The sequence below is a fragment of the Ensifer sp. 22521 genome, assembly GCF_052044795.1.
GTDB lineage: Bacteria > Pseudomonadota > Alphaproteobacteria > Rhizobiales > Rhizobiaceae > Ensifer.
The window spans coordinates 55044-151198 of record NZ_JBQENM010000016.1; the positions used below are offsets into that span (position 1 = coordinate 55044).

General features: G+C 58.0%; 79 protein-coding genes, 8 pseudogenes and 1 other annotated feature (1 of these 88 only partly in view). Of the genes and pseudogenes, 54 read left to right on the top strand and 33 right to left on the bottom strand.

Annotation, left to right across the window (positions count from 1 at the left end):
* Together trbB and traI are read right to left on the bottom strand one after the other, a co-directional pair.
* Nucleotides 1-585, bottom strand: partial view of a P-type conjugative transfer ATPase TrbB gene (gene trbB, locus ACTJKE_RS23155; protein WP_113334007.1) — the 5' portion only. 393 nt of this gene lie to the left of the window's left edge; 585 of the gene's 978 nt are visible here — the first part of the coding sequence; its start codon is at nucleotides 583-585; its stop codon lies off the left edge, out of view.
* 10 nt (nucleotides 586-595) lie between these two features.
* Complete coding sequence (gene traI / locus ACTJKE_RS23160; protein ID WP_427143235.1) at nucleotides 596-1222, bottom strand: acyl-homoserine-lactone synthase TraI; 627 nt, start codon at nucleotides 1220-1222, stop codon at nucleotides 596-598.
* Nucleotides 1223-1581: 359 nt separating this feature from the next.
* Here traI and repA point away from each other — a divergent pair, with 359 nt between their 5' ends.
* From repA to ACTJKE_RS23180, 4 genes are all read left to right on the top strand, one after another.
* Complete coding sequence (gene repA / locus ACTJKE_RS23165) at nucleotides 1582-2814, top strand: plasmid partitioning protein RepA (RefSeq protein WP_427143236.1); 1233 nt, start codon at nucleotides 1582-1584, stop codon at nucleotides 2812-2814.
* Nucleotides 2815-2911: 97 nt separating this feature from the next.
* On the top strand, nucleotides 2912-3919 hold the full coding sequence (repB, locus tag ACTJKE_RS23170; protein ID WP_427143237.1) for a plasmid partitioning protein RepB: 1008 nt from the start codon (nucleotides 2912-2914) through the stop codon (nucleotides 3917-3919).
* A 186-nt stretch (nucleotides 3920-4105) separates the two neighbouring features.
* Nucleotides 4106-5320, top strand: a complete 1215-nt coding sequence (gene repC, locus ACTJKE_RS23175; RefSeq protein WP_427143238.1) for a plasmid replication protein RepC — start codon at nucleotides 4106-4108, stop codon at nucleotides 5318-5320.
* 205 nt (nucleotides 5321-5525) lie between these two features.
* The gene (locus ACTJKE_RS23180) at nucleotides 5526-9275 is read left to right on the top strand and encodes a hypothetical protein (RefSeq protein ID WP_427143239.1); all 3750 of its coding nucleotides are present in this window, start codon (nucleotides 5526-5528) and stop codon (nucleotides 9273-9275) included.
* A 117-nt stretch (nucleotides 9276-9392) separates the two neighbouring features.
* Here ACTJKE_RS23180 and ACTJKE_RS23185 read toward each other — a convergent pair whose 3' ends face one another.
* On the bottom strand, nucleotides 9393-10310 hold the full coding sequence (locus ACTJKE_RS23185) for a recombinase family protein (protein WP_427143240.1): 918 nt from the start codon (nucleotides 10308-10310) through the stop codon (nucleotides 9393-9395).
* 518 nt (nucleotides 10311-10828) lie between these two features.
* On the opposite strand from ACTJKE_RS23185, the gene ACTJKE_RS23190 reads away from it, so the two are divergent.
* Complete coding sequence (locus ACTJKE_RS23190; protein ID WP_427143241.1) at nucleotides 10829-11959, top strand: RHE_PE00001 family protein; 1131 nt, start codon at nucleotides 10829-10831, stop codon at nucleotides 11957-11959.
* A gap of 162 nt (nucleotides 11960-12121) precedes the next feature.
* Here ACTJKE_RS23190 and ACTJKE_RS23195 read toward each other — a convergent pair whose 3' ends face one another.
* The 7 genes from ACTJKE_RS23195 to ACTJKE_RS23225 form a co-directional block, all read right to left on the bottom strand.
* Nucleotides 12122-13792, bottom strand: a complete 1671-nt coding sequence (locus ACTJKE_RS23195) for a UvrD-helicase domain-containing protein (protein ID WP_440692567.1) — start codon at nucleotides 13790-13792, stop codon at nucleotides 12122-12124.
* Nucleotides 13789-15729 (bottom strand): ATP-dependent nuclease, encoded by a 1941-nt coding sequence (locus tag ACTJKE_RS23200; protein WP_427277427.1) that lies wholly within the window; start codon nucleotides 15727-15729, stop codon nucleotides 13789-13791. Before ACTJKE_RS23200 ends, ACTJKE_RS23195 begins: the two co-directional genes overlap by 4 nt.
* A gap of 258 nt (nucleotides 15730-15987) precedes the next feature.
* On the bottom strand, nucleotides 15988-17835 hold the full coding sequence (locus tag ACTJKE_RS23205) for an AAA family ATPase (protein WP_427142582.1): 1848 nt from the start codon (nucleotides 17833-17835) through the stop codon (nucleotides 15988-15990).
* Nucleotides 17832-18323 (bottom strand): ABC-three component system middle component 2, encoded by a 492-nt coding sequence (locus tag ACTJKE_RS23210; RefSeq protein ID WP_427142581.1) that lies wholly within the window; start codon nucleotides 18321-18323, stop codon nucleotides 17832-17834. The genes ACTJKE_RS23205 and ACTJKE_RS23210 overlap by 4 nt, the downstream gene beginning before the upstream one ends.
* Nucleotides 18311-19405: an ABC-three component system protein gene (locus ACTJKE_RS23215; RefSeq protein ID WP_427142580.1), complete on the bottom strand. Its 1095-nt coding sequence runs from the start codon at nucleotides 19403-19405 to the stop codon at nucleotides 18311-18313. The genes ACTJKE_RS23210 and ACTJKE_RS23215 overlap by 13 nt, the downstream gene beginning before the upstream one ends.
* A gap of 270 nt (nucleotides 19406-19675) precedes the next feature.
* Nucleotides 19676-20647, bottom strand: a complete 972-nt coding sequence (locus ACTJKE_RS23220; protein ID WP_427142579.1) for a DUF4238 domain-containing protein — start codon at nucleotides 20645-20647, stop codon at nucleotides 19676-19678.
* Nucleotides 20648-20963: 316 nt separating this feature from the next.
* Nucleotides 20964-21398 (bottom strand): hypothetical protein, encoded by a 435-nt coding sequence (locus ACTJKE_RS23225; protein ID WP_427142578.1) that lies wholly within the window; start codon nucleotides 21396-21398, stop codon nucleotides 20964-20966.
* A 600-nt stretch (nucleotides 21399-21998) separates the two neighbouring features.
* Between ACTJKE_RS23225 and ACTJKE_RS23230 the strand changes: the two genes are divergently transcribed.
* The 4 genes and pseudogenes from ACTJKE_RS23230 to ACTJKE_RS23245 all read left to right on the top strand — a co-directional run.
* A complete protein-coding gene (locus ACTJKE_RS23230) occupies nucleotides 21999-22415 on the top strand; it encodes a transcriptional regulator (RefSeq protein ID WP_427142577.1) in 417 nt (138 codons plus the stop codon).
* A gap of 141 nt (nucleotides 22416-22556) precedes the next feature.
* Nucleotides 22557-23078 carry a hypothetical protein gene (locus tag ACTJKE_RS23235; RefSeq protein WP_024899971.1) on the top strand — a complete coding sequence of 174 codons (522 nt, stop codon included), beginning with the start codon at nucleotides 22557-22559 and terminating at the stop codon, nucleotides 23076-23078.
* A 459-nt stretch (nucleotides 23079-23537) separates the two neighbouring features.
* A pseudogene (locus ACTJKE_RS23240) lies at nucleotides 23538-23878 on the top strand (ArdC-like ssDNA-binding domain-containing protein); the annotation flags it as partial.
* A 138-nt stretch (nucleotides 23879-24016) separates the two neighbouring features.
* Nucleotides 24017-24476, top strand: a pseudogene (locus ACTJKE_RS23245) (DUF2493 domain-containing protein); the annotation flags it as partial.
* An 88-nt stretch (nucleotides 24477-24564) separates the two neighbouring features.
* On the opposite strand, the gene panD reads toward ACTJKE_RS23245, so the two are convergent.
* Nucleotides 24565-25023 carry an aspartate 1-decarboxylase gene (panD, locus tag ACTJKE_RS23250; RefSeq protein ID WP_243016914.1) on the bottom strand — a complete coding sequence of 153 codons (459 nt, stop codon included), beginning with the start codon at nucleotides 25021-25023 and terminating at the stop codon, nucleotides 24565-24567.
* A 446-nt stretch (nucleotides 25024-25469) separates the two neighbouring features.
* Entirely contained in the window at nucleotides 25470-26510 is a 1041-nt protein-coding gene (locus ACTJKE_RS23255; protein ID WP_427142576.1) for an AraC family transcriptional regulator, read from the bottom strand.
* 192 nt (nucleotides 26511-26702) lie between these two features.
* On the opposite strand from ACTJKE_RS23255, the gene ACTJKE_RS23260 reads away from it, so the two are divergent.
* From ACTJKE_RS23260 to ACTJKE_RS23280, 5 genes are all read left to right on the top strand, one after another.
* A complete protein-coding gene (locus ACTJKE_RS23260) occupies nucleotides 26703-29069 on the top strand; it encodes a beta-glucosidase family protein (RefSeq protein WP_427142575.1) in 2367 nt (788 codons plus the stop codon).
* Nucleotides 29070-29145: 76 nt separating this feature from the next.
* A complete protein-coding gene (locus ACTJKE_RS23265) occupies nucleotides 29146-30387 on the top strand; it encodes an ABC transporter substrate-binding protein (RefSeq protein WP_427142574.1) in 1242 nt (413 codons plus the stop codon).
* A 53-nt stretch (nucleotides 30388-30440) separates the two neighbouring features.
* The gene (locus ACTJKE_RS23270) at nucleotides 30441-31316 is read left to right on the top strand and encodes a carbohydrate ABC transporter permease (RefSeq protein ID WP_427142573.1); all 876 of its coding nucleotides are present in this window, start codon (nucleotides 30441-30443) and stop codon (nucleotides 31314-31316) included.
* Nucleotides 31317-31321: 5 nt separating this feature from the next.
* Complete coding sequence (locus ACTJKE_RS23275) at nucleotides 31322-32191, top strand: carbohydrate ABC transporter permease (protein WP_024899969.1); 870 nt, start codon at nucleotides 31322-31324, stop codon at nucleotides 32189-32191.
* A gap of 3 nt (nucleotides 32192-32194) precedes the next feature.
* Nucleotides 32195-33265: an ABC transporter ATP-binding protein gene (locus ACTJKE_RS23280; protein WP_427142572.1), complete on the top strand. Its 1071-nt coding sequence runs from the start codon at nucleotides 32195-32197 to the stop codon at nucleotides 33263-33265.
* 351 nt (nucleotides 33266-33616) lie between these two features.
* On the opposite strand, the gene ACTJKE_RS23285 is transcribed toward ACTJKE_RS23280, so the two are convergent.
* Complete coding sequence (locus ACTJKE_RS23285) at nucleotides 33617-33781, bottom strand: hypothetical protein (RefSeq protein WP_427142571.1); 165 nt, start codon at nucleotides 33779-33781, stop codon at nucleotides 33617-33619.
* A 433-nt stretch (nucleotides 33782-34214) separates the two neighbouring features.
* The gene (locus ACTJKE_RS23290; RefSeq protein ID WP_161662585.1) at nucleotides 34215-34364 is read right to left on the bottom strand and encodes a hypothetical protein; all 150 of its coding nucleotides are present in this window, start codon (nucleotides 34362-34364) and stop codon (nucleotides 34215-34217) included.
* Nucleotides 34365-34390: 26 nt separating this feature from the next.
* On the opposite strand from ACTJKE_RS23290, the gene moaA reads away from it, so the two are divergent.
* The 3 genes and pseudogenes from moaA to ACTJKE_RS23305 all read left to right on the top strand — a co-directional run bounded on the left by moaA (nucleotide 34391) and on the right by ACTJKE_RS23305 (nucleotide 38406).
* Nucleotides 34391-35434, top strand: a complete 1044-nt coding sequence (gene moaA / locus ACTJKE_RS23295) for a GTP 3',8-cyclase MoaA (protein ID WP_024899966.1) — start codon at nucleotides 34391-34393, stop codon at nucleotides 35432-35434.
* 884 nt (nucleotides 35435-36318) lie between these two features.
* Nucleotides 36319-37320: pseudogene (locus tag ACTJKE_RS23300) on the top strand (oxidoreductase); the annotation flags it as partial.
* A gap of 60 nt (nucleotides 37321-37380) precedes the next feature.
* Nucleotides 37381-38406, top strand: coding sequence for an FAD-dependent oxidoreductase (locus ACTJKE_RS23305; protein WP_440692582.1), 1026 nt, complete (start codon nucleotides 37381-37383; stop codon nucleotides 38404-38406).
* An 18-nt stretch (nucleotides 38407-38424) separates the two neighbouring features.
* Here the strand turns inward: ACTJKE_RS23305 and ACTJKE_RS23310 are convergent.
* Nucleotides 38425-38975: pseudogene (locus ACTJKE_RS23310) on the bottom strand (DDE-type integrase/transposase/recombinase); the annotation flags it as partial.
* Nucleotides 38976-40317: 1342 nt separating this feature from the next.
* Between ACTJKE_RS23310 and ACTJKE_RS23315 the strand changes: the two are divergent.
* The 6 genes from ACTJKE_RS23315 to ACTJKE_RS23340 are packed head-to-tail and all read left to right on the top strand — an operon-like array spanning nucleotide 40318 to nucleotide 43568.
* The gene (locus ACTJKE_RS23315) at nucleotides 40318-40650 is read left to right on the top strand and encodes a hypothetical protein (protein WP_427142570.1); all 333 of its coding nucleotides are present in this window, start codon (nucleotides 40318-40320) and stop codon (nucleotides 40648-40650) included.
* Complete coding sequence (locus tag ACTJKE_RS23320; RefSeq protein WP_243016904.1) at nucleotides 40640-41026, top strand: hypothetical protein; 387 nt, start codon at nucleotides 40640-40642, stop codon at nucleotides 41024-41026. Before ACTJKE_RS23315 ends, ACTJKE_RS23320 begins: the two co-directional genes overlap by 11 nt.
* A gap of 4 nt (nucleotides 41027-41030) precedes the next feature.
* Entirely contained in the window at nucleotides 41031-41198 is a 168-nt protein-coding gene (locus ACTJKE_RS23325) for a hypothetical protein (RefSeq protein ID WP_024899960.1), read from the top strand.
* A gap of 13 nt (nucleotides 41199-41211) precedes the next feature.
* Nucleotides 41212-42609 carry an APC family permease gene (locus tag ACTJKE_RS23330; RefSeq protein WP_024899959.1) on the top strand — a complete coding sequence of 466 codons (1398 nt, stop codon included), beginning with the start codon at nucleotides 41212-41214 and terminating at the stop codon, nucleotides 42607-42609.
* A gap of 22 nt (nucleotides 42610-42631) precedes the next feature.
* Nucleotides 42632-43309, top strand: a complete 678-nt coding sequence (locus tag ACTJKE_RS23335) for a hypothetical protein (RefSeq protein ID WP_427142569.1) — start codon at nucleotides 42632-42634, stop codon at nucleotides 43307-43309.
* Between the two features lie 10 nt (nucleotides 43310-43319).
* Nucleotides 43320-43568: a hypothetical protein gene (locus ACTJKE_RS23340; protein WP_243016902.1), complete on the top strand. Its 249-nt coding sequence runs from the start codon at nucleotides 43320-43322 to the stop codon at nucleotides 43566-43568.
* 3 nt (nucleotides 43569-43571) lie between these two features.
* Here the strand turns inward: ACTJKE_RS23340 and purU are convergent, their stop codons facing one another.
* The 7 genes from purU to ACTJKE_RS23375 all read right to left on the bottom strand — a co-directional run bounded on the left by purU (nucleotide 43572) and on the right by ACTJKE_RS23375 (nucleotide 50681).
* Complete coding sequence (purU, locus tag ACTJKE_RS23345) at nucleotides 43572-44456, bottom strand: formyltetrahydrofolate deformylase (RefSeq protein WP_427142568.1); 885 nt, start codon at nucleotides 44454-44456, stop codon at nucleotides 43572-43574.
* A gap of 78 nt (nucleotides 44457-44534) precedes the next feature.
* Nucleotides 44535-45842, bottom strand: coding sequence for a type III glutamate--ammonia ligase (glnT, locus tag ACTJKE_RS23350; RefSeq protein ID WP_427142567.1), 1308 nt, complete (start codon nucleotides 45840-45842; stop codon nucleotides 44535-44537).
* Between the two features lie 95 nt (nucleotides 45843-45937).
* Nucleotides 45938-47266 carry an FMN-binding glutamate synthase family protein gene (locus tag ACTJKE_RS23355; RefSeq protein ID WP_427142566.1) on the bottom strand — a complete coding sequence of 443 codons (1329 nt, stop codon included), beginning with the start codon at nucleotides 47264-47266 and terminating at the stop codon, nucleotides 45938-45940.
* A 15-nt stretch (nucleotides 47267-47281) separates the two neighbouring features.
* Complete coding sequence (locus tag ACTJKE_RS23360) at nucleotides 47282-47968, bottom strand: protein GlxC (protein WP_427142565.1); 687 nt, start codon at nucleotides 47966-47968, stop codon at nucleotides 47282-47284.
* Nucleotides 47969-47992: 24 nt separating this feature from the next.
* Entirely contained in the window at nucleotides 47993-48898 is a 906-nt protein-coding gene (locus tag ACTJKE_RS23365; protein ID WP_024900023.1) for a class II glutamine amidotransferase, read from the bottom strand.
* A gap of 90 nt (nucleotides 48899-48988) precedes the next feature.
* Complete coding sequence (locus ACTJKE_RS23370) at nucleotides 48989-49657, bottom strand: helix-turn-helix domain-containing protein (protein WP_036568532.1); 669 nt, start codon at nucleotides 49655-49657, stop codon at nucleotides 48989-48991.
* A 49-nt stretch (nucleotides 49658-49706) separates the two neighbouring features.
* Nucleotides 49707-50681, bottom strand: coding sequence for a GlxA family transcriptional regulator (locus ACTJKE_RS23375; protein WP_427142564.1), 975 nt, complete (start codon nucleotides 50679-50681; stop codon nucleotides 49707-49709).
* Nucleotides 50682-50771: 90 nt separating this feature from the next.
* Here ACTJKE_RS23375 and ACTJKE_RS23380 point away from each other — a divergent pair, with 90 nt between their 5' ends.
* The 8 genes and pseudogenes from ACTJKE_RS23380 to ACTJKE_RS23415 all read left to right on the top strand — a co-directional run.
* The gene (locus ACTJKE_RS23380) at nucleotides 50772-52022 is read left to right on the top strand and encodes a sarcosine oxidase subunit beta family protein (protein ID WP_427142563.1); all 1251 of its coding nucleotides are present in this window, start codon (nucleotides 50772-50774) and stop codon (nucleotides 52020-52022) included.
* A 23-nt stretch (nucleotides 52023-52045) separates the two neighbouring features.
* Complete coding sequence (locus ACTJKE_RS23385) at nucleotides 52046-52321, top strand: sarcosine oxidase subunit delta (RefSeq protein WP_427142562.1); 276 nt, start codon at nucleotides 52046-52048, stop codon at nucleotides 52319-52321.
* Complete coding sequence (locus tag ACTJKE_RS23390) at nucleotides 52318-55281, top strand: sarcosine oxidase subunit alpha family protein (protein WP_440692576.1); 2964 nt, start codon at nucleotides 52318-52320, stop codon at nucleotides 55279-55281. The genes ACTJKE_RS23385 and ACTJKE_RS23390 overlap by 4 nt, the downstream gene beginning before the upstream one ends.
* Nucleotides 55282-55297: 16 nt before the next feature.
* Nucleotides 55298-55825, top strand: a complete 528-nt coding sequence (locus ACTJKE_RS23395; RefSeq protein ID WP_243016894.1) for a sarcosine oxidase subunit gamma family protein — start codon at nucleotides 55298-55300, stop codon at nucleotides 55823-55825.
* A gap of 29 nt (nucleotides 55826-55854) precedes the next feature.
* Nucleotides 55855-56751, top strand: a complete 897-nt coding sequence (folD, locus tag ACTJKE_RS23400; protein ID WP_243016893.1) for a bifunctional methylenetetrahydrofolate dehydrogenase/methenyltetrahydrofolate cyclohydrolase FolD — start codon at nucleotides 55855-55857, stop codon at nucleotides 56749-56751.
* Nucleotides 56752-57364: 613 nt separating this feature from the next.
* Complete coding sequence (gene tnpA, locus ACTJKE_RS23405) at nucleotides 57365-57823, top strand: IS66-like element accessory protein TnpA (protein ID WP_243016892.1); 459 nt, start codon at nucleotides 57365-57367, stop codon at nucleotides 57821-57823.
* Nucleotides 57804-58088: an IS66 family insertion sequence element accessory protein TnpB gene (tnpB, locus tag ACTJKE_RS23410; RefSeq protein ID WP_243016891.1), complete on the top strand. Its 285-nt coding sequence runs from the start codon at nucleotides 57804-57806 to the stop codon at nucleotides 58086-58088. The genes tnpA (ACTJKE_RS23405) and tnpB (ACTJKE_RS23410) overlap by 20 nt, the downstream gene beginning before the upstream one ends.
* A 123-nt stretch (nucleotides 58089-58211) precedes the next feature.
* Nucleotides 58212-59057: pseudogene (locus ACTJKE_RS23415) on the top strand (transposase); the annotation flags it as partial.
* 152 nt (nucleotides 59058-59209) lie between these two features.
* Here the strand turns inward: ACTJKE_RS23415 and ACTJKE_RS23420 are convergent.
* Nucleotides 59210-60112: a VOC family protein gene (locus tag ACTJKE_RS23420; RefSeq protein WP_427142560.1), complete on the bottom strand. Its 903-nt coding sequence runs from the start codon at nucleotides 60110-60112 to the stop codon at nucleotides 59210-59212.
* 217 nt (nucleotides 60113-60329) lie between these two features.
* Between ACTJKE_RS23420 and ACTJKE_RS23425 the strand changes: the two genes are divergently transcribed.
* Entirely contained in the window at nucleotides 60330-61223 is an 894-nt protein-coding gene (locus tag ACTJKE_RS23425) for a LysR family transcriptional regulator (RefSeq protein WP_427142559.1), read from the top strand.
* A gap of 68 nt (nucleotides 61224-61291) precedes the next feature.
* Here the strand turns inward: ACTJKE_RS23425 and ACTJKE_RS23430 are convergent, their stop codons facing one another.
* The 4 genes from ACTJKE_RS23430 to ACTJKE_RS23445 form a co-directional block, all read right to left on the bottom strand.
* A complete protein-coding gene (locus tag ACTJKE_RS23430) occupies nucleotides 61292-61597 on the bottom strand; it encodes a helix-turn-helix transcriptional regulator (RefSeq protein WP_427142558.1) in 306 nt (101 codons plus the stop codon).
* A gap of 17 nt (nucleotides 61598-61614) precedes the next feature.
* Nucleotides 61615-62668, bottom strand: a protein-coding gene (locus tag ACTJKE_RS23435) for an IS630 family transposase (protein WP_427142557.1) whose coding sequence is annotated in 2 segments (ribosomal slippage) — nucleotides 61615-62176 and nucleotides 62175-62668 — 1056 coding nt in all. Because the reading frame shifts where the segments join, the coding sequence is not laid out codon by codon here.
* Nucleotides 62669-63127: 459 nt separating this feature from the next.
* Nucleotides 63128-64000, bottom strand: a complete 873-nt coding sequence (locus ACTJKE_RS23440) for an XdhC family protein (RefSeq protein WP_243016886.1) — start codon at nucleotides 63998-64000, stop codon at nucleotides 63128-63130.
* Nucleotides 64001-64712: 712 nt separating this feature from the next.
* Nucleotides 64713-65627, bottom strand: a complete 915-nt coding sequence (locus ACTJKE_RS23445) for a LysR family transcriptional regulator (protein ID WP_035209847.1) — start codon at nucleotides 65625-65627, stop codon at nucleotides 64713-64715.
* Between the two features lie 158 nt (nucleotides 65628-65785).
* Here ACTJKE_RS23445 and ACTJKE_RS23450 point away from each other — a divergent pair.
* The 4 genes and pseudogenes from ACTJKE_RS23450 (at nucleotide 65786) to ACTJKE_RS23465 (ending at nucleotide 68429) form a co-directional block, all read left to right on the top strand.
* Nucleotides 65786-66633: pseudogene (locus ACTJKE_RS23450) on the top strand (DODA-type extradiol aromatic ring-opening family dioxygenase).
* Nucleotides 66630-67010, top strand: coding sequence for a glutathione S-transferase N-terminal domain-containing protein (locus ACTJKE_RS23455; RefSeq protein ID WP_024900007.1), 381 nt, complete (start codon nucleotides 66630-66632; stop codon nucleotides 67008-67010). Before ACTJKE_RS23450 ends, ACTJKE_RS23455 begins: the two are co-directional and overlap by 4 nt.
* 31 nt (nucleotides 67011-67041) lie before the next feature.
* Entirely contained in the window at nucleotides 67042-67440 is a 399-nt protein-coding gene (locus ACTJKE_RS23460; RefSeq protein ID WP_024900006.1) for a DoxX family protein, read from the top strand.
* An 86-nt stretch (nucleotides 67441-67526) separates the two neighbouring features.
* A complete protein-coding gene (locus ACTJKE_RS23465) occupies nucleotides 67527-68429 on the top strand; it encodes an NADP-dependent oxidoreductase (protein ID WP_064334260.1) in 903 nt (300 codons plus the stop codon).
* A 162-nt stretch (nucleotides 68430-68591) separates the two neighbouring features.
* On the opposite strand, the gene ACTJKE_RS23470 is transcribed toward ACTJKE_RS23465, so the two are convergent.
* Entirely contained in the window at nucleotides 68592-69260 is a 669-nt protein-coding gene (locus tag ACTJKE_RS23470; protein WP_427142556.1) for a TetR/AcrR family transcriptional regulator, read from the bottom strand.
* Nucleotides 69261-69543: 283 nt separating this feature from the next.
* On the opposite strand from ACTJKE_RS23470, the gene ACTJKE_RS23475 reads away from it, so the two are divergent.
* The 3 genes from ACTJKE_RS23475 (at nucleotide 69544) to ACTJKE_RS23485 (ending at nucleotide 72769) form a co-directional block, all read left to right on the top strand.
* The gene (locus tag ACTJKE_RS23475) at nucleotides 69544-70011 is read left to right on the top strand and encodes a (2Fe-2S)-binding protein (protein WP_024900002.1); all 468 of its coding nucleotides are present in this window, start codon (nucleotides 69544-69546) and stop codon (nucleotides 70009-70011) included.
* Nucleotides 70008-72257, top strand: coding sequence for a nicotine dehydrogenase subunit alpha NdhA (ndhA, locus tag ACTJKE_RS23480; protein WP_084438676.1), 2250 nt, complete (start codon nucleotides 70008-70010; stop codon nucleotides 72255-72257). Before ACTJKE_RS23475 ends, ndhA begins: the two co-directional genes overlap by 4 nt.
* A gap of 80 nt (nucleotides 72258-72337) precedes the next feature.
* Nucleotides 72338-72769 carry a pseudoazurin gene (locus ACTJKE_RS23485; protein WP_427142584.1) on the top strand — a complete coding sequence of 144 codons (432 nt, stop codon included), beginning with the start codon at nucleotides 72338-72340 and terminating at the stop codon, nucleotides 72767-72769.
* Between the two features lie 106 nt (nucleotides 72770-72875).
* Here the strand turns inward: ACTJKE_RS23485 and ACTJKE_RS23490 are convergent, their stop codons facing one another.
* From ACTJKE_RS23490 to ACTJKE_RS23500, 3 genes are all read right to left on the bottom strand, one after another.
* Nucleotides 72876-74189, bottom strand: coding sequence for a flavin monoamine oxidase family protein (locus tag ACTJKE_RS23490; protein WP_064334256.1), 1314 nt, complete (start codon nucleotides 74187-74189; stop codon nucleotides 72876-72878).
* A gap of 29 nt (nucleotides 74190-74218) precedes the next feature.
* Nucleotides 74219-75616 carry an aldehyde dehydrogenase family protein gene (locus tag ACTJKE_RS23495; protein WP_427142555.1) on the bottom strand — a complete coding sequence of 466 codons (1398 nt, stop codon included), beginning with the start codon at nucleotides 75614-75616 and terminating at the stop codon, nucleotides 74219-74221.
* 283 nt (nucleotides 75617-75899) lie between these two features.
* Nucleotides 75900-76307: a Rid family hydrolase gene (locus ACTJKE_RS23500; protein ID WP_024899996.1), complete on the bottom strand. Its 408-nt coding sequence runs from the start codon at nucleotides 76305-76307 to the stop codon at nucleotides 75900-75902.
* Between the two features lie 587 nt (nucleotides 76308-76894).
* On the opposite strand from ACTJKE_RS23500, the gene ACTJKE_RS23505 reads away from it, so the two are divergent.
* The 9 genes from ACTJKE_RS23505 (at nucleotide 76895) to ACTJKE_RS23545 (ending at nucleotide 85012) form a co-directional block, all read left to right on the top strand.
* A complete protein-coding gene (locus ACTJKE_RS23505; protein WP_145926120.1) occupies nucleotides 76895-77596 on the top strand; it encodes a maleate cis-trans isomerase family protein in 702 nt (233 codons plus the stop codon).
* Between the two features lie 12 nt (nucleotides 77597-77608).
* Nucleotides 77609-78391: an alpha/beta fold hydrolase gene (locus ACTJKE_RS23510; protein WP_035209863.1), complete on the top strand. Its 783-nt coding sequence runs from the start codon at nucleotides 77609-77611 to the stop codon at nucleotides 78389-78391.
* Between the two features lie 25 nt (nucleotides 78392-78416).
* On the top strand, nucleotides 78417-79445 hold the full coding sequence (locus ACTJKE_RS23515; protein ID WP_024899993.1) for a leucyl aminopeptidase: 1029 nt from the start codon (nucleotides 78417-78419) through the stop codon (nucleotides 79443-79445).
* A 61-nt stretch (nucleotides 79446-79506) separates the two neighbouring features.
* Nucleotides 79507-80139, top strand: coding sequence for an isochorismatase family protein (locus tag ACTJKE_RS23520; RefSeq protein ID WP_427142553.1), 633 nt, complete (start codon nucleotides 79507-79509; stop codon nucleotides 80137-80139).
* Nucleotides 80140-80273: 134 nt separating this feature from the next.
* Nucleotides 80274-81389 (top strand): ABC transporter ATP-binding protein, encoded by a 1116-nt coding sequence (locus ACTJKE_RS23525; protein ID WP_243016884.1) that lies wholly within the window; start codon nucleotides 80274-80276, stop codon nucleotides 81387-81389.
* A 2-nt stretch (nucleotides 81390-81391) separates the two neighbouring features.
* Nucleotides 81392-82297 carry an ABC transporter permease gene (locus ACTJKE_RS23530; RefSeq protein WP_024899990.1) on the top strand — a complete coding sequence of 302 codons (906 nt, stop codon included), beginning with the start codon at nucleotides 81392-81394 and terminating at the stop codon, nucleotides 82295-82297.
* Nucleotides 82290-83090, top strand: a complete 801-nt coding sequence (locus tag ACTJKE_RS23535) for an ABC transporter permease (RefSeq protein WP_024899989.1) — start codon at nucleotides 82290-82292, stop codon at nucleotides 83088-83090. The genes ACTJKE_RS23530 and ACTJKE_RS23535 overlap by 8 nt, the downstream gene beginning before the upstream one ends.
* 31 nt (nucleotides 83091-83121) lie before the next feature.
* On the top strand, nucleotides 83122-84156 hold the full coding sequence (locus ACTJKE_RS23540; RefSeq protein WP_064334254.1) for an extracellular solute-binding protein: 1035 nt from the start codon (nucleotides 83122-83124) through the stop codon (nucleotides 84154-84156).
* A gap of 160 nt (nucleotides 84157-84316) precedes the next feature.
* The gene (locus tag ACTJKE_RS23545) at nucleotides 84317-85012 is read left to right on the top strand and encodes a TetR/AcrR family transcriptional regulator (protein ID WP_427142552.1); all 696 of its coding nucleotides are present in this window, start codon (nucleotides 84317-84319) and stop codon (nucleotides 85010-85012) included.
* A gap of 393 nt (nucleotides 85013-85405) precedes the next feature.
* Here the strand turns inward: ACTJKE_RS23545 and ACTJKE_RS23550 are convergent, their stop codons facing one another.
* Nucleotides 85406-86482 carry an IS630 family transposase gene (locus tag ACTJKE_RS23550; RefSeq protein WP_427142551.1) on the bottom strand — a complete coding sequence of 359 codons (1077 nt, stop codon included), beginning with the start codon at nucleotides 86480-86482 and terminating at the stop codon, nucleotides 85406-85408.
* Nucleotides 86483-86774: 292 nt separating this feature from the next.
* Nucleotides 86775-87973, bottom strand: a pseudogene (locus ACTJKE_RS23555) (IS3 family transposase).
* Nucleotides 87587-87689: a sequence feature (AL1L pseudoknot), on the bottom strand. Its footprint overlaps the pseudogene before it by 103 nt.
* 523 nt (nucleotides 87974-88496) lie before the next feature.
* Between ACTJKE_RS23555 and ACTJKE_RS23560 the strand changes: the two are divergent.
* From ACTJKE_RS23560 to tnpC, 6 genes and pseudogenes are all read left to right on the top strand, one after another.
* Complete coding sequence (locus ACTJKE_RS23560) at nucleotides 88497-89531, top strand: extracellular solute-binding protein (protein WP_024899825.1); 1035 nt, start codon at nucleotides 88497-88499, stop codon at nucleotides 89529-89531.
* A gap of 894 nt (nucleotides 89532-90425) precedes the next feature.
* Nucleotides 90426-92636, top strand: a complete 2211-nt coding sequence (locus tag ACTJKE_RS23565) for a methyl-accepting chemotaxis protein (RefSeq protein WP_427142550.1) — start codon at nucleotides 90426-90428, stop codon at nucleotides 92634-92636.
* Nucleotides 92637-92884: 248 nt separating this feature from the next.
* A pseudogene (locus ACTJKE_RS23570) lies at nucleotides 92885-93597 on the top strand (transposase); the annotation flags it as partial.
* Between the two features lie 77 nt (nucleotides 93598-93674).
* Nucleotides 93675-94085, top strand: coding sequence for an IS66-like element accessory protein TnpA (gene tnpA / locus ACTJKE_RS23575; protein WP_427142549.1), 411 nt, complete (start codon nucleotides 93675-93677; stop codon nucleotides 94083-94085).
* Nucleotides 94082-94429 carry an IS66 family insertion sequence element accessory protein TnpB gene (gene tnpB, locus ACTJKE_RS23580; RefSeq protein ID WP_427142548.1) on the top strand — a complete coding sequence of 116 codons (348 nt, stop codon included), beginning with the start codon at nucleotides 94082-94084 and terminating at the stop codon, nucleotides 94427-94429. Before tnpA (ACTJKE_RS23575) ends, tnpB (ACTJKE_RS23580) begins: the two co-directional genes overlap by 4 nt.
* Nucleotides 94430-94474: 45 nt before the next feature.
* Complete coding sequence (tnpC, locus tag ACTJKE_RS23585; RefSeq protein ID WP_427142547.1) at nucleotides 94475-96130, top strand: IS66 family transposase; 1656 nt, start codon at nucleotides 94475-94477, stop codon at nucleotides 96128-96130.
* The last annotated feature ends 25 nt before the right edge of the window (nucleotides 96131-96155 follow it).

A 96155-nucleotide genomic window follows, 5' to 3' on the forward strand; every position in this document is an offset into this window, starting at 1 on the left:
AAGGACGGCGTTCTCGGCTGTGCACTGGATCTCTGCTGTGTCCTCGAGGATGACGAGGCGGTCGTCAGGCGCCGACTTGACGATCTCGTTGATGACGGCGTTCGCGAGCGTCGTCTTGCCGGAGCCGGTCCCACCGGAGATGATGATGTTGAGCCGGGACGAAATTGCGCTGCGGATCGTCAACGCTTGCTGTTCGCTCATCACGCCGGAACGCACATAATCCTCAAGCGGAATCAAGCGCGAGGCGCGACGGCGAATGGTGAAAGCCGGCTTCGAGACGACGGGCGGCAAAAGACCCTCGAAGCGATGGCCTCCGATCGGCAACTCGCCTGAGACGATCGGCTGCTCGGTATCGACCTCGGATTGGAGCGCATGCGCCACCGTTCCAATCACCATTTCCGCCGCCGCGGACGACATTTCTCCGGCGGGTGCCACGCCATGGCCGAGCCGTTCGATGAACAGTTTGCCATCTGGATTGAGCATGATTTCGACCACGGTCGAATCATCGAGAGCGACGCAGAGCTGATCGCCGAGCGCCTCCTGAAGCTTGCGGACGAGTCGAGGATGAGAGCGAAGCTGGTTCACGGCTTTTTCCTTAGGCTGCCTGGCCCAGAGGGCCGGTGAATTGAGAGCGATAGCTGGACGGACGCAGCCTCTGGAACGCTTCCGCGTTCGCCTGAAGGATTCCCGCTACGGCTATGGTCACTCCGATACGGCTCGGCTCGCCAATGCGCCCAAGCGGCCAGCCGACACGGCTGAGAATGCGTTCGAACCGCAGGTCGGTCACGGTAACGATCTCGGTGATGGCGTTTGCGAGGCACCACTCGATTATGCCCGCAAACATGGTCAGCGTTACCTCATGCACCGAGCCCGATCCCCTGCCTTCCTCAAGGCTGGTATCAACGCAGAAGCGGGAGCTCTCCACCATCGCCGGGTGTGCGCTAAGCCCGTCCTTCGGTAGAAGCGACGGAAAGACGCTCGTCACCATCGTCGGGCCAACGGCCGGCAGGAGCCGTGCGCAACCACTCACATCGCCGGCGTTGGAAACCGCCAACACGTAGGTTGGATCAAGAGTGTCGAACCCATCCGATTCCTGACCGTCTACAACGTTGACCTCCCAACCCAGCCGCTCAGCGAAGACGCGAGCGCGTAGTTGGTGATGTTGCTGGATGAGCCGAGCTTCGTGAACATTCCGCGGTTTGGTGAGCGCGAAAACCTGCATGAATTTCTCCGTCGTCGTTTAATCGGCGGAGAAGTCAGCATGGAATGGAATTGAGCGGTAGTTGGAGGATCCTGCAATGGTGGGCGAGTGAGTCGCAGCGCGGTGCTCGCCGAGTTTGGGGAGATCAGGTCGTTTCACGCCCAACGTGGGTAGAGCGGTTTGCAGGATTCACAGATAAACAGATCGAGAACGCGAAAGCGCGAATGATCGGGTAACTCTCGGAAATGTTTCGGAAAACAGGCCTACGATCTCGATTTCATCTAGCTTAGGTTAACCAGCCGTTAACCATTAAGTCCTTGCCAACCAAAGGGTTTTGAGTATCGTCACGGTAAATCTGCCGTTCTGGCAAAAATTCCGTGATGAGAGATTCTAACGTGAGCTTCGCGACAAACTCGAACCGTAAGGCTTTGCCCAGCGTTGATGAAACCATTGGTGAGCAGGCCGATTTGCTGAGCTCGCACCTTCAGTCGATGAGCGAAGCGCTCTTTCCCCCAACCTCTCAAAAGGTTCTACGCAAGTTTACGTCCGGCGAAGCCGCGCGATTGATGGGTGTATCTGATTCCACGCTGAGAAAAATGACTTTGGCTGGCGAAGGCCCTCAGCCGGAAACTACGAGCAACGGTCGACGGCTCTATACTCTCTCCGACATCAATCAAATTCGGCATCTGTTGGCACAATCGACCCGCGGACGCGGAAGCATCGAGTTCGTCCCCCATCGCCGTCCAGGCGAGCATCTTCAAGTCCTCGCAGTCACCAATTTCAAGGGCGGGTCAGGCAAAACGACAACGTCTGCTCATCTTGCGCAACATCTGGCACTTCAGGGCTATCGGGTTCTTGCTGTGGATCTGGACCCGCAAGCGAGTTTATCCGCCCTGCTCGGCGTTCTCCCGGAACTGGATGTCGCGTCCAACCAGACTCTCTACGCTGCAATCCGATATGATCAGGAGCGCCGCGCTTTATCTGAGGTTATTCGCCCTACCTATTTCGACGGGCTCGACCTGGTGCCTGGTAATCTCGAGCTTATGGAGTTTGAGCACACGACTCCCAAGGCGCTGAGTGCTGGCGGTAGCGGTGAAACGCTTTTCTTCGCGCGGGTCGCAGAAGCACTCGACGGTGTTGCCGACAATTACGATATGGTCGTGATTGATTGTCCGCCCCAGCTGGGCTTCCTTACGCTGAGCGGGCTGTGCGCCGCGACAGCAATGATCGTGACTGTACACCCACAGATGCTCGACATCTCGTCGATGAGCCAGTTTCTGCTGATGACCCGAGACCTTCTCGGTGTCGTTCGGGAGGCAGGGGGCGACCTCAAATATGACTTCGTTCGATATCTTCTGACGAGGTTCGAGCCACAGGATGCGCCCCAAACAAAGGTCGCAGCCCTCCTTCGCAACCTGTTCGACGATCACGTCCTCACCAACCCCATGGTCAAGTCGGCGGCCGTATCGGATGCCGGGCTTACGAAGCAAACGCTTTACGAGATCGGGCGCGAAAATCTCACCCGATCAACCTATGACAGGGCGATGGAAGCGCTGGACGCCGTCAATGTCGAGATCGAGACCCTCATTAAGCAGGCCTGGGGCCGCGCGTGATGGACATTCTCACCGGCATATTCCCCTGCCGGCCTGCTTGTTGGGAGCTCCCAACAACGAGCGAAACTCCGGGTCGGATTAGAATAGGAGAGGAAATGTGAGCAGGAAGGATTCTATCGACTCTCTCTTCCTGAAGAAGCCGGTCGCTACCGCTTCATCAGCCTCCAAGTCAGCCGACCGCGTGCGCACCGGCGCAATCTCGGCGATGGGTTCGTCGCTCCATGAGATGGCTGAAAACGCCAAACAGGCGTCCAAACTACAGCAGCAGCTTGCCGAAGGTGAAGCGGTCATCTCGATCGAACCGGCGTCAATTGATACGTCCAAGATCATTGATCGGATTCCGATCGAAGTCGATCCTGCGTTCGACGCTCTTGTCGAGAGCATCGCAGAACATGGCCAGCAGGTTCCGATACTTGTGCGGCCAAACCCACAGGCGGCAGGGCGATTCCAAATCGCATATGGTCGCCGCCGCCTGAAAGCAGCAGAAAAGCTCGGCCGTCCCGTCCGTGCGATCGTCCGAAACTTGTCGGACAGCCAGCTCTATGTCGCCCAAGGCCGAGAAAATCTCGACCGGAAAGACCTGTCGTTCATCGAGAAGGCTTTCTTTGCGAAGAACCTGGAAGACGACGGATGCGACCGGCCAACGATCATCGCGGCTCTGGTCTCTGACAAAGCGGACGTGAGCCGCTACGTTGCCATCGCGCGCCAGGTCCCCCAGGAGCTGGTTAAATTAATCGGTCCCGCACCGAAAGCCGGACGCGCTCGCTGGATGACCCTCGTCGAACATCTCGCTTCCCCCGCCAAGCTTGAGACCGCACGTGAGCTGCTCGCTGGCTTAGCGGAGCAGAGGCTGGAAAGCGACGGGCGTTTTGACGCGTTGTTGCGCGCGCTTAGCGAGCCAAGCAGGAAAGAGCGTGCCAAGAGCTCGGACCTCTGGAAAACACCCCTCGGGAAGCGCGGAGCACGCGTCGAGGCGCGTGAAGGCAAGACGACTATCACCTTCGAGGAGAAGGTCGTCCCTGCTTTTGGGCAGTTCGTCTCGACGAAGCTGGATCAGCTTTACAGGGAATTCCAAGAACTTAACAGTAATGGAGAAGAGCGATGAGCTAAGCGTGTGTTCGGTGAACAGGCCAAACTCACACGGCAAAGAAAAAGGCCCCCGAAACAGATCCCGGAAGCCCTTCTCAATTAGTTCGCACCTAGAGAATCGCATTTCCCGGAATCCACGTCAAGAGTCTTTGGCATCGTTTTGGTGAACGTTTTTCTGTTGCCTTTCGAAAGGTAATGAAAAATGCAGACTGATCGCATAGCGACGCCCTTCGGGCGGCGGCCGATGACGCTTGCCTTGGTGAAGGCTCAATTCGAGTCCGCGACCATCAAAAAGCACAAGTCAGCCGACAAGTGGAAGATCTACCGAGACGTATGCGATGCGCGGACCCTACTTGGGCTGCGCGATCGTGCGTTGGCTGTACTCAACGCACTGCTGTCTTTTTACCCCGGAAGCGACCTGACTGTAGGCGCCAATCTCATCGTGTTTCCGTCAAACGCGCAGTTGTCGGCTCGCGCTAATGGAATCGCCGGCACGACACTTCGGGAGAACCTGGCGCTTCTCGTGGAGGCCGGTCTGATCTATCGAAATGATAGTCCGAACGGCAAGCGCTACGCGCGAAAGGGGCGGGACGGTACTATCGAAACCGCTTTTGGCTTCAATTTGGCTCCGCTGCTTGCTCGATCAGAAGAGCTCGCGGTCATGGCCCAGCGGGTGGCTGATGAAAACCAGCGCCTTAAGGTGATGAAGGAAAAGATCACGATCGAGCGCCGGGATATCCGGAAGCTCATTTCCGCTGCAGTAGAGGAGGGCGTTTCGGGTGATTGGCAGGGGATTGAGGACCAGTTTGTTGCCATTGTCGCCCGGCTTCGAAACACCAGGGCGGCTAGGGAACTGGCAGATCTCCTCGACGAATTGACGTTGTTGCGGGAAGGCGTGGTCAACATGTTGGAAGTGCAGGTTCTTTCAGCAAAATCCGATGCCAATGATAGCGAAATCCGTCAGCACATACAGAATTCAAATACCGAATCCATCAATGAACTTGAACCTAGCTCTAGAAATGAGCTCGGGGCAAAACCGAGCCAAGCGCCGAGGCGTCACGGGGAGCCGATGAAATCATTTCCACTTGGTATGGTGGTTCGGGCGTGCCCGCAGATATCGGATTACGCGCCCGGCGGACAAATCGATCAATGGCGCGATATGATGGCCGCTGCTGTGGTGGTTCGTTCCATGCTGGGCGTTTCTCCTTCTGCCTATCAGGAGGCCTGCGAAATCATGGGCCCCGAAAATGCTGCCGCGGTGATTGCCTGCATTCTTGAGAGGGAAGGTCACATCAATTCAGCGGGCGGATATCTCCGCGATCTCACCGCTCGCGCGCAACGGGGTGAGTTTAGCCTCGGCCCGATGTTGATGGCACTCATGCGAGGCGCCGCGTCAACCCAGGCCAAATCGGCGTAGCAATATGCGATAGGAAGCGAGCTGTTGGGAGCTCCCAACAAACAGCAAGAGGCGGAAAAGCAAGGGGTCGATCTGACGCCGCGCTCTCACCACGACGACTCATGATATGAAACCGCCCTGCACAGTCGCATCGCTTCCGGGTTTACCCAAGCAGGGTTTTCGGACGCCCTGCGTTTCGGTTGTTGATGAATAGAAGGTCAGTTTCATGAAGCCATTCGACAACGGCCCTTTCACCGCAGTCGCTGCCACGGTGGCGGACCTGCGTGCGGGTGACGGTGAGTCCGAGGTGAGCGCCCTCTCCCGGCGCCAGACCAAACTGTGCAAACGACTGGCGAAGTTCGATCTGGTTGAGATTGTTGAGATCCTGGCCGGCCTCTTAACCCACCCCGACAACCATTGCGCAACCCCTCGCATTGAAGCCCTCATCCACTTGGCTGTCCTGCACTGCCGGGGAACGCAGAAGCCAACTCTCCTGCAGATCCGTGAATGGCTGAATGATATCCTCTTGAGCGATGCCCTTGGCATCGGCGAAGATCGCGTCGAAGACGTTTTTGCCACTGTCGTTCCCTCACCGAGTGGTAGCGCGATCCTGCTGGAGGGTGCGTGGCGCGATAGCGCTTTCTGCCTTCAAAATATGATGGCTGCCTTGCTCCGGTTGATGGACGAACCCTGGGCGGCGTCCGCGATGGCTAATGTGATGGCCTTACTTCAACTCGCACGCAAGATGGCAGAAAAAGCCGGGATCCAACGCTACGAAATGACAACCGTTGGGCCACAGCAAAAGATCAAGGTGACTCCAGAGCGCGTCGAGTTGACACGACGCGCGGTTCAATTTTCCTTCCAGGACATCATCGCGCTTCACGTGGTTGCCCGCGACATAGCGCCCTTCGTCCTGGATGCCCGGGATTATGGTGTTTTGGCGTCGGAGAACCTTTCCCACAGCAGCCTCGAACGCTACCCGCTCATCCGTAAGGGCAACAATTGGCTGGTTGCTTTGCCAACTGCCATCGGTGTCGCCGCGCGCAGGTTTATCCTGGAGAAAGCGAACGACGCCTCTGCCCTCCCCCGTTATGAAGACGCACTCAGGGCCGTTGAGTTGCAGGAAATTTATCACAGAATCCTACCTGGCTGGGAAATGACAAACGCCTCGGGGCCGGTCGAGCTCAGCCGGAATGTCCATGTGATCGAAACCCAGTTCGATAAGGGCGCCTACGCGCTGATCGTCCATCTTTCCGACGATTTGAACGCAGCGCTCGGCACGGGTCTCAATGGGATGGAGCAAATCTCAGTCGGCATCTGCGAGGCCCTTTCTCGTCTTGAGCGGGAGGTTGCCGCGCGAGCGGACTATCGCCGCGGACTTACCGTATTCGTGCGCGGCGGAGCAGGGCGTGGATATACGATCGACCTCGACCGGTCGCCAATTCCCTGGCATCGCGCCGATCTCGACCTTGGCGACGCGGCCAGGATGGCTCGAGACATCGACTTTACCGGCAAGCGCATCTGGAAGCTCTTGTCACGTAAGGAGGAGATCGCCTCTGAAGGGAACTCGCTTGTCAATTTCGGCGGCTTTCTAAATTTCTACGGTTATCTCCGCAGCCAGCATTTCGATTTTTTGCCGGCAGAGAATACAACTGCGGACATCCTTATTATCCCGGCGGACTTCGAGGGGCAGGAGAGGGCGCGCATTCGAAAGGCCATCGACTACCATCTGACATTTAGCCCGACGGGCCGCACTTTGATCGAAGTCGAACGCCGGTCAACCGCATCGTTCTTCAAGGAAGTTGAGACGCTCCCCTTGTTCATTGCGCCGCAGGAAGCCGTAGACGATATGTTTATGGCTGTCACTGAAACCGCGCGCCGACCTTGGTGGGTGGAGTATCGCAGGACTGACAATGATAGACCCGAGCTTACTTTGCGGATCTGGGATGCTGCGCAGCAATGGCTGGTGCGACTCGCGCGACTTCTTGAGGCGGATCTGGCCTCCCTACCCGATTGGCCGGTTTCCTTCGTGCTGGACTTTCCGGATATTGCCGATCTCGATGACAGTCTGCCCAAGGCCGATGAGAAACCACAGCGGCCGCGTGTCAGGTTGGTCGGAGGTGTTGTTCATATCACGTCCACCGTTCCCGTGCTTCGGGGCTATGTCAATGCCAGCAATATTGCCGAACGCTACCTGATCGCCGCAATGGCAATGGGTGCAAGTGAATTTGCTGGTGTTGAACGCTCGCTGGACTGGGCGGATTTGCTTGCCTCGAGGGTCGTTGGAACGGATGAGGCGAGGTTCGTACACGCCATTCCCGCCGAAGACATACCGCAAATGCTCCTGTCAGCCGTTCCTATGCCCAAGCCGCGCTTCTGGCTTGAGGAAGATCACGCTTGGTCCGTATCTAGACTGGCTCGTCGCGCCGGAACTGACCGCCATGGTGTCGTCCCCGCCGCTGACGTCAAACCGCTGCTTCATTCAACAGTTGCTTTTGTCTGGGCGCGCATAAAAGCACGATTGGAGACGATCAACCGCCGCAGCATTGTCGAACTGGCGATCCTCAATCACGAGGCGATCGACAAGGACCGCTTTGATTGGAAGCAGACGGCGGCCGCACTCCTTTCCTTACACCGCGACCAGGAAAACGTCCTGCTTGTGCATAATGAACGGGAGGCAAAGCGGGCGGCGTCGAGTGTTGCGAGCCGTGCCTTGGCAGAAATGGCAATCTGCACCTCCCCCGTTGACGGCGGTCGTTCTTGCTCCGCTATCGATTTTGACGAACTGCTGGCCGATACATGTGCAATGATCGACTGTGCCACGCAGAGCGATGCCTACTATTACGGGCTTGCCAAAGTACCGCTTGAAATCGCGAGGAACGGCAGCTTCATCTTTGACAGGGGCTTCTTGGAGGAACTCCATCTACCTTACATGTATGCCCAGGGCGACCGCGCATTTCATGATGCTGCGGAAGCCTATGGTGCCGCTTTTGCGCAAGCGGATTCTGACGAAAGCAATGACGATGTGCCGGACGGGCTAGATCCTGATTTGAACGCAGCGATATATGCCGAATTCGGGATGTCCATTGTAAATCTTATCGACCTCTCGCAAGTGGTAGCCGCACGCGGGTTGGAGCAACGCACGCTTTTCCTGGTTCTGCGAAAAAGCGAGACTTTGGCCATCTTGAGAGAAGTTGGTGCTGATGTTGATGCGGAACGCGCATACGAAGCTTTGACACTGCTGCCTCGACCTGTGTGGAACGATCCGCACCCAGTACGCGGATCGGGACGCGACTGGCAGCCTTGGCGGATGAACCGAAGGCTTTCATTGACACGCCGGCCGTGGATCCAGATTACCGAGGACGCTGATCCTGAAATGCTGCTTTTTCCAATTCTCACATCCCGGGTTATCCGAAGAATCTTCGATGTCGTTGATGGGCGGCTGGGCTCGGAAATGTTTGATACAAAGGAGATCGATCGCTGGATCGGTAAGGTCGTGAATGAACGTGGTCATGCCTTCAATCATGCGGTGGCCGCCAGCCTCCGTCGCAACGGTTTTGATGCGCAACCGGACCAACTCATGACCCTTTTTGGCGCGGACAAGAAGGCAGGCGATATCGATGTTCTGGCCTGGAAAACAGAAACGAAGGAAGTCTGGATCATCGAATGCAAGCGCCTTTTACTCGACCGCACCGTCGCAGAAGTCGGCGACCGGCTGGCGGATTACACGACGGCGGGCAAGCGCAACGGAAAGCGTACACCGATCCAGAAGCATCTGGATCGCGTCGCCTTCCTCAAAAAGAACCCTGGTCCTCTTGGAAAACTCACCGGCTTAGATCCGGACAGACTTATTCTGCGTTCGGCGTTGATTACGGACAGGATCGTACCGATGCAATTTGCCAAGTCCGTGGATCAGCTGGTGGACAGGGTGTGCAACTTCCGCAAGATCGATGATGTGTTTGGCCATAATAGATGATCCCTGACGGTCGAAAAGCACTAGGTAGTGGAACTCTTCAATGCCGGGCCTAGAGAACCGGTCGACACTCCTCGGCAGTAAAGAGAACCGAGCGATCGGTCGCTCATCGATGGTGACTCAGCGCCGGATAAGGCCGAACCGGTGGGCTTCGTCCAGCAAGTCCCTGACGGAAGAGGGCTGCCATTTCTTGCCGCCTCGTGCGGGCCGTTCACCCATCTGGTCAAGTTGAGCGCCGATGTCGCGAAGAGATAGAGTTGGATCGGCAATGGTGATTGCTGCTACCAGCTTCATCAGATGGTCCTCGGGCGCGCGGCGAGGGGACCGGGCCAAAAGTTCTTTTTCCGCGAGCTTTTCGCGAACCATGCGATGAACGGCTCGACGAAGGCGCTCAACGGTCCAGTCGTGGCCGCGGCGATTGAGCACCCGCACGACATTGTCCCAACTGTGTTGCGGACGGAGTTGCCGCACCATTGGCAGCCACGTCTGCGCGGACGCAACGAGCTCGTCGAGATAGAGTTTCTCGCGTGCTTTTGATACTGCTTTGATTGCTTCCGGTCGTCGTTCTCGCAGACCCGGGTTTCCAGGAAGCTTGCCGCGTGCCTTCGCCGCCCTGATGCCGGCTTTGGTGCGTTCGGCGATCAGCGCCCGCTCGAGCTGCGCGACAGCACCGAGGACCTGAAGGGAAAACATGCCTTGTGGCGTCGAAGTATCGATCGGGTCCCGTATCGATCGGAAATGCACGCCCCGTTCCTCCAGATCCTCGATCACGGACAAGAGGTGGCTCACGGATCTCGCCAGCCGATCGAGGCGGACGACGACCAGGACGTCGCCCGCGGTGAGTTCGCCGAGCAGCCGCGTCAGGACGGGTCGCGCGCGCGACGCACCGGAACCATGCTCCTGATAGATCCGATCGCAGCCGATGGCTCTCAACTCATCGATTTGGGCATCGTGTAGCTGATCGTCCGTCGACACACGGGCGTAGCCGATCAGCCGCTTTGGGGGCTGCTGGATATTTGCGGTTTGTCGCTTCGCCATGACGCCTCACCAGTCTCGTTTCAAACCGCTTTGTACAAACAAAGAATGCGCGAGAAAATGGTCAGTTGCAAGCGTGTTTTAGGCATTGAATAGCGGCCCATCAGACTCGAAATGCTACCGCGGACGAGCAACGGAGCGTCCGCAGTAGCAAATGCGCGTCAGCGGGCTTCCAGGGCGGAAATGCCCGAAAAACAGCGGCTTTGGTGATGGCTGCGGGAGGAGAAGCCTGCTGAAGGGCGCCGGCGCTCAATTCCGGAAATGAGGACCGGCCATGTGCACCGGCGGCGGTCGCCGAATTTTGCGATGAGTGAATCCGGTCATCCCGGCCGAAATCGCCTTGGAAGCCCGGAAAACCAGGCGTTTCCGGCGATCCAGGGCGACCGACATCGCTGATTTGCGGGCTTCTGGCAATCACTTCCGATAAGCATTACTTATCGATGGTTAGAGCACCAACCGCCAATCATACTATGTGAGGAACCGGAATATTCAGATAGAGTTCTTATAAGAAATCATTTACCATGATTTCAATGGCTTACGATCTCGCGAAAATCTGTATATCCACCTTGATGCGGCCGGCTTTCGACGCCGGTATCGCGCTTACGCGTCTGGATGAGCGCATTGCCTGCTCGCCGGTTGGCCAAGGCTTCCTCGAACGCATGCATTTCACCGACGCCTGTGCCTCACTGTGGATCGACGGCGAACTCGTCCATCTCGAAGACCTCGTCCTCCACGACGCCACGAAGGATATTCGCACACCCACCCATGAGCTGACAATCGCCCGCGACGTGCTGCGAACCCGTCGGCGCATCGCCGGTCAATCCCCGGATTGGGCGTTCTCTGCCGACGGCATCCGCTCGCTGCGGAAAACTTCGGAGATCGGGGCGGGCGGCGCGGACGAGGCTACGACGACCGGAGTTATTCGGCCGGCGATCGCGATCGACGCGGAAGGGGAGGGGGATGACACCGACGACGCCCAAGATCTCCCTGGCGTCGACTATGTTGCTATCGATGCGCTGCTCGCGCGCTCTGACGCTGCGATCGAGCGAGCCAAAAAGCCCGGCCGGGCTCCGGCCGATCCGCTGGTCTATGATCTCGACTGGGATGAGGATGCCCGGCTCGATGAATGGCGTGGCGTGTTGCGTCAGGCCGAAAACTTGCCGGCGATGCTGCAGGCCATCGTCGCCCTGGATGCCTGGAACGAGCTTGCCGTCCTGCAGCATGCACCCTGGCTCGGCCGGCTGCTGGCCGCGCCGATATTGCGCCAGGCAGGCATCACGTCAGGTGCTCATCTCGCTGCCATCAACCTTGGTCTCAAGACCATTCCCGTCGATCGGCGCCGGCATCGCGATCGGGAAACCCGGCTGCTGGCCATCGCCCACGGCCTGATCGCGGCCGCCGAGATTGGCTTGAAAGAGCATGATCGGCTGACGCTGGCAAAGACGATGATGGACCGGAAACTGGAGGGGAGGCGGACGTCTTCAAAGCTGCCGGAACTGGTCGCGTTTGTCATGGCACGGCCACTGGTCTCGGCCGGGATGGTGGCGAAGACGCTCGACGTCACGCCGCAGGCGGCGCGGCGGATTGTTTTGGAGCTTGGCCTGCGCGAGATGACGGGGAGGGGGAGGTTTCGGGCGTGGGGCGTAGTATAATGGTGGCGCCAACGTCCGTCGCTGGCTTCCGGCGCGGGTGAACCCCTGTCGTTCACGCTCGCCCTCGCTATGATGACCACTGTGATCTTCTTCGCACGCGCTTACTCTTGGTCTCCCTCGCCTAGGTGTCCCGATTGGGGTGTGCTCTTTCCCGATCGATTTTCAACGATAGGTCTCGGCATATTTCAGGAACTCGGCATGAGGCTGTCGGGCACTACCCCAGAGACGGTGGGACGGCCATCCTTCGGGCCGCTCGCGATGGGCCGCCACAGAGAGGATGAGACGCTCCTTCGCCCGAGATATCGCAACGAAATAGGCGGATCGCTCATCCACAGGGTTCGACCAGAAGGTTTGTGCCTCGACACCCATTACGATGACCGTGTCGAATTCCAGTCCCTTGCTTTTGTGGATCGACATGACGCGGACCGCCCGGTCCGCTGAAAAGGCCGAGAGCGCAAGCCCGATGTCCGGCTCGTTTGAAAGAACAACATGCAGGCGGTCAATTGCTGACTGAACCAGTTCGTCCAAACGGTTGGCCTGCCCGTAATCCGACGACATTGCGACCACAGCGTCCCGGCCTACCAGTGCAAAGAGCTGATCGACGATCGTTTGAAGTCCTGCGCGGTCGCCCTTGGCGATCGTGCCGGCGGCAATCGCAGACCGGATCTCTTCGACAAACCGCGCCCATCGATGCCTGGCGCGATATTCCTGCTCCTCGTCCATGCTATGGGTATAGATGATCGCGCTCAGAAGTCTGCGATGTGCGTCGGCATTCGCAACGGTCCCCGCCACCAGAAGCAGATCGGTGATGAGTTTGACGACAGGCTCGGAGGCAAAATCTTGCGTACTGTCTTCCTCCCGGAACGGGATCCCGTGCGCCTGAAATGCTTCACGCAGCCGCTGGCAGACGAACTGCTGGTCGCGGCTGACGAGAACCGCGATTTGCGACGGCGCTACCCCATCATTGTCGATCCTGTCCCTGATCGCGACGGCCAGCCGTTCCGCCTCGTCGACCGCATCTGTCGCTTCAAGGATCTCGATCACGCCCTCGTCGCCCGCAAGCTCGGCATCATCGACCGCGCCCGCCGGGTCCATGGTGCGGACCATTGCATTCTGCATCCTGCGCAACCGCGGTTTGGCTCGAAAGTTCTGATAGAGACTGAGGGGCACGGCGGCGAAATCCGTCGCAAAAACCTTGAAAATGCCCTCCAGGGCTCCTGCCCATCCCATGATCCTCTGGCGGGTGTCGCCAACGGCGGTCAGTCTTGCCGGTGAGGCCAGAAAGCAGTCGGATATCAGCTGGTACTGCTCGCTCGTGCAATCTTGAAACTCATCGAGGAAGACGTCGCTATAGGTGTAGCGTATGGCATTGCGAGCGATCGCGTTGGTCTGAACGATGGTAGTGGCAAGCGGTACCATGTCCTTGAATGTAATCGACTGCCGTTCGACGCGGCGCGGGCCGACACTATAGTCGTCGTCGAGCTGATCAGCGCCGGTCAAAGCCGTCCGGAAACGGTCGATAATTCGCTTTGCAAAGGCATGAAACGTGTAGCTGTCAAACCGGCTTGCCAGATCGTTCCCGCATCGCAGACGAACCCGATCCTTCAGATTCTGGCTGGCGTCGACCTTGAACGAGATTGCGAGTATCCGGCTTGGATAGCGGCAGGTCGCGGTGCGAAGCAGGAAGTCGGCGCGTTGCGCCAGAACCTCGGTCTTGCCCGCACCCGGCCCCGCCGTGATGGCCAGATGCCCGGCGGTGGTTCGGGCCGCCAGAAGGGCGTTCGGTTCGAGGATGAGGCTGTCTGCCGGCTTCCACCGTTCGACGGGGATCATTCCGGTATCGCTTTCAAAGCGGCCAAAGCATATTCCGTCAATCGTTTCAGCGACCCGGGGAGCGACGCAACAAGCGCTGCGTCATCAAGTTCGGCCATTGCGCGGATATGCCAGACCGGCTTGCTGCCCACCTTGAAGCGCTTGTGGTAAGGACCGAAATAGGTCTGTTGCGCCGCCTCATACTGATCGACCGCGCCATGAGACTCACCGAGCACGGAGTTGATTTTGGCCTCTGTCGGCGCCACCAGTTCGGCGGCTTCCACCGTATAGGCCTGCGGGAAAGCCGTCATCATCGCAAAGTCGAGGTCGAGGGGAGAGGAGAAAAAGACGCCCTGTCCTTCGAGGAAGGACAACCATTTCCCGGTATCTTTCAACAGTCGAGGTTCAGCGTCCCACGCTGTCATGTTCTTGATATGGTCGGGTGTCAGCGCAGTCTTTTTTACGTCGGCATAAGCAAGCAATTGCTGGCAGGCATATCGAACCCGACCCCAGCCGCCGTCGTGACGGGCGAGATCCAGATCAAGGAGGGTGACGAAGGGGATTTCGAGCCCGTGCAGCAGGCGCCAGAAATGGTTGACATGCCGTCCGCCAAGCGGCACGACCGAGATGGAGGCATCATCGATCCTGGTGCCCATGGCGCTGATCACGCGCGGTAGAACCACCTCCTCGCTGTCGCCCTCGCCAAGGACGACATAGCGGGAAAAATAAAGTTCGGGGAACGCCTGTACGGCTTCGCGCACGAACTTGAACGCATCGGCATCCTTTTCGCTGTCGGGGAGCTGGATGGTCCTAACCCGTGTGGTGCGATCGGCGGCAAGCCGAAGATACCGAACGAGCTTCGGATCGATGCGGCGCATGATCGATGCCGAGTGGGTTGCCAGAACCGCCTGGGTATCCTGTCCCTTGGAGAATGCGGACAGACTGGCGACCACACGTCCAAGGTAATGCGGTGAGAGGCTGTTTTCCGGTTCCTCGACAGCGATCAGCGTGAAGACCGCCGGGCGCAGCTTGTCGATATCGAACTCGGTCTTGAGTTCGCCTCGCAAAACTCGCTGGTTGAGCTCGTGGACGCCGAGCACGATCGAGAGATAAAGGACAGACTGCTGGCCGTCGCTCAATCTTGAAAAATCGACGCTCGGTTCGTCGTGGCCGGGCGTGAAGACGACGCTCATGTGGCGCAGCAGCGCTTCGATCTCGTTGCGCCCGAAGAACACCGAAGGGCTCGCGAAGTGGCGGCCAGTGTGCAGGACCTCCCATGACTTGCCGAGTGCCTGCGTCACACTGACCATTGCGGCATTGCCGGCGAGCGCTGAGCTGATCTTTTCGGTCAGGCCATCGACGGTCGATCTCTCCGTAGTCCAGTTTGCGGCTCTGAGCACCCGCCCAAGCAAGGCACTTGCCGAATAGGAAATGTGGTCGGCGGGATCGCGGCGCGCCGGCAGGTAATGGACCTGGATGCTCCCCCGTTCCTGCTTTGAAACGCGTGTCTCGGCCTTCGGCTCGCCGTTAGCGTCGACCTTCAGGACGTTGGTAAAATTCTCTTCGACTTCGCCATCCTGATCGAGCGTCGCGCTCAGGCGAAAGCGAACCTGTGCCGGGCCTTGCGGCGCCTCAAGCTGCATATGCGCAAATGCGCCAGGCACCGCAGGCTTGGGCACACCGTCGTCGTTCAGCAGTTCAGGAAACTGGAAATCGGCCTCGATCCACAGGCGCCGATCCAGTGGCGCCTCCTTCTCGTCGTTGGGAACGTGAAAATCCAACTTGCGGACTTTTCGCTGAGCCGGGTCGAGGCTGAACATCCTCGCCAAAGCCTGCAGAACAGCCGTTTTGCCGGAGCCATTCGGACCAAGAAAGAAAGTCATGTCGGAGAGGTCAATAACGGTTGCCGTTTGACCAAAAGATCGAAAGTTTTTAAGCCGTAAGCGGACCAATTTCATGACGAATCTCCTCGCAAATCGATAACAAGAAACCGAGACGAGCGGAAGTTAAGGCCGCAGGTACGATGTCCAACGTGACGCGACTGACGTGCCGTAGCACGCGATCCAGGGGGCGGCCAGGCTGTGCGCCTACGATGCCTTTCTGAAGGTGTTGATCCGGATTTCCTCTCCGAGGAAGGTGGGCGCGAACGACGAAATCAGGGTCCGCTCCTTCAGCCACGACGAGAATTGCTGATTGGCGTCATTGTTCTCGATCGGTCACCGAGGAAACAGCCCGAAGCGACCTTCATCAACCATCCCGGAAAAATGAATCACTCGATCACCGAGTTCGACGTCTGACGGTGGATCCATGTTCTCAACGATAATCGCCTGTCGATCGCTTTCGAGGCCAAGAAGATATCTATAGAAGTTTCCGTTCAGGTTCGTATCGCTCAGATCGTCGTCGGCTCCCTCCGGTTCGCGGTAGGAAAGCAGAGGGGAATCGAGCACGACGATGCCCGGATGGGCCAGATCGTTGTCGGCGCAATATTGCAGCAGCGAGATGGTAAACGCCGATTGCGTAATCGCCCTCAGCCCCTTTCCATAGGAGGTTCGCGGCTTGCCCGAAACGATCAGGTCTTTCATTGTCGTGTCGAAGTGGACGCGATCCACACCCGGAAACCCCCATTGGTGGAGGACACTCTCAACCAGTTCAGTGAACGGGGCGACGACGGTGCTGGTTAGACGGGTGCTCGATGCGGCATCGTTTGAGCCCCCGTCGTTCTGCCGTTCCAGGGCGGCTTTACGACTGGTCAGATCACTCAGATTGCTGAAGAGCCCGAGTGCCTGGCGAACGTTCGCGCCTTTGTCAGCCAGTTCCTTGTAAGTTGAACGTTGTTTTCGCAGGTCGGGTGAGACCACTGTCTCGATTTCAATCGACAATGCTCTCAGGGAGCTTTTCATAGTGGGAAGCGACTTCTCGATCGACTGCGCCTCCGTCTTCAGAGCGGTCATCGTTGTTGCCAGCTCCGATTGCCGAGCTTCAATCTTCTGCATCTCTGCTTCGGCAGCCAGGACGGTCACCCCAATATCGCCGTGGCAGACGGCGCTGGAATCATGATGCTCGGGCAAGGCGCCACAGGTCGGGCAAATCTCTTGTTCGAGTACCGAGAAAAAGCTTCCCGCCTCCCGGATGCCCACCAGACGCTCATAATCCGAGCCGTAGTGCTGTTGCAGAAGATTGAAACGCTCGAGGAGGGTGGCGATCTCTGTGTAACGCTCGTTGGTCGCTTCGAGCTTTTGAATAATCGTCCGCCTCTTGGTCGAGATCGTTTTGAACTTTTCCTCGGTGAACGCGAGTTGCTCGACGCGATTGTCCATCGCCTTCGTGAGCCGGTCCTCTTGATCGGCCAATTCATCTCGGGAGCCGGATATCGACGTGATGCGCTTTTGAGCTTCCGCGATCAGTTGATCGAGAAGATCGATCTGCGCCAAACGTTTCTGCTCCTCGGAAGAGGTGCCTTGGCGCGATAGAAGGGCGGTGTCATCGACACCGGTCAGAAGCATTGTGAATACGGAGGTGTTCGCAGTATTCGCAGTGTAATTTCCGTCCGACAACGGAGAACGCTTCTGGATTATTTCCTCTTCGTTGACGATCGCCAGTCTCGCGAGGTTGCGGAAGCTCAGGGCTTGGGTGTCATCTTTCGCATTCTTTTTGATTCTTTTACCTGCTAGGCCGATTTTTGACAGGAGGAAAGAAGAGAGGTTTGATTCATCGCGTTCGTTGTGGATCTCTCCAAGGGTACTACCGCCTGTATCCGGAATCGACGTGTGCAAACCTTCGAACGCCTGGAACTGTCCGCCAGTCATGCCTCTGAGCAGCGTCGTTTCCGATCCGTCGTCGAAGGCGATCGCGAGCAACACGCGCTCATAGCCCTTTGCTTCCGGAATATCGGGGAGGGGACCTTTGCCGCCAAGCATGAAATCGATTGCTTCGACGATATACGACTTTCCGGTATCGGAGGCCCCATAGACGACGTTCAGGCCGGACTGGAACGAGACGATCGCCGGCTTTCTGTCCTTGCCGTGAAAGGAGAGATGACGGATCTGGAAGCCTGAATATGTCATGATGCCGGCCCGGACGCTTCGTCTTGGAACTCAGATACCCAGTTCGAGAGGAGATTTCGCATCAGATCGTCAAAACCCTCATCGCTGTAATTCTCGAAATGGCCTGCGAGCCATTGGGCGCGCTCATACAATTGCTGCAGGTATGGCGTCTGCAGCGCGGAGACAAAGAATTCAGCATTATCGCCCGCCTGAAACAGTATCCCGCTTTCGTCAGCAAGCTGCTCGATGAGCCCTCGTGACATCATCAAGGCAACAGCTGATTGCACGGACTTCCTTCGAACCTGAGTGACAGGCGACATGATCGGGGTCGGCGGATGCAAGTCCGCTGGACCGTCGACTAAGCTGGTTCTCACGACAAGGTAGTCCATGGCGGTCAGCCGGTTCAGATCTACTGCTCGCGGAAAATGCGCGTGCAGCACAAAGACCGCCCTCACACCGGTTTCGAGCGGACCATTGAAAGCGGAGGCTGAGGACACTAGCGTCGCCATGTCAGCTTCCCATCGTTCGCGAGCTGGTGACAAATTCCCCGGCGATCCTTGGGCAGGGCGCTTTTGTTAAGCGGGTGCGCATCGAGAGCGATGGATTGCGCCTTTTCGGTCACGGCCACCACTCTCGCGAAACCGTCAGGATGTTCCCCATCATAGGTGTCCTGGATACCATCCAGTATCTCGGCTTGTAATCCTTCGAAGGTTCCGGGCTCCACCTTTTCGCGCACGAACACCCGCAGTGACTCGGCATGATAAAATGCCTCACGGGATCGCTGGAAGTGGGTTTTCAACGTGGAAAACTTGTCTAGCTGCGAGGCGGTTGCGACCGCCTCTCCTTTATGCTCTGAGTAGGCGTCGAGGAGCTTGCTTGTATAGGTCGTCTCCGCTTCCTCGACCTCGGCTGGGACAGCGTCGGGTTGCGGACGCGACGGCAGGCCACCACCGAATCGACTAAGATGGTAGGGCGTTTTGGCATGAGCCTCGATGATTGTCCGCGGCTGTTCAGCAGAAAAGATCCTGAAGTCGAAACTACTGACGTAGTCGAGAAATTTGCCTTCCAGTTTGACCGGACCGGGTGAGGTGATTTTTCCGGCGATGGATTTGTCCCATTCCGCGATTACCTTCGTTTTCAGCTTATCCGCGTTGGTCAGCAAAAGGGATAGCGACGTAGAGGCCCCTTTCGGCGCGATAAAGCGGCATGCTCTCGGCGCTTTGTATACGCCCGAGAACGAATACCAAAGGATCTTTCCGATTTCTGGAGCGGCTACGCTGAAACCCAAGGGGGCACTATAATGCTTGCACTGATGATTATCCCAAGTGCCGAGCAGCTTGTCTGCGTCGCAGAAGCCGGCAATGTCTATTCCCTTGTCACCAGCGCCGGTCGGACGCATGACGCCGACATAAGTAGATTTGAGAGAATGCACCCATTCGTCGATGAACGTTTCCCACTCGCTGGCCTCATAGGTCTGAATGATCTTGAGGGGATCAATCCGTGGTCCGTTCTCGAATTCGTGCGCTAGCAGGATCCTAACGGACGGTAGGTCTTTCACCGCGTCTTGTAAAGAAATCAATGTCGCCTGCATTGCAGCCCTGCGCTCGAGCCAAATCTTATGTGTTTTAAGGTTTTAGTCATAGCAGGGGCAATGATACATGCAACCTCAAGTACGTCGCTTAGTGCTGGTGACCGCCTCTTTCCACCTTCATTCTGTTTATTCCAGAAATCGAACTATTGACACCACGAATCGCCGTTGCATGTCGTAACGGTCGAAGGCGCTGTGATGAACTTTCGATCCCACGCCCTAGCGATGCCCGCATTCGCAATTTGGTCGCGATTATAAATTTGTGTCGGGTTTTTAGTTTTTAACTTGATCAATCTTTGCCGGGGCGGCTTTCGAAATCCGCAGTGTAGAGACGATCATCTGGCCGCCACCCTGTGGTATCCGCGAGATTTCTGGCTCAATCTTGAACCACCGGTGTTTTTCGACGAACGCCGGGATCCAAGGCAGATCCTCCGAGAAGTAGACCACGCTCTCCGCGCATTGTACAATCCGGCGATTGATCTCCGCTGCATCTTGGCGCCGAATGTTGATCCTACGGGTTCTCAGGTTCGCAAACCTTAAATCCAGCCGGCCTCGTTGTTCGAGGTCCGGCAGGATGCGGATGGCGAGACTGGGTGCAAGAGGCAGGATCCGGTTGACTATACCAGCTCGCCCCGAAGGCTCGATTGCAAGCGGATAGTCGCTTGTGAAAAACGGTGTTGATGGATTCTCATTAATAAGAATGTCCCAGCATGAATTTCCCCAGATCGACGTACTACGAAGGATATTGGTGATCCCCATGGATTGCGGATACTTGGGATCGACCGTCACCAAGACTTCCTCGCTGTCCAACAGCTGGGCCAACGTCTTGCCTCTGAACATGGAGGGTGGCGGCGGAAGCATACCCGATTCTTCAAGCATGGCGGTTGTCACGGCGACGGTTTCCTGAAGCGGTCGCGAATGGATGCGCATACCGCCAGGCGCGCATCCCTGGACATAGGCAGCGAAGCCGGCAATCGCGAATACGGATTCGGGATCGAGTCGACCTTCTCGCAGCTTGACCAAAGCAGAGTTGTACCTTGGCTCCACGCCGTGCAAGAATTCCTCAATGACGCGGGGTTCCTGCAGATAGGGGTTGGTGCTGCCGTCCTCGATGCGACATTGGCTATAGGCGTCACAGGTATAGCGCTTCAAGTCCGTTTTCTTCATCGCATACATGCGCTCCCCGAGCGCTGGAGCGTAGAAATTCTTCAGATGGACTTGGGAGACATAGTGATCAAGAGCCACAGCAGCACCTGAATGGACCATAGAGCGAATGGTGGATTGCCGCCGAGTGTTGCTCAGCAGTAGGCGCCGGATTCGTGCCTGTCATCTTGTCAAGCACGCCGGCGATATGGTTTGGCGTGGTTGTTTCCAGAGATCGGACGCAACAACCCCTCGCCCAGCTCAAAAGCTTGCTCCTATCTCAGCAGAACCAGAGCGTGTTTGATTTGCGGACTTGGATAATAGAGAATTCCGTGATGCCTGTCCCGGCTTTGTCGGAATATGACCGACAAAGCCCGGCAGCAGTGTGCGTTGGGAAAGCAAGATTAGCAGATCCATGCTAGTCCTCCAGAACAGGCGGGAGAATATCCTCCAATTGCCGTATGACCGAATGGTAAGCCGCTCCTAAAGTAGCCTGAGTGTAATTATCGTAAATCATGAAGTCCGCCTCATGGAGGACACTGGATGTAAACTGCTCATGCCAGACCGAATTCGCGGCGACAATTACCGCTTGGTCGATCTCTGTAAACTGGTCGGCTGTGATGTCGATGATGATATCGCCATGCTTGATCCACGCATGGGTATGGTCGCCTTTCTCGCCAAGCACATAATCGAAGGTGCCTAGACCCTGCAATTTGAGAAAATGCCCTAACAGTAGTGTCGCGTCTCCGCAGGCACCATGTGGGAACGATTGCATAGTGATCGGCAACTGGCTGCGAGGCGTCGCCTCAATCGCGTCGCGGAAACGTCGGGCGAGATTATCGAGTTGATCCATATCTAGATTCTCGCTGCTTTCAGACAAATGCAAAGGGCATTATCTCAAGCATTCAGTGCCTTAACGTCAACTTATATAGCTGGTCTTAGGTTCGAATATCATCAAGGCGAAGCAACTTGACCGGTCGTTAGCAGGCCCGGGACGGGTTGAGTAGCGAGGCGACCGCAAGTGGTTCACTGCGTATAGTCGGAGACATGATAGCGACCATATCCTCATCCAAGGCCTCAACTTGGCGGCGTCGCTCTCGACTGATCTAGTTAATGACGCTATTTGCGAGGACAAAGCCACTGTGCCGCTGGTCAGCAGCGCCATCTTCCTCGGTAAGTTCAAGGTTTTGATAATATGAGAAAGCCGCAACGAAACTTCGTTGTCGAATTCAAATCCGGCCGTCGGCGGCAGACTTCGAAACCGGTCTCGATTTGGGGTAACCTGGATCTCAAAGCCGTTTCTGCTGCGGTAAGCGCTGACGTCTCCGGTGACGCCGGTCATCACATCATAGACAGCGCAATTTCTTCATCGCCGGTGAGTTCCGAACAGACGTCCTTATTGACAGCGCCATTGGAGCAGCCAAGAACGGTGTTGGCACCACAGGAGAGATTTATGGCCAACGAAACCCATGCGACTGTCGATAGCGATTCCGTGATCACCGATGCTGCAATAGCGTCAGAGCCGAAGAAGCAGCGCGTACCGCGCGCCAAGAAGGCGGCGCCCGAGACGGCAAGTGCCGATATCATGGTGGAGACCCAGTCGCCTGCTGCAGCGCCAAAGCGTGGCAGGCCGGCGCGTGCAGCCAAAACCAAGCCGATCGTCGCAGAAGCCGCACGCGGAGCGAAGCGGGTTGGCAAAACGAGCGCTGCAAAGTCCTCCCCCGTCGCGACAAAGGCGCCCGTTTCGGCTGCCGACGACATGGCGGAGCTGCTTCGGCTGGAGGAAGAAAACCAGATGCTGCGCAAATCGCTTGCAGAAAAGCTTCGCCAGGAAAACGCAGATCTGCGCAAGCGCCTCGGTCTTGCCTGACCAGCAGCCTACAAGCGTGCCGGCTAAGGCCGACCGTACTCATCCTGCTCCCATTGACCATGAGCATCGGCGGCGGCTTGTCTGCCGCCGAAGCATTTCAAGGCAGCTCGACTGTCGGAAAAAGCGCGAGGCTGAGGAAAGATGGTGGCGTCCCCTTGGAAATTTCTCGTTGGACTCACGAGACGACATGGCAAGGACAATAATAGCGCCTCCATCGAGGACACATCCGAGACGCCGATAGTCAATGAGACGCAGGAGTCGGCTCGGTTCCAACCACCGGCTGCGCTGGCGCTGCCAGCTGACGGTGCGCAAGACCCCGCCGATCAGGTCGATGCGGATTCGAGCGCCTCCGATGATGTTCCTGATATCGAGAGGGTCGTGGAAGTACCAGCTGGTCCGGACGAACCCGCCACGACGACGGGCCTCGATTTGCAAACCGAGCCTTACGAGGTTTCGGCGACAACGAAGCCTCGTAAGGCGCGCGTGTTTCGAAAGAAAAACGCGTCGGCCGAGAGCCCGTCGACACCATCAACAGCACCCGCCGTTTCAAACGATTTCCAAGATCTCGATGACGAGATCTGGCAGTTGCGCCGCCAGTTGGCGATGAAGCTTCAACTCCAAAACGCCCAGCTGAGAAAGATGCTGGAGCGATTTGCCCGATAGACAACGAGGAGGCGGCGCTCACCTGGAACGAGCGAAAGCCGCGCGGTCCAAAACCGGCATGGCAACGGATTTCATGAACGAGGCCAAGCCCAAGAAGAACAACCGCCTCGCGCGACGACGTCCTCGATGTCGCCCGTTCACTGGCAAGGCGAGGGCGGCGAAAGCATCGGGCGGTGAGGGCGACCGAGTTCGGCTAACGCTTCACTGGCGCCGCCGATGATCCGTGCAATGGTCGTAGTGTCCGGCTGCAATAGAATGGCCCTGTGGTGGGCGTGGCTCGCGACCTCCCCGGCTTTCAGGTCCTGCCGGGTCCGCGCCGCCCCGCAACGGCGTTGCCGTCCTCCACTGCCGTTGCGGCCCTGTCGGGCGCGGGCCGGCGCTTGCAGCCCGGCATTCTGACCGCCGTAGCGGGTCGCGATGGTTGGGACCTCGGTTGGGACCTCAAACGGAGGTTCGAACATGCGCAAGCAACACACAAACCAACGATCCGATCTCTACGGCCGCATCACCGACAAGATCATCGCCGAGCTCGAACAGGGTGTGCGACCCTGGATACAGCCCTGGAACACGGCTCATGCGAGCGACCGGATCACCCGGCCCCTGCGCCACAACGGCCAACCTATTCCGGCATCAACGCCCTGCCGCTCTGGTCGATTGCCCGCGGCTTGGCGCCGACCTGGATGACGTTTCGCCAGGCGCTCGAACTCGGGGCGGCGGTCCGCAAGGGCAAGACCGGCACCACCGTCGTCTTCGCCAGGTCCTTTATCCGCACCGAAACCAATGAGACCGGCGCCCATCTGCCGGCAAAGGCCGGCGTCGTCCGCGCCTTGTCCTGAATGACCCTATCTGCGCAGGCGTTGTTCACACACATCCTTGACGAGCGATTGCAGCACCGTGATCCGCTGGACCACTCGTGCTCACCCCGGAACTGGGCGATTTCAACGAAGCGGCCGCGCACCGGCTCGAAAATCAGCCATACCAACATGACCGCGGCGATGATCGATAGCTGCAACTTCCTCTCTGCCCGGCGGCGCGCCGAGACCGAAGTGCTGATCCCGCAGACACCAAGATCGCCCTCGCAGGTGGGATGGAGTACAACGATCACGATTTCATCTGGGCGAAGCTCGATCAGGCCGTGCCAAGCATCCCGACATGGTCTTGCTTCATGGTGGCTCGCCGAAGGGCGCCGAGCGGTCGCTGCTTGCTGGGCGGAGGCTCGCAAGGTGACCCAGATATCCTTTAAGCCGAACTGGACGAAGCACGTCAAGGCCGCTCCGTTCCGCCGCAACGACGAGGTGCTGTCGGTCATTCCGGGCGGTCTGATTGTCTTTCCGGGTAATGGCATCACGGCAATCTCGCCGACAAGGCGCGCCGCCTGGTATCCCGGTCTGGCAGGCCAGGCGGCGCGTAGGCCGCGCTGTCCCGAAAGGCTTTGTCTCGCACGGCGGACCGAAAGGCGGTCGGTCGAGGGTGGGCAATTGGATGGCTAAGTGGATGGCTTGGTGACAAGAAGCGGAATCGGAAGTGCAGCATTCGCATCATCAAGGATTTCGAAGGAATGCCTTCCTTCGTTGTCGATTGACACGGAGTAACTCATTCGATCCAGAATGTGGTTTTTCTTATCAAAGGTTAGGATCTTCGGCTTCAGCGATATGATCCGGCTCTCGTCGAGATAGACCGAGTTGCAGATGATAATTTGATCCCCAGGCTGGCAAGTACGTGCCGCAGCACCGTTGAGAATGCAGCACCGGGAACCTCGCTCACCCAGGATGACATAGGTCGAGATCCTGGCACCAGAATTTTTGTTCCAGATCTCGACGAACTCCATCGGAAGTATGCCAGCTTCTTCACAGTGATCGGGATCCAGAGTAATCGAGCCATGATAGTTGAGATTTGCCTCCGTCACGTAGATGCCGTGCAGTTTACCGGCCACCAATTTTCGCATGTTTCCTCGCCTCAAATTTCAACGACGGCTTTACTAGAAGAATCTTGGCTTCAGCAAAAGACGTTAGCTGCCCAAAAGAGCCGGAGGATACTTCGAATTCGACCCATGCCCGGTTACGCCGAAAAGCGGAATGCGGAAACAGCCGGTCAATTCGTGCTAGGTCGGTTTTTCATTCGCCCTCCCAGTGGCACAATTCGACGTCGTCGATCATATTGGGCAGAACTGCCGTCCACACCAAGTATCTGGCCCGCAATGGATGATCTGATCTCGCGGGAATACTGCGCTGTCTGCCATTCCGCTGCCGTGGATATTTTCGTAGACCGGTTTCCTATCTCAACTCCTTACCATCGAATCCCGCCGCGCCCCGCAGACGATGATTACCGATTTCATGAGCCACCCTTAAATGAGCGCACAGCAAGCTCGATAGCCAACCCTTGATCGTCACATCAGCTCAGGCTGGCATAATGAGGGGCGCTCAGGACGATATGACGCTTTGGCACAGTCAAACCGAGTGCTAGGTCTGCGGCTCTGCCTAATCCTGCCGCATGCGTGGAGAGAATTTTCAGAGCCGTGGCACTATCCTCGTCGGTAAGGAGGCTTTGCGGACGGAGAGGGCGGCTGCCGCGTCGAAATTCCGCCGGGCTGCAGCCGAAGCGGGCGCGAAACTTGTTGTAGAAGACGGCGGGATTGCCGAAGCCGTTGCGCTCCATGATCGTTCTGATCGTATCGTCGGTGGTGCGCAGATCGCCCGCGCAGCTATCGAGCCGCAGGTTTTGCGAATAATCGCGATAACCGATGCCCAGATGCCGTTTGAACAGCCGTGAAAGATGGCTGACGGTCAAGCCTTCCGCCTCCGCGATCTCGTTGAGGTGCTGGCCCTCGTCCTGGCCGCCGAGCGAATCCATAATGCGCAAGATGCGATTGCGGCTGTCGGCGCGCATTTGGGCATTCGCGGTCTCGGCATCCTCAAAGGGTATCCAGCGGTAGACATAGCAAGCCAAGAGATTGGCGACGGTCTGGTGCGCCATTTCTTCCTCGGGCCGACCGGCCTGGTCGACAATAATGCGAGCGATCAGCGATTTGATCGGGGCGACCTTGTTCATGAAAGAGCGGCAATGCAGGAACGTGCGGCAGAGATACTGCCGGCTGGAAAACCCTGACAGTCCCATGCGCTCGAAATGGCTGCTGTCGAGATGCACGCCGCAGATCAATGCATCGCGGGAAATCGACGTGGAATTGTGGGGGACATCGCCGTTGATGATGATGAGGTCGTCCTTGTGCATCTCGCAGACCTGCCCGTTGACGATCAGACGGAAGCTCCCGCGCAGAACGAAAACTATCTCCATTTCCCGGTGCCAGTGGTATGGTACGTCGGCGTAGCCATGTACAAAGGCTCGGCAGTAGGATTGGCCGAATGGACCGTGATCTTCGAATCCACAACCGCTCCGCTCGCACCAGTGGTCCTGACTAAGATAGGCGACGTTCATGTGCTCCTCCCTACTTTCAAAAGCACTAAATATCAAAAACTGATCTATATCCAGAACAAGTTTCGCGGCTAGATGCATCGCGTTTCCTGTGACATCGTTAAGACATTCTTTGGCGCGGCGTGGGAGCCGCAAAGGCGAGGAGGCCTGCCGGAGTAGGCTGGCCTGTGCCCGCAAAATTAGGATAGACGACCGATGAAATGGAACATTTCCGACAAGCAGTTGGCCGGATTGCTGGACCAGATGACGCCTGAAGAAAAGGTGGCGCTGGTAAGCGGCCAGGGGTTGTGGCGCACAGCAACCAACTACCGTCTAAACATCCCGGAAATCCTCATGACTGACGGCACCTACGGTGTGCGCTATTCGATCGACCAGATCGAGGGTCCGCAGGATAGCGACAGCCAGCTTGCCTCGTTCCTCAGCGTCGTCAATGCGGACCCGTCGCGTGGCGTCGAGGGCGCCTTCGGCGCCACCCGTCCGGCCACTTGCTTTCCGAACGGCTCCTCCTTCGGTTGTTCCTGGGATGTTGATCTGGCCTACGAACTGGGCGAAGCGCTGGCGGTCGAATGTCAGGCGTTCGGCGTCCACATCCTGCTCGGCCCCGGCATTAATATCCGCCGCACGGCCCTGGCCGGTCGCTCCTACGAATATTATGGCGAAGACCCGGTCGTTTCCGGCGATATTGCCGCCGCCGTCATCAACGGCATGCAGGACAACGGCGTAGGCGCATCGCTGAAGCACTTTGCTTGCAACAATTCTGAGGTGCAGCGCACCACGATGAGTTCGGATGTCGAGGAACGAGCGCTACGCGAAATCTACCTCAAAGGCTTCGAGCGGGCGATCCGCAAGAGCAATCCCTGGACGGTGATGAGTTCCTACAATCGCCTCAACGGCGTTCAGGCTGCCGAAAACCGTTGGCTGCTTACCGAGGTTTTGCGCGACGAATGGGGGTATGACGGCCTCGTCATGTCCGATTGGCACGGCATCAAGGACCGCCCCGCCTCGCTGAACGCCGGCAACGATCTTGACATGCCCGAAAGCGGCGCGCGCAAGCAGGAACTGCTGGATGCCGTAAAGGATGGCCGCGTGTCGATGGAAGCGCTCGACGAGGCTTGCCAGCGCGTCCTTAAGCTGGTGCGCACGGCCCACAATGGGGCCCGCGACGATGTGACGGTGGATTACAGAAAGCATCATGCACTGGCGCGGCGCATGGCCGCGGAATCGACCGTCCTGCTGAAGAACGAGGGCGGGCTGCTACCGCTGGACGGGGCAAAGCTGAAGCGCATCGTCGTGGTCGGCGCCGCTGCGAAGGAGCCGGTCATCCAAGGATCCGGCTGCGCCACCACCCGGCCGACCGATGTCGATGTTCCGCTTGACGAAATCCGCCGGCTGGCCCCCACCGCGGCTATCAGCTTCCATGGGGTAACCGATTTCGATGCCGGCTGCGCCACGGAACAGGCCGCGCTCGCCGATATCGACGCTGCCGATATCGTGCTCTTCTTCGGCAATACCGAAGTGGGCTATGACGGCGAAGGTTCGGACCGTGCCCATCTCAACCTGCATGACGGCCAGGACGAGTTGATAGACCGGCTGTCGCGTCGCAACGCCAAGATGGCCATCATTCTGGCAATCCCGGATGCGGTGGTCATGCCGTGGATCGGCCAGACGCCTGCGGTGATTTCCGCCTTCTTCGGCGGTCAGGGAGCGGGCCGCGCAGTGGCCGATATTTTGTTCGGCGTCCAAAATCCCTGCGGCAAGCTCACCGTCACTTTCCCGGTTCAACTTGAGGATACGCCCGGGTTCCTCAGCTATCCCGGCGAAAACAACCGTCATGTCTATAGCGAGGGAATCCATGTCGGTTACCGCTCCTATGACAAGCGCAAGCTCCAGCCGCTTTTCCCCTTCGGGTTCGGCCTCAGCTATACCAGCTTCGACTATGCCAATGTCGTGGCCGATCGTGAGCGAATCGATGCCGAAAGCACACTGACCGTTTCCGTCGACGTGACCAATACCGGCCCGGTCGCAGGCAAGGAGATCGTGCAGGTCTATGCCCGTCCTCATGCGCCGCGTCTTATTCGCCCGCTGCGGGAACTGAAGGGCTTCGCCAAGGTTGAGCTTCAACCCGGCGAAACGAAGCGCGTGTCCATTACCGTCGAGGCTCGCGATTTGCGCTACTACGACCCGGATTATCGCCGCTGGCTGCTAGATGTCGGCAAGTTCAGCATCGAGGTCGCCGCCTCCTCCCGCGACATTCGCGGCGAATGCGTGGTTGATGTCGATGCGGCAGCGCTGCCGCTCACCATCCTAAATGTCGAAAGCCAGCCCTCCATCGTGCTGGAGCAGGAATTCGCCCGCAAGCGCTTCGGCGCCTTCCTACAGGTCCAGCTCGACCTCGACGACGAGGAGACCGAGAAGATGCTGGAATATTGCGGCGGCTCCTTCCTCGGGATCTACAACACCGTGGCCTGGGTCGCGGGCGACAAGATCACCAAGAGCGACATGGCCACTCTTCTCGACAGCATCAACCGCGATCTGGGTGCTGCTCCCGGCAAGGCCGCCTGACATTTCCGGGGCGCAGAAAGCGGCGCCTCTCCATCCTGTCGAACCGGAACCGACAGCACGTTGCAGAAAAAGGGGAATGAAAATGAACGTGACACGCCTCTCTTCCACACTGACCCTATTCGGCTTGCTCGCGGTAGCCGGCGCAGCACATGCCCAGACGGTCGATGTCCAGCAGTACTGGACCAGCTCCAGTGAATCCAAGGCGATGAACGCCATCGCCGATGCTTACAAAGCGCGGGGCGGCAAATGGATCGACAGCCCGTCGGCCGATTTCGACTCTGCCATAGCTGCCGCCACCAGCCGTATCGCCGGCGGGGAGCCGCCCTCCGCCGTCCTGATGACGCCGAACGCGGCACTGCGCGACCTTGCCGCAGCGGGCCAGCTTCGCGATTTCAACGATCTGGCAGAAACCGGCGGCTGGCAGAAGCTGATGGCACCCCTGATCTGGGACAAGCTCAATGTAGACGGCAAGCTGGTCGCCTTGCCAGTGGGTATCCACGCAGATAACTGGATCTGGTATTCCAAGTCGCTGTTCAATGAATTAAAGCTTGAAGAACCGAAGAGCATTGACGATATGTTTGCGGCTGCAGACAAGCTCAAAGCCGCCGGCTACATCGCTTTTGCTGTCGGCGGCGAGCCGTGGCAAGAGGTCTCGATCCTCACCGATTTTATCCTTGCGCTGGGCGGACCGGACTATTGGAACGAACTGTTCGTCAAACGCGATCCGCAGGCGTTGAAATCTCCGATCCTGCCCAAGGCGTTCGAGCTATACCGCAAGGTTTCGACCTATGCTGATCCGGCAAGTCCCGGCCGTTCGTGGAATGACACGACCAATCTTGTCATCACCGGCAAGGCTGGCATGCAGTTCATGGGTGACTGGGCGCGCGGCGAATTTCTCGCGGGCGGGCTGACGGCCGGGAAGGAGTTCGGCTGCTTCCTGACGCCGAGCGAAAAGCCCGCTTATGCCGTGATCGTTGATATTTTCGCCTTCCCGGTTAACAGCGATGAGGACCGCATCAACGGCCAGACGCTGCTGGCAGAAACCGTGATGGACCCGGTCGTCCAAACGAAGATCGCCGCGGCCAAGGGTTCTGTTCCGTCCCGCCTCGACGTCGATACCAGTTCGCTTGACGCTTGTGCGGCCAAGGGGATCTCCATGCTCGCCAGGCCGGGGGAGGCGGTCAACTCCGCCTATGTCGCCCTTGCGGGAGACCTGAACGGCCAGTTGACCGATCTCGCCACGCAATTCTGGACCGACCCGACGATGCCGACTGAGGCGGCGATCGAGACCCTGAGTGGCATCCTCCAAAGCCAATAATATTTGAGAAGGGCGGCGCCTCGCCGCCCATGAGGGTTTCGGGAGACCTCGGAATGAGAAGCTGGCTCAACCGGCAGGCCTTCAGGCCAGATATCACCGTGGCGGTGTTCTTCGCCGCTATCGCGATATTTTTTTACGGCTCGATTTTCTGGACGTTTTACATGTCGATGACGCGGTCGACACTGGTGCCGAGCTACGAGATCATTGGTTTTGGCCAATACGTAAAGCTATTCGCCAACCAGCGTTGGCTCGTTTCCTGCGTCAACATGGTGATTTTTGGTGTACTCTACATCGTTGGTACGCTAGCCTTCGGCATGCTGCTGGCGGTTCTGGCGGATCGCCGCATCAGCGCTGAATCGTTGTTCCGCACCATTTTCCTCTATCCGCTGGCTGTGTCGCTGATCGTCACCGGCCTGTCCTGGCGCTGGCTGCTCGATCCGTCCAACGGGTTGCAGGCGCTGATGCACTCCATCGGCTGGCAAAGCTTCACCTTCGACTGGCTGGTGCGCCCCGACCGCGCCCTCTACACGCTGGTGATCGCCAGCATCTGGCATTCCGCCGGTCTCATCATGGTCATCGTTCTCGCCGGCCTGCGCGGCATCGACACCGATCTGTGGAAGGCGATCCGAATGGAGGGCATTCCGCTGTGGCGGGCCTATCTCCAGGTAATCTTTCCCGGCATGCGTCCGGTCATCGCCTCCTGCGTCGTGCTTCTGATGTCGGAAGTCATCCGCGGATACGATCTCGTTATCGCCATGACCAAGGGCGGTCCCGGCATTTCGACTGAAATGCCCGCGAAATTCGCCGTCGATTTCTATTTCGCCCGCGTCAATCTAGGGCTCGCGTCGGCAGCGTCGATTATGATGTTGTTGCTCTCGCTGCTGCTGCTTGCGCCGTATTTCTACAGCGAATTCCGGAGGCGTACATGATCGCGCTGGCCCAGTCCAAACCGTTCGCGCCACGCGCCGCGCGCATCGGCCTTTATACCTTCCTCGTCGTCTCTGCGATCTTCTTCCTCATGCCGCTGCTGCTCGTGTTGATGAATTCGCTGAAGCCGATCGAGGAGATCCGCCAGGGCAACCTCCTGACCCTTCCGTTCGCACCGAGCTTCGATGCCTGGGTGACCGCATGGAAGAGCGCCTGCACCGGCCTCGATTGCGAAGGCGTGCGCCCCGGTGTGTGGAACTCGATCAAGATCACCATCCCCGCCGTCATCATTTCGACGCTGGCGGGAGCGCTGAACGGTTACGCGCTGGCGCAATGGAAATCGCGCCATGCGAATATCACAATGCTGCTGGTGACAGTAGGCTTGTTCATTCCCTACCAGGCCATGCTCTATCCGACGGTGAAGATCCTCAGCAATATCGGGCTGTTTCGCACCTATGCCGGCATCGTCTTCGTGCATGTCATCTATGGCCTGCCCTATACGACGCTGCTGTTTCGCAATTTCTATGTCGGCGTGCCGGATGAAATCAGCCGGGCGGCCCGCATGGAAGGCGCCAGCTTCCTGCGCACCTTCTGGTCGATCATCCTGCCGATTTCGACCAATATTCTCGTTGTGGTGGCGATCCTGCAGTTCACCGGCATCTGGAACGACTATCTGCTCGGCCTGATCTTCGCCGGCAACGACAATCTGCCGATGACGGTGCAACTGACCAACATCGTCAATAATGCCCGTGGCGCGGCCAATCCCAATGTCAACATGGCCGCCGCCCTCATCACCGCCATACCGACGCTCGTCGTCTATTTCCTCTCCGGCCGTTATTTCGTCCGCGGCATCGCCGCCGGCGCCGTCAAGGGTTGATCCATGTCCAGCATTTCCCTCCGCCAAATCAAGAAATCCTATGCCGGCCTCGACATCCTCAAATCCGTCGACATGGACATCGAGAAGGGCGAGTTCGTCGTCATCCTCGGCCCTTCTGGCTGCGGCAAGTCCACGCTGCTCAACGTGATCGCCGGCCTGGACGATTGCGACGCCGGACAGATCGTCATTGACGGCAGGGACGTCGTCGGCCTGGAGCCTAGCGAGCGGGGCCTCGCAATGGTGTTCCAATCCTATGCTCTCTTCCCGGCCATGACGGTGCGGCGCAACCTCTCCTTCGGCATGCAGATCTCCGGCACCCCCAAGGTTGAGATCGCGCAAAAGGTTGACTGGGTGGCGAAGCTCTTGCAGATCGAACCGCTGCTGGAGCGCAAGCCTGGCCAGCTGTCGGGCGGACAGCGCCAGCGTGTGGCGATCGGCAGGGCCCTGGTGCGTTCCTCATCGATCTGCCTGTTCGATGAACCGCTTTCAAACCTAGACGCCAAGCTGCGCGCCGAAACCCGCGTCGAACTCAAGCAACTCCACGAAAAGCTAAAGTCCACTATGATCTATGTCACCCATGACCAGATCGAGGCCATGACCATGGCTGACCGTGTGGCCGTCATGTACAAGGGGCAGGTCGAGCAATTCGCCCATCCGCAGGCCATTTATGAGAAACCGGCCAGCCTGTTCGTCGCCGGCTTCGTCGGGTCACCTTCCATGAACTTCCTGAATGGCCGGCTGGATAGCGAGGCGAGCTTCGTTACGGACAATACCCAAATCGATGTCTCCGAGTACAAATTTGAAAATGCTACGAATCTGGCCGAAACGGTGTTAGGCGTGCGCTGCGAGGATATAAGCGTCGTTGATCGCGGCGCGCCGGGCAGCCTGCCGGCGACCTTGTCCTTCATAGAATTGCTCGGCGCGGATGCCCTTGGCTGGTTCGATTGCTTTGGCAAGCGCTTCAGCGTGCGTCTCGCCGTAGCATCGGCGCGCACAACGCCGAAGGAGGTTGGATTGAAGCTCGATATCGCCAAAGCGTCACTTTTCTCCGTCGCGAACCAACGACGTCTTTGAGCGCGCCGATGCGTCGCCAAGATAACTCATAGCAAGTTTGCAAAACGCATTGCAGGTCGACGCTTGCGGGCCTGCGTCCCTTTGGCACCCAGGCGGCTGCCGAAAGCCCGGCTCCAGTGTGGGCCGACGATTGGGTCAACTCCGACGCTGACGCGTGCTGGAGTTCCTAACGTGATTGGGATGGATATCTACCGAGGCAAACAATTTTCCACAGCCTCGACAGTTCGTATTCCAAGCTCCGGCGAAGAAGGTTTACTGGAAGAGCTCATTTATGTGGGAAAGCGTGGTGGCGTCTCTCGACTTTGAAGTCAGTGATTGCATCCGTTCGCATTGAAAAAGAGCCGCTATTCGTTATTTACGCAAAACGCCACCTGCCGCTTCAACGGCATGTGGGGTATCAACATCGATAAGCGCGCCATCACCGATCTCAACATCGATGACGGGCAGGGTGGAAGCGCGAATAAGCTCTCTCGCGCCCTTGTCACCGTTAGATCGCCAGTCGAGAAGCCGCAACATCGGAATGTCTTGAGGCGGTCGATGCGGCCTTCGACCAAACTTGTGCTGCGAGGATGGGAAACGGTGCGTTTCGATTGCTCGTCAGCGCTGCGCCTGTTCCCCTTCGTCAGAGTGTCTAATATTAAACATATCCCATTTTGGGCGATCAAAGGCTACTCTGCAACAGTCGGAAGCCCACCGATACCGACTCCGCGACGCTCACCTACGCGCAATTGCACGAGAGAGCACTTCGCCTAGCCGGCGCGTTGCGATCTATGGGCCTCCAGACCCATGTTTTTGTCTCCCGGCGAAACGGCTTGATCGGTTGCGCCGCATTCCCGGGCAGGTGAGGCATGATCCCTGCGACAAAATGGCTAAGAGTGGAAGTTCGTCCGGCCGCAAATGGTTCGATGCACAGTTCTTGCTTCTGCTGTCCGGCATCGACTGGACAAGATCAAGCAAAACCCGGTAACAGGGCAATGAAAATGGCGCAATTCGATCGTTGCGCAATATCGCAGATGCCTGGCGGAAGGAATTCTTTGCCTTCACTTTCCTCGACGGAAAGAATGTGTTCACGGGTTTTAACGCCGCCCGTTTCGCTCACGACATTAATTCAACAGGAGAATTTCGTTGGATACCGTCACCATCGACCAGGTCGGCACTCAGATTGATCCCACAGCGCCGATGATCGACCCGTTCGGACGCGCCGTCACCTATCTCAGGGTTTCGGTGACGGATCGCTGCGACTTCCGCTGCACCTATTGCATGGCGGAAAACATGACCTTTCTGCCGAAGAAGGATCTTCTGACGCTGGAGGAATTGAACCGGCTCTGTTCCGCCTTCATCGCCAAGGGTGTGCGCAAGCTGCGCCTGACTGGCGGCGAACCGCTGGTGCGCAAGAATGTCATGTTGCTGGTTCGCGAGCTTGGCAAGCACGTCCATTCGGGCACTCTCGATGAACTGACCCTGACCACCAACGGATCGCAGCTGTCGCGCTTTGCCTCTGAACTCGCCGATTGCGGCGTTTGGCGCATCAATGTCTCGCTCGACACGCTCAATCCCGACAAGTTCAGGCAGATCACCCGCTGGGGCGAATTGTCGAAGGTGATGGAAGGCATCGACGCGGCGCAGACGGCCGGCATCAGGGTCAAGATCAACGCCGTCGCGCTGAAGGGCTTCAACGATACCGAGATCCCCGACATGCTGCGCTGGGCGCATGGGCGCGGAATGGACCTGACGCTGATCGAAACCATGCCGATGGGAGAGATCGACGAGAATCGCACCGACCACTACCTGCCACTGTCGGAAATGCGTGATCGCCTCGCCCGCGAGTTCACCCTTTCGGACCTCACCTACAAGACCGGCGGCCCCGCCCGTTATCTGAGTGTCTCTGAGACCGGCGGGCGGCTTGGGTTGATCACGCCGATGACCCATAATTTTTGCGAGAGCTGCAACCGCGTCCGCCTCACGTGTACCGGCACGCTTTACATGTGCCTCGGTCAGAATGACGACGCCGACCTGCGGACGGCGCTCAGGGCTTCCGACGACGACGCATATCTATCGCGCGTCATCGAAGAGGCGATCACCCGCAAGCCCAAGGGCCACGACTTCATCATCGACCGCACCCGCAACATACCCGCCGTTGCCCGCCACATGAGCGTCACTGGCGGCTGAGCTTAGCACAGCCAGGAAACCAGCGTTGAACCGCCCTCGCCGCAATTTGACCGGCGCTGGAAACGCCGGACTATAAACAGGCAGGCGAAAATCTACCACACATGCTCTCCCGGTCACGTAGGCCGCTCTTCGCGCTCACGATAAACGTGTTGCCGGATTCGGGGAGAGATTTCTGCAGGGCAAAGGCAGGCAGTGTTGTCGCGCCAAACGCCATGCTTGGGCAGGTAGCCTTGCATCTGTTACCGGGTAAGAGGTGCAGCTGCCAACAGCGGGCGCTCCGGCACTTTCCCCGCCGTCGCTGTCAGCATCAAACGAGTTTGAAATTTGACCCATACCCTGCGAAACCATTGCCAATTACAAATGGAGGCTTGTCGAGCAGAAGAATTATTCCGAAGATGAATGACCACGATCATCGATGATTTCACGTTGGCAGATAGAATTGGCGCCAGGGAAAAACATATCGAATAAATCTCTATATATCGTACGTTTAGTTGAATTGTTGCTCTCTGTGCTCTTTTGTATTGAGTTCAGCTAGCTTGCGCAAAAAATAAAACTACGAATAAATATGTTGCAAGCTATCGCAACATTGCTAGGCTGGTGGCGCAGCTGCTTCGACAACAGCGAAGGCTCCACCTCGATTGAGTGTCCTACCATCGAGTGGTGATCTCCATCAGCCGGGGCGTCCTCTTCACCTTAGAGGACGCGTGTAGTTGGCGTCAGCCGTGATGGCGCCAACTACACGGGGCAGGGTGCGTCAAGCGGTGGGGCATTCAAATACCTGTCTCGTCTGGGACGGGCTTCATTTGCAGACAGATCCTATTAATGCACGCGGCAACGGTGGGGTTTTATGCAGCTGATTTGAGCGGCAAACCGTGGGAGGTTGCATGGCACGTGATCCGCGATACGACGTACTCTTTGAGCCCGTAAAAATTGGACCTAAGACGACAAAAAATCGTTTCTACCAAGTTCCGCACTGTACAGCGCTTGGTACTTTTTCTCCGCACGCGACAGCAAAGTTCAGAGAAATCAAAGCAGAGGGCGGTTGGGGTGTCGTAAACACTGAATTGTGTATGATCCATCCTTCCTCGGATTCATCCCCGAGCGGTGGTGAGCGGCTTTGGTCGGATGATGATAAGCCCGGACTTCGGCTTATGGTATAGGCGGTTCAAAAGCACGGGGCGCTTGCAGGGTGCGAGTTGACCCATCAGGGTGCGCTTGCCGGAAACCGAATGTCCCGAGAGCGCCCGATGTCTGCCTCACCCAGGCCTGCAATGGATGTACCGGCTGTCGTCCGGCAGATGGATAAGCAGGATATTAGCGACGTTAGAAGATGGCATCGCGCTGCTGCCCGGCGCGCACGCGAAATCGGATTCGACATCGTGTACGTCTACGCGAGCCACATGATGGGATTGCCCGGCGATTTTATCACGGAACGTGTCAATCGGCGAACCGATGAATACGGTGGAGTTATTGCCAATCGCGCCCGACTGTTGCGTGAGTTGATTGAGGATACCAAAGAAGAAATTGGATCCGACTGTGCAGTTGCGGTCCGCTTTGGTGTTGATGAGGGCCTTGGCGATGCGGGCTACACCTGCAGTGGAGACGGTCGACGGGTCGTCGAAATGCTGGCCGAACTGCCTGACCTTTGGGACGTTAACATTCAGAACATCAATCTCGATGTAATGACCGCGCGATTCGCCGATGAGGGATGGCAGGAACCGTTTACCGCCTTTGTGAAACAAGTAACATCTAAGCCCGTGGTTGCCGTCGGGCGTTATACGTCACCAGATCGGATGGTGTCGCTCATCAAGAAGGGTTTGGTCGATCTGATCGGAGCGGCACGCCCGTCGATTGCAGATCCCTTTCTCCCGAAAAAGATTGAAGAAGGTCGTATCGACGATATTCGTGAATGCATAGGCTGCAATACGTGCCTGTCCATGCAATACATGGGTGGTGGGATCCGTTGCACGCAAAATCCAACAACGGGGGAAGAATGGCGGCGAGGTTGGCATCCCGAACGCGTTCCGGGAAAGGGGTCTGATGCACGCGTGCTTGTTGTTGGCGGGGGTCCAGCAGGACTTGAGGCGGCTCTAACACTTGGACGGCGCGGCTATTCTGTTGCGCTCTCTGAGAGAAACACTTTCCTTGGAGGTCGATCGGTGCTCGAATCGACACTACCAGGTTTATCAACGTATCGGCGCGTAGCAGATTATCGAATCGGTCAGATCAACAAGTTTCCAAATATCGATGTCTACCTCGGAAGTGAAATTCAATGTTCCGATGTAGGCGATTTTGACTTTTCAACAATACTCATCGCAACTGGAGCAAGGTGGGACCGGGACGGAATCGGCAAGGCAAACCGTTTTCCGGTCAAGGGTTGGGACCAGGGACACGTCATCACTCCCGATGACGTCCTTGCGGGCCAGACGATTACAGGGCCGGTTGTTATCTATGATGATGAAGGCTACTATCTAGGAGGAGTTATCGCTGAAAAGCTCTCCAAGCAAGGTCTGGAGGTTACGATCCTTACCCCCGATCCAGAACCCTCTCCGTTACTTAAATATACGTCCGAGCGCGAGGTCGTCCACCAAGCTTTGCTCAGCTTGGGTGTGAAGCTCGTCACGGCTAGACGTCTAGTCGAGGTCGGCACCGACGAGGTAGAAGCCCATTGCATCTACACCGGGAAAGAAATCCGGTTGCCTGCCACGACGGTGGTAATGATCTGTCTACGCTCACCGAACGACGGTCTACTTCGTGATTTGCGAAAGACAGTTGCAGACAACCGGCTGAACTTCACCGTCCATGCGGTCGGCGACTGCTATGCGCCAGGCACAATCGCAGATGCGGTTCATTCAGGACATCGGTTCGGTCGAGAAATTGACCAAAGGCCAATCGGCGACATTAATTATTTGATCGAGCGACCTTTGGTACGAGAAGCGAATAACTGGGACCAATTCGGTGGTACGCGCTGACCCTTGACCTGAGCCCCCACTGCCGTTGTCCACCCTGATCGTCTTCGGATAGCCGGTCTTCCGGCAGATGCCCTCCAGGGTCTGGACCACATGCTCGCCTCTGTAGGTGAAGCGGACGTCGGCTGCGGGGCAATAGCGCGAGTGCGTGTCGACCACGGCGAGGATGCGTAGCTTCTTGCCGGTCGCGAGCAGGTCGTGGACGAAGTCCATCGCCCAGACGTCGTTCGGGCCGGCGGCTTCCTGACGATTTTCCCGGAGCTTTGCCTTCCTGGCGCTTGGGGTGCTTGTTACGCAGCTGAAGGCCTAACTCACTGTAATCCTGCGTGTGTTCTTCATGTTGATCTTCCCACCATCGCGGCGCAAGTGAACATGGACCCGCCGGTAGCCATACCGCACGCGTGTCTCGCAAATCTCCTTGATGCGTCTTTCGAGTGGGCCTGTCCGGTGCGGCGGGACTTGTAGTGGTAGGTCGACGTGTCGAACCTCAGGACCTTGCAGGCCCGTCGGATCGATATGCCCCAGTCCAACAGCATCCCGTCGATCAGCTTGCGCTTCCGGACAGGCCTCAGAGTCGCGGCCACATCACGTCCTGCTCCATCGCCGGCGCGTCAGCTCTCAGCCAAACTGTATGCCTCGTTCCAAGGCAACGCTGCTCTTTCGTCTGATTGGGAGGAGTTTTGATGCGCATAAGCAAGGCCTTGGGTCGTTTCATCCATGGCTACTTGTCGCACAATTTGAACGGAGGCGGTGGATGCCCCACCCAGCGGTCATGACGGTTCAGAACCAATCGGAGGGTACATTCATGACTGAGATGAGCATGCCGACAATCGACCCGGTGAAGGGTAACTTCCAAGTTTGCACGGCCGGGTTTCAATTGCGCCTTGTCAAAGTCGCCGTTGATCGTATTGCTGACTGATTAGCAGGCTTGCGTGGTTGCTATGGACGCGTGCACGACGTCGCATCATTGGGGTCGAGTGACGCAGCACACGGGCACGAGTCCGGTTGGTTCCGGCCGTCTAGGTGAAACCCTTGGTCAAGCGTCAGAGAACGACCGCTAAGACGCCGAAGCGATCGTGAAGGCGGCGCCACGGCCATCCATGCGGTTCTTCAGGAAAAGCGCCGCCACGAAGGGTTGTGCCGTCGCTTTCCGCGCCCACCAATGTCTGGTCCGGCAGAGTGCGCATTCAGATGAAGTCGGCCATTGGTTCCAAACGAGCCGGCCTATCGCGATTTCATTCTGGCCACCGTTCCGATCTGAAGCCGGCAAGCGTGAGAGTGCTGGAGGAAGCCTTAGCCGACGAGGCCAGGGTCCTACCCGCCGTTGTGCGAGAGATGGTCGCGATCTATTTGGACCAGATCGCGAGTTCACGAAAATTATCAATCAGCTGGCAGATGAACTTGAGATAACTCAGAAGACCGACATAGAGCTTTGCAGGCTCTGCGCCATCTTGGGAATCGGAGGGGGACCGCAGGTGCCGTCCCGGCTTTCACACCGGACCTCCACACGTTCGAAGGTGCCCGGGATCTGCCGATCGAGGTCGGGCAGCCTGCTCCACGTGTTCCAGGTCTTGCGTCAACTCCGTGGCAGCGCGACAACGCTGGTTCTGTCATGGTTCATATCCAGAAATGGCTTTCGAGCGACTGTGCCATTTCTGACCCGACCGCCAAGCCGCCGTGACCTGCGCTCTCCCGCGCCGGGCCAGCCATTGTTGGCGCCGTCGCATCCGGTGGTCCCTGCGCCTGATCCCCAGGTTCCGGCACCATGGCTTTGGTGATTGCCTCGTGGATGACGCTTTGACGATTGGTGCGGCAAAATAGCGCGGGTTTGCTTGACATCTCGCGGCAACCGTTCATATTCCCACTGCGAAACTAAGTTGCCTGGGGGGCAATTTCTTCTGGGGAGGAGAGCGCATGGTGTCGCATAGCGAAGGTGTGGATATACACCTTTCCCGCCGCATCGACAAAATGCACGCGCGGGATCGTGCCGGCCTTATTTCTTTTATCGTCGTGCTCTGGTGTACGATGTTGTTTGCCCTTTTCACGGTATGGCCCTTCATTTCGATCCCGGCCATCCGCATCATCCTTTCGATCTTCTGCGCGCTGGTTCTGCTTTTCAATTCCGCGGCCATTATCGCCATGCTTCGCCACTATGTCGAAGATAGGGAATTCATCTACGGGCTGGACCTAAGGCACCTCGATGAAATGCGCGCCCGCCGCCGGGAAGGAGCTAATCATGGCCTATAAACCGCCGCAACAGGGTCTCGCCGGGCAGATCTTCGACGTTCTGACGCTTCTCGTCCTGACCGTCGGTGCCCTTTACGTTCCCCTCTATCTCGGCCTCGCGGGTGCGGCGAAGACGCCGGCGCCCATCGAGAACCCGACATGGGAAGCGCTCGGCCAGAATGCCGGCGAGCAGGCCCAATGGGCGGCCCTCGGCTACACCGATCCGGCCAGCGTGAACGAGATGATCACGGCCCGCTTCGACTATTCGTTCAGCTGGTCGGCGCTCATCGTGATGGCGGTGCTGGTCATCGGCTACTTCCTCCTCGTCGTGAGGCTTTCCGACAAGGAGTATCGCGAGGTGATCGACGAGCGCTTCGGCCCGAACGGAAAAAGGTGAGCACATGGATCTCTGGAACATCCTGGAATATGCCGCCTGGGCGCTCTCGGCCGTGTTCGCGATCGCCATGCTCTACGATATGGCGCGCGTCGACACTACCTACGACAACGACCTGCTGACATCCTCCCGCGAGGGTGAAATCGAGGCCACCGCAGAGCGGCACGTCATCTAAAAGGGACAAGCGCATGTCGAAATCTCCAGCGACGGCCGGGCAACCGGAAAGACTGCAGCTGCTCCGCGTTCTCGGCCCTGCCCATATCTGGGCGCTCGGCGTGGGCATCGTTCTCGTTGGTGAATATATGGGCTGGAACTTTTCGGTGGGCAAAGGCGGCATGATTGCCGGCCTGGTCGCCTGCTGGGTCGCCGGCCTTCTCTATACCTGCGTCGCCATGATCGATTCGGAGGTGACGTCGACGGTTGCCGCGGCAGGCGGCCAGTATGCGCAGGCCAAGCATATCGTCGGGCCGCTCATGGCCTTCAATGTCGGCCTCTTTCTCGTCATGGCCTATACGATGCTCGAGGCCGGCAATGCCATTACGATCGGCTTCCTTCTCGATACGGTTGCCGGCCTGCAGGGGCATAGCGGGCTCAGCCAGCAGCCCTTCATCGTGCTGTCCATCATGTTCCTTGCCTGGTTGAACTACCGGGGCGTTCTGGCGACCTTGACGTTCAATCTCGTTATCACCGCCATCGCCTTCCTTGCGATCGTCGCTCTGTTCCTGGTCGTCCAGTTCGGCGGCTCGCAGGTGCCGCTCGATTTCTCGGCCGTGACGACGGATCCCCTGCCTTACGGCTGGGTGGGCATCGTTGCCGCCCTGCATTTCGGCCTCTGGTTCTATCTCGGTATCGAAGGCACCTGCCAGGCGGCCGAGGAAGTGCGCTCGCCGGCGCGTTCGCTGCCCTATGGCACCATGGCCGGGATCATGACGCTGCTGATCGCCGCGACCATGACCTGGTATGTCTGCTCCGGCCTCATTCCCTGGGAATATCTCGGCCAGGCCGGTACGCCGCTGTTCGACGCGGCACGCGTCACGGGCAATAGCGGCCTCATGGTGCTGCTCTTCATCGGCACGATGTTCTCGACGCTTGCGTCGGCGAACGGCTGCATCAATGATGCGTCCCGCGCCTGGTTCTCGATGGGACGCGACCGCTACCTGCCGATCTGGTTCGGCGCCGTCCATCCGCGCTATCGCACGCCCTACCGCTCGATCGTCTTCCTCGTCCCGATCGCGCTGATCTTCGCGCTTGGCGCGCCGCTCGACCAGGTCGTGACGTTCTCGATCCTGTCCGGTCTGCTGGGATACACGTTCATGACGTTCAACATGGTCATGTTCCGCAAGAAATGGCCGCTGGGCAGCATCAAGCGTGGTTATGTCCATCCGCTGCATCCGCTGCCGACGATCGTGCTGTTCCTGCTCTGCTCGACGGCCTATTTCGCGGTGTTCCTCGGCTACGGTACGCAGCTTATCGCGATGATCGGCTTCTACATCGTCGCCTCCCTCTGGTTCCATTTCCGCCGATACCGCTTCGTGCGCAGAGGGGATCAGTTCACCATGCCGTGGCCGCGCCCGAACGGCTACTGAGGCTGAGCAGGAGGCGGCTTCCATGGTCTGGCAGACAATCGTGATCCTGTGCATCGGATGCTTTTGCGTGCTCTGGGTGGCAAGCCGGGAGCAACGCAAGAGCATGACGCAAAGACGGGGCCTGCTCGACCAGGTGGGCGATCTTCTGGACGACGCGCGCTTCACCCATGCGGCCGACGGGCACCCGATCGTGCTCGGCCGCATGGCAGACGGCACGCCGGTCAAGCTGGAGGTGATCACGGACACGCTGATCACGCGCCGGCTTCCTCAATTGTGGCTGCGCGTGACGCTCTTCCAGGATCTGCCCGCGCTGCCGTCGCTTGGCCTTCTTGCACGGCCGACGGGCGCCGAGTTCTACTCCGTCGTGCATGATTTCACGGACTGGATCGCCCCGCCGCCATCGGACGTGCCAGCCCTCATGCGCGGCAATGCCGGGTCGGAGGATGCCTGCTGGGAGGGATTGCGACGCGGTATCGTCGGCTTCACCGCCGACAAGACGGTCAAGGAACTGGTCGTCGACGCCGATTTTGTCAGGATCGTCGTTCAGGCCGCGCAGGGCGAGCCGGCATCGCATCTCCTGTTGCGGCAGGCGCGGTTCTCGATCCAGGCGATTGCGGTGTCCGGCCTGCAAAAGGCGCTTGGCGTCGCCGTCGATCTGCGTGAGCTTGCCTCAGGCAGCACAATTCGCCAGGCAGGCTGAAGGAACGAACATGCGCAAGGCCATCAACCCGTATTCCGTACTCGCGGCCGCCGTACTCTTGCCCGGCGGCGGTCACGTGCTCCTGGGCGAAACCCGCCGCGGCCTCTGTTTTGCGCTTTTCGTGCTGATGTTCGCGATCCTGTCCTATCTCACGACGACGCCGGAACATTCCTTCATAGGCCGCCATGCCGGCGGCCTGTTCGTGTGGGCCTTGTCCATACCGGAGGCCTACAGGCGCGCGCGCTTGCGCATGGCCTGACAGTCAGCCCATGCGCTCGGACGCGAAACTTCCCGGACTCGGCGGGAAGACGACGGTGCGGCTGCCGTTCAAGAGCACGCGGTGATGGATGTGGGCATGGACGGCGCGGGCAAGGACCTGTGCCTCCACGTCGCGTCCGAGCGATACATAGTCCTCCGCGGACTGGGCGTGGGTGACGCGCACGGTGTCCTGTTCGATGATCGGACCTTCGTCGAGATCCGCCGTCACATAATGCGCGGTTGCACCGATCAGCTTCACGCCGCGCTGATAGGCCTGCTTGTAGGGATTGGCGCCCTTGAAGCTCGGCAGGAACGAGTGGTGGATGTTGATGATCCGGCCCGACATGCGCTGGCACATCTGATCGGACAGGACTTGCATGTAGCGCGCCAGCACGACGAGTTCCGTGCCGGTCGACTCCACGATGTCCATGATCCTTGCTTCCGCCTGCGGCTTGTTCTCCTTCGTCACGGGAATATGGTGGAAGGGAATGTCCTGATTGACCACCACTTTCTGGTAATCGAGATGGTTGGAGACCACGCCGACGAGATCGATGGGCAGGGCACCGATCCGTGAGCGATAGAGGAGATCGTTGAGGCAATGGCCGAAACGGGAAACCATCAGGAGCACCTTCATGCGCGTTTCCTGATTGTAAAGCTCCGTTTCCATCGAGAACCGATCGACAATCGGCTTCAGTGCCTCGCGCAAGTCCTCTTCCGTTTTTCCCTCCTCCGAAAGGAAGGAGATCCGCATGAAGAAACGGCCCGAGTTGAGATCGTCGAACTGTGAGCTGTCGACGATATTGCACGCCATATCCGCTAGGAAACCGGAAATCGCGGCTACGATGCCGCGCGTGGACGGGCAGGTGACAGTCAGGACGAAGGTCGTCAAATCGGATCTCCTCACGATGAGTGAAAGATCCCCGCGCCAGTCGACGCGGGGAAAGCGGCCACAAGGGTGGTACGGGGACTAGATATCGAGCGTTGTTGCGTGTTCCCAACTCGTGAATTGGGCACAATAGGTATTCCACTCGCTCGTCTTCAGCTTGAGGTAGGCGGCGGAAAACGCGGTGCCGAGTGCGGCCTGCAACGCCTCGTCCTTTTCGTATTCGCGCAGAGCGTCGAGCAGATTAAGCGGCAGCTTCGGTGCATTCGTGACCGTGTGGCCGTCACGGTACATGTCTATGTCGTGGTGCGGCCCCGGATCGGCGTTGGAACGGAGGCCGGATAGGCCAGCAGCAATGATGATCGCCTGGAGGAGATAGGGGTTTACCGCCCCGTCCGGCAGGCGCAGCTCGAAACGTCCGGGGCCGGGCACGCGCACCATATGCGTGCGGTTGTTACCGGTCCAGGTGACGGTGTTCGGCGCCCAGGTCGCGCCGGAAATCGTGCGTGGTGCGTTGATGCGTTTGTAGGAGTTGACGGTCGGATTGGTGATCGCCGCCAGCGCCGAGGCATGTTTCATGATGCCGCCGAGGAAGGTCTTTCCTTTGGCCGACAGCCCGAACGGCATGGCCTTGTCGGCAAAGGCATTCACTTTGCCATCGAGATCCCAGACGGAAATATGAGCGTGGCATCCGTTGCCGGTCTTGCCCTGAAACGGTTTGGGCATGAACGTCGCGCGAAGGCCGTGCTTTTCGGCGACCGACTTAACCATGAACTTGAAGAAGGAATGTTTGTCGGCGGTCTGGAGCACGTCGTCATATTCCCAGTTCATCTCGAACTGGCCGTTCGCATCCTCGTGGTCGTTCTGGTAGGGCTTCCAGCCGAGCTCCAGCATATAACCGCAGATCTCGGCGATGACGTCGTAGCGCCGCATCACCGCTTGCTGGTCATAGCAGGGTTTTTCGGCGGTATCGAATTCGTCGGAAATCATCGATCCGTCGGGTGAAATCAGAAAGAACTCGGGTTCCACACCGGTCTTGACGCGAAGACCTGCCTCGGCGGCTTCCGCAACGAGCCTCTTGAGCACGACACGCGGCGCCTGCTCGACCGGCTCGCCGTCCATCACGCAATCGGCTGCAACCCATGCAACGTCCTTCTTCCAGGGTAGCTGGATGACCGACGACGGATCCGGTACGGCGAAGAGATCGGGATGGGCGGGTGTCAGGTCGAGCCAGGTCGCAAAACCGGCGAAGCCCGCGCCCTCTTGTTGCATGTCGGCGATAGCTTCGGCCGGCACGAGCTTGGCCCGCTGGCTGCCGAAGAGATCGGTATAGCTGATCATGAAATATTTCACGCCGCGGTCCTTGGCGTAGGTGGCAAGATCGAGTGTCACTGTGTTCCCCTTTTGGATTTATCAGACACTTTTTCATGGAAACGGCCGCTGCCCGGCTTGGGAGTTTCAGGCGGCGGCCGGCGTGGCATTTTACGTCAGAAGCCTCCCTTGCCGGGGATCCAGCTGGTGCCGGCGAGCGGCACCTGCGCCATGGCGGACGCCTCGATGGTCAGCGCCACGAGGTCTTCCGGCTCCAGGTTGTGCAGATGGTTCTTGCCGCAGGCGCGCGCGATGGTTTGCGCTTCCAGCGTCATCACCTTGAGATAGTTGGCAAGGCGGCGGCCGGCGGCGACCGGATCAAGCCGCTTGGCGAGTTCAGGGTCCTGCGTGGTGATGCCGGCGGGGTCCTTGCCCTCGTGCCAGTCGTCGTAGGCGCCGGCGGTAGTGCCGAGCTTCTGGTATTCGTCTTCCCAGTGCGGATCGTTGTCGCCGATGGCAACCAGCGCCGCCGTGCCGATGGCGACCGCATCGGCGCCGAGCGCCAGGGCCTTGGCGACGTCGGCGCCGGACCGGATGCCGCCCGAGATGATCAGTTGCACCTTGCGGTGCATGCCGAGATCCTGCAGCGCCTGGACGGCCGGGCGGATGCAGGCGAGCGTCGGCATGCCGACATTCTCGATGAAGACGTCCTGCGTTGCCGCGGTGCCCCCTTGCATGCCGTCGAGCACGACCACATCGGCACCGGCCTTGACCGCAAGCGCGGTGTCATAATAGGGGCGTGCACCGCCGACCTTCACGTAGATCGGCTTTTCCCAGTCGGTGATCTCGCGCAGTTCGAGGATCTTGATTTCCAGGTCGTCCGGGCCGGTCCAGTCGGGGTGGCGGCAGGCGGAGCGCTGGTCGATGCCCTTCGGCAGGTTGCGCATGTTGGCGACGCGGTCGGAAATCTTCTGGCCGAGCAGCATGCCGCCGCCGCCCGGTTTCGCGCCCTGGCCGACGACGACCTCGATCGCGTCCGCCCGACGCAGGTCCTTCGGGTTCATGCCGTAGCGCGACGGCAGGTACTGGTAGACGAGCGTCTGGCTATGGCCGCGCTCCTCGTCCGTCATGCCGCCGTCGCCGGTGGTGGTCGAGGTGCCGGCGATCGTCGCGCCGCGCCCGAGCGCCTCCTTGGCATTGCCGGACAACGCGCCAAAACTCATGCCGGCAATGGTGATCGGTGTCTTCAGCGTGATCGGCTTTTTGGCAAAACGCGAGCCGAGCACGACAGTCGTGTCGCATTTCTCGCGATAGCCTTCGAGCGGATAGCGGGAGATCGAGGCCCCGAGGAACAAAAGGTCGTCGAAATGCGGCACCTTGCGCTTGGTGCCGGCGCCGCGAATATCGTAGATGCCGGTCGCCGCCGCACGGCGGATTTCAGCGAGCGTATAGTCGTCAAAGGTCGCTGACTTGCGCGGCGGGGTATAGGGGTTGTGATAGCTCATCGGTCTGTCCCTGCCTTAGTACGCGTCAGCGTTGTCGATGTTGAAATTGTAGAGCGTGCGGGCCGAGCCGTAGCGCTTGAACTCCTCCGGCTTGACGCCGGTGACGCCGGCCTTTTCGAGAAGCTCGGCGAGCTTCTCCAGATGTTCCGGCCGCAGTTCCTTCTCGATGCAGTCCGCGCCAAGGCTCTTGACCGTGCCGCGCACGAAAAGTTTCGCCTCGTAGAGAGAGTCCCCGAGCGCATCACCGGCATCGCCGAGCACAATGAGATGGCCGGACTGCCCCATGAAGGCGGACATGTGGCCGATATTGCCATGCACGACGATATCGATGCCCTTCATCGAGATGCCGCAACGCGAGGCGGCATTGCCCTTGATGACGAGCAGGCCGCCGCGGCCGGTGGCGCCGGCATACTGGCTGGCGTCGCCTTCGATGACGACGGTGCCCGACATCATGTTCTCGGCGACGCCGGGACCGGCGGAACCCTTGACGGTTACGGTGCCGCCGTCGTTCATGCCGGCGCAGTAATAGCCGACCGAACCGCGGACCTCGACGCTGACGGGACTGTCGATGCCGACCGCAACCGCATGGCTGCCGCGCGGATTGACGACCTCGATCGCGGTGTCGTTGGCGCCCTTGGAAAGGGCATGGAGGGCGCTGTTGAGTTCGCGCAAGGGCGTTTTGGAAAGGTCAAATACAGGCATTGCAGGGCTTTCTCGTTTGGCCGGTCACGCAGCTTTTTCGTGGTCCCAGAAGTAGACGGTCGACGGCTCGGGCTCCCAGACGCGTGCATCCTCGATGCCCGGCAGGTTGACGAGCGCGCGATACTCCGAGCCGAAGGCGACATACTGGTCCGTCTCGGCCATCACGGCGGGCTTGCAGGCGATCGGGTCGCGCACGACGCCGAAGCCGGATTTCGTGCCGACGACGAAGGTGAAGAAGCCGTCGAGATCATCAAGCGCGCCTTCCAGCGCCTGACCGAGATCCTTGCCCTTGGCCATCTCCGCCGTGAGATAGGCGGCCGCCACTTCGGTGTCGTTCTGCGTCTCGAAGGTCATGCCTTCGCGGATGAGCTCGCGGCGCAGGTTGTTGTGGTTGGACAGGGATCCGTTGTGGACGAGGCACTGGTCGGCGCCCGTCGAGAACGGATGCGCGCCCAGCGTCGTCACGGCGCTTTCGGTGGCCATGCGGGTATGGCCGATGCCGTGCGTGCCGCCCATCGAGCGCACGTCAAAGCGCGCCACGACATCCTTGGGAAGGCCGGTTTCCTTGTAGATCTCGACGCTGTCGCCCGAGCCCATGACCCGGATATCCGGCCGGATCGAGGCGATGGCCGCGCGGGTTGCCGCGATGGCGCCGGCGGCGATCTCGACGACGGCGTGGGTACTCTTGACGGTCACGCTGGCGTCGATGCCGGCGGCGGCGAGATCCTTGTCGAGCCCGCGGAAATCGACCTCGGGCTTTGCCGACTGCAGGGTGACCTTCGCTTTTCCGTCAGCCGGTGATCCGTAAATCGCAATGCCGGCCGAATCCGGGCCGCGATCGGTCATCGTGATCAACATGTCGGACAGCAGCGTTCCGAGCTGCGGTTCGAGGCTCTTGTCTTTGAGGAACAATCCAACAATGCCACACATAGGTGCCTCCATTTGTCGCTGTGACAAATGGCTACCATGGGGCTTTCGATCAATCAACTGATAGGAATAAAAATTTCGTGTGAGGCAACTTTAGCCGGGACTGCTGCCCTGTTTCGGATAGCTGATGATGGAGAGATAGCGCGCCGGAAGCTTCACCAGTTCCTGGGGGCCGTGCGGTGCATCCGCGTCGAAGAACAGGCTGTCGCCCGCCTCCATCTTGAACAGTTGGTCGCCATGGCGGTAAACCACGACGCCGTCGAGCATGTAGAGGAATTCCATGCCCTCGTGCTGGAAGGTCGGAAAGATGTCCGACTCGGCCGTGAGCGTGATGAGATAGGGTTCCACCGTCACGCCGCTCGAATTGTTGTCGATATGACCGAGCAGGCTGTACTGGTGGCCGGCGCGCGTGCCGCGGCGCTCGATCTTCACGCCCTCACCCGCCTTGACGAAGGTCGCGTTGCGCGGTTCCTCGAAGCGCCGGAAGAACGCCGTGAGCGGGACGCCAAGGGCCTTGGAGAGGGACTGCAGGGTTGTCAGCGATGGCGAGACGTTGCCGTTCTCTATCTTCGAGAGCGCGCCGACCGACATGCCGGTCGCGGCGGCGAGATCGGCGCCGGTAATGCCGAGCTTCTTGCGATAGGCCCGGACCTCGTGCCCGATCGCCATTTCAAGGTTCTTCTCGCGCGGCTCGCGCACCGCGTGCGGGTTCTGGGAAAGGGCGTTCTGCGCCTTCTTGGAGATCTGCTTGCCGCTGGCCATGGCCCACCCGCTCTTCATGGTAAAAACATTCCCTACAGGAAAATATCGCTCACTCGTAGGAAAATCTCGTGCGCAGCGCCGTCGGTGTCTGGCCAAACCGCGTCTTGAAGGCGGTCGACAGATGCGCGGCCCCCGAAAAACCCGTGGCGAAGGCGATTTCCGCCACGGAAAGCGGGCTTTGCTCCAGCAGGCGCCGGGCATGGTCGAGACGGATGTTGCGGTAGGTTTCCAGGAAGCCGCCCGCCATATGCTCGGCAAACAGGCGGTCGAGATGACGGACACTGACGCCGGCAAGCTTTGCCATGGCTGCACGATCGAGCGGCATTTCGATCGTCGCTTCCATTTTCTCCAGGACGGCCAGAAGCGCAGGATGGTGCGTGCCGAACCGTTCGGGCAGGGACCCGCGCTGCGGAGCGCCGGGTTCGGCCACCGCCGTATGCAGATACCAGTCGCTGACGCGCCGGGAAAAATGCGCGCCCATACGTTCGCTGATCATGGCGTGCATGAGATCGAGCGGCGCGACGCCGCCGGCGCAGGTGACACGGTCGCCGTCGATCACGTATCGGGCCTGGCGTGGTGCGAGGGCGGGAAAGGCCTCCTTCAACAGGCCGGCATGTTCCCAGTGGATGGTGAAGTCGCGGTTGTCGAGCAGGCCCGCAGCCGCAAGAACATAGGCGCCGCTCGATATGCCGCCGATGCGAACGCCTTTTCGCGCAAGGCGCCGCAGGACCGGATGGGCATCCTCGACGGTGCTCCAGTCCTTGGGATTACCGCCTGCGCAGACGAAGACCGTGTGGCAGGTTTCGCCGAGCGCGGTCAGTTCCGTGCATTCGACGGTCAGGCCTGAAGAACTCGCAACCGGTCTGCCATGAAGAGACAGGGGTAGCGCGCTGTAGAGATCGAGGCCGGCAATGAGATTTGCCGCCCGCAGGGGCTCCACGGCGGAGGCATAGGACATCAGGGCGAAATTCTGCACGAGCAGAAATCCGATCCTCTGGGTTTTTCTCGTGTCAAACGCAGTCATGGCCCAAATCTATATCATGGCGTCCTATTTTTGAAAGTCTGCCGTCTAAACGGCGACTAGGCTCGGACCTGTGATCGTCGAGGCCTGACCATGCGCTATTCTGCTTTATCCATTCTCCTGAACGGACTGACGGGCAATCGTTCCTGGCGCCCCGCCTGGCGCGACCCGCAACCCAAAGCCCGCTATGACGTCATCATCGTGGGCGGTGGTGGTCACGGTCTGGCAACGGCCTATTATCTTGCCAAGGAGTTCGGCATCACCAATGTCGCCGTGCTTGAAAAGGGCTATATCGGGTCCGGCAATGTCGGCCGCAACACGACGATCATCCGTTCGAACTACCTGCTCGAAGGCAACAATCCCTTCTATGAATTTTCGATGAAGCTCTGGGAGGGGCTGGAGCAGGATTTCAATTTCAACGCCATGGTGTCCCAGCGCGGTGTCGTCAATCTCTACCATTCCGACGCCCAGCGCGACGCCTATACACGGCGCGGCAACGCGATGCGCCTGCACGGGGTGGATGCCGAACTGCTCGACCGTGCGGCGATCAAGGCGATGCTGCCCTTCCTCGATTTCGACAATGCCCGCTTCCCGATCCAGGGCGGCCTGATCCAGCGCCGCGGCGGCACGGTGCGCCACGACGGCGTTGCCTGGGGCTATGCGCGCGGAGCCGATAGCCGCGGCGTCGATATCATCCAGAACTGCGAGGTGACGGGCATTCGCCGTGAGAACGGCCGCGTCACCGGCGTCGAGACGACGCGCGGCTTCATCGGTTGCGGCAAGCTCGGCCTTGCGGCGGCCGGCAATTCCTCGCGCGTCGCCCAGATGGCGGACATGAAGCTGCCGATCGAAAGCCATGTCCTGCAAGCATTCGTTTCTGAGGGGCTGAAGCCGTTCGTCGATTGCGTCGTGACCTTCGGTGCCGGCCATTTCTACGTTTCCCAGTCAGACAAGGGCGGGCTGGTCTTCGGCGGCGACATCGACGGCTACAATTCCTATGCCCAGCGCGGCAATCTCGCGACCGTCGAGCATGTCGCGGAAGCCGGAAAGGCGATGATCCCCGCGCTGTCGCGCATTCGCGTGCTGCGCTCCTGGGGCGGCATCATGGACATGTCGATGGACGGCACGCCGATCATCGACAAGACGCCGACCGACAATCTCTATCTGAATGCCGGCTGGTGCTACGGCGGCTTCAAGGCGACGCCTGCCTCCGGCTTCTGCTTTGCCCATCTCATCGCGAAAGACGTTTCGCACGCCACGACCCGGCAGATGCGTCTCGACCGGTTCGAGCGCGGCTATCTCATCGATGAGAAGGGCCAGGGCGCCCAGCCGAACCTTCACTAGTTTGCCCGACCAAGGACACCGAAATGGCCAGCCTCGTCACCTGCCCGCATTGCGGACCACGCCCGAAGGAAGAGTTCACCGTCAAGGGCGCCGCGTTGCCGCGCCCCGCCGCGGATGCGTCCCAGGAGGTCTGGTTCGATTTCGTCTATCTGCGTGACAACCCGCGCGGCGCCTATCGCGAATACTGGCATCACACATCCGGTTGCCGCCGCTGGCTGGTGATCGAGCGCGATACCGCAACCCATGAAATTTACACGACCAGTGACGCCGCCGGCCATCGCGGCGAGGTGATCCCATGACGCCCTTTCGTCTTTCTTCCGGCGGTCTCATCGACCGTTCCAGACCGCTTTCCTTCGCCTTCGACGGCAAGGCGCTGAGCGGATTTTCGGGTGACAGCCTCGCCTCGGCGCTGCTTGCAAACGGTCGTCTCCTTGTCGGCCGCAGCTTCAAGTATCATCGTCCGCGCGGCATCCTCACCGCGGGCAGCGCGGAGCCGAATGCGCTGATGACGATCGGCCGGGGTGGACGCACGGAGCCGAACACCCGGGCCACCATGCAAGAACTCTATGACGGCCTGGAAGCGAGTAGCCAAAACCGCTGGCCGTCGCTTGATTTCGACATCGGCGCCTTCAACAGCTTGTTGTCGCCCTTTCTCAGCGCGGGGTTCTACTACAAGACCTTCATGTGGCCGGCAGCTCTCTGGGAGAAGCTGTACGAGCCCTTCATCCGTCGCGCCGCCGGTCTTGGGCGGGCAAGCTACGAGGCGGATCCGGACGGCTATGAAAAGGCTTGGATTCACTGCGACCTTCTCGTCGTCGGCGCGGGAGCGGCCGGTCTTGCCGCTGCCCTTGCCGCCGGCCGCGCCGGTGCGCGGGTCATTCTCGTCGACGAGCATTCGCGTTGCGGCGGCGGCCTGTTGTCGGAAACGGTCCGTATCGGTGACGAAAGTGCGACGGAGTTCGTGGCGACGGCGCTGGCGGAGCTCGCCTCGCTGTCAAACGTCACAGTGATGCCGCGCACCACGGTTTTCGGCTGGTACGACGGCAACGTCTTCGGTGCCGTCGAACGCGTGCAGAAACATGTGCAGGCGCCTCTGGAGCGGCTTCCCGTCGAGCGGCTCTGGCGCATCGTCGCCAGGGAGGCGCTGCTGGCGACCGGTGCGGAGGAACGGCCTCTCGTCTTCGGCGGCAATGATATTCCCGGCGTGATGATGGCGGGCGCCATGCGCAGCTATCTCAACCGCTATGCTGTCGCGCCCGGAAGGAAGGTGGCGATCTTCACGACCAATGACAGCGGCTATGCGCTGGCGCGTGATCTCGAAGCCGTCGGCGCGAGCGATGTCGTCATCATCGACAGCAGGGCCGAAGGCGCTGGCTTCCGATATGCCGGCACGGCGAAGATCATCAAGGGCGCCGTGGTGTCGGATGCGCATGGCGGCAAGAGCCTGTCGTCGATTTCGGTCACGATCGCCGGACGCACGCAAAAGCTTGCCGTCGATGCCCTAGCGATGTCGGGCGGCTTCAACCCTGTCATCAGCCTTGCCTGCCATCGCGGCGGCAGGCCGGAATGGAACGCCTCATCGAGCGTTTTTCTGGCTCCGTCCAACCTCAAGGGCCTGACACTTACCGGCGCTGCCGCCAATATCGACGGGCTCGGCGCCTGCCTGCAGCATGGTTTCGCCAAGGGCGCCGAGCGCGCCGAGGCTCTTGGCTACAGCGCGAAGCGCACGACCGTTCCGGCCGTGGCCGACGATCCGAGCGCAGTCGCCAAGCCGCTCTGGTCAATTCCCGGCGTGCGCGGCAAGGCCTTCGTCGATTATCAGAACGACGTGCATCGCAAGGATCTCGGGCTTGCCGTTCGCGAAGGTTACGGTCACGTGGAACTTGCCAAGCGCTACACGACGAACGGCATGGCGACGGACCAGGGCAAGCTGTCGAATGTCAATGCGATCGCGGTTCTGGCCCAAGCGCGCGGCGTATCACCCGCAGAAGTAGGGACGACGACCTTCCGCCCCTTCTACACGCCTGTCTCGTTCGGCGCGCTGACCGGGCCTTCGCACGGCAAGCATTTCCAGCCGGTGCGCAAGTCGCCGCTGCATGGCTGGGCAAGCCGGAACGGCGCGACATTCGTCGAGACCGGCCTGTGGTATCGCTCGTCGTGGTTCCCGCGCGATGGCGAGACGACCTGGCGCGAAAGCGTCGACCGGGAAGTCCTGAACGTCCGCAAGAATGCCGGCATCTGCGACGTCTCGATGCTCGGCAAGATCGAGATCACCGGCAAGGATGCCGCTGAATTCCTCAACCGCGTCTATTGCAATGCCTTCCTCAAGCTGCCCGTCGGCAAGGCGCGTTATGGCCTCATGCTGCGCGAAGATGGCATGATCTATGACGACGGCACGACCAGCCGCCTGGAGGAAAACCGATACTTCATGACGACGACGACGGCCTATGCCGCCGGCGTGATGAACCATCTGGAGTTCTGTGCGCAGGCTCTCTGGCCCGATCTCGACGTGCGCCTCGCCTCCGTCACCGACCAGTGGGCGCAGATGGCCGTTGCCGGCCCGAAGTCGCGGCAGATCCTGCAGGCGATCGTCGATACGGATATTTCCAACGAGGCCTTCCCGTTCTTGGGCGCGGCCGAGGTTTCGCTTTTCGGCGGGCAGCTACGCGGACGGCTGTTCCGCATCTCCTTTTCCGGCGAGCTCGCCTATGAGCTGGCGGTGCCGGCGGGCTACGGCGACAGCGTTGCCGACGCCATTATGCAGGCAGGCGCCGCACACGGCATCCAGCCTTACGGCGTCGAGTCGCTCTCGGTGCTGCGCATCGAGAAGGGTCATGTCACCCACAACGAGATCAACGGCACGGTGGTGCCGAAGGACCTCGGCTTCGCGCGCATGGTCTCGGCCGCCAAGGCCGACTTCATCGGCAAGCGGATGCTGGAGCGGGAGGGCCTGCATGCGCCGGACCGGCCGCAGCTCGTCGGTATCGTGCCGCTCGATCCCGCGGCGGGCTTCCGCACTGGTTCCCACATCCTTGCCAAGAATGCCGCGCCCACGCTGGAAAACGACCAAGGCTATGTCACCTCGACCTGCTATTCACCGCATGTCGGTTCTACCATCGGCCTTGCGCTGGTGCGCCGCGGGCCGGAACGGCATGGCGAGGAAATTATGATCTGGAACGGCCTGCGCGGCGAGTTCACGCCCGGCCGGATCTGCGATCCGGTGTCCTTCGATGCCGCCAATGAAAAGCTTCACGCCTGATTGAGGGAGGATTTGGATGTCAGCCTATCGTGTCACGCAGCGCGCCGCCCTGGCCGATTGCAAGCCCGTTCTGCGCACCGGTGTCAGTCTGGAAGCCCTTCCCGAGGGCACGGTCCTGCATCTCCTCGCGCGTCCCGATACCGGCTCGCCGGAGATTATCGGCGATGCTTCACTCTCCGGCCTGTCGCTTCGCTCCGTCTCGGTCGGCCAATGGTTCGCCGTGGGTGCGACGGCTCTGCCTTATGCGGATCTCGATGCAATCGCGGAAAAGCTGAGGCCGGTGGCGGATGTCATCGACCAGAGCCATGGGCGCGTGCGCATCCTCGTGCGCGGGCCCCAGGCCGCCCATGTCCTCGCCAAGGGTACGGCCATCGATCTGTCGAACGCCGCGTTCCCCGTCGGGCAGTCGGCCACGGCGCTCATTGGCCATATCGCTGCCCATGTCACGCGAATGGAGGATGATGGTTTCGAGCTTCTCGTTCTGCGTGGTTTTGCAGAAAGTCTATGGGACGATCTCGTGCGCATGAGCCTCGAATTCAGCTAAGCGAGATGTCAGCGAAGGATATACATCGGATGCCAGTTATCGATGGGAAGCAGGTTGCCGCTTCCGTGATTGACGCTGTGAAGGCCGCGACGGTGACCCTGGAGAACGAGGCCGGCGTCAAGCCCGGTCTCGCCGTCGTCATCGTCGGCGATGATCCGGCAAGCCACGCCTATGTCGGCGCCAAGAGCCGCATGTCGAAGGAATGCGGTTTCAACTCCATCCAGCATACGCTGCCGGAACATACGACGCAGGAAGAGTTGGCCGCGCTCGTGGAGACGCTGAACACCGACGAGACCATCCACGGCATCCTCGTCCAGCTGCCGCTGCCCAGGCATTTGAATTCGGATCCGATCATTCAGTCGATCAAGCCGGAAAAGGATGTCGACGGCCTGCATGTCGTCAATGCCGGCAAGGTCGCGACCGGCGATCTCGATGGCGGTCTCGTCTCCTGCACGCCGGCCGGCGCGATGATCCTCGTGCGCCGCACCCATGGCGAGGACCTGTCCGGTCTCAATGCGGTGGTGATCGGCCGCTCCAACCTGTTCGGCAAGCCGATGTCGGCTCTGCTGCTTGCCGCCAATGCGACTGTCACGACCGCTCATTCGCGCACCAAGGACCTTGCCGGCGTCTGCCGCAATGCCGATATCCTGGTTGCCGCCGTCGGTCGCCCGGAAATGGTCAAGGCGGATTGGGTAAAGCCAGCAGCCACCGTCATCGATGTCGGCATCAACCGCATCCCGGCTTCGGAAAAGGGCGAGGGGAAGTCGCGCCTCGTCGGCGACGTCGCCTATGACGAGGTTGCCAAAGTTGCCGGCGTCATCACGCCGGTTCCGGGCGGCGTCGGACCGATGACCATTGCCATGCTGATGGCCAATACGGTCATCGCGGCCTGTCGCAAAGCCGGCCAGACGCCGCCGAAGTTCTGATTGCGTCTCACAGTGGACATGTCTCGTCGCGCAGCGACGATTGTCCTCGGTTCGGGTACGGGAACTGTCGGCAGCGGCAGCGTTTTCCCGGATTAGTCAAGGAGGCCACAGAAAAATCATGGAACGAGTGCTCGCAGCCGAATCGACTTGTGATTGCGGCGTTGCGTGGACTTTTCTCTGACGGCTCCGGGTTTGCGATCAATACCCTCCGGCATCCGTCAAACTTTGCGCGAAGCTTCTCCTGAACGAATGTCGATCGTCTCCTGTTTAGCTTGCAGCTCGACGATGCGGAGGCCCCGAGGTTCTGATCGAGCTTGGAAGGCGTGAGCTCGATCCGCGTTCCTTCGCTTAACAGCGTCGGCATCCGAATTGATCATTTCGCGGCTCAATGGCCGGCCTGCCGGTTTCCACTGTCAACGCTTCGACGCACACCTCGCGATGTGCCCCGCATGACTCGGGGTCAGAGTGATTCGCCACTTCTTCTCCGTATTGAACCTTCATCAACTATCTTTCATCGGCTTTGCAGCCGCACTAAGCGCTCATTTCCATGCGCCTTTTCTCGTTGATGCCTCTGCCGCATGAAGTGTCCATTAAAAATAGGTGGACACCAAATATGAGTGACGAAGAGCAGAAACTGCGTGTGCGGCATGTGGGGCGCGATGGTCGACGCCGCTACGATCCAGGATCAAAGGCGCGGCTTGTTGCGGCCTGCCTTGAACCTGGTGTGTCGATATCCGGCCTTGCGCTTACGCATGGGATCAATGCCAACCTACTGCGCAAGTGTGTCAAGGAGGCCAGGGAGTCTGGCTCCCTGGCTGTATCTCCACGCTCGGCGTTTATCCCGGTCGTGGCAGTAGACGGCAGCCTGCCTGTCGGGACCTGCTCGCTGGATATGTCGGTCACGTGTGATGAAGAACAACGAGCATCACTGGAGAAGACGGGCCATCCGTCAGGTTTATCCGAAATCAGCGCATTGCTGCCAAACGGCGTGAAGCTTTCGCTGGAATGCAGAGATGTGGATGGGTTGACGGCTGTCATTGGAGCATTGGGCCATGTTCAGACTGGACGCTGATCTCAAGGTCTACCTGCACCGCGAACCGATCGACTTCCGCGCCGGCATCAACAGCCTTGCGGTCCTAGTGCAGGAGACGATGGAGCTCGACCCGTTTGCGCCTGCGGTCTTTGCCTTTTGCAATCGCCGCCGTGACCGGCTGAAGCTCCTGTTCTTCGATCGGTCCGGTTTTGTGATGGTCCTGAAGCGATTGACCGAAGATCGGTTCAGATGGCCATGCCGGGAGACGGCGGTGGTGACGCTTTCGACTGAGCAGCTTCACTGAATTCTCGACGGCATCGATATCGACGCCATGGTGCGCAACCCTGTGCGGCAATATCAGATCGCCGGCTGACGACTCTGAACTTCTGCGGTTGACGCGGTGGTGCGGTTCAGATTCAAGAATCCGATGAATCGAACCGGCGAACCAAGCGTTGCAGAACTGATGGCGCAGTTGGCGGCAAATGCTGCCGAAATCGCCGCGCTGAAAGCTGAGGAAGAAGCGCTCAGCGCCCGCGTGGTCAAGCTCGAGGAAGAGTTGGAGCTGGCGCGGCTGCATCGTTTTGCGCCGAAGAGCGAAAAGCATGTTCTTCGATGAAGCCGAGCAGGTTGCCGATGAAGACGACGCCAGCGGAGAAGATGGCGAGGTCTCGACCTGCCGGAAACCGGTTTTGCGACGATCGAGAAACCGGAGGGCAAGAAGCGTGGCCGCAAGCCCCTGCCGGAACACCTGCCGCGCGAGCGTGTCGAGTATGACCTTGCCGACGACCAGAAGGCCTGCCCTTGCTGCCGTCATCAGATGCATCGCATGGGTGAGGCCGTCACCGAGCAGCTCCATATCGAGGTGAAGGCCAAGGTCCTGCAAAATGTGCGGTTCAAGTACGCCTGCCGCCATTGCGACCGGACCGGCATCAACACGCCTGTCGTTCTCGCGCCAATGCCCGCGCAGCCCTTGCCGGGCAGCATCGCCACGGCCTCGACGCTGGCATTTGCACTGGTCCACAAATATGTCGATGGCACACCGCCCTACCGTCTGGCGCAGGCCTTCGAGCGCGCCGGCGTTCCTGTCAGCCGTGGTGCTCTGGGTCACTGGGTGATCGGCTCGAGCGAGAGGCATCACTCTCGCATCTATGACGCGCTGAAACGGCGGCTCAGATCGCAACCGCTGATCCATGGTGACGAGACGACGGTCCAGGTGCTGAAGGAAAAGGACAGGGGGGCCACCAGCACATCCTTCATGTGTTGGGGTGGACGGCCCCGAACGGCATCGAAATGTGCCAGAGTGAGGTTGTTAAGATCTCAAACGAAGGGAGCCGCCCATGGACAAGACTAAACGCAACTATTTTAGAAGTTGTAGCGGTTCGGCTCGGCGGCCAATCCCCTCTATCCGTCGGCACCTTCGCGTTTTCAGCCTTCGACCACTTGGCATTGAGGCGCATCTGCTCCTTCCTTACTCTTCAGAACGATCGTAGTGTCCCAGGGATCGCGCAGCGAAAGAGTGCTCTCGTTCCATTCGACGTAGATTCCTGAGGCTTCTGCCCGCTCGGCGATCCGTGGGAGTTCTTGTTTGTGCCGCACAATGATCTCGAAGGTTTCCAGACCTGTCATTTTCTGACGATGCCCTGCAAAGGATTGCCCGCCCCAGTTGTTGCAGGCAACTTGATGGTGGTAGCCACCCCGCGCGAAGAAGGATGCTCCCTGGAGTTGCAATGACACTTCAAAGCCAAGAACCTTGCCGAAAAAATGCTCGGCTTTGCCTGTTTGATCCACCCGAAGATGGACATGGCCGATAACGCTGCCCGAAGGCAGCCCCTGCCAGGAAGTCAGATTGGCTGCAGCCAATAGATCATTGATGTCGAGAGGAGTACTGGTCGTCAGGATCGTGCCATCCTGCGCCTGCCAATGCGCCATCGGGCGGTCAGCATAAATTTCAATGCCATTGCCCTCCGGGTCGGCAAGATAGATCGCCTCGTGCGTGTGGTGGTCCGAGGTGCCCTGCAGCGGCACCCGCTTTTCAATCGCATGAAGAAGCCATCGTGCAAGATCCCTGCTGCTCGGCAGAGCGAAAGCGACATGGTAAAGACGGGCGTTTCGTTGATCATGGGGAGCAAGGCTAGGGTCACCGGAAAGCCTGAGGAGTGCGAAGCCGTCCACGCCTAGGAGGGCTTGGCCCGGTCCGGTCGACAACACTTCAAGCCCGAGTGCCTCCTGATAGAAGGTTGAGACGAGTGGTAGATTTCGCACTTTAAGTGTAACCAGACCTATTTGAATGGGAGCAGTGTTGTGATCGAAGTAGTCGGTGCTGGCCATAGTTGCTACTGTCTCCTTTTTCCCGGGGCCGCCTGCATGGCCCCGCGCTTACGATCGTATTGGCGAGACTTCTGGCGCGGCGCGTGCAGCTTTGGGAAACGACATATAACTGTGAATACCCTTCAAAAAAATGAGTTAAATTTCGAGCATCTAGTTCAAAAAATTGGAATGACATGCACAAAAATAGCTTCACCACTCGGCGAGAGGGATAGTCACCATGGACGCCCTGACGATCGATCAATTCACGGTCTTCGTGACAGTTGTCGAGAAAGGCAGTTTCGCCGCCGCCGCACGACAGTTGTCCCGGGCGCAATCGGCGATCACCTACGCTATACAGAAGCTTGAGGAGCAAAGCGGGCTTGCACTCTTTGACCGGTCAACATACCGCCCAACGTTGACTGAGGCCGGAATTGCTTTGCTCCCCAGAGCTAGGCGCATCCTGCACGACATTGCGGACTGGCGCCAGCATGCCCACGGTATCGCTCAGGGGTTGGAGGCAGAAATCTCGCTCGTCATGGTACCTTACGCGACGGAGGTTCCTGTCGGCCGGATCCTTGGTGCGTTCAACACGCGCTTCCCGCGCGTTTGCGTCCATCTATCGACGGTCTCCTTTTCCGTTGCCATCGAAGCTCTATGCCAAGGTAGCGCCGATATCGGACTACTGACTGAGCATGAACCACTATCGAAGGAGTTGCAGCGGCATCAATGCGGATGGGTCGACCTTATTGCGGTTGCAGCACCCGGCCATCCACTAGGCAAGATCAGAGGAAAGTTGAATGCGGCGATGTTGCTTGACTGCACACAACTGGTATTGGGCACCGCGCTTGGAACGGATAAGGGGCGCGACTACGGGGTTCACGCGGTCAATCACTGGCGCGTTAGCGATGTTCAAACGAAGCACAGACTGATCTTGGAAGGGGTCGGATGGGGATCTATGCCGAAGTCTGTTGTCGTAGACGATATTGCCGCAGGTCGACTAGTGGAATTGGAACTTGACCGTTGGGAGGGATCCGCCAGAATGCCTGGCTTTCCCCTCGTCATTGCACATCAGAATGGCCGTGCACTCGGACCGGCGGGTCGGTGGCTCATTGAGCAGTTCTCCGCCCAATAGTGCAGCAAACCACTGTTGCGGCCCTGCGCGTTGCCGCGTTTGCACACTTCTCGCTAAGATGAAGCGGTTCAGTGATTCATTCCGTGAGCTCGTTTATAGGTTTCTGAGGGTAGTTCGCCATATCGGCTGCGATATTCGGCTGCCATGCGTCCCATGTGGAGGAACCCCCACCTTAAGCCAACCTCCTTCAGTTCCATGCCGGGTTGACCACCTTTGAGATCCTGATGCATGGCCTCAAGCCTCAGATATCGCAGATAGGCCATCGGCGTCGTCATTTTAAATTGCCGAAAGCCCATCTGAAGGGCCCTCTCACTCACTCCGCTTACGGCGGCAATTTTATCAAGCGTCAAAGGCTCCGCAATGTTGGCGATCATGAACTCGATCGCTCTCTTCACGTGCCGTGGCATGGCCGGTGTGATACGTCCAAGCCACGGTGAAAAGCGATGCGGCAGCGCCAGGCATCGCAGCAGTGATCGACGATGTCGTCGTATGATTTGAACACGCGGTTTGATAGCCAGTTGTCGCGCATGAAATGCCAGAGGTTTTCGACCGGGTTCAGCTCCGGCGATTTCGGCGGCAAAGGCAGAATGGTGATGTTTTCGGGCACGACGAGATTGTTGGACATGTGCCAGCCTGCCTGATCCATGATGAGGATCGCGTGCGCGTCGTCATCGACGTGACGGGCGATTTCGGCCAGATGCTGGGTCATTGCGTAGGTGTCGCACCATGGCATGACCAGCGCCGCCGCCTTGCCGAGCTTCGGGCAGATTGCGCCGAAGATGTAGGCCGACCTTGTGCGCTGATCGTGCGGTGCTGAAGGCCGTGTTCCACGCTTGGCCCAACGGCGCTCGATCTTGTTCTTCTGCCCGATACGGGCCTCATCCTCGAACCAAATCTCTATGCGTTTTCCTCGGGCCGCTCCAGCGGCAATCTCTGCCACTGCGGCAGGGAACTTTTTTAAAATCCTCAATGGCTTGAGGGTTTTGAGCGTGATGCTTGGGCCGGACAGCCAGCTTGCGATAGCCCATGGTCAGGACTTCACGGCTCAGCGTTTGCTCGCTCACCGAAACACGAAACTCTTCCCAAAGCCATTGCGCCAGATCGCACAGACGCCAGCGAACAACGCCGTCGAGATAGGGTGTTGGCCCACGCTCGATGGCCTGCGCCAAGGCCGCACGCTGCTGATCGTTCAACCGCGACTGCTGACCAGGAGCTTTGCCATTGATCAGGCCTTGGGGGCCGCGCTCGTTGAAGCGCATGACCCAGTCCCGGACAATCTGGAGCGTCACATTGCCGAGGCGGGCGGCATCGGAACGCGAGCCTCCATCGTAGATCAAGGCCAGTGCCAACAAACGTCGTGCCTGAGCTGCGTCCTTCGTCTGCCGCGCCAGTCGCTGCAGGTCGGCCCCAGCAAAATCCGCCCGTAACGAAATCCCTGATCGCATCGCAGACCTCCGGTTTGCACCAGAGATTCAGATTCACCGCGCTTTGGGAAGGCCAAAGAGTCGAGGTCAGCGAGGCGGCGTATTACTTCCTGATTGCAGGTCCTTTACTGCAACCGCCGCCGATAATGTAGGCGGTGCATACGAAGTTCCAGGGCATGAGGGCTTCGTTTTCGGATGCTGGCCAGACTTGAGCAATACAGGTCAGGGTCTGGGAGAGACGTCTACAAACCTGTTCTGCCGCCAAACCGGGCGGGGTGAGAATGGAAAGGCGAAACCGAGCGCGTATGGCACTGATCCCCCTTTGAAAACCAAAGCCACCTGAATCTTCAAAATCAACCAATTCGAGTCAGAACCAAATTTGCACGCCGGAGCACATTAAGGCAGGCGGTCCGATGCACTGACATAATCGGGCCACCTCAGAACAACGGGATATCTCGACGTCGAAACAGCGAAAGGTAGCTATTTATCCGCAATTATTTGTCTAGCCGCTATGTCTGCAAGGATGGAAAGAGCCAGTGAGTTTGCCTCTCTTGCTGGCCCAAACATTCCAATCGGTGCCCTGATGCGCTCGAGCTCGGAGTCTTCCACCCCGTCATCTCGCAGTCGTTCCAGACGTTTCTGGTGTGTACGGGCACTCCCTAGAGCACCGATATAAAATGCGCTAGATCTTAAAGCAACGCGGAGGATTGGACGTTCACGCTCGAGATCATGGTGAAGCAAGACAACGGCGGTGAAGTTGTCAAGCAAGCCTTCTAAGTCGCGGCCGGCATCAACAATGGAAACGACATCATAAGAGCATGCTGCTGCAATCCGAGAAAGTGTTTCAGCTTCGATCCCGTTTCCAGACAGGGCGATCCGGCGCGACGGGACGTACTTAACTAGAAAACTTTCTCCGTCCCACCCAGATATGGCCGGCGGATCGGCAACCGTGAGGGTCTGGGAGCCCGGAGAGTAACTGAGTGCTGTCGGAACCCTTTTTGTGAGGCGCTCCAGAGTGCATTGTATCTCGCCCATTCCTCGCAGGAGGTGAATCGCAACTTTGATGCCGCCACCGCACGGTAGTACGATGTCAAAGTAGGGCGAACCTTCGCCAAGCGTTATCATACGGTCCCGACCTTGTGATATAGCCAGCATTGCTTCAAAAGCGACCGCTGCTTCCACACAACCGCCCGATATGTAGCCGCAAAAGCGGCCGTCTGAGGCAACGGCGATCTGGGACCCTAGCGACCGGGCGGAACCACCGCGGATTTCGATAAGCGTTGCTAGAGCAACGTCTCCTTCTCGCAGCCAAGAAGCCGCCAATGAGAGGATTTCGGCTGGATCGTCGGTCATGACTGCTCTAGTCGGTGACGTTAAGGGCAATTCATTCGAAGTCGTGAGCATAATGGTCCCTTACAAAACCAAACAATTTAGGTTCGCGAATCGAGTGTGTGCGACCTGGCGCAGCGTCGAGGAAGTGGCAGCCGCTCCCCTTATCGCTACCGTCTTGCGAGCGAGCGGACGGCGTACTTCTGTTAGCGCCGCAAGTGCTTATCGTGGCAATCTACCGGCGGGAACCGAGAAGCCTGATGAATGACGGGCGCTCTTCTGCATTTATGACTGTTAGTTTCGGTAGTTGCATCCGCGTCAGGCCTGGCAATCGATTGCGCAGTCGGACATGCAGTCTACCACACGCCTATATTCTCGTTCGCTTGATGTCTCGCACGCTCAATGAGGGGACAATACACGTCCCAGCGTCCCGTTGAAACAAAATTAATCACAATAGGAATTGTTAATTCGATAGGACGCGCCGCAGCTTCGTGATGTGGAATTTTCAAGCAGAAAGGTGGGTGATCTACCAAAACGGTGATAACGAGCCACACAAATCGATCTTGACGCATCGATATTCGATGCCAGTCGTAGGTGTAGGTGCGCACTCGCGCTTGTGGCGTCGGTAGCAACCGAGGGAGAATCTAAGTGGCGATTAAGGATCGTCGGAAACTGCGTTAAGCGATTATGGGGGGCAAAATTCGGCGATTTCTGTATTTCTGTGAATTCGGATAGGCTAACTGCGTAAGGGTGTTTTTTCTAGTCCCTGCAAGTTCGCCGTCATAAAGTCGATGAAGGTGCGGACCTTTGCTGAAAGGTATTTTCGGCTTGGGTAGACGGCGTGAAGCGTGCTGCTGAAGCCAAGCGCAAATGGAAGCACCGTCTCCAGCCGGCCGGCGACAATATCCTCGTCCACCATCCATTTCGGCAGGAACACCAGACCCATTCCCCGAAGGGCCGCGAGGTACAGGACGGTCTCGTTGTCGCTCAGCATCACATTGCGGAACGTGACGTTCTGCCGGCCTTCGGGCCCTTCCAGCGACATGCTCTCGCCCAGGTTGACGCCGCTGTAGCGAAGCATCGCGTGGCCATTGAGTTCGGCGATACTTCGCGGCCGTCCCGTTCGCTTCAGGTAATCAGGCGAGGCCAGCAGGATGAACTCGACATCGGCCAGCGGGCGGGCGACGAGGCCGGGATCCAGCCGATCGCGCGTGGTTGCCCGCAAGGCTAGGTCGAAGCCTTCGTCCACCAGATTGACGATCCGGCCGCTTAGATCCACGTCCAGGCAGACGTCGGGATAACGCCGTTTATATTCTGCCAGCATATCGGCAAAGTAGGCGCTTGCCGTCCATACCGGCGCGCTCAGCTTGAGTGTGCCCCGGGGCGCCACCATGACATTGCCGATGGCCGCCTCCACCTCGTCCAACCCTTCGAGCATCTGCCTGGTCTGATTGAAGTAGAGCCGTCCAGTTTCCGTCAGGCTGACACGGCGGCTAGTTCGGTTGAGCAGGCGCGTCCCCAGCCGGCTTTCGAGCTGTATCACATGTTTGCTCGCCATAGCCGGCGAGATGCCGAGGCGAGTGGCGGAAGAAGTAAAGCTTTTCAGTTCCGCAACGGTGCAGAACACCCGCAGGCTCGTCAACGTATCCATCGATCATCAACATCCAGGAAATAGTTCTTCAATAAATGTCACATTGATCAACGACTGAGAAAAAATCAAACTCTTCCTCAACAGGCGTCGTCGGAGGCTCGCTTTTCCAACGGCGCCACGAGCCGCGGCATTCACGGTATGTTGTGAAGGATAATCCGGTGACCGATTCTCGACTCCCGACTTATTTCATCAGCCATGGCGGCGGTCCCTGGCCATACATGACAGGCGAGTTCCGCCGTATGTTCGACGTGCTGGAGAAGTCGCTAATCGACATGCGCGCCGAACTCGGCGACAAGCCGAAGGCGATCCTGGTAGTTTCGGGCCACTGGGAGCAAAAGGGCTTTGCCATTCCTCGGGCGTGGAGCCCGGCATGGTCTACGACTACCACGGCTTTCCGGAGCACCTCTATCACATCACCTACAAAGCCCCGGGCTCGCCGGACCTCGCCAATCGCGTACAGCGGTTGCTGCGCGCAAGGGCTATCGAAGCGGCGCTTGATCCGACGCGCGGCTACGATCACGGCACCTTCAGCATCATGAAGCCACTCTATCCGGACGAGGATGTTCCGGTGGTCCAGCTTTCGCTGGATGCGGGCTACGATCCGGCACTGCACATCAATGTCGGCCGGGCGCTCGCTCCCCTTCGTGATGAAGGCGTCCTGATTATCGGTAGCGGTCTCAGCTATCACAACCTGTCGGCCATGCGCGGCACCTGGGGATACGAACCGTCCCGCCGTTTCGACGCCTGGCTCCAGGAGACGCTGGTCAATTCGCCATCCGACAAGCGCACCGAGCGGCTGATCGAATGGGAGTTGGCGCCCGCTGCCCGCGCGGCTCATCCGCGCGAGGACCACCTCATCCCGCTGATGGTGGTGGTCGGCGCCGCCGAGGACGAACCGGGCGCCACCACCTATCACCAGAAAGACTTCGGAGGCGGGCTCACCGCATCGAGCTTCCGCTTCGGACACGCCCCCTCAGCCCCGCAATCAAATGGAGACGCGCAATGACCAGCGAAACCTTCAAACCGGTCATCTACCTCAAGGAAAACTGCCCCTTCTGCCTCAAGGTCCGCCTGTTCCTTCTGGAAACGGGACTGGCCTCGGAAGTCGAAAGCCGCAATTTCGTGCCCGGCACGGAGCAGGAGGAAACGATCCGGGCGGAGCTTCAATCGCATCTCGACAAGGTGAGCTTTCCCGCCGCCCAGCTTGAGCCCGGCCGCTACATCGCAGAATCCGACGACATCATTGAATTTTTTGCCGCCAAGACGGGCCGCGATCCGGCCGGCATGACGGTCTACCGGAACTACGTCGATGGCGTGTTCGCAATTTCGATGAGGCTCTGGAAGGAAAACATGGAGCTCAAGAAGGCGGCTTCCGCCGCCTAATCGCTGACAAAAACTTCTTTGGAGAACCTCAATGACCAATATCAGCAAATGGGCGCCTTACGCCCTCACGGCCCTGCGCATCATGGCGGCCCTTCTGTTCCTCGAGCACGCAACGATGAAGTTGCTTCAGTTTCCGGGTCCTGTACAGGGCGTATCCTATCCGCTTCCGACCATCATGATCATCGCCGGTGTCATCGAGGTGATCACCTCGATCCTGATGATCGTCGGCTATCAGACCCGCATCGCGGCATTCATTGCTTCGGGCACAATGGCCATCGCCTACTTCATGGTCCACACGCCCTATGGCTTCTGGCCGTCCCTGAATATGGGCGAGCCGGCGATCCTGTACTGTTTTATCTTCCTCTTCATCGCCGCGAATGGCGGTGGCGCGTGGACGCTCGACAGCGCTCGTCGTTCCGCCATGGCCTGAGACGGCCGCCATCCGGAAACGCAGGGGCTTGGCTGCCGTCGGGCGGCGGGTCCCTCGCGCACACGAAACGATAGATGGAGCCACAAATGAAAGCCGCACTTCTCAAATCCTACGGTGATGTCGATCAGTTCGAAATCGGGGATATTCCGACACCGGCCCCCGGACCCGGCGAAGTCCTGATCAAGATCGAGGCATCCGCCGTCAATCCGTTCGACCTTATTCTCCGCCAGGGCTACATGGCCCAATTCATTCCGCTTCAACTGCCGGCAGTGCTCGGCGGCGACGCCGCCGGCACCATCGCCGAACTTGGCGAAGGCGTGACCGGCTTCGTGGTCGGAGAGCGGGTTGTCGCCGACTTCGCGGCAAACGGCAAAGGGGCGCATGCAGAATTCGGAGTGGTTCCGGCCACATCCGTGGCGAAACTGCCGGCAGGCCTGAGTTTCGAGCAGGGTGCCTCGTTGGTGAAGGCAGGCCTTACCGGCCGGCAGACCGTCGAGGCGATCGACGTTAAGGCTGGAGACCGGGTCCTCGTTTCAGGCGGCCTTGGCACGGTCGGACGTTCCGCCATCCAATATCTCCAGGAGATCGGCGCAATGCCGGTTGCCGGCGTCAGGCCAGAACGGCTGCACGAAGGTCAGGAACTGGCTGGCGAGGTGCTCGATATCACGGTTCCCACCGCACGCCCGAGCTTCGACTATGCGATCAGCACCGCTGGCCCGGTGGCCGACCACCTCATCGGCAATGTTCGCGACGGCGGCAAGGTTGCGAGCATCGTTCCAGTACCCGAAGGCGCCAATGCCGGCAACAGGGTTACGATCTTTGAAATTTACCACCGCACCGACGCGGCCATGCTCGACACAGTGCTGGTCGCCGCCGTCAGCGGATCGCTGGTGATCCCGATTTCCAAGACCCTGACCTTGGATCAGATCGGTGCGGCCCATAACGCGGTGGCGGCAGGGGCTCGCGGAAAAGTCGTTCTCAGACACTGAGAAAGACCGACGCGGCTCCGCCTTGAATGCTCCCTCGATCCGCCAATTCTGGGCGGGTCGTTGGCGGGGGTGCCAGATCAACCTCTCGAAATGGGCCAGCCAGCCTATGCGGAGTGGCTAAGCACCCGCGTCAGTCCTCGATTGTAGCCTACGCCAATCAACTTAGCTGGCCGGCGCCCGTAACCCCGCAGAGAGGAAGGCGACGAGGTTCTCGAGCATAGCCTCCTTACTGAGCGATGAGACCTTTCCTTCTGTCAGGTCGCCGATACGGCCTAGGTCGTTCAGCATGAACATGTAGGTGCCTACTAGGAACGCCATGCGTACGCTCAAAAGATCACGCGGTATGCCAGGCATCGCGGTTTGGAGAGCGTCAATGTATCGTCGAACAGAGGCGTCATAAACCTCACGGCGTAGGCGGAGAGCGTGCTCCTCTTGCTCGGCATGCAGACGGGCTTGCAGGCGTACAAAAGAAGCGCCGTTCTCGTTGCTGTACTTCATGTCCCACTGGGGCTGCAGATAGGCCTTTACGATTGCCTCGACAGCTGGGCGCTCAGCCTCTTCCAGCAATTTGTCGAGCAGAACATGTCGGGTACCTGACAATATACCCCCGCGCCGCCGGAAAACTTCATCGAAAAGCGATTCCTTGTCTCCAAAATAATAGCGGATAAGCGCTTGATTTACCCCAGCATTCGCCGCTATTTCGCGCGTCTTCGCCCCAGAGTATCCCCGCTCCGCAAAAGCAATCTCGGCGTGGTCCAGGATAGTCTCTTTAAGGTCACCATCATGCGAGGGGCGGCCAGGCCGGCGGCGCTGGTGGGGTTGTTTGCGCATGCACATTCCGTGTTTTTAAAAGCCTGATTCCGTTTCATGGAAACACACATGACCACAGGCTTACGCACTTAATTTAGGCGAGTGTGGAATTATCCGGAATCGTTAATCCCGTCAATGTAGGGCCAAATGTCGAATTTTCGATGCCTATCTTCTTCACCATTCTATTCGTATCCGTCGCGCGTTTAGAGAGGAACCAAATGTATTTACTATTGTGAATAATTTTGGCAAACTGCCACAAAAGACGATCTGCGACAAACGGGACCACACTCCGGAGGTGAAAAAAATGAAAGTCGATTTTACTGTTAATGGCAGCGCGCGTTCGGTCGATGTCGATCCGGCTACGCCACTGCTTTGGGTCGTTCGCGACTACCTCAAGCTTAAGGGCACGAAGTTCGGCTGCGGCGTCGGCGAGTGCGGTGCATGCACCGTTCATCTCAACGGCGAGGCCGTAAGAAGCTGCATAACTACCGTCGAAAGTGTTGCGGGGGGATCGGTGACTTCGATCGAAGGATTGAGCGCTGATCATTCCCATCCGGTTCAACAGGCATGGATCAAGCATGCCGTGCCGCAATGCGGCTATTGCCAGTCCGGCATGATCATGGCCGTATCCGATATTTTGGCCAAGAACCCCTCGCCGACAGACGAGGACATCGATAGGGAGCTCACCAATATCTGTCGGTGTGGCACTTATCCTCGCATCCGCGCGGCCATTCATGCCGCTGCAGCTATGCTGAAAGGAGCAGCTCAATGAGCGTCTCTGTCAATCGTCGCGCATTTCTACTTGGCACGGGAGCACTTGCAGGGGCGGTGCTCTTCCCGATTACCCGCTCAGGCGCGCAGTCAAGTACCGCGCCAGCAACCGAAGGGGTGGAAATACTATCCTGGATCGTCATCAACCCGGACAACACAGTGACCTACACGGTTCCGCAAACCGAAGTAGGGCAAGGCGTAACGACGACAATTCCGCAGATGCTTGCCGAAGAGTTGGATGCAGACTGGGAAAAGATGTCTGTGGCATTTTACGATCCCGCCATTAGCAAGGCTCGCGGCACGCCCTACGTCTGGACCACGACACTTGGAAGTTTGTCCGCACATTATCTCTTTGCACCCTCGCGGCTCGCGGCAGCGCAAGTGCGGGCCATGCTCCTTGAAGCGGCCGCAGAACGCCTTTCGGTCCCGACGGAAGAGCTGACGACTGGTGGGAATCAAGTGCACCATGGCAAGAGCGGCCGCAGCGTAAATTATGCCGACGTTGCCGCAGCAGCGGTTAAGCTGACCCCTCCGTTAGCTGAGAAGGTCGTATACAAATCGGTTGCCGATCGACGCTTCATTGGCAAGCCGATATCCCCCTTAAGTACTGTGCCTGCAACACGCGGAGAGATTGTTTACGGCATTGATATTGATTTGCCAGGTATGCGCTACGCCGCCGTGCAGCAATCCCCTGTCTTTGGCGGTAAGTTGGTGCGGGTCGACGACGAGGCACTGAAGGACTTGCCTGGTAATCCTCAGATCGTCCAAATTAAAGGCGGATTTGTCGGCTACAATTCGCCTGTACCGGATGGAGAGGACCCCGATCTCTGGGCGGCGGCGGTAAATATTGATGATACGGTCGCCGTTGTCGCTGATAGCTGGTGGGAAGCCAAATCCGCGCTGGAGTCATTGGAGATTGAGTGGGATGGCGGATCCCATGCTGGTTTGACGTCAGATAAGTTGAAGACAGCGCTTTCCACGCAGGCAAGTGGTGAGTTGCCTGTCTTGGTTGAGACGGGTGACGTCGGCAAAAGGATCAAAGAAGCTAAGCTATCACTGAAAGCTGAATATGTTTTTCCTTTCATGGATCCCGCGCCCTTAGAGCCGCTTAACTGCACAGTACTAATTGAGAAATCCAAAGCGACCGTGTGGGCCGGGAGCCAATATGCCGACGATGCGCATCGAATTGCGACTGAACTGACGGGCTTGGCGCCGGAGAACGTAAAGTTCAACCTGATGCAGTGCGGCGGCGGTTTTGGCCGACGTGTCCAGAACGACTTCGTTTATCAGGCAGTTCAGATCGGCAAAGCAATGTCAGGAACGCCGGTGAAAGTGCTTTGGAGTCGAGAGGAATGCATCAAGCACAGCACTTATACACCGCTTACAGTCGTGAAATTCGCAGGTGCGCTCGACGAAGATGGAAACATCGACACCTGGTCGTGCCGGATCGCTAGCGCACAGGCGGCGTTACAGTCCTATGGTGGAACGCATTTTCCGTTCTTCTTCCCTAACATGCATATTGCCTACCAACGCGACAAGACTACACCCATTCCGTTCGGATGGATGAGGGGGGTGGGGTTGACGCAGCACTTGTGGATGAACTTCGGCTTTCTCAACGAACTGGCGGTATTGGCACATAAGGACTCCGTTGATTTGTATAGGGCGTTGCTCGACCCATCCCTCATCCCGAAGGACCTTGAGCAGTACGACATCGCAGTCGCACGCTCAAAGACTCTGCGTCGGGTCCTCGATGCGGCTGCCGAGAAAGCTGGCTGGGGTGGGCGCGCAAAGAATGGCTCGGGCCGAGGCATAGCGGTGAGCGACACCGCTTATTACCTTGGCTACGAGTCGTCCTCGAAGGCGGCGGTGGTGGACGTAACGATCAAGGACGCCTCCGTCCGTGTAGATAAGGTCGCGATTACCATCGACGCTGGCACTATCATCAATCCGGATATTGTAAGGCAGCAGCTTGAAGGATGCATCTCGTACGCCTTGACGAACGCCTTCTATAGCGAGATCACCTTGGAGAACGGCCAGGTGCAGCAGAACAATTTTTATGATTACCCGATCCTTCGCATCGCTCAGGTGCCGGAGATCGAAATAAATCTGCTGCCAAGCGAGGGCTCGCCGCAGAGCGTTGGGGAGGATGCCGTTCCAATCACGATTGCCGCCTTGGTTAACGCCATCGCTGACGCTGGCGGACCGAGGATTAGGTCCCTACCGATCAAGGAACTGTCGTTAGTATAGAAACTCGGCGCGCCGACAGTTAAGAGCCGTTGCCCAGCGGCTCTTACAATCATAAGGAAGAACTCTTGAATTTTCACACCATAGTATTTTCTGCAGCGTCTGCACTCCTGCTTCCTACTGTATTGTGGGCTGCAGATCACCAAGTGGAAATGACAAACAAAGCGGCCGACGGAACAGTCATGGCGTTTGAACCAAGGGTTCTACACGTCCAGCCCGGCGACACAGTCACATTTATCCTGAAAGATAAGGGGCACAACAGCGCCTCTATCAAGAATGCCATTCCTGATGGGGCAATGCCATGGAATGGCAAGATCAACAATCAGATTTCAGTTAAGATTGATGTCCCTGGCGTGTACGTCTACCAGTGCACCCCGCACTTTGCGATGGGCATGATCGGCGCGATCGTTGCCGGAGAGCCAGCAAATTTGGAAGAAGTTAAGTCGCTAAAGTTCAATGGTAAGGCAAAGAAAATCGTGGAGCAAATTATTGCCTCGATCGAGGCAGACAAATAAAGTTGCTTTGCAGAATGTGACACGTTAACGCAAGATGAAATAGGGACCTTCTAGAGTGGGGCCCTTATGCCTGGGCTCCGTCAAGCACGGAGCCCAGGCATAAATATTAAGCGGTCGCCTTCATAAAGTGCCGAATTTCCCGGCCGACTCGGATTCCGCTCTCTATCGCACCGTCAATATACTCATGCCATCCGTCCGCAGTGGCAGAGCCAGCAAAGAATAGACGGTTCTCCGGTTTTGCCATGTCCTTGTATCTAGAGAACCAACCTTTCCTCATGGCGGGGTAGCTCGTGCGGGCGTACTCATCCATTGCCCAATTATATGGTAGCGCTTCAAGTACCTCGACGTCGCCGTGGATTTTGCGTATTTCGGCAGCAATCGCGTCAAAATTCTCGAGGTTAATCAACGATTGCCGGCCAATCGTGATCTTGAGGATCGTCCCAAGTTCATCATCATATGCGTAAGTTTGCACAGCGTTGAATGGGTTAGGGTCATCACAGAAAGTGAATGTGTTACCAAGGTTCTGGCGTACATGGACGTAAAGCTCCGCACCGTCAGCCATCTCGGCGTGTTCGATAAATGCGCGCTTTTCGGGTGGTAGTGGTGGTTCGAAACGAACATCTGCGTAAACTTTGGTCGGTAAGGTAAGCACGCATGTGAGCGCGCGAAACACCCTCTTATCCGCAAGAGTCACCGTGACACCGTTGTCCGTCTGCGCGACAGCTTCCACAGGCACACCAAACTCAGAGTCTGCGCGGCAGTCATCGAAAATCGCTTGGCAAAGTGCATTTGTGCCGCCTTGCACGTGGTATCGCTTTTCTGAGTCAGTGAAGGTTATCGTGTCCCAAGAGGCAAGCGCGTGGAACTTAACAAAACTCGGGTAACTAAGTTCAGTGGTTGGGGCGCCGCCATAAAGCGTTAACTCCGCATTCATGGAGGCTAGCTGCAACTCGTTCAACCCAAGGGATTCGAGATGATCACGGGCAGACACGCCGTCAAGATTGGAGACCTCGTGATTGTCCAAAGGCGAATACGGCCGCGGGAACAACTCTCGTGAGCGGCTGCAGAACTTCTCGAACGCGGTGGTATACTCCTCGTCAAAAGTTGCAGGCGGCACATCGATTTTTTGGCCGTCCGCGAATACCATGTAAGCCTTATCCAGGTCCGCTAAGGGAGCTTCTTTAAATCCGAAGCCGTAGCGCTGCATCTCAGCGAAAACGTGCGGTTGGCACCAATGCACGCCGGCACCGCCTATCTCGACGGGACGACCCAGGAAATTTACGACGTGCGTTCTGCCGCCAAGTCTGTGACGGGCTTCGATAATCAGCACCGACCTGCCCTGTGCCGACAGTTCCCGTGCCGCAACTAGACCGGAAAACCCGGCACCTACGACGATTGCATCATATATCTTTTCTGTCATGTGCTTTCTCCTGCGTCGACTTTTATGAGTTAAGCTGCGTTGAGGATTTGTACGCGTGTGAATTCGTGAAAACCCTCCGGCCCGGCTTCCAGTCCAATTCCGGACTCCTTAGCTCCGGGAAAGGGAATATCCGGAGCGAGTGCCTGGTGTTGGTTGATCCAAACATTTCCCGATTCTAATCTCATGGCGAGTGCGCGCGCGCGCGTAAGATTGCTGGTCCAAATCGACGCACCGAGACCAAATGGACTCGCGTTGGCGCGGCTGATGGCGTCGTCATCATCGGTGAAGGAAATCAGCGGCGCCACTGGTCCGAATTGCTCCTCGTCCACCAGCCGCGAGCCGTCCGTAATGTCGCGAACGACCGTCGGCTCAATGAAGTATCCTGGTCTGTTGGCTACCCGTCCGCCAGCGATGATGATGCCATCTTTTTCCGCAATGGTGAGATACTCTTTGACTTTCTCGAACTGCTCGAGGTTCTGGAGAGGGCCAAGGTTGACGTCCTCGTCCAGGCCGCAGCCAAGTTTCAGCTTTTGCACAGCGATTGCGTACTTCGCGGCAAATTCATCATAAATCGAGCCTGCAACATATATGCGCTTGGCCGCGACGCAGACTTGGCCGGCATTAAGAAATGCCGCGGAGACCAACCCGGGGATGACTTGATCAATGTCTACATCGTCCAGGACAATTGCTGCATCGTTCCCACCGAGTTCGAGTGTTACCCGTTTTAGCGTGCCGGCAGCGCTAGCCATCACCTTTTTGCCCGTTGCTGTAGAGCCTGTGAACGAGATCTTTGCAACATCCGGGTGGTCGGTGAGTCTTGCGCCGAGATCGTTTCGATCGGAGATTACGTTGAAGACGCCGGGCGGAAAAATACCTTCGGCAAGTCGCCCCAGCTCTAGCGAGGTTAGCGGCGTCGTCGGCGCAGGTTTCAAAATCACGGTGTTTCCGGTGATCAGGGCGGCACCGAACTTATTGCTGGCGAGAAGCATCGGAAAATTCCACGGCGTAACGCAAGCGATCACACCCAACGGAACGCGGTGCAGTTCATATTTGCCCCGCGTATGGCTGCGTATTTCCGGTGAGGTCTCGTACGTTGCGAAATAGCGGATGCCGCGGATCGTCGCGCCGACCTCATACGTCGCCTCCGCCAGAGGTTTACCTTGCTCACGCGTAAGAAGCCGCGCAAAGTAGTCGACCTCCTGCTCTAGCCTGTCCGCCAGTAGAAGTAAGCAGGCGCGGCGGGTCTCTAACGATGTTGCGGCCCAATCAGGAAAGGCGTTCCTTGCTGATCTCACAGCCTCTTCGAGTTGTGTGGTGCTGGCGTAGGGTGCTGTCGCAAACATTTCGGCAGTGGACGGGTCGATGACCGGCATTTCTCCGGTACCCGGCACTAGACGGCCGTTTATTAGCATGTTGAAGTTTGTCACCTTTCTTTCCTCCTATTGGACTTTTTGGCGGGCTTATAGATGGGCAGGCGTACCGATCAGCTGGAGCAAGCCCGTTTTGACGAGACTGCATCTCGAAAGACTTTGATCTATTGGCAGCCCTTTGCAGGTACGCACCAAAATGGAGCTGAATTAGTCGCCGCTAACTTGGACGACACTGGCGGCTCGTGATCTTGTTTCTAGCGGACTGCGGCCAGAGCATTGACAAAACTGATCGCTGGCGTCCGATGGGCCGGGCGCTCCTCGGGGCTAACGCGCTGCTAGTTCATGGCTCGCGCGACCGTGGCAGGTATGCGACGGCTGTGGTCTCCACACGAATTGCTGGGCTTATAAAACCGACCACCTGCATGCCAACAACCGAGGGGCCTTGTTGCCCATAGAATGCTTGCCGATGGGGAAAGAGCTGTTCAGTATATTCTTTCGCGCCAACATTGTAAAATATTACTTCACTTACGATATCCTGAGGCGTCCCACCAAATTCTCGCAGCACTTCTCCGAGTATCTCATATATACGTTTCATCTGAGAACCGGCGTCCTCGGCAAATAGTTCATTCCCTGCGTTATCGGTGGCTGTCAAACCGCCGATGAATACATAGTCGCCCGCCCTTACGGCAAGGGACATGCTATAACCGTTCTCCATCTCGGGTATTCTGTGGAAAAATTGCGGCTTCATATTTCTGACCTCCTCTTGGCTCTCACGCACAACGCGCGTATTTCACGCTCTTCGCCGACATGAAAGACAGCGCCCCCTCCAAATCTCGGCTCCGAACTGTGCGCCTAACACTTCCTCCAGTGCAAAAAAGGATCACCGTCCATGCAAATGGGCGTTCGGATTGGAGAATAGCCTCTCGGATGCCGCTTAAGCAGCCACTCTCGCGCCGCCACTCCCCAACAAGGTGGGTTCGAACGTAATTATTCAAGGGTATATTAAGTTGAAATGCGTGGCAAGTGTCATCAAGGTACCGCGGCTTTCTGTGGCCCGAGTGGCGACTCCATGCCGCGGCTCTATCACCCGCGGCGAAATCACATATCCAGACAAAAATTAGGTGAAAACAATACGTTACGTGAGAAGAGCGGTAAACTAGAGCTTAAGGCGCAGGCAGTGGGTTTGGTAAGCGTCGAGTCCCTCATGGGCCCAAACCACTTTTGACTTGTAATTCTTTCTTTGAATAATTAATGTGGTGAAACCTACTCGAAACAAGGGGCCTGCAAATGAAGCGCTTTCGTATTGGTCAGATCGTTCCAAGCTCCAACATTACGATGGAAACCGAGATACCCGCGTTGTTGCGAGCCAGAGAGCTCGTATCGCCAGAGCGTTTCACGTTCCACTCGTCTCGCATGCGGATGAAGCATGTAACCGCCGAGGAATTGAAGGCCATGGACAGGGACAGCGACCGGTGTGCGCTCGAACTGTCGGATGCGCGCGTCGACGTGATGGGTTATGCCTGTCTGGTAGCAATCATGGCAATGGGGCATGGCTATCATCGCCAGTCGCAGGAGCGCCTGCACAAGGCAACGGTCGACAACGGCAATCCGGCGCCGGTGGTGACGTCGGCCGGAGCGCTGGTCGAGGGCATCAAGGCGATTGGCGCGAAGAAGATCGCGCTCGTCGCGCCTTACATGAAGCCGCTCACTGAGCTCGTTGTGGACTACATCCGCAACGAAGGCATCGAGGTCAGCGTATGGCGCGCGCTCGAAATTTCCGACAACCTCGCGGTGGCCGCACACGATCCGATGAAGCTGCCCGGCATTGTCCGTTCGATGGACACGAGCGATGTCGATGCCATCGTGCTGTCCGCCTGCGTTCAGATGCCCTCGCTTGCGGCTGTTTCCGAAGCGGAAGCGGTGACTCGTAAACCGGTCTTGACGGCGGCGATCGCCACCACGTGGTCGCTGTTGAAGGCGCTCGACCTCGAGACGCGCATTCCGGGTGGCGGCACGCTGCTTTCCGGTGCCTATTAAGGGGAGGGCGCATTGGCTCGGGGATACAACGTTAATGCAAACGGCATTCGCCAGCACTTGCTCCACTATGAGGGGCCGGGACCGCAGGTGCTGCTCATTCCTGGCATCACGTCGCCGGCCATCACTTGGGGCTTTGTGGCCGAACGGCTGGCCGCAAGGTTCGACGTGCATGTGCTTGACGTGCGTGGGCGTGGCTTGTCACAAGGCGGTGCGCTCGACTTCTCGCTCGATGCCATGGCAGAGGACGCCGTTCGGGTCGCTGAAGCGGCGAGCCTCGACCGACCGATCCTGCTCGGGCATTCGATGGGCGCGCGAACCGGGATACGTGCCGCTCGCATGTGTCCGTCGGGCTTCTCGGGGCTGGTTCTGGTCGATCCACCCGTCAGTGGGCCAGGCCGACGGGGTTATCCGGCATCATGGAGCTGGTACGAGGACTCGATCCTGCTCGCCCAGCGCGGCTGCTCGCCGGAGGAGATGAAACATTTCTGTCCGAGCTGGAGCGAAGAACAGCTCGCCCTTCGTGCCGAGTGGCTGCACACCTGCCAACTGGACGCGATCCGCACCGCCTTCGACGGGTTTCACTCCGATGACATCCACGCCGATCTGCCTGCGCTCCGCCTACCGATGCGCCTGGTGGTAGCAGGCGGTGCAGCGGTTATAGAGCCGGCCGATGTCGAGGAGATCAAGCGCCTCGTACCGGCAGTCGAGGTGCGAACGGTCGAGCGCGCGGGGCACATGATCCCGTGGGACGACCTGGAGGGCTTTCTCGCCGCAGTCATGGACTTTGCAGCATAGTTTTCAAAAAAAGGGATTCTGAGCAATGGACCACACGAGTTTCACCGAAATCTGCCTCCACCAGTTGAAGATGTCCGGCGTGCGCGACGGCGAGCGCCTTGTCGTGCTCACGCAGGGCAATGAACGACTGGACTATGCAAATGCGTTTCTTGCCGCTGGCCAACGTCTTGGCGCGAACATGTACCACATGCGCCTGCCGGCGCCCTTGCCGACGGGTGGCTGGAATGTTGGCGTCACCGGTCTTGCCGCGATGCCAGATGCCGTTGAGGCCCTCAAGAACTGCGACATGTTGATCGACTGCATCTTCCTGCTGTTCTCACCGGAGCAGATGGCGATCCAGGCCGCCGGTACGCGCGTGTTGACAGCGGTTGAGCCGCCTGAACTTCTGGCTCGCATGCTTCCTTACAAGGAACTGCGGGAGAAGGTGGAAATTGGTGGCGAGATCCTCTCGAGAGCCAAGGTTATGCGGATCACGTCGCAGCACGGGACCGACGTTACATACAAGCTGAACACCTATCCCACGATCACGGAGTACGCGTGCACGGACCAACCAGGCCGGTGGGACCACTGGCCGTCTGGCTTTGTCTTCACCGGCGGCGACGACGATGGCGTCGACGGCCAGATCGTAGTCGCGCCGGGCGATATCTTATTGCCGCAAAACACCTATGTGCGTGAGCCCATCATTTACACAATCGAGAAGGGCTGGATCACCGACATCCGTGGCGGCCTCGATGCCGAAATCGTCAAGTCTTACATGCAGTCTTTCGCGGATCCGAAAGGTTACGGCATGAGCCATGTCGGCTGGGGCATGAACCCCCAGGCAAAATGGCATAACTTCGTGCCGGGCGCCTTTCCAGGCGGCATGGGCATGGAGCCGCGTTCGTTCTACGGAAACGTTATGTTCTCGACCGGCCCTAATAACGAGCTTGGCGGTCCAAACGACACACACTGCCACCTCGACATCCCGATGCGCAACTGCTCGCTCTTCCTTGATGACGCACCGATCGTCATCGATGGGGATATCGTCGTGCCGGACATGAAAATGGAACGATAAAGATCAAGTCCGAGATGCACCTCAAAATGCGGTGCATCTCGGACACAGTAGGAGACGCGCGATGTCGCAGGAAGAAGTATACGAAGCGGCTGGTTTCGGCCGACCAGTGGAGCGGGGTTCGCGTCCCGCGATTGTGATTGTCGATTTCACGTACGGGTTCACCGATAAACAGTACCCAACTGCGGCTGATATGAGCACCGAGATCGCGATGACGCGCCGTATAGCGGATGTTGCGCGCGACGCTGGATATCTCGTGATTTTTACTACAATCTCATATCATCCAAGTGAGGTGGGTAACGTTGCCTGGCTCAGGAAGGCGTCGGGTATGTCGGCGTTGCTTGAGGGCAGCCGTCTGGTCGAGATCGATGAAACTACCGGGGTTCGACCGGAAGATCTGATCTTAACTAAGAAAGGTGCCTCGGCATTTCACGGCACTTCACTTGCCTCGCTACTGACGGCTGCATGTGTCGATACCGTCGTAGTAACGGGGGCAACGACGTCAGGATGCGTGCGGGCAACGGTCGTTGACGCTGTACAATCCGGCTTCAACGTTCTGGTGCCGCGCGACTGTTGCGCCGATCGGGCGCAGTCACCGCATGATGCAAGTCTGTACGATATTCAGCAAAAATACGCCGATGTGACCGATGCTGTCGACGTCATGAATTGGCTGGGCTCTCTACGAGCGCATCGCTAGATCGCCGCACCCGCTATGCAATGAATGTGCGCCGTACAAAACACCTATTAGGGCTGAAATGATCTGAAATGGCGCGATAGGGTGTATGCTTAAACGCTAAAATGAGAGGTGTTACACGCACTGTGGACGCCTTGATGACAAAAAACGTTCCGGGAACGCAGCAAATTGGGTGGAATATGATCGAAATCAAAGATGTGAGCAAGGTCTACGGGGTGGGGGCAGGCGCCTACACAGCGTTGGATAGTGTATCCCTGACGATCCGAAAAAACGAATTTTTCACACTTCTTGGACCGTCTGGCTGTGGGAAAACGACGCTACTTCGTATGATCGCCGGCTTTGACTTCGCTACGAGCGGTACATTGACGCTCGACGGGGAGAATCTGATCAACAAACCCCCGTATCTACGACCTGTAAACACTGTATTCCAATCCTATGCCCTCTTCCCGCACATGACCTGCGCGCAGAACATTGCTTTCGGACTGCGAATGCTGCGTAAGCCAAAGGATGAGATTGCTAGAACTGTCGCGGAAATGTTGGAACTTGTGCAGATGACCCGCATGGCCGACAGGTTGACTAACCAGTTATCTGGCGGGCAGCAGCAGCGCATCGCTCTGGCCCGTGCCCTGGCTCCCCACCCGAAGGTTCTGCTTTTGGACGAGCCCTTATCCGCGCTGGACTTCAAGCTACGCAAGGAAATGCAGATCGAACTCAAGCGCCTGCAAACGCAAACCGGCATTACGTTCGTTTTCGTCACCCATGACCAGGAAGAGGCGCTGACGATGTCGGACCGTATTGCGGTTATGAGTGCCGGTAAGGTCCGGCAGATCGGCCTGCCACGAGAAATATATGATCAACCGGCAGATCGCTTCGTTGCCGATTTCATAGGCGAAACCAACTTCCTTCCAGTCAATTTATCTTCTGTTGACGGTAGGGACGCCTGTATCGAATTCGAACCAGGTATACGATTGCGAGCGCGAGCACCGAAGGATGGGTCGCGCGCTGGCCCGGTAACGCTGGCGGTGCGGCCAGAACATGCTGAGATCGTCCCGGCTGGGGCTGGTCATCTCGACGGCGAGTTGATGAACATTGTCTATTTTGGCACTGGTACCGCATATCACGTCCGCGTGCGCGAAGGCGGAGTTTTTGTCACGCGAACGCAAAATGCAGACTCGTCGACCGAAGCTATTTCTGTTGGCGATCGCGTCGGCATCCGCTTGCGTGACGGCGCGGCCCAGATTCTGGGAGACTAACCATGCATCCCTCCGTGAAACGACCGACCATATCAAAGGCGCAAGCGCTTCTGATTACACCTGCATTGTTGATTCTTCTCCTAGCCGCAATCATCCCCGTCGTATTGATAACTATCTATTCCTTCCTCACTCCCGGGGAATACGGAGGGATCGACTGGACGTTCTCAACCGAGAGCTGGGTGAATGTCGTCCTAAAGCGAGATTTCTTCACTAACGAAGTCAATTGGGCGACGGAACACCTGGTGGTATTTTGGCGGTCAATAAAACTTTCGATTATGACTGCGCTCCTAACTTTTCTGTTTGGTTTTCCTGCCGCCTACTTCATCGCGACTCGCCCACCGCATCGCCGCGATTTCTGGTTGACGTTGATAATGTTGCCGTTCTGGACAAACATGCTCATTCGGACCTTCGCAATGATGCAACTGATCCGGAACGAGGGCGTATTCAATAACGTGCTCGTCGGCTTGGGAATAATCAGTTCGCCAGTCCAAATACTCTATACCGAGACCGCGATCATGCTCGGTATGACATATGTTTACCTGCCGCTTATGGTGCTTCCTATCTACTCATCAATGGAGCGATTCGACTTTCGTTTAGTGGAGGCAGGATACGATTTGTATGCCCGGCCATTTCAGATTATGCGCGAAATAATCTTGCCTGTTGTTAAGCCTGGTGTCGTCGCCGGCGTGGTTCTGGTTCTCATCCCTTGTCTCGGCGACTATGTCATAACGACAGTTCTTGGCGGAGGAAAACAACTGTTGTTGGGCAACCTCATTGGGATGCAGTTCAGTGCACTCCGCAACTGGCCGCTCGGCTCGGCACTTTCGCTGACCCTCTTAATAATCGTCGGAATTGCGATGATCGTCTTCGTGCGTGCCACGGAAAAGGAGGAGGGCGTCAATGGCTAAAACGTTCAACGTTCGTCATATGCCGGGCATTAACCTAGTCGCGATGCTATGCTTCCTGATACTATATATGCCCATCGTGCTATTGATCATGTACTCTTTTAATGCGGGCGAGGCTCTTTCCATCTGGGAGGGATTCTCGTTCCGCTGGTACGCATCGGCATGGCAGAACGCGGCAGTAAAGGAGGCGGCTGCTCGTTCTCTGACACTCGCAGCTGTCGCCGCAACCGTCGCTACGGCAAGTGGGGTTCTTTTCGCCCTAGCGACTACGCGAACGCGTCCGTGGAAAGGACAAGGATTGGCACTTGCTGTGGTCAATCAGCCGCTAATGGTCCCGGAAATAGTGACCGCGGTCGGGCTGCTGAGCTTCTTTTCGGTGCTAAAAGTGACCACTGGTTACACGGGCATGCTCTATCTTGTCGTCGCACATTCAGCATTCTGCATTCCGTTCGCCTACATGCCGGTTAGAGCGCGGCTTAAGGGGATGGACTTGAGTTTGGAGCAGGCCGGTGCAGATCTCTACGCCCGGCCAGTGGAAGTCTTTCGACACATCACACTGCCACAGCTTTGGCCGGGCCTCCTTTCTGGCTGGATGCTCGCCTTCGTCATTTCGCTCGACAACGTAGTCATTACAGAGTTCGTGAAATCCGCCGGGCAAGAAACTCTACCCACATATATGCTCGGCCAGCTCCGGCGAAGAGTAACACCTGAAATCAACGCAATCTCCACGGCGCTAATACTTGTATCTATATTATTCGTCGTGGCGACTTATTTACTTGGGCGACAGCGCAAGTAATAAAATGAACATAAACAGAAAGGGAACAGGCATGAATAGAATGGCAGTCTCAATCGCCGCAGGTGTGGTGCTACTCACATCAATTCCGGCTTCCGCAGAAGGTATCTTGAACATCTACAGCTGGGGAGATCTTTGGAGCCCTGAGATGATCAAGAAATTCGAGGAACAATACGACGTCAAGGTGACATTTTCGGAGTACGATAGTAGCGATACGGCGCTGGCAAAGCTGAAGGCCGGTGGAAACGACTTCGACATGATCGTCGCAGCATCCACATATATCCCAATCTTCATCCAAGAGGGCTTGTTGTTGAAGTCCGAACCTAACAAGCTCGAGAATTTCAAGAACGTTAATAAGCGCTGGATTGATGTCAGTTTCGATCGCGGCCGCGAGTATAGTATCCCTTGGGAGTGGGCAACGGTCGGCCTTAGCGTAAATACCTCAATTTATAAGGGCGACATCAACACGGCGGCGCTGCTATTTGATCCTCCCGCCGAACTACAGGGCAAGATCAACATTATTCCCGAGATGATGGACGTTATGGGCCTGGCGATCCACTACCTTGGAGGCGACAAGATTTGCACCGACGACAAAGCCCTTCTGCAAAAGGTCCGTGATAAACTGCTGGAAGCAAAAAAGCATTGGATTTCCATGGATTACAATACTATCGATCCGATGGTAAAGGGTGACTTTGCGGTGACGAGTGACTGGGGTGGGCCGGCCTTTATCAAAAGGCAGCGCAATCCCGACATTGCATATGGCTATCCCCAAACCGGCTATGGATTGGCCATGGATAACCTTGCTATTCTCGCTGATGCGAAAAATATCGACAACGCCAAGCTATTTATGAATTTCATGATGGATCCACAAAACGCGGCGATGTTGTCAAACTATATCAAGTACCCCAATGGCATCGACGGCTCAGAGCAGTACATGGATAAGGAAATGACCACGTCACCTGAATTCGTGGTGCCGGAGAATTTGGCTGGTCTTTCATACTGGAATGAGACCTGTTCTCCCGAAATTCAACAAATCTATGGCAGGATTTGGACAGAGTTGAAAATGTAGCCCGCGGAAACTTGAGTCGGCAGGCCGCTTCGTGCGGTCTGCCGATAAATCAGTTGCTCGTTGGGTAACAGCTGATCTGCCAACTACCCATTGTCTTAGGCGAGTTCCCCCGTTAATTAATTATCCGCATCCTTAATTCACTAATATTTTGGTGCATCGAATGGGCGGAGAAGTGATGCTACAACAAGCGAAAGCCTCCAAGGGAAGGCGCAAACCTGGGCGGCCGAAGCCTGGGATTGATTATAGAGATCTAATTTTAGATGCTGCCGAACTGATCTTCGCAGACGATGGGTTCGCTGGCTCGAAAATGCGCGATATTGCCAACAGAGCTGGTGTCAACCAAGCTCTTATCCGGTACTACTTTGGCAGCAAAGAGGACCTGTTCGACGAGGTTTATCGTCGGCGCGGGGCATTGCTATCGGGGAGGCGACATGTACTGCTTGACGAGGTGCTCGCCCGTCCGACGAGCTTGCGCGTCGAGGACATCGTGCTCGCTTATCTCGCTCCTCAATGGGAGATGAAACACAGCGGCCCTGCGGGTGCCGCGTTCGTCAGATTGCAGGCGCGTCTTCACGCTGAACCGGCTGAGCATTCCTTTCGCCTCCGCCGCGAAGTCTACGACTCATCCGTTAAGCGATTTGTCAACGAGATAGCTCTCCTCACCCCTGATATACCGAAGGACATTATCAGCCTACGCATGGCGTTCTTGGTTGGCACTTATCTGTTCATGTTGAATGATCTTGGTCGGTTGAACGATCTAACTGACGGTCAACTAGGTGTAGTCGGCAAAGACGAGATGCTTAAGCACCTAACGGCGTTCTTGACCGCCGGCCTCAGAGCGCCTGTGCCGGATTAAACTGGCGTTGGAAGTGATCTTGGCCCCAAGCTTTGTCCAGTTTTGGGTTCTCAATGCGCTCCTAAGTCCACTCTTAAGAGCGCAGACTCACGGGAGACGCGGAACCTCGCAAGGCGGTTCACGCCGGAGGGATACCATCTTGCAGAATTCTTATTATCTCCGGGCAAGGCCGAGATCACCTCGAAAGCTTAATGCCGATCATCGGTGCCGGAACATACTCGCTATGCTTTGAACAGCTTGATCAGTCAATGGGTAACCTGATCAAGCAGATTGATAAAAATTAGACGAAGCTGGCGAAGGTTGGTCGTTCAGCTCCGGTCCCAAGTCGGCTGTTCTAGGTTCCAGGTGTCGGCCCAATCACATCTTCGGTCGTCGCCGTGACTATTCCGGACGCTAGTGGATTGATTCCAACACTTGGTGCCCCCGTTTGACGGCGGCAATGATTTCCTCGGGATCTGCCTTCCATTCGAAAGGGCGCGGTTCTTGGTTGTGCTCTTTGATGAACCGGTTGATGGCCGCCTGCAGGTCGACGACGGAGTGGAAGACGCCGTGCGTCAACCGTCGGCGTGTCAGTTTTGCGAAGAAGCCCTCGACGGCGTTCAGCCATGAACATGATGTTGGAACGAAGTGGAAGGTCCATCGCGGATGCCTTGCCAGCCAGGCGCGGACCTTCGGCTGTTTGTGGGTCGCGTAGTTGTCGAGAATGACGTGGACGGCCTTATCCTTCGGCAGTTCCGCCTCAATCGCGTTGAGGAAACGGATGAACTCCTGATGCCGGTGACGCTGCATGTTGCGGCCGATCACCGAGCCGTCGAGAACATTGAGGGCAGCAAACAAGGTGGTGGTGCCATGGCTCTTGTAATCATGGGTCATCGTGCCGCCCCGACCCTTCTTCAATGGAAGGCCCGGCTGCGTCCGGTCGAGCGCCTGGATCTGACTTTTTTCATCAACGGAAAGGACAATGGCATGGGCCGGCGGCGAGACGTAGAGCCCGACGACATCGTGCAGTTTCTCGGCAAAAGCCTTGTCATTTGACAGTTTGAAGCGGCGCCAGCGGTGCGGCGCAAGACCATGCTCGTGCCAGATCTTGACGACGGAAGAGGCCGCGATCCCAACGGCCTTTGCCATCGCGCGATTCCAGTGCGTGGCCTCCTGCCTGGGCGGTTCCAACGTCAGCGCGACCACCTGCTCGACCAGTGCCGGATCGAGTGGAGCGATGCCGGGCGGGCGGCTCTTGTCGCGCAAAAGGCCATCCACACCTTCGGCCATGAACCGCTCCTGCCATCGCCAGACGCAGGTCTTCGATTTGCCGGTCGCCGCCATAATGGCCACCGTTCCCAAGCCGTCGTCGCTCATCAGGATGATCTTCGCTCGCCACGCATGCTTCTGCGGCGAACCGCGGTTGGCAACGATGGCTTCGAGCCGGGCCCTGTCGGCGGCGGTGACGTCAAATGCAATACCGGAGCGCATGCTGGACCGTCGCACATTCGACAACCGATGGGAATCCAAAATCGGACTCTTTTGTCGCGATCAATCCACTAGGATGTTTCGCTCGGACCCAGAATTCGCTGCATGACCTAGCCTGACCCTGCGTTAAAACTCCAGCGGTGGTACCACTCGATTGAGAGGGATTAAGAGACAGGGAGACGCAAAGCGGGTGGACACCTAGGGGCGGGCAGTTCGATGAGAGTGCGATTGTAGACGATGCCTTCTCTCTGGCCTTTGAACCGCGCCGGCTTTGCCGGAGACCGTTTGGTTTAAGTTATGCGGCCATAGCCGGTGCGTCCAGCATGGCATAGTATCGTTCTTCCGCCTCGGCCGGCGGAATGTTTCCGATTGGCTCGAGAAGGCGGCGGTTATTGAATCAATCGACCCATTCGAGCGTGGCGAACTCCACGGCTTCGAAGTTGCGCCACGGTCCCCGTCAATGGATGACCTCGGCCTTGTAAAGGCCGTTGATCGTTTCGGCGAGAGCGTTGTCATAACTGTCGCCAACACTTCCGACGGAAGGCTCGATGCCCGCTAACCGCTCGGAATAGCGAATGGACACGTATTGCGAGCCGCGATCGGAATGGTGAACCAGTCCGCCGCGATGGACGGGCCGCCGATCATGAAGTGCCTGGTCGAGGGCATCGAGGACAAAGGCCGCATGGACCGTTCGGCTTGCCCGCCACCCGACGATGCGGCGGGCGAAGGCATCAATGACGAAGGCCACGTAAACGAAGCCCTGCCAGGTCGCGACATAAGTGAAATCGGATAACCACAGCATGTTCGGCGCTGGAGCGAAGAACTGTCGGTTCACCCGGTCGAGTGGGCATGGAGCGGACTTGTCCGACACGGTGGTTTTGACTGGCTTGCCGCGAATGATGCCTTGAAGTCCCATCATTCTCATGAGCCGTGCGACGGTGCAGCGAGCGACATCGAAGCCTTCTCGCTGCAACTGTCGCCAGACTTTCCGCACGCCATAGACCTGGAAGACCTCGTTGAACACCCGGCGTATCTCGATCTTCATGGCCATGTCGCTCCGGGCGCCCCGGAAGACCGGCGGCAACGCTAAACTGGGGAAGATTCAAACGGCACTTCTGGGGAGTATTGATCCGGTATCGACACGGTGTTCGTCGATGAAGGAAATCATCGCTTCAGTGGGCGGTCGAGCTCCGCCTGGGCAAAATACGCCGAGGCTTTGCGTAAAATCTCATTCGCCTGACGAAGCTCGCGGTTCTCCCGCTCCAGAGCCTTCATCTTCTCGGCAACGTCACTCGGCAAACCTGCACGCTTGCCGCTGTCTACCTCGGCCTTCTTCACCCATTCATTGAGCGTATGTGCCGAGCAGCCGATCTTGGCGGCAATGGAAGACACAGTCGCCCATCGCGAAGGATGCTCCGCTTCATGCTCGACCACCATTCGAACAGCGCGGGCGCGGACTTCAGGAGAAAATTTGTTCGTCGTCTTGCTTGTCATAGACCCTACTTCTCACGAGTTGGGGTCTCCAGCAAAGCCGGGGCGCTTCACTTCGCCGATAGCGGCGTCTTCATCCGGTCGGAAAGCACTTCCACCAACGGCCTCTCTAAAGCCGCGATGTGGCAGTGCAACACAGTCGAAAGGTTCTTTTGCAAGACGAAGCACCCACCTTATCATCCACCTTGAGGAATGACGTGGCAGTAGATCGTTAAACTGAGGTTCGGCGCAAACACGGCTCTGGTTGCGGGCCATCCGGCAGAGGTCTGCGCTTCGGTCTACCAAGTGCGTCATCCCACTGCGGGTAGCAGGCATCGGCTTCCGCGCAAGAGGCTCGTTATCCTCCGACGCGAGTTCAAACTGCTTGATCTTCAGATTAAGATGCCGCGCCGGCTGGCATCAGACTTTCGGCAGACGCGTCCAATGCGAGACCCGGGCCGACCAAAAAATTCCTATTTGGATTAATTAATTTTTCTTAGCCCTGTGATCGGTGTAAGGTGACATCCGCCAATAGGGAGGAAATATCATGATAACCAAAACCGCCTTGATCGCTGCCTTGACGACAGTCCTCGCAAGTGAAGTTGCCTACGCGGATGGAGAACTCAACATTTATACGTATGGTGGCTACACAAGCGCAGAAATGATCAAAAAATTCGAGAGTGAATACAACGTAAAGGTTACAATCTCGGAGTACGATACAAACGATACCGCCTTGGCAAAATTAAAGGCTGGTGGACATGGGTTCGATCTTTTTGTTGGAGCATCTACATACACCCCGATTTTCATTAGGGAGGGGTTACTTTTTAGGTCAAATCCAAATGAAATGGCAAACTTTCGAAACGTGAATAAGCAATGGGTGGATGTGCCTTTTGATCCGGGTCGGGCATATACAGCACCATGGCTCATAAATGTCGTCGGAGTCAGTGTGAACACGTCAGTATATCAAGGCGATATAAATACAGCGGCGATTATATTTGATCCGCCAAACGAACTTAAGGGGAAAATCAACGTACAGCCCGAAATGCTGGATATAATGGGGCTCGCGATCCATTATCTGGGCGGGAAAGAGCTTTGCACCGATGACAAAGTCCTTCTGATGAAGGTGAGGGATAAGCTTCTCGAGGCGAAGAAGCATTGGATCTCTATGGACTATATGACACGTGAACCCATGATCAAAGGCGATTACGCTGCATCGGCTGATTGGAATGGAGTTGCTCTACAGGAGCGCTTGCAGAACAAAGATATCGCGTTTGGTTACCCGCAAACAGGCTTCCCGTATTGGATGGATAACATTGGCGTTGTAGCCGGCGCCCCAAACTTGGAAAACGCGAAGCTTTTCATCAATTTCATTATGGATCCGCAGAACATCGCTCTTGAGTCGGATTTCACCAACTTTGCAAATGGAATTGACGGCTCGGATCAATTCATGAAGAGCGGAATTGCTTCAGCGCCGGAGTTTCTAATTCCGGACAATTTGAAAGGCGCGGGATACTGGGCTACGACCTGCCCACCCGCGATCCAAAAGCTGTATGGCGCGATTTGGTCAGAGGTTAGAATGTAGACATCGAGTCTTCGCAGCACGCCGGTACAGCAACCCGGCGTGCAATTTGCTCGCCAAATGCATACAATCAACAGCGCCCGGTTTCTCTCTTCCTCTCTTCCTGCGGGTTCGACTATATTTCAATGTATCGCTTGGCTAATTGATTAGGTCTCTTAGACCTTAGGGTGGCCGTCACTGCCCAATGAATCTTAACTGAACTTTATCCCGGAGTCATTCGCTGGGGTTTGTCTTTGTCAGAGAGCGTATTTCGGCTCGTAATCTTCATTTCTTCCGAAGCGGAGCGGACAAGTCCTGCGTTGTTCGCCAATACATCATCTGGAAGTAGGGATGTCATCAACGATGCGGTTTCCTGCCATTAGCAACCGCCCCGCTGGGCGCTAGGCGCTCGTTGCGCATGATTTGAAACGCGGTCGTCAAAAGCCTGTGCGCAATAACGCCACGCGCATTAATCGTCCTTCGAAGACCGGCGGACGGCCATCAGTCGCTATCCACAGCGTCGGACCGGTTTTGCGTCTGTTAATCTCGGAACAGGTTCACCCGGTACCTTCATAAATACGTCGGGGCGCTGCGGCTTTTGCCAGGATTGAGCGAACTAATGAGTCTCGTCTTAACTCGACGATAATTATTCCATGTTATAAAAAGAGCGTGGACGCCGGAAGCGAATACGACAGGTCGTGCACCTGGAAACGGACGCGCCTTGTTCCATGCAACGGCCTTGTATTGATCCGTGACTATCGATGTCACAAGTAGATGCGCAATTTTATTCCTTCGGTGCACGCAACGGCTGTCCTCCGCACGATTGGCAAACAAGACGTGCTGGTCGACCGGTGTGCGGAGAATGCTAGACTTGGTTTGACTGAAACTCTCGCTCATTAGATTGGGGTGGTTACAAAAATGCGCACGAAACGGTCTCTTGCTTTGAAGCTAATCGCTGTTACTGCTGCCGCGATAGCCCTAGTCTTAGTATTATCAAATGCTATCCTTGTTTTGGTTACGAAGAGCCGGATAGAGCATCTGACCGTCCAGCAGGCTAAACTCGAAGCTGCAAAATTGGCAAATGACATTTCAGCGGAAATGACAGCGTTATCGGCTCCGACATCCACGATGGCAGCTTTGATCGGCCAAGGCAGAGAAAAAGACTATCTTGATCGTGCTGCGGTGATCGACATGCTACGTGCTACAGCGCAAGCCACTATCGTTTTCAGCAGCTGGTTCATGGAAGAGCCCAACGCTTTTGACGGAAAGGCGGCAGAGTTCAAGGGAAACACGACGCTTGGATCAGCAAGTAATGGCGCGTTTTCGCCTACGTGGACAAAGCCCGGCGGGACTCTATCGATGGCACCAGTCGCCCTCGATTATAGCGCTGAATACTACCACGTAGCTTCCAAGTCCCGGCAGGGCCACCTAACGGAGCCCTACGTTTGGGTCGACGCGCAAGGATCTTTCCTCTTATCCACGATCTCGTATCCAGTCGTCAGTGCAGATCGCCTTATTGGTGTGACTGGTATGGACGTAGACCTAACGGCGCTATCCGCCAAGCTTGGCGCACAAAGGCCATTCGGGTCAGGGCGAGTATATGTTATTTCCCAGGCAAAACGGTGGATCGTAGCGCCCAGTGCGGACCAAACAACAAAGAATTATGATGGATTAGGCCAAAAGGAACTGTCCGAGGCGATCACCGAGCAGAAAACTGGAATTGTAGAAGACGTTGAGGTCGATGGGGTCAATTACACCCGCGTCCTACTTCCTTTCGAAGTGCCGCATTTGAATGTCCGGTGGGTTGTCTGCGTCGACGTTCCGACTTCGGTAATTGCCTCTGCGGTGAACGAACAAATTACCTTAATGGTCTCGGCAGGCTTTTTTGTAGTATTTATAATAGCGCTCGTCTTATTTGTTACGACAAGAATAATGCTTGCCCGTCCAATTGGGCGTTTGGTCAAAGTTGTAGAAGCGTTGGCCGTTGGGAACTATAGTGAATCAACCAAAGATACACGTCGATCGGATGAGATGGGAGCGGTCGCAACCGCGTTGGAAAAGCTACGCCATGCCCTCATCCAAGGAGAGCGTGCGGAAACAGAGGCGACTAATGTGAGAGAGGCAAACGCGCGTGAGCGCGCTACCGCCGAGGCCGCTCGCGCGGACGCGCTTGAAGAACAGCGCCTCGTAGTGCGTGTGGTCGGGGAAGCGTTGAAGGACCTTGCGCAGGGTAACCTTACCTGCCGAATTCGGGAAGAGTTCCGAGGTGAATATGCCGAGCTCAGGGTCAACTTCAACTCGGCTTTGTCCAGCTTAGAAGAGACAATCCGCGTGGTTGGCAGGGGCGTAAGTCATATCAACGCAGGGATAGAGGAGATTAGCTCAAGTGCGACCGACTTGGCGCGACGGACTGAAATGCAAGCGGCAGGCTTAGAAGAATCCGCCGCCGCGATGGCAGAACTTACGGAACAGGTCCAAGCAAGCGCGACGAGAGCTTCCGCTGCTGCGTCAAGCGTCAGCGCTGCCACCAAGGATGCAGTTACGACTGGCGATATTGTCGAGTGCGCGGTCCAGTCGATGGAGAGCATTAGCCAATCGTCGCTGGAGATTACCCGTATCACAGGCGTCATTGATGAGATCGCATTCCAAACAAATCTCCTTGCCCTGAATGCTGGCGTAGAGGCGGCACGTGCGGGTGAGGCTGGGAAAGGCTTTGCCGTCGTCGCTCAGGAAGTACGTGAACTAGCCCAACGGTCAGCTGCAGCAGCGAAGGACATCAAAGTGCTGATTAATTCGTCTGCGATGCAGGTACAAGAGGGGGTCGGACTTGTCGGAGAAGCCGGCCGCGCTTTGAGCAGGATCACAGCGCAGATCACAGCAATAAATGAGAATGTAAGGCAAATCTCTGTGGTAGCGGACGAGCAATCCGTTGGCCTGAAAAGTATCAGTAGCTCGATAAACCAGATGGATCAGGTTACACAGCAAAATGCAGCCATGGTTGAGGAAACGACTGCGGCAAGTGTATCGCTTCGAGATGAAGCGCGCCTCTTGAGTGAAGCGGTAAATCGTTTCAATTTCTCTGAAAATCGCGGCAAGGAAGAACAAATCCCGCAGCGTCGTGTGGCTTGAGTTCTCGCCGGTTCGCATGGTTTCAGATACAAGTCCGGTCGCGCTCCGGTGCAAGTTTTTCACGGGGCGAGGGTCACCAGCTTGACATCTGGAATTGCCCCTTGAAACTGAAGTGCCTCAATTAGACCGGACAGTCGGCATAAGCAGTAAGCACAGGCTTGAGGACAAGCTTATGTCTACCGACTGTCGACGCATGGAGTGATCACTGTCAATCGGCGCGGAATGTTGACCCCTTATCGGCGTCCAATATTCCACGCCGAAACACAGTGATCACTGGCGACGTCCTGGTACGGGGGTGGACAACCGAGCAGAAGCTGCAGATTATCATGGGGAGTTTGGAGTTGAGCGATACGGTTTCGTCGGCCGCCCGGCGTCATGGAGTTGCGCCACGCCTTCTGTATCGATGGGGCAGACTTCTCAGTGATTGAGGAACGGCTGTCTTAGATTACGATGAGCCGGTCGTCGGCAATTCTGCGGTCAGGAAGTTCGAGGAGCGCGTTCCCGAGTTGGAGCACATGCTGGGCCGCAAGGATGGAGGTCGAGGTTCTCCGCGACGCTTTTTCACAGGTTCAAAAAATAGCGGCAGCTCTCGTTGCCGAAGCATGGTGCCGATGAAGACCGTCGCGGACGTTCTCAAGGTATCCCGCTCCAATGTTACTGAGCTTCTGAAGGCAGATCAAAGCCGCGCCGGCCGTATAAGGCTGAGGATGTCGAGCTTCTGTCAGCCCTCCGCAGGCTCGTCGACGCCAGGCCCACCTATCGCTAACGGCGGAGAGCCGCGCTGCTCAATCGCGAAAGGCGAGTCGCCGATCAGCCGGTCGTCAACCCCAAGCGAGTCCACCGGATCAGGAGCAATAACGCCATGCTGCTGGAGAAGCACACCACCGTTCGCAATGGCCGCGTCCACGATGGCTTTGCCATGGTGATACGCTCGAACTTTCGCTGGTGCTCGGACTCGCTGTAAGCCCACGGTGAGGGCCGCCTTGTGAGGTGACGCTCAACATCGGAAGTCCTAGTGCAAACACTAGGGATAGTCCTATGACGAAGCATCCGATTGAAGTGATCACGTCTGTTGAGCGTCGTCGGCGCTGGTCTCGCAAGGAGAAGGAGCAGTTGGTCGCCGCCTGCCTTGAGCCTGATGCGGTTATCTCCGAGATTGCCCGCGCGGCCGGCATCCATGTCAGCCAGCTCTTCCGCTGGCGCAAGGAGCTTTGCCAGGTCGATGGACCGTCGGCAGGAGCGGCAAGCATGTTGGTGCCGGTAATCGTGTCTGAGACCGCTTCGGCAGGCTCGCCCGCTATACCGGAGCCATCCGCACCATCCCATCCCCGACGCAAACGCTGTGATGTAACGATCGAACTTGGTCGTGGCCGACGCGTCCGCGTGGATAGCGACATCGATACCGAAGCGCTTGGCCGTATTCTCGACTGTGTGCTGGGACTGCGATGATCCTGGTCCCTACAGGTGTAAAGGTCTGGCTGGCGACAGGCTATACCGACATGCGCAAAGGCTTTCCGGGTCTGTCGTTGATGGTACAGGAGGCGCTGAAGCGTGATCCGATGTGTGGGCACCTGTTCGTATTCCGCGGCCGAGGCGGCGGTTTGATCAAGGTGATCTGGCATGACGGCCAGGGAGCTTGCCTGTTCACGAAGAAGCTTGAGCGGGGACGCTTCATCTGGCCATCGGCAGCCGATGGCACGGTGGTAATCACGCCTGCGCAGCTCGGTTATCTGCTGGAAGGCATCGACTGGCGAATGCCGCAAAAGACCTGGCGGCCGACGTCCGCCGGGTGAACGAAAGCACTGGAATGGCGGGGTCGAATATGATTCCATCCTGTCATGAGCAATGTGACCGAAGAGCTTCCGGACGACCTTGCCAGTGCGGTTGCACTGCTGGCCCAGGAACGCGCTCGACGTGTTGCAGCCGAAGCAGAAGCGGCGACCGCCAAGGCTGAAGCCGCTAGCGCAAAGGCACTCGTATCGCATTCCGAGGCGCTGATCGCGAGGCTGAAGCTGGAGATCGACAAGGTTCGTCGTGAACTTTACGGCAGCCGATCCGAGCGCAAGGCGCGGCTCCTGGAGCAGATGGAACTTCAGCTCGAAGAGCTCGAAGCGGACGCCGGTGAAGATGAACTGGTGGCAGAGATCGCAGCCAAAGCTTCAGCTGTCAAAGCCTTCGAGCGCAAGCGCCCATCACGCAAACCGTTTCCCGAACATCTGCCGCGCGAGCGCGTCGTCATCGCCGCTCCCACGAATTGCGCCTGCTGCGGATCGGCAAAACTGTCGAAGCTTGGTGAGGACATCACCGAGACCCTGGAGGTCGTTCCGCGTCAGTGGAAGGTCATCCAGACGGTGCGGGAGAAGTTCACCTGCCGCGAGTGCGAGAAGATTGCGCAGCCGCCAGCACCATTCCACGTAACGCCCCGCGGTTTTGCCGGGCCGAACCTGCTGGCGATGATCCTCTTCGAGAAGTTCGCCCAGCACCAGCCGCTCAACCGTCAGAGCGAACGTTATGCCCGCGAAGGTGTCGACCTCAGCTTGTCGACATTGGCTGATCAGGTTGGAGCATGTGCCGCAGCGTTGAAGCCCATTCACTCTCTGATCGAGGCGCATGTCCTTGCCGCCGAGCGTCTGCATGGTGACGACACGACCGTGCCGATCCTGGCAAAGGGAAAGACCGATACGGGCCGCATCTGGACTTATGTCCGGGACGATCGGCCATTCGGCGGGCTCTCACCGCCGGCCGCGCTGTATTATGCCTCACGGGACCGGCGGCAGGAGCATCCGGAGCGCCACCTCAAATCCTTCACCGGCATTCTGCAGGCGGACGCCTATGGCGGCTACAATCCGCTGTTCAAGGTAGACCGCGATCCCGGTTCTCTGACGAAGGCACTTTGCTGGGCTCACTCGCGGCGCAAATTCTTCGTGCTCGCGGACATTGCCGCAAGCGCCAAGCGTGGAAAGAACGCTGCGCCGGTCTCGCCCATGGCGCTGGAAGCCGTCAAACGGATCGATGCCCTGTTTGATATCGAGCGGGAGATCAACGGGCTTATGGCGGATCAACGTCTGGAGCGTCGCCACAAGGAAAGCCTGCCGCTCGTCGACGATCTGCAGACCTGGCTTCAAACCGAGCGGTTAAAGCTGTCACGCAGCTCTCCGGTCGCAGAGGCGATCGACTACATGCTCAAGCGCTGGGATGGCTTCATGTCCTTCCTGGAGGACGGCCGGATTTGCCTGACGAACAATGCGGCCGAGCGAGCGCTCAGAGGCTTTGCACTCGGCAGAAAGTCCTGGCTCTTCGCCGGATCGGATCGTGGCGCTGACCGTGCTGCGTTCATGGCGACACTGCTCATGACCGCCAAGCTCAACGACATTGATCCACAGGCATGGCTTGCCGACGTTCTCGCCCGCATCGCCGACACGCCGATCACCAAGCTGCAGCAATTGCTTCCGTGGAACTGGCAGCCAGACGCGCTGAACGCTCAGGCGGCGTAACCTGCGGTCTCCACCGGAGGCTTAC

Bases quoted from the DNA above. Each gene is read 5' to 3' on its own strand.
- traI (WP_427143235.1), bottom strand. From the start codon at position 1,222: ATGCAGGTTTTCGCGCTCACCAAACCGCGGAATGTTCACGAAGCTCGG.
- repA (WP_427143236.1), top strand. From the start codon at position 1,582: ATGAGAGATTCTAACGTGAGCTTCGCGACAAACTCGAACCGTAAGGCT.
- repC (WP_427143238.1), top strand. From the start codon at position 4,106: ATGCAGACTGATCGCATAGCGACGCCCTTCGGGCGGCGGCCGATGACG.
- ACTJKE_RS23180 (WP_427143239.1), top strand. From the start codon at position 5,526: ATGAAGCCATTCGACAACGGCCCTTTCACCGCAGTCGCTGCCACGGTG.
- ACTJKE_RS23185 (WP_427143240.1), bottom strand. From the start codon at position 10,310: ATGGCGAAGCGACAAACCGCAAATATCCAGCAGCCCCCAAAGCGGCTG.
- ACTJKE_RS23190 (WP_427143241.1), top strand. From the start codon at position 10,829: ATGATTTCAATGGCTTACGATCTCGCGAAAATCTGTATATCCACCTTG.
- ACTJKE_RS23195 (WP_440692567.1), bottom strand. From the start codon at position 13,792: ATGATCCCCGTCGAACGGTGGAAGCCGGCAGACAGCCTCATCCTCGAA.
- ACTJKE_RS23200 (WP_427277427.1), bottom strand. From the start codon at position 15,729: ATGAAATTGGTCCGCTTACGGCTTAAAAACTTTCGATCTTTTGGTCAA.
- ACTJKE_RS23205 (WP_427142582.1), bottom strand. From the start codon at position 17,835: ATGACATATTCAGGCTTCCAGATCCGTCATCTCTCCTTTCACGGCAAG.
- ACTJKE_RS23210 (WP_427142581.1), bottom strand. From the start codon at position 18,323: ATGGCGACGCTAGTGTCCTCAGCCTCCGCTTTCAATGGTCCGCTCGAA.
- ACTJKE_RS23215 (WP_427142580.1), bottom strand. From the start codon at position 19,405: ATGCAGGCGACATTGATTTCTTTACAAGACGCGGTGAAAGACCTACCG.
- ACTJKE_RS23225 (WP_427142578.1), bottom strand. From the start codon at position 21,398: ATGGATCAACTCGATAATCTCGCCCGACGTTTCCGCGACGCGATTGAG.
- ACTJKE_RS23230 (WP_427142577.1), top strand. From the start codon at position 21,999: ATGGCCAACGAAACCCATGCGACTGTCGATAGCGATTCCGTGATCACC.
- ACTJKE_RS23235 (WP_024899971.1), top strand. From the start codon at position 22,557: ATGGTGGCGTCCCCTTGGAAATTTCTCGTTGGACTCACGAGACGACAT.
- panD (WP_243016914.1), bottom strand. From the start codon at position 25,023: ATGCGAAAATTGGTGGCCGGTAAACTGCACGGCATCTACGTGACGGAG.
- ACTJKE_RS23255 (WP_427142576.1), bottom strand. From the start codon at position 26,510: ATGAACGTCGCCTATCTTAGTCAGGACCACTGGTGCGAGCGGAGCGGT.
- ACTJKE_RS23260 (WP_427142575.1), top strand. From the start codon at position 26,703: ATGAAATGGAACATTTCCGACAAGCAGTTGGCCGGATTGCTGGACCAG.
- ACTJKE_RS23265 (WP_427142574.1), top strand. From the start codon at position 29,146: ATGAAAATGAACGTGACACGCCTCTCTTCCACACTGACCCTATTCGGC.
- ACTJKE_RS23270 (WP_427142573.1), top strand. From the start codon at position 30,441: ATGAGAAGCTGGCTCAACCGGCAGGCCTTCAGGCCAGATATCACCGTG.
- ACTJKE_RS23280 (WP_427142572.1), top strand. From the start codon at position 32,195: ATGTCCAGCATTTCCCTCCGCCAAATCAAGAAATCCTATGCCGGCCTC.
- ACTJKE_RS23285 (WP_427142571.1), bottom strand. From the start codon at position 33,781: ATGTTGCGGCTTCTCGACTGGCGATCTAACGGTGACAAGGGCGCGAGA.
- ACTJKE_RS23305 (WP_440692582.1), top strand. From the start codon at position 37,381: ATGGGTGGTGGGATCCGTTGCACGCAAAATCCAACAACGGGGGAAGAA.
- ACTJKE_RS23315 (WP_427142570.1), top strand. From the start codon at position 40,318: ATGGTGTCGCATAGCGAAGGTGTGGATATACACCTTTCCCGCCGCATC.
- ACTJKE_RS23320 (WP_243016904.1), top strand. From the start codon at position 40,640: ATGGCCTATAAACCGCCGCAACAGGGTCTCGCCGGGCAGATCTTCGAC.
- ACTJKE_RS23325 (WP_024899960.1), top strand. From the start codon at position 41,031: ATGGATCTCTGGAACATCCTGGAATATGCCGCCTGGGCGCTCTCGGCC.
- ACTJKE_RS23330 (WP_024899959.1), top strand. From the start codon at position 41,212: ATGTCGAAATCTCCAGCGACGGCCGGGCAACCGGAAAGACTGCAGCTG.
- ACTJKE_RS23335 (WP_427142569.1), top strand. From the start codon at position 42,632: ATGGTCTGGCAGACAATCGTGATCCTGTGCATCGGATGCTTTTGCGTG.
- ACTJKE_RS23340 (WP_243016902.1), top strand. From the start codon at position 43,320: ATGCGCAAGGCCATCAACCCGTATTCCGTACTCGCGGCCGCCGTACTC.
- ACTJKE_RS23355 (WP_427142566.1), bottom strand. From the start codon at position 47,266: ATGAGCTATCACAACCCCTATACCCCGCCGCGCAAGTCAGCGACCTTT.
- ACTJKE_RS23360 (WP_427142565.1), bottom strand. From the start codon at position 47,968: ATGCCTGTATTTGACCTTTCCAAAACGCCCTTGCGCGAACTCAACAGC.
- ACTJKE_RS23365 (WP_024900023.1), bottom strand. From the start codon at position 48,898: ATGTGTGGCATTGTTGGATTGTTCCTCAAAGACAAGAGCCTCGAACCG.
- ACTJKE_RS23370 (WP_036568532.1), bottom strand. From the start codon at position 49,657: ATGGCCAGCGGCAAGCAGATCTCCAAGAAGGCGCAGAACGCCCTTTCC.
- ACTJKE_RS23375 (WP_427142564.1), bottom strand. From the start codon at position 50,681: ATGACTGCGTTTGACACGAGAAAAACCCAGAGGATCGGATTTCTGCTC.
- ACTJKE_RS23380 (WP_427142563.1), top strand. From the start codon at position 50,772: ATGCGCTATTCTGCTTTATCCATTCTCCTGAACGGACTGACGGGCAAT.
- ACTJKE_RS23385 (WP_427142562.1), top strand. From the start codon at position 52,046: ATGGCCAGCCTCGTCACCTGCCCGCATTGCGGACCACGCCCGAAGGAA.
- ACTJKE_RS23390 (WP_440692576.1), top strand. From the start codon at position 52,318: ATGACGCCCTTTCGTCTTTCTTCCGGCGGTCTCATCGACCGTTCCAGA.
- ACTJKE_RS23395 (WP_243016894.1), top strand. From the start codon at position 55,298: ATGTCAGCCTATCGTGTCACGCAGCGCGCCGCCCTGGCCGATTGCAAG.
- folD (WP_243016893.1), top strand. From the start codon at position 55,855: ATGCCAGTTATCGATGGGAAGCAGGTTGCCGCTTCCGTGATTGACGCT.
- tnpA (WP_243016892.1), top strand. From the start codon at position 57,365: ATGAGTGACGAAGAGCAGAAACTGCGTGTGCGGCATGTGGGGCGCGAT.
- tnpB (WP_243016891.1), top strand. From the start codon at position 57,804: ATGTTCAGACTGGACGCTGATCTCAAGGTCTACCTGCACCGCGAACCG.
- ACTJKE_RS23420 (WP_427142560.1), bottom strand. From the start codon at position 60,112: ATGGCCAGCACCGACTACTTCGATCACAACACTGCTCCCATTCAAATA.
- ACTJKE_RS23425 (WP_427142559.1), top strand. From the start codon at position 60,330: ATGGACGCCCTGACGATCGATCAATTCACGGTCTTCGTGACAGTTGTC.
- ACTJKE_RS23430 (WP_427142558.1), bottom strand. From the start codon at position 61,597: ATGATCGCCAACATTGCGGAGCCTTTGACGCTTGATAAAATTGCCGCC.
- ACTJKE_RS23440 (WP_243016886.1), bottom strand. From the start codon at position 64,000: ATGACCGACGATCCAGCCGAAATCCTCTCATTGGCGGCTTCTTGGCTG.
- ACTJKE_RS23445 (WP_035209847.1), bottom strand. From the start codon at position 65,627: ATGGATACGTTGACGAGCCTGCGGGTGTTCTGCACCGTTGCGGAACTG.
- ACTJKE_RS23455 (WP_024900007.1), top strand. From the start codon at position 66,630: ATGACCAGCGAAACCTTCAAACCGGTCATCTACCTCAAGGAAAACTGC.
- ACTJKE_RS23460 (WP_024900006.1), top strand. From the start codon at position 67,042: ATGACCAATATCAGCAAATGGGCGCCTTACGCCCTCACGGCCCTGCGC.
- ACTJKE_RS23465 (WP_064334260.1), top strand. From the start codon at position 67,527: ATGAAAGCCGCACTTCTCAAATCCTACGGTGATGTCGATCAGTTCGAA.
- ACTJKE_RS23470 (WP_427142556.1), bottom strand. From the start codon at position 69,260: ATGCGCAAACAACCCCACCAGCGCCGCCGGCCTGGCCGCCCCTCGCAT.
- ACTJKE_RS23475 (WP_024900002.1), top strand. From the start codon at position 69,544: ATGAAAGTCGATTTTACTGTTAATGGCAGCGCGCGTTCGGTCGATGTC.
- ndhA (WP_084438676.1), top strand. From the start codon at position 70,008: ATGAGCGTCTCTGTCAATCGTCGCGCATTTCTACTTGGCACGGGAGCA.
- ACTJKE_RS23490 (WP_064334256.1), bottom strand. From the start codon at position 74,189: ATGACAGAAAAGATATATGATGCAATCGTCGTAGGTGCCGGGTTTTCC.
- ACTJKE_RS23500 (WP_024899996.1), bottom strand. From the start codon at position 76,307: ATGAAGCCGCAATTTTTCCACAGAATACCCGAGATGGAGAACGGTTAT.
- ACTJKE_RS23505 (WP_145926120.1), top strand. From the start codon at position 76,895: ATGGAAACCGAGATACCCGCGTTGTTGCGAGCCAGAGAGCTCGTATCG.
- ACTJKE_RS23515 (WP_024899993.1), top strand. From the start codon at position 78,417: ATGGACCACACGAGTTTCACCGAAATCTGCCTCCACCAGTTGAAGATG.
- ACTJKE_RS23520 (WP_427142553.1), top strand. From the start codon at position 79,507: ATGTCGCAGGAAGAAGTATACGAAGCGGCTGGTTTCGGCCGACCAGTG.
- ACTJKE_RS23525 (WP_243016884.1), top strand. From the start codon at position 80,274: ATGACAAAAAACGTTCCGGGAACGCAGCAAATTGGGTGGAATATGATC.
- ACTJKE_RS23530 (WP_024899990.1), top strand. From the start codon at position 81,392: ATGCATCCCTCCGTGAAACGACCGACCATATCAAAGGCGCAAGCGCTT.
- ACTJKE_RS23535 (WP_024899989.1), top strand. From the start codon at position 82,290: ATGGCTAAAACGTTCAACGTTCGTCATATGCCGGGCATTAACCTAGTC.
- ACTJKE_RS23540 (WP_064334254.1), top strand. From the start codon at position 83,122: ATGAATAGAATGGCAGTCTCAATCGCCGCAGGTGTGGTGCTACTCACA.
- ACTJKE_RS23545 (WP_427142552.1), top strand. From the start codon at position 84,317: ATGGGCGGAGAAGTGATGCTACAACAAGCGAAAGCCTCCAAGGGAAGG.
- ACTJKE_RS23550 (WP_427142551.1), bottom strand. From the start codon at position 86,482: ATGCGCTCCGGTATTGCATTTGACGTCACCGCCGCCGACAGGGCCCGG.
- ACTJKE_RS23560 (WP_024899825.1), top strand. From the start codon at position 88,497: ATGATAACCAAAACCGCCTTGATCGCTGCCTTGACGACAGTCCTCGCA.
- ACTJKE_RS23565 (WP_427142550.1), top strand. From the start codon at position 90,426: ATGCGCACGAAACGGTCTCTTGCTTTGAAGCTAATCGCTGTTACTGCT.
- tnpA (WP_427142549.1), top strand. From the start codon at position 93,675: ATGACGAAGCATCCGATTGAAGTGATCACGTCTGTTGAGCGTCGTCGG.
- tnpB (WP_427142548.1), top strand. From the start codon at position 94,082: ATGATCCTGGTCCCTACAGGTGTAAAGGTCTGGCTGGCGACAGGCTAT.
- tnpC (WP_427142547.1), top strand. From the start codon at position 94,475: ATGAGCAATGTGACCGAAGAGCTTCCGGACGACCTTGCCAGTGCGGTT.